This window comes from Flavivirga jejuensis (assembly GCF_030540765.1).
In the GTDB taxonomy this organism is placed as follows: domain Bacteria; phylum Bacteroidota; class Bacteroidia; order Flavobacteriales; family Flavobacteriaceae; genus Flavivirga; species Flavivirga jejuensis.
In genome coordinates this window covers 173,015-288,357 of the sequence record NZ_JAUOEL010000009.1, presented here as the reverse complement: position 1 = coordinate 288,357, position 115,343 = coordinate 173,015, and the positions used below count along the sequence as shown (strand labels likewise).

At 33.5% G+C, this 115,343-nt stretch carries 64 protein-coding genes and 1 pseudogene (1 of these 65 cut by a window edge); 34 read left to right on the top strand and 31 right to left on the bottom strand.

The genetic code is table 11. The features are described from left to right. The first annotated feature begins 66 nt into the window (after window positions 1-66). The 8 genes and pseudogenes from Q4Q40_RS22150 to Q4Q40_RS24150 all read left to right on the top strand — a co-directional run bounded on the left by Q4Q40_RS22150 (window position 67) and on the right by Q4Q40_RS24150 (window position 9,555). Window positions 67-424, top strand: a pseudogene (locus tag Q4Q40_RS22150) (D-Ala-D-Ala carboxypeptidase family metallohydrolase). A gap of 100 nt (window positions 425-524) precedes the next feature. After that, window positions 525-1,244 (top strand): hypothetical protein, encoded by a 720-nt coding sequence (locus Q4Q40_RS22145; RefSeq protein ID WP_303304242.1) that lies wholly within the window; start codon window positions 525-527, stop codon window positions 1,242-1,244. A gap of 138 nt (window positions 1,245-1,382) precedes the next feature. Beyond that, the gene (locus Q4Q40_RS22140; protein WP_303304241.1) at window positions 1,383-4,376 is read left to right on the top strand and encodes a patatin-like phospholipase family protein; all 2,994 of its coding nucleotides are present in this window, start codon (window positions 1,383-1,385) and stop codon (window positions 4,374-4,376) included. Window positions 4,377-4,794: 418 nt separating this feature from the next. Then, window positions 4,795-5,121 carry a helix-turn-helix domain-containing protein gene (locus Q4Q40_RS22135; RefSeq protein ID WP_303304240.1) on the top strand — a complete coding sequence of 109 codons (327 nt, stop codon included), beginning with the start codon at window positions 4,795-4,797 and terminating at the stop codon, window positions 5,119-5,121. Further along, entirely contained in the window at window positions 5,114-6,391 is a 1,278-nt protein-coding gene (locus Q4Q40_RS22130; RefSeq protein WP_303304239.1) for a type II toxin-antitoxin system HipA family toxin, read from the top strand. The genes Q4Q40_RS22135 and Q4Q40_RS22130 overlap by 8 nt, the downstream gene beginning before the upstream one ends. Before the next feature lie 50 nt (window positions 6,392-6,441). Continuing rightward, window positions 6,442-6,798, top strand: coding sequence for a VapC50 family PIN domain-containing toxin (locus Q4Q40_RS22125; protein WP_303304238.1), 357 nt, complete (start codon window positions 6,442-6,444; stop codon window positions 6,796-6,798). A 1,074-nt stretch (window positions 6,799-7,872) separates the two neighbouring features. Further along, a complete protein-coding gene (locus tag Q4Q40_RS22120; protein ID WP_303304237.1) occupies window positions 7,873-8,931 on the top strand; it encodes a Fic family protein in 1,059 nt (352 codons plus the stop codon). Between the two features lie 408 nt (window positions 8,932-9,339). Beyond that, the gene (locus Q4Q40_RS24150; RefSeq protein ID WP_367892794.1) at window positions 9,340-9,555 is read left to right on the top strand and encodes a site-specific integrase; all 216 of its coding nucleotides are present in this window, start codon (window positions 9,340-9,342) and stop codon (window positions 9,553-9,555) included. Here the strand turns inward: Q4Q40_RS24150 and Q4Q40_RS22115 are convergent. After that, window positions 9,508-9,702 (bottom strand): hypothetical protein, encoded by a 195-nt coding sequence (locus Q4Q40_RS22115; protein ID WP_303304236.1) that lies wholly within the window; start codon window positions 9,700-9,702, stop codon window positions 9,508-9,510. The two genes, Q4Q40_RS24150 and Q4Q40_RS22115, sit on opposite strands and share 48 nt — an antisense overlap. Before the next feature lie 55 nt (window positions 9,703-9,757). Between Q4Q40_RS22115 and Q4Q40_RS22110 the strand changes: the two genes are divergently transcribed. Continuing rightward, complete coding sequence (locus tag Q4Q40_RS22110) at window positions 9,758-9,991, top strand: type II toxin-antitoxin system ParD family antitoxin (protein WP_303304235.1); 234 nt, start codon at window positions 9,758-9,760, stop codon at window positions 9,989-9,991. Beyond that, the gene (locus tag Q4Q40_RS22105; protein ID WP_303304234.1) at window positions 9,960-10,217 is read left to right on the top strand and encodes a type II toxin-antitoxin system RelE/ParE family toxin; all 258 of its coding nucleotides are present in this window, start codon (window positions 9,960-9,962) and stop codon (window positions 10,215-10,217) included. Before Q4Q40_RS22110 ends, Q4Q40_RS22105 begins: the two co-directional genes overlap by 32 nt. A gap of 141 nt (window positions 10,218-10,358) precedes the next feature. Here Q4Q40_RS22105 and Q4Q40_RS22100 read toward each other — a convergent pair whose 3' ends face one another. After that, complete coding sequence (locus Q4Q40_RS22100; protein ID WP_303304265.1) at window positions 10,359-10,910, bottom strand: Fic family protein; 552 nt, start codon at window positions 10,908-10,910, stop codon at window positions 10,359-10,361. Then, the gene (locus Q4Q40_RS22095; RefSeq protein ID WP_303304233.1) at window positions 10,850-11,383 is read right to left on the bottom strand and encodes a Fic family protein; all 534 of its coding nucleotides are present in this window, start codon (window positions 11,381-11,383) and stop codon (window positions 10,850-10,852) included. Before Q4Q40_RS22095 ends, Q4Q40_RS22100 begins: the two co-directional genes overlap by 61 nt. A 472-nt stretch (window positions 11,384-11,855) precedes the next feature. Between Q4Q40_RS22095 and Q4Q40_RS22090 the strand changes: the two genes are divergently transcribed. The 6 genes from Q4Q40_RS22090 (at window position 11,856) to Q4Q40_RS22065 (ending at window position 19,900) form a co-directional block, all read left to right on the top strand. Continuing rightward, window positions 11,856-12,143, top strand: coding sequence for a DUF6922 domain-containing protein (locus Q4Q40_RS22090; protein WP_303304232.1), 288 nt, complete (start codon window positions 11,856-11,858; stop codon window positions 12,141-12,143). Between the two features lie 3 nt (window positions 12,144-12,146). Then, on the top strand, window positions 12,147-12,893 hold the full coding sequence (locus tag Q4Q40_RS22085; protein WP_303304231.1) for a nucleotidyl transferase AbiEii/AbiGii toxin family protein: 747 nt from the start codon (window positions 12,147-12,149) through the stop codon (window positions 12,891-12,893). A gap of 339 nt (window positions 12,894-13,232) precedes the next feature. Continuing rightward, the gene (locus Q4Q40_RS22080) at window positions 13,233-13,457 is read left to right on the top strand and encodes a hypothetical protein (protein ID WP_303304230.1); all 225 of its coding nucleotides are present in this window, start codon (window positions 13,233-13,235) and stop codon (window positions 13,455-13,457) included. A gap of 88 nt (window positions 13,458-13,545) precedes the next feature. After that, window positions 13,546-13,851 (top strand): hypothetical protein, encoded by a 306-nt coding sequence (locus tag Q4Q40_RS22075; protein WP_303304229.1) that lies wholly within the window; start codon window positions 13,546-13,548, stop codon window positions 13,849-13,851. A 1,475-nt stretch (window positions 13,852-15,326) separates the two neighbouring features. After that, window positions 15,327-18,416 carry a SusC/RagA family TonB-linked outer membrane protein gene (locus Q4Q40_RS22070; RefSeq protein WP_303304228.1) on the top strand — a complete coding sequence of 1,030 codons (3,090 nt, stop codon included), beginning with the start codon at window positions 15,327-15,329 and terminating at the stop codon, window positions 18,414-18,416. Window positions 18,417-18,490: 74 nt separating this feature from the next. Continuing rightward, window positions 18,491-19,900, top strand: coding sequence for a RagB/SusD family nutrient uptake outer membrane protein (locus tag Q4Q40_RS22065; protein WP_303304227.1), 1,410 nt, complete (start codon window positions 18,491-18,493; stop codon window positions 19,898-19,900). Between the two features lie 302 nt (window positions 19,901-20,202). Here the strand turns inward: Q4Q40_RS22065 and Q4Q40_RS22060 are convergent, their stop codons facing one another. From Q4Q40_RS22060 to Q4Q40_RS22030, 7 genes are all read right to left on the bottom strand, one after another. Then, window positions 20,203-21,699 carry a MauE/DoxX family redox-associated membrane protein gene (locus Q4Q40_RS22060; protein WP_303304226.1) on the bottom strand — a complete coding sequence of 499 codons (1,497 nt, stop codon included), beginning with the start codon at window positions 21,697-21,699 and terminating at the stop codon, window positions 20,203-20,205. Window positions 21,700-22,233: 534 nt separating this feature from the next. After that, window positions 22,234-22,533 carry a DUF6520 family protein gene (locus Q4Q40_RS22055; protein ID WP_303304225.1) on the bottom strand — a complete coding sequence of 100 codons (300 nt, stop codon included), beginning with the start codon at window positions 22,531-22,533 and terminating at the stop codon, window positions 22,234-22,236. A 281-nt stretch (window positions 22,534-22,814) separates the two neighbouring features. Beyond that, complete coding sequence (locus Q4Q40_RS22050; protein WP_496559864.1) at window positions 22,815-23,078, bottom strand: helix-turn-helix domain-containing protein; 264 nt, start codon at window positions 23,076-23,078, stop codon at window positions 22,815-22,817. A gap of 514 nt (window positions 23,079-23,592) precedes the next feature. Continuing rightward, a complete protein-coding gene (locus Q4Q40_RS22045) occupies window positions 23,593-24,324 on the bottom strand; it encodes a 4'-phosphopantetheinyl transferase family protein (protein ID WP_303304223.1) in 732 nt (243 codons plus the stop codon). 203 nt (window positions 24,325-24,527) lie between these two features. Continuing rightward, complete coding sequence (locus tag Q4Q40_RS22040) at window positions 24,528-24,659, bottom strand: hypothetical protein (protein ID WP_303304222.1); 132 nt, start codon at window positions 24,657-24,659, stop codon at window positions 24,528-24,530. 458 nt (window positions 24,660-25,117) lie between these two features. After that, window positions 25,118-26,173 (bottom strand): hypothetical protein, encoded by a 1,056-nt coding sequence (locus Q4Q40_RS22035; protein ID WP_303304221.1) that lies wholly within the window; start codon window positions 26,171-26,173, stop codon window positions 25,118-25,120. A 627-nt stretch (window positions 26,174-26,800) separates the two neighbouring features. After that, window positions 26,801-27,169, bottom strand: a complete 369-nt coding sequence (locus Q4Q40_RS22030; protein ID WP_303304220.1) for a hypothetical protein — start codon at window positions 27,167-27,169, stop codon at window positions 26,801-26,803. A 337-nt stretch (window positions 27,170-27,506) separates the two neighbouring features. Between Q4Q40_RS22030 and Q4Q40_RS22025 the strand changes: the two genes are divergently transcribed. From Q4Q40_RS22025 to Q4Q40_RS22015, 3 genes are read left to right on the top strand one after another with little or no spacing between them, the layout of a single operon-like run. After that, window positions 27,507-37,034 (top strand): non-ribosomal peptide synthetase, encoded by a 9,528-nt coding sequence (locus Q4Q40_RS22025; protein ID WP_303304219.1) that lies wholly within the window; start codon window positions 27,507-27,509, stop codon window positions 37,032-37,034. Beyond that, window positions 37,034-57,493 carry a non-ribosomal peptide synthase/polyketide synthase gene (locus Q4Q40_RS22020; RefSeq protein WP_303304218.1) on the top strand — a complete coding sequence of 6,820 codons (20,460 nt, stop codon included), beginning with the start codon at window positions 37,034-37,036 and terminating at the stop codon, window positions 57,491-57,493. The genes Q4Q40_RS22025 and Q4Q40_RS22020 overlap by 1 nt, the downstream gene beginning before the upstream one ends. Before the next feature lie 53 nt (window positions 57,494-57,546). After that, window positions 57,547-58,554 carry a phosphotransferase enzyme family protein gene (locus Q4Q40_RS22015; RefSeq protein WP_303304217.1) on the top strand — a complete coding sequence of 336 codons (1,008 nt, stop codon included), beginning with the start codon at window positions 57,547-57,549 and terminating at the stop codon, window positions 58,552-58,554. A 72-nt stretch (window positions 58,555-58,626) separates the two neighbouring features. Here the strand turns inward: Q4Q40_RS22015 and pafA are convergent, their stop codons facing one another. Continuing rightward, on the bottom strand, window positions 58,627-60,264 hold the full coding sequence (gene pafA, locus Q4Q40_RS22010; RefSeq protein ID WP_303304216.1) for an alkaline phosphatase PafA: 1,638 nt from the start codon (window positions 60,262-60,264) through the stop codon (window positions 58,627-58,629). A 745-nt stretch (window positions 60,265-61,009) separates the two neighbouring features. Between pafA and Q4Q40_RS22005 the strand changes: the two genes are divergently transcribed. The 3 genes from Q4Q40_RS22005 (at window position 61,010) to Q4Q40_RS21995 (ending at window position 72,317) form a co-directional block, all read left to right on the top strand. After that, complete coding sequence (locus Q4Q40_RS22005; protein ID WP_303304215.1) at window positions 61,010-66,469, top strand: Ig-like domain-containing protein; 5,460 nt, start codon at window positions 61,010-61,012, stop codon at window positions 66,467-66,469. Window positions 66,470-66,906: 437 nt separating this feature from the next. Next, complete coding sequence (locus Q4Q40_RS22000) at window positions 66,907-70,959, top strand: Ig-like domain-containing protein (protein ID WP_303304214.1); 4,053 nt, start codon at window positions 66,907-66,909, stop codon at window positions 70,957-70,959. A gap of 506 nt (window positions 70,960-71,465) precedes the next feature. Further along, window positions 71,466-72,317, top strand: a complete 852-nt coding sequence (locus Q4Q40_RS21995; RefSeq protein WP_303304213.1) for a zinc-dependent peptidase — start codon at window positions 71,466-71,468, stop codon at window positions 72,315-72,317. A 177-nt stretch (window positions 72,318-72,494) separates the two neighbouring features. On the opposite strand, the gene Q4Q40_RS21990 is transcribed toward Q4Q40_RS21995, so the two are convergent. Both Q4Q40_RS21990 and Q4Q40_RS21985 read right to left on the bottom strand, forming a co-directional pair. Beyond that, window positions 72,495-73,094 carry a pyridoxamine 5'-phosphate oxidase family protein gene (locus tag Q4Q40_RS21990; RefSeq protein WP_303304212.1) on the bottom strand — a complete coding sequence of 200 codons (600 nt, stop codon included), beginning with the start codon at window positions 73,092-73,094 and terminating at the stop codon, window positions 72,495-72,497. Window positions 73,095-73,291: 197 nt separating this feature from the next. After that, entirely contained in the window at window positions 73,292-73,852 is a 561-nt protein-coding gene (locus Q4Q40_RS21985; RefSeq protein ID WP_303304211.1) for a TetR/AcrR family transcriptional regulator, read from the bottom strand. A 163-nt stretch (window positions 73,853-74,015) separates the two neighbouring features. Between Q4Q40_RS21985 and Q4Q40_RS21980 the strand changes: the two genes are divergently transcribed. Beyond that, on the top strand, window positions 74,016-74,432 hold the full coding sequence (locus Q4Q40_RS21980; RefSeq protein WP_303304210.1) for a CBS domain-containing protein: 417 nt from the start codon (window positions 74,016-74,018) through the stop codon (window positions 74,430-74,432). On the opposite strand, the gene rpe is transcribed toward Q4Q40_RS21980, so the two are convergent. The 7 genes from rpe to Q4Q40_RS21945 form a co-directional block, all read right to left on the bottom strand. Continuing rightward, complete coding sequence (gene rpe, locus Q4Q40_RS21975) at window positions 74,429-75,091, bottom strand: ribulose-phosphate 3-epimerase (protein ID WP_303304209.1); 663 nt, start codon at window positions 75,089-75,091, stop codon at window positions 74,429-74,431. The genes Q4Q40_RS21980 and rpe overlap by 4 nt on opposite strands. A 187-nt stretch (window positions 75,092-75,278) precedes the next feature. Further along, window positions 75,279-75,698 carry a BLUF domain-containing protein gene (locus Q4Q40_RS21970; RefSeq protein ID WP_303304208.1) on the bottom strand — a complete coding sequence of 140 codons (420 nt, stop codon included), beginning with the start codon at window positions 75,696-75,698 and terminating at the stop codon, window positions 75,279-75,281. Between the two features lie 200 nt (window positions 75,699-75,898). After that, the gene (locus tag Q4Q40_RS21965; protein ID WP_042497104.1) at window positions 75,899-76,762 is read right to left on the bottom strand and encodes a sigma-70 family RNA polymerase sigma factor; all 864 of its coding nucleotides are present in this window, start codon (window positions 76,760-76,762) and stop codon (window positions 75,899-75,901) included. Between the two features lie 191 nt (window positions 76,763-76,953). Then, window positions 76,954-77,562 (bottom strand): hypothetical protein, encoded by a 609-nt coding sequence (locus tag Q4Q40_RS21960; protein WP_303304205.1) that lies wholly within the window; start codon window positions 77,560-77,562, stop codon window positions 76,954-76,956. A 29-nt stretch (window positions 77,563-77,591) separates the two neighbouring features. Continuing rightward, window positions 77,592-78,545: a YHYH protein gene (locus tag Q4Q40_RS21955; RefSeq protein WP_303304204.1), complete on the bottom strand. Its 954-nt coding sequence runs from the start codon at window positions 78,543-78,545 to the stop codon at window positions 77,592-77,594. 510 nt (window positions 78,546-79,055) lie between these two features. Continuing rightward, the gene (locus Q4Q40_RS21950; RefSeq protein WP_303304203.1) at window positions 79,056-80,858 is read right to left on the bottom strand and encodes an alpha-L-fucosidase; all 1,803 of its coding nucleotides are present in this window, start codon (window positions 80,856-80,858) and stop codon (window positions 79,056-79,058) included. Window positions 80,859-81,480: 622 nt separating this feature from the next. Continuing rightward, window positions 81,481-85,659 (bottom strand): hybrid sensor histidine kinase/response regulator transcription factor, encoded by a 4,179-nt coding sequence (locus Q4Q40_RS21945; RefSeq protein ID WP_303304202.1) that lies wholly within the window; start codon window positions 85,657-85,659, stop codon window positions 81,481-81,483. Window positions 85,660-86,010: 351 nt separating this feature from the next. On the opposite strand from Q4Q40_RS21945, the gene Q4Q40_RS21940 reads away from it, so the two are divergent. From Q4Q40_RS21940 to Q4Q40_RS21920, 5 genes are all read left to right on the top strand, one after another. Further along, window positions 86,011-89,157 carry a SusC/RagA family TonB-linked outer membrane protein gene (locus tag Q4Q40_RS21940; RefSeq protein WP_303304201.1) on the top strand — a complete coding sequence of 1,049 codons (3,147 nt, stop codon included), beginning with the start codon at window positions 86,011-86,013 and terminating at the stop codon, window positions 89,155-89,157. 36 nt (window positions 89,158-89,193) lie between these two features. Beyond that, window positions 89,194-91,023 (top strand): RagB/SusD family nutrient uptake outer membrane protein, encoded by a 1,830-nt coding sequence (locus Q4Q40_RS21935; protein ID WP_303304200.1) that lies wholly within the window; start codon window positions 89,194-89,196, stop codon window positions 91,021-91,023. A 102-nt stretch (window positions 91,024-91,125) separates the two neighbouring features. Continuing rightward, entirely contained in the window at window positions 91,126-92,319 is a 1,194-nt protein-coding gene (locus Q4Q40_RS21930; RefSeq protein WP_303304199.1) for a hypothetical protein, read from the top strand. A gap of 47 nt (window positions 92,320-92,366) precedes the next feature. Next, window positions 92,367-93,125: a T9SS type A sorting domain-containing protein gene (locus tag Q4Q40_RS21925; protein WP_303304198.1), complete on the top strand. Its 759-nt coding sequence runs from the start codon at window positions 92,367-92,369 to the stop codon at window positions 93,123-93,125. Between the two features lie 585 nt (window positions 93,126-93,710). After that, a complete protein-coding gene (locus tag Q4Q40_RS21920; protein WP_303304197.1) occupies window positions 93,711-94,943 on the top strand; it encodes a hypothetical protein in 1,233 nt (410 codons plus the stop codon). 439 nt (window positions 94,944-95,382) lie between these two features. Here the strand turns inward: Q4Q40_RS21920 and Q4Q40_RS21915 are convergent, their stop codons facing one another. The 5 genes from Q4Q40_RS21915 to tamL all read right to left on the bottom strand — a co-directional run bounded on the left by Q4Q40_RS21915 (window position 95,383) and on the right by tamL (window position 103,299). Beyond that, a complete protein-coding gene (locus tag Q4Q40_RS21915; protein WP_303304196.1) occupies window positions 95,383-97,635 on the bottom strand; it encodes a polyribonucleotide nucleotidyltransferase in 2,253 nt (750 codons plus the stop codon). A 259-nt stretch (window positions 97,636-97,894) separates the two neighbouring features. Continuing rightward, window positions 97,895-98,164 carry a 30S ribosomal protein S15 gene (rpsO, locus tag Q4Q40_RS21910; protein ID WP_303304195.1) on the bottom strand — a complete coding sequence of 90 codons (270 nt, stop codon included), beginning with the start codon at window positions 98,162-98,164 and terminating at the stop codon, window positions 97,895-97,897. Between the two features lie 129 nt (window positions 98,165-98,293). Continuing rightward, window positions 98,294-99,151, bottom strand: a complete 858-nt coding sequence (gene accD / locus Q4Q40_RS21905; protein ID WP_303304194.1) for an acetyl-CoA carboxylase, carboxyltransferase subunit beta — start codon at window positions 99,149-99,151, stop codon at window positions 98,294-98,296. A 332-nt stretch (window positions 99,152-99,483) separates the two neighbouring features. Then, window positions 99,484-100,551, bottom strand: a complete 1,068-nt coding sequence (gene fbaA, locus Q4Q40_RS21900; protein WP_303304193.1) for a class II fructose-bisphosphate aldolase — start codon at window positions 100,549-100,551, stop codon at window positions 99,484-99,486. 246 nt (window positions 100,552-100,797) lie between these two features. Then, window positions 100,798-103,299, bottom strand: a complete 2,502-nt coding sequence (gene tamL, locus Q4Q40_RS21895) for a translocation and assembly module lipoprotein TamL (RefSeq protein WP_345027179.1) — start codon at window positions 103,297-103,299, stop codon at window positions 100,798-100,800. Between the two features lie 220 nt (window positions 103,300-103,519). Between tamL and Q4Q40_RS21890 the strand changes: the two genes are divergently transcribed. After that, a complete protein-coding gene (locus tag Q4Q40_RS21890) occupies window positions 103,520-104,239 on the top strand; it encodes a TrmH family RNA methyltransferase (RefSeq protein WP_303304191.1) in 720 nt (239 codons plus the stop codon). 119 nt (window positions 104,240-104,358) lie between these two features. On the opposite strand, the gene porT is transcribed toward Q4Q40_RS21890, so the two are convergent. Further along, window positions 104,359-105,087, bottom strand: coding sequence for a type IX secretion/gliding motility protein PorT/SprT (porT, locus tag Q4Q40_RS21885; RefSeq protein ID WP_303304190.1), 729 nt, complete (start codon window positions 105,085-105,087; stop codon window positions 104,359-104,361). A gap of 4 nt (window positions 105,088-105,091) precedes the next feature. Continuing rightward, entirely contained in the window at window positions 105,092-105,817 is a 726-nt protein-coding gene (ubiE, locus tag Q4Q40_RS21880) for a bifunctional demethylmenaquinone methyltransferase/2-methoxy-6-polyprenyl-1,4-benzoquinol methylase UbiE (protein WP_303304189.1), read from the bottom strand. 137 nt (window positions 105,818-105,954) lie between these two features. Here ubiE and trkA point away from each other — a divergent pair, with 137 nt between their 5' ends. Continuing rightward, window positions 105,955-107,304 carry a Trk system potassium transporter TrkA gene (trkA, locus tag Q4Q40_RS21875; protein WP_303304187.1) on the top strand — a complete coding sequence of 450 codons (1,350 nt, stop codon included), beginning with the start codon at window positions 105,955-105,957 and terminating at the stop codon, window positions 107,302-107,304. 13 nt (window positions 107,305-107,317) lie between these two features. Then, the gene (locus Q4Q40_RS21870) at window positions 107,318-108,811 is read left to right on the top strand and encodes a TrkH family potassium uptake protein (protein ID WP_303304186.1); all 1,494 of its coding nucleotides are present in this window, start codon (window positions 107,318-107,320) and stop codon (window positions 108,809-108,811) included. Between the two features lie 111 nt (window positions 108,812-108,922). On the opposite strand, the gene Q4Q40_RS21865 is transcribed toward Q4Q40_RS21870, so the two are convergent. Further along, window positions 108,923-109,579: a response regulator transcription factor gene (locus Q4Q40_RS21865; RefSeq protein ID WP_303304185.1), complete on the bottom strand. Its 657-nt coding sequence runs from the start codon at window positions 109,577-109,579 to the stop codon at window positions 108,923-108,925. A 600-nt stretch (window positions 109,580-110,179) separates the two neighbouring features. Here Q4Q40_RS21865 and Q4Q40_RS21860 point away from each other — a divergent pair. Beyond that, window positions 110,180-110,446 (top strand): hypothetical protein, encoded by a 267-nt coding sequence (locus Q4Q40_RS21860; RefSeq protein ID WP_303304184.1) that lies wholly within the window; start codon window positions 110,180-110,182, stop codon window positions 110,444-110,446. Window positions 110,447-110,591: 145 nt separating this feature from the next. Here the strand turns inward: Q4Q40_RS21860 and Q4Q40_RS21855 are convergent, their stop codons facing one another. Together Q4Q40_RS21855 and Q4Q40_RS21850 are read right to left on the bottom strand one after the other, a co-directional pair. Beyond that, entirely contained in the window at window positions 110,592-111,773 is a 1,182-nt protein-coding gene (locus Q4Q40_RS21855) for a pyridoxal phosphate-dependent aminotransferase (protein WP_303304183.1), read from the bottom strand. A gap of 38 nt (window positions 111,774-111,811) precedes the next feature. Further along, a complete protein-coding gene (locus Q4Q40_RS21850) occupies window positions 111,812-112,906 on the bottom strand; it encodes a fatty acid desaturase family protein (protein WP_303304182.1) in 1,095 nt (364 codons plus the stop codon). 143 nt (window positions 112,907-113,049) lie between these two features. On the opposite strand from Q4Q40_RS21850, the gene rsmG reads away from it, so the two are divergent. Further along, window positions 113,050-113,679, top strand: a complete 630-nt coding sequence (gene rsmG / locus Q4Q40_RS21845; RefSeq protein WP_303304181.1) for a 16S rRNA (guanine(527)-N(7))-methyltransferase RsmG — start codon at window positions 113,050-113,052, stop codon at window positions 113,677-113,679. A gap of 7 nt (window positions 113,680-113,686) precedes the next feature. Here rsmG and Q4Q40_RS21840 read toward each other — a convergent pair whose 3' ends face one another. Continuing rightward, the gene (locus Q4Q40_RS21840) at window positions 113,687-114,646 is read right to left on the bottom strand and encodes a tetratricopeptide repeat protein (protein WP_303304180.1); all 960 of its coding nucleotides are present in this window, start codon (window positions 114,644-114,646) and stop codon (window positions 113,687-113,689) included. Between the two features lie 581 nt (window positions 114,647-115,227). Between Q4Q40_RS21840 and Q4Q40_RS21835 the strand changes: the two genes are divergently transcribed. After that, window positions 115,228-115,343, top strand: partial view of a DUF8202 domain-containing protein gene (locus Q4Q40_RS21835; RefSeq protein ID WP_303304179.1) — the start only. 4,747 nt of this gene lie beyond the right edge of the window; only the first 116 of its 4,863 coding nucleotides appear in the window; its start codon is at window positions 115,228-115,230; the stop codon falls past the right edge of the window.

The following is a 115,343-nucleotide window of genomic DNA, read 5'->3' as shown; positions in this document are numbered from 1 at the left end:
TTGTAGATATTCCGCTATTAAACTTTTACACAAAATCAAGATAAATTATTTGATAAACATAATATTATGAGACTAACAACCAATTTTAGCAAAATGGAATTCGACAGTCGTGATGGCGCTGTCATGCCAGATAGCATTATAAAAAACATCAAAGAACTTGCCAAAAACCTCCAAGTTGTAAGGGATTATTTAGGAGAGCCTATACATATTAATAGTGGTTATCGCTGTATCTCATAATACAGCTATAGGAGGGGAATTAAACTCTCAACATTTATCAAGGAAGGCGGCAGATTTCTCGGTTCGTAATTATACAGCCAAAGACATTTCGCTAATTTTTGAAAAGATGATTAATAACGGAGATATAAAGCAGGGAGGGGTTGGTCTATACAATGGTTTTGTGCACTATGATATTCGTGGAACATAAGCCAGATGGAACTTCTCATCTCGGTACAAGGATTTTTGGAAATAACATTTCGCTTAATTAAGAATAGATACAATATTAAAACTTTTTAAACAGTCATATAATGGAAAGAATATTAAAAATTATTGAGTCATTAGATTTTGAGAATCGGAATAATGAAAGTTTCACTTTTGAGCAAATTGCTAATGCTTTCAAGCAAGGGCGCGTTGAATTACCATTGCTCAGGAAAATTGGTGGTGGAGGAAATTGTGCCTCAATTGCACTAATAAAAGCTGCTATAGGTAGTTTTGGCTTCTCAGGAATTTTTAGATCGATAAATGTCGACACCCAGAAAAATAGATTTCTTATCAACCTGATTGACGAAGAAGAAAAGATATATAAACTTTCTTTTATAAACTTCAAACTCGCTAAAAGTAAATCCGCTTTTGAGTTAAACAATGAAGATGATACATCAAAAAACATCCTTGAGTTTTCAAATTTTTGTTATGCAGTTATGGCTGAAATAAAAAGAAGAACATATAGAAGAAGGCGAAGATATAAAAGAGCGATAACAGATCTAAATAAAGGAGAGTCTACAAGATATATTTATGAGCTTCTAGGCTTAGAAAAAGAAAAAATTGAAGATGTATCTATTGAAAACTTAGGATCACTTAATCACTTAGTTGTATGGAACCCCCCTCATGCGGTTTATTCCAGTGAAGGCTTTTATGATGAGTTTTTTAGTGGTCATAATGATATAGAGCCTCTAGGTAAATTAAAGGACATACATGGAGGAGGTACAACAAAGGATGACCCTAAAGGCGCATATAAACTAAAGGAATAATGAAATAGACATCAATACTCGATGCTTATATTTTTTAAATAAAATATGTTAGAAAGTTTTATTATTTACATATGCACTGAGTTGTGGTTTGGTTTTAATCAAAATATTGGCAAGTATTTCTTATAATTTAAATGTGTTATGAAATCGAAAACATTACGTATCTGCCTCGCTATGGGAGGTGGAGTGTCTTTAGGATCATTTTCTGGTTCTGCACTAACAGAAGCCTTAAAACTGCTTATTCTATTTGGGAAGGATGAAAAAGGAAATCCCTATAAAAATGTTGTTATAGATGGTATGAGCGGTGCCAGTGCTGGAGCTATAGCGCTAACCATTATGCTTAGATGCCTTATAGACTATAAATCTATGTTATTTAAATGGATGCATAGAAATGAAACAGAAAAAGACGAAGAAAAAGCTATTGCATTTAGGGAAATGAGATTAGAATCTGAAATATACAATACCTATTTTTCAAGTGAGCATGAATCTCCTAAATTACCTCCTTCCCAAATAGAACCACTTAAAGCTCTGCAGTTGGCACAAAATATACAGAGGATTTTATGGGTTGATAGTGTAGATGTTGAAAAACTATATGGAGATAAGAATAAATCTGGCTACACCCATAACATTGATGACTCTTTTGGTTTATTGGAGCGAAAACATATGGAAAACCTTATAGCAGAATATCTCATGGATGGTACACCAAATATAGATAATTTAGAGGTTTTAGATAAAGAGCGCGTCCTTTTTGCATGCTCTTTGACAAATATTCTCCCAATGCCTATAAACTCTAACCGAGATGAATTAAACCAATTGCAAAAAAATGTTTTAAACTCAACGGGTGTATTTAACCACGCAGAAGTAAGAGTCATTGACTTTGTTTTTGATGAAAAGGCCTGTGATAAAAAACCAACTGATAACAGGTGGTTAAAATTCGGCTCGAAAAGTAATAAAGAAAAACCCACGCATTTTAGTATTACAGCGGATGATGCTTGGGCAACCATATCTGCATCTGCTTTAGCTTGTGGCGCATTTCCTATTGCGTTTCCTCCAGTTATATTAAAGCGTTTTCAGGAGGAATATAATCTAGGTTATGCCTCTGAAAAGACAAAAAAAAGTTGGTTGGTATCTAATGTAAAAAGAACTATCTATAAAAATAAGAAAGGGGAAGATGTTATTACTGAATGGCCAGTAACATTTCTGGATATTCAAAAACACATTGAAAGTATTGAAGAAGTAGATAGAAATAGCTTTTTTAACAATGATAAGGGTACAAAAATAGACTATGAAAGCTTTAACTTTCCTTATGTAGATGGAGGCACATTTAATAATGAACCTATTAAAGAAGCTTATAGAATTGCTAGTTTTCAAGATTATAAACGTAATGGTTTAAAAACAACAGAACGCTTAGTACTTTTTGTAGATCCCATCGTAAGAAAGGAACAATTCCCAAACTTCAATGTATCTTCTTTTAGTTCAATCACTGGAACTAAAAATACCAAAAACAGTACGGAATTTAATAAATTGATAGGAAGCGTTGGGTCACTAGTTGGTCTACTAAAAGATCAAGGTCGTATAAAGGAAGGAGATAAAATAAGAGACACAAAGGAGAACTTAGCGCTTAAGGAAGAAATCTTCACCTATTTAAGCGAAAATGAAGACATTAAATTAACAACGAATATCTGTTTAAAGGCCTTTAATAAAATTAGAACAAAGCTTAATGAAGATATCATATCAATTGGTACAAGGAAACCATTATTATATTTTATTCAAGAATTAAGGATGAATTGCTACGGGGAATGGAAAGGTGAGGATTTTGATTTATTAGAAGCCAAAGAAAAAGAAATAGAAGAAAGCATTATAAATCTATCAGATGAAATTACTCTTGAGGATATTTATACATTATTTAAAATTATCGGTAAACCAAAGTCTCAAAATATCTTCGCTTCTACAATATTTAGAGTCATAGCAGACGTTTCATTAAACACTGCTGGTAAAAATCCAAATGCAATTAATGCAGCTATTTTACCTATCGATAGTAATAATAGAATTATAGATTTGCCAGGTACTGATATTGAAGCCTTTGCAGGCTTCGCGTCTAAAGAATCAAAAGAATATGCCTTCGAGTATGGACGTTATGCAACTTTAAAAGCTTTGAGTGCAAAATATGGTTTTAGAACCAAAAAAGGAGGTGCTTATCTAAAAAACAACAAACAAGGAGATCTAGAGAAAATAGAAGAATTATTCAAAGAAAACATAAGAGCAACCAATTTCTTTAGCCCTGATGTTAAATATAGTAAGGACTTAAAAAACTATTTATTTGCTCCGAGTATTTCACGCATTAAAATGCTGCTTCCCAAATATGTTAAAATATTTTGGAATTCTCCTCTATCGATGCTTTCCCCTTTAATAGGAATAGTTGGAGTGGCTATTGGTGCATACAAAAATATTAAAGGTAAAAGATTAAGCCTTAAAAGCTTAATAACTAGCTACACAGATGAGATGGCTGAATCCGTTAAGTATGCTTCAAATGAGGCTATTGTAGTAAGTATAATAGGAGATAGATTTAAAAAGCCTTGGTATCGATATTTATCTAATAAAGAAAAAATAAAAATCACAGCTTTTCTTAAAGATGGTAAAAAAGTGAAGCTTGAGGCTACCCTTAAAAAGCTTAAAGATAAGGAGGGAAATAAAATAAGATTTCATTTGTATGTTATTGAAGATTCAAAAAATATACGCGTTAATAAAGATGGTACGATGTTATCTATTAACGGAGATGCCTTTCCACGATTAAAGCTTTTTACAGAGCGTAGAATTCCATTACCGGGAACTAATGATATTAAAAAAGCTAAATTAGACCCTAATCTAGACTCAGAATGGAATATCGCTTTTAAAAGTAAACACCCTGCAGAGATAAAAGAGATTAAAATAGAGGGATTAAAAACAAGAATTCCTTTAGATCCCGACTATATTAATAATACTAGTAGAACATTATATCATTCTTTAAAAAATTTGAATATTCATGTTAGCCCTATGTTAGAATTTGATGTATCTAAAGAAAATGGCAATTGGTATTTCAAAGAAAACACTAAACCATTTCATGAAGAGCTTTTAAATAGAAAAGAAAAGAGTTAATTAAGTTATTATTTCGTTTTTTTTTATGAATTATTAGTTTAACTATAGAAATTCCCTCACTCCGGAACCTATTTGGATTTTATTGGTGATATCAAGGATTTACTTTTTTAGGATAGGCTAGGGTAACTAAAAGGGTAATTCCCCTCGAGAATCTATTTGATTTTACCATTAAACGATGGTTACTAGTTTTTAATTCCCTACTTGTTAACTCATAGGGTAACTTCTATATTGTATCTTATTTCTATCCCAAACTAATTCAAATTATCAGAAAGTAAAATCAGAAGTAATTAACTATACACGTTTTAAGTTGGCAAACGTAATATAATCGATGTTTTCAATTCCAGATTATTAAAATAATTCGCATAATGTTAAATATGATTTACAAAAAGTGCTATATTTGTAAAACATATTTTGCATTATGACAAAAAAAAGGATAATAATATTACCAAAGACTAGAAGAATTCTTGATAATATGGGAGAAAATATTAAGCTAGCTCGCTTGAGAAGAAAATTCAGTTCTCAACAAGTGGCTGAGCGTGCGAATATTAGTAGACCAACTTTGTCTGCAATTGAAAAGGGTAAACCTACAGTAAGTATTGGTTCATATTTACTTGTATTGCAAGTGTTGGGATTAGAGAAAGATTTTCTACTTCTTGCTAAAGATGATGAATTAGGAAGAAAATTACAAGATGCTAATATTATTACAAGTGCGAGAGTACCAAAACGAATAGATAAGAATGGCTAAACAGAACAATAAAAGGTCTATTAGTGTATATGCAGATTGGTTAAGCATGGAAAAACCTTTACTTATGGGAATTTTGCATTCTGATAGATTAAAAGGTAAAGAGATATTTTCTTTTGAGTATGATGGAGATTGGTTGCAAAATGGTCCAGCACAGTTATTAGACCCTAGTTTGCAATTATATTCCGGACTACATTATCTCAATGAAGAACAAGATAATTTTGGAATATTTCTAGATTCATCGCCAGATCGTTGGGGTCGAATTTTAATGCGTAGGAGAGAAGCTGCACTTGCCAGAACTAATGAAAGAGAAGAGCATAAATTATTTGAAACAGATTATCTACTTGGGGTTTATGATGGACATAGAATGGGAGCATTAAGATTTAAATTGGATGAAGAAGGTCCATTTTTAAACGATAATAAAAATATGGCCAGTCCTCCATGGACCTCTCTTAGAGAACTAGAACAAATAAGTTTAAGATTGGAAGATGATGATGTTACAGAAGATCCTCAATATTTAAAATGGTTAAGTATGTTAATTGCTCCAGGAGCTTCATTGGGTGGAGCAAGACCTAAAGCAAGTATAATAGATAATGATGGTAGTTTGTGGATAGCAAAATTTCCCAGTCTAAATGACCAAGGAGATATTGGAGGATGGGAAATTGTAACTTATGAATTAGCTATAATGGCAGGGGTTAACATGGCAGAATCTAAAGCACAAAAGCTCTCATCCGATTATTACACTTTTCTCACTAAAAGATTTGATCGAAGCAACGATGGACAACGAGTACATTTTGCTTCCGCTATGACAATGCTCGGGTATACAGATGGCCAGGATCATACAGATGGTGCCAGTTATTTAGAACTCGTTGAATTTATTCAGAGTAATGGTGCCAATGTGGTCCAGGACCTAGAACAGCTTTGGAGAAGAATTATATTTAGTATTTGTGTAACCAATACAGATGATCATCTTAGAAATCATGGGTTTTTATTAACAAATGATGGTTGGATATTATCACCTGCTTATGATATTAATCCAATTGAAACGGGGACCGGATTAAAATTGAATATTTCAGATGAAGATAATTCCTTAGATTTAAATTTAGCATTGGAGGTATCTGAATTTTTTCGTTTAACTGAAAAAAGAGCAACTGAAATAATAGAAGAAGTTTTAAATGCTGTTGGGAATTGGAAAGAAATAGCAATTAAGTATGGAATGTCTCGAGTTGAACAAGAATTGAAATCATTGGCATTTAAGACAGAAAGATATTAAATCAGAAGATATCTATATCTAATTTTTGGTCAATATTATGTACAACGGTTGTGTTCTCCTGTGACCCTAATGTCGATTACGAACCTTTAATTGATGGATTAACTCTACCTGATGAAAAAGATAGACATGTACTTGCTGCTGCAATTAAAACAAATGCAAATGTCATTGTAACTAATAATTTGAAAGATTTTCCAAACGACTATTTGGCATCTTTCGGTTTGGCAGCAAAATCCGCTGATGATTTTATTGCAGATATAATTGATTTAAATCACGATAAAGCGATAGAAGCTTTTAAGAAATTGGTCTTAAATAGAAGAAATCCAGATTTAGATGAGTTTGAAGTTTTAGATAATTTGAGAAAAAATGGATTAACTGATTCTGCCAATTACTTACATTCGTTCATTTAGGTAATTAATGCCACCGTTTCTTGTATGTTGCGTGTGGTGATTTTTATTCACGATAGAGTTTTTTAAATTGTTCAAATGCTTTTTGCCTTTTTTTGCCGCAATTTGTTCCTCTTTTTTATTTTTCATTTTCATATTTCGAAAGGATATTATTTAAGTTTTCGAAAAAACCTAAAAAAGGAACTACTTCATATTTTCCTCTTATATAGTTGTCTTCAAATGACTCACTTTTTTTAACTTCATCAGATTTAAAATGGATCAAGACCAATTGTTGTGTTTAAGCAAAAATTCTAGTTAATCTGAATAAAAAGAATTCTACATTTTTGACGCCTCTAAACTGAGCTCTAAAGGCTTTAAAAATCTGCAAGAGAGTATAGTTTAGCTTCTCCATATTTATTTCAGATTGAGAGTCATTGGTCAACAAACCAATTTAATTCATGTGGTAGCTATTTAACTACCTCAAATTAAATACACCTTCAAGCACCTATAAAGATTACTGGTTTCGTGTTAGTTTATAATCCCGAAGGTCACGGTCACGATTGAATCATAGAGAAATTTTTTAAATGCATATCTAGCATATGTATTTTTTGATTGTCTTCAGTTCTGTCAATTCTTTTGGTGATAAAAGATAGTTTTCCAGATTGTGATCTAATCAAACTAGAGGGCACAGTTTATATTCCAAATGATTCGGCAATACGTATGGTTTTATGTATTCGTTTTGCGGTATTTCTGAATAATCGGGTGATGGAGGTTATAAAGATATAATTACTTCTTAATGAATTTGTTCCGACTATTTTAAATATAGTAAATATAGAGGTTTCTCTAAATTTTTACAGACCTAATTTATATGTTTTTAATCTGCCCAAAAAAATACTGAATACTGCTCGTTTTCCATTGATTTGAGCAGTATTTCATACTTTATTTAGCAGATTAGTTTATTATGATTCTAAAATACTGCTCAAATTTCATAAAAATGATGCTCAAAATAGTGAGTAATGAGCAGTAATTTCATTAATAATGAGCAGAATTTTTATATATTCGTACTTATTAAGAGTTGTTAAGTAAATAATTCAAAATATGTTGAATAAAAAACAAGAAGCGATAATTGATTTTGTACTAGCTAATCAACCAGTAAAAAGAGATGCTATCCATAAAGGTGTAAAAGTAAAAATGGGTGATAGTACTATTAGGAGACTCTTGTTAAAAATGACTCCTGAATTAATAAAAACAAATGGGCAAGGAAAAGCTCGAACATATTCCATTTCTGATGCTTATGAATTGTTTGTTCCAGTCGATCTTGAAGAATACTACAATTTGCTTCCAGAAGAGCGTAATGCAAAGAAGTCTTTTAATCTTGACTTAATTTCCAAAGTGTTGAGTAAAGCAGAGCTATTCACAAAAGAAGAAATGGAACATTTATTCACATTGCATGATAAGTACACTAAAAATATTGCCCCTTTAACTAATAGCGAATATAAAAAGGAATTAGAAATTTTGGCAATCGATTTGTCTTGGAAATCAGGTGAAATAGAGGGTAATACCTACACTTTACTTGAAACAGAAGTACTTTTAAAATATCGGGAACTTGCTGAAGGCAAGAAGCGAGAAGATGCAACAATGCTACTTAATCATAAGGATGCTTTGGATTTCATTATAGCTGAACCAGATTATTTAAAACCGCTGACAATTAGTAGAATTGAAGATATACATTCTCTTCTAATAAAAAATTTAGGTGTCGAACGAAACATCCGAAAACGTGGTGTTGGAGTGGGGGGTACGGATTACAAACCTTTAAGTGTGCACCAACAAATCGTAGACGTTATGCAGCAAATGTGTGATCTAGTGAATACTAGAGATAACGTATTTGAAAAAGCACTGTTGTTGTTAATCTTAATATCATATATTCAGGCATTTAATGATGGTAATAAGCGTACAGCACGTATTATAAGCAATGCCATTCTCATGGAATATGGTTATTGTCCATTATCATACAGAAGTGTGAAAGCTTCTGATTATAAAAAGGCTATGCTTCTCTTTTATGAACAAAATAATCTTACTGAATTTAAAAAGATATTTATTAATCAATATGAATATGCTGTAAACAAATACTTTAATTTAGAACCAGAAATGCCCTAGTAAATCTGGTTTGGTTGCATTTTAGATATAAATAACTCTTTTGTTCTTATTTTTAAGCTAAAGGTTAAAGCCCCGCAATTTCATTGCAGTTACTTTAATCTTTGTGGATTTTTTCATCAATCACGTAATCTTTTACTCAATGCTGAATCTCATCTTTATTTATGGGTTCTTGCTTTCATAGGTATAATAATATTAAATTAAAAAGAATTTTATTCTTTCTTAAACTATGGATTTCAAATCTATCGTGGTTTATTTAATGATGACTCTTTAGTTTCAGAAGTTCTTATAAAGAATATATATTCTTTTTTTTGCACAATAAACTAAATATCTTTTTTCAATTCAAGGCCAAGAAATAAAAAGTACTCTGGGCGGATTTGAATTAACCCCAATAATTAACCTCCCTAAATAATGAAAAATCACATTTTAACTTTTATTTTCCATTACAAAATAGAAAAGAAATTAAGCGCTAAAACAATCAAAGCCTATGAAACAGATTTAAGACAGTTTGAAAACTTTATAGATATCAAGAATACTAAAGATATCAGAAAAGAGGAACTAAAGTCCTATTTTTTATATTTATCTAAATTCGCAAGGAATGCTCGAATCATTCCAACAGGCATGTAAGTCTGTAATCTTTGATAAGGCCTTGTTTTGTTCGATTTGTGAATAAGGTATACTTTTTGGATTTAGATAGCTAGTCAGTATTACGGTTCCAGATTCACCACCCCATCGTGTTTCAAATTCAGGATTCTTTTCTTTGACGTTATCCATATTTGTTAAATATAGACAAGTCTGTTATTTTTGAGTAAACAATAAAATAAGTAAAATGAATGTAAGCTTAACAAAAAAACAAGAAGATTATATCTCAGATGAAATTGAATCTGGAGATTTTCAAAATGCTAGTGAGTTGGTTTGTGACGCATTGAGATTGCATCAAATATATCGCCATAGAGTTATTAAGGATTTAAGAGCAGAAATTGAAAAAGGCTGGGAAGGAACAGAAAGTACAAAGACAATGGATGAAATAATTGAGTCTAAGAAGAAGCAAATTAAAGGATAAATATATTTTATCAAGAAAAACCCAAGAGGATATTGATGAGCTGTTTGATTATGGAATTCATCATTTTGGAAATGATAAAACACTAGACTATTTATTAGGATTAAGAACCTACTTTAAATCAATTCAAGAGAATCCAGAAATAGGAAAAAAACGAAATGAAATTAAAAAAGATTTATTAAGTTTTCCATATAATTCACATATCATTTTTTATCGTGTGTTTTTTTAAATCATATCAGAATTGTAAGAGTGTTACACGGAAGAAAATAGGTTAGTAAAAAGAGAATCATTGATGAATTTGGGGTTTAAAGAGTTTGAGTAAGTCTAAAGGTTCTATATCAATAATTACAAAAAAAGGTGAAAGAGGTTCTTATATATTTTGATGATTTTGATTTGTCAGTAGTATTGTTGAGATTTTATTATCTGTTAAAATCTGTAACAACCTATCATTGACAAAATAACTATTCTTGTCAACTTTAATTTTAGTTAAAAAAGCATGCTCTCCTTCAGCTAGAGCATTTAAGTATGTGCTTGCCGTGTTTCTATGTACTTTTAACTCTCTTTCTATAAAGTCAATTTTGGTATATGGATGCTTGAACAGAATATTTATAAGCTCATGGCTATAGAATTTATAGTTGTCTCGTATTCTGTGTTTATATTCATCCATCAAATCTTTAATCTTATTAACGGCGCCAATGGTTTCTTTGGCTGTAATTTCAACACCTTTTAACATCCACATTATCCATTCTTCCCATTTATGTTCTGTGCGGACTTCTTGTAATAACCTGTAATAGTCAACTTTGTTTTTTGTGATAAAGCTACTTAAATATAGTATAGGGATGTCCAATAACTCCTGATGAATCAAGTAGAACATATTAAGTATTCTACCTGTTCTTCCATTGCCATCATAAAACGGATGTATGCTCTCAAACTAATAATGGATAATTGGCATTTTATAAGTGGGTCTATATCATGAAAATTAGGCTCATTGATATATTCCTCCAAATTACTTAACAGTTCCATAATTTGATTGTGGTTCTGTGGTGGTGTATAAACTACTTTCTGTGTAGTTGGATTTTTAAGTACAGTGCCAGGAACTTTTCGTATGGGATGATTTGTAGATACTAGTTGTTGTACTTTCTTTATATCATTAAGTGTTAAAATACCTTTCACATTTATAATCGAATATCCTAATTTTAATGCGCTTGCATAATTTTGTGCTTTTTTAGCTGCTTGTGGTATATTTTTAGTGTCAATATCAGCTTGATATAATTCATCATCCGTAGTTACTATGTTTTTTACTTCATTGCTATCCTTTGCCTCTTGTAATGATATGGTATCTATTAGAATTTGAGAGTCTGGAATTTTTTTGATCTCACCTTTAAGCTCACCCAAAGCCCTACTGGTATTGTTTTAGGTTTTTAATATTTTTAGGTTCTCTACCTCATATTTAGGAGGTAACATATCCATTTCAAATTCATCCATTGAACTATATCTTTTGTATACACAAAATATTATTTTATTGTGCGTATTAGTTTTTCATGCACAATAAAACGGGTTTTCTTGTATGTATTCAATTTTATTCAATTCTTCTTGTGTTAAAAATGTCGCGTCTTTTTTCTGTAATTAGTATTTTCTTGTGACTAAAAACTAAATAATTATTTTACTATTATAGTAGCTGTAATGTATTATTCTATTAAACGTCTAATACATATAAATGTTATTAATAATAGTAATGGAACAATTGGAACAACTATTGCTTATATACATAATGTTAATAGACATTTAATTAAATACTATTTCATATATTTGTATTGTATATACTCAATACATTGAAGTATTAAAAGGAATTATATATAAAGAAGTTTTGAAAGCAAGAGTAGACATATCAAAAGTATTCCCTAACCATATATTTTGGGATATGGATAGTAGTAAATTATCTATTAAAAGAGATAAGAATATTATTATTCCAAGAGCTTTATATGCTACGAATGAAGATTCTTTTCCTAAAGATATTAAAGTGTTAGAAGAGTATTATTCTAAAAGAGATATTGTACAAATTCTAAAACATACCAAAGAGAATATTAGTAATCAAGTATGTATATTAGTAAGTAAACGATATAATATAAAACCTTTCTACCGTTACGTAGTATAAATAATGCAAGCGGTTTCCAAATTACTTTTACAAACAATTAAAGAATTGCAAGAATTGCCAAGTCTGTCTGATTTTGCATTAGCAGGTGGTACAAATTTAGCATTACGCTTTAATCACAGAATATCTGAAGATATTGATTTATTTTCTACCAACATTATTGGTGTTAAAGGATTTGAACAAATTGAAACAGAAACCAAAGCATTTTATGGTGATAAATTAATGAATATTGTATATCCTATAAAAGAGAATGACCAATTTGTAGATATACGCTTTTATATAGCTAAAAAGAATGTTACAATAAAGGTAGATATTATTCAGAATATGAAAGCACTCTATGATTTTGAAATAATTAAAGGAGTCCGTTGTTATGATGTAAAAGATATAGGGCTTTTTAAATTAGTGAGTTGCGCAAGTCGTCCTGCTAAAAAGGACATTTATGATTTAGAATATATCACAGAATCAGAAAACTTATTTGATTTATATAATATGTTGAAATCTAAAAATGAAAAGTTTAACAAGGCTACAGATAGAAATATATTTGATTTAGATGAGGATCCAGACCCAATTGATAACCCTCATCTACTTCTACTTTTTGACAAAAGAATGGTTGCAAAACAAAAAATGCGTCATTCTCACGATAATATTTTAAATATTGAAGGGAGTAAATCTTGGCATATGGCAAGTATTAAATGGCGTATGAAAGTAAGACGTTTGTATCAGTATTTAGGAATAGAATATCCAAAATTATAATTCCCACAAGCAAAACCCAATTTTAATAGTAATTATTTTTCTTTCTATAAAATATTTTCAAAATGTAATACTCTTTTTTCTGCTTAACTTCTCCAAAAAAGACATATGTTCAAGTAAAACTTCTATGTACATTGATAAGTAATTAATAACAATAAAAACTATTTGATTTTAGTTTATAAAGCAAAGTTTAAATTACTCTTTTTCTTATTTTTTTTCTTCTAAAAACTTTCTCTACGATGTTAATGAAACACTGGAAAGCTTTTTGATGAAATAGAAAATAAGGGTAAACTTGAAAAGCTAAAAACAACTACTTTTTATGACTTTGATATTGACTAAACTATGGAGCGAATAGGTCTGATGAATCTTATGATGTATGGAATTACACATCTGAATATTGAAGATTGTGATACGCTTTCTTTAGGCTATGAAAAATTAGTTATGGATAAACTTAACTTGAAACTTAATGTTGAAAGGGAAAAATCAATTCAAAATAAAAAACTTCAAGGACAATTTAAATACATTTTATTGGTAAAATTAATAGTGAAACTGTCTCTATTAATTTAAATAGAGTTTATCCTCCTAAAACAAATAAATTAAAGGAAAGAACTAAACGGACAATACAATCAGAACTATTGTTTTTAGCAAAAATGATGTGGCTGTTGATTTTAATACTAAAAGCGAAAAAATCACATCTTGGAATGAAATATTTGATATTAAAAATAGATATTTTGGACAAATTGCAAACAATAGAGAAAATTGGTTAAATGATGTTAAGCAGGTTTTTCGCAATGAAAAGATTAAGACAACCAATTACGTCGAAGCATTTGATATGGTAATAGAATTAGACCCAAATAAAGAGTTAGGGTTTTTAAAAACTCCATTTCTAAGTAAAATGAAATCTTTTATTTCTTTAATAGAAGCATATGAAGAAGTTTCTGGTGGCTATATAATAAAATAGCTTAAATCAGTTTTATAAACGATCTCATAGAATTTTGGTAAAACAATAGGTGAGTGGAGTGTACATATATAGAGATTTATACTAATTAGATTTTTGTGACGCACACATATTAGATATTTGTGTTGTATAAATATTAGAATTTTGTGTATTAAAACCAAATAAAAACTTCTTAAATTATTATAACTAAAAAGAAATGGAAACAAATGTTGTAGCGTAGAGTGTTTGAAATAAAATTTTATATTATGAGGGTTCTCTTAATTATAGTTTATATGGATATCTGATAAAATTTGTATCTTTATCATAGATTGAAAGTCATTGGTGAACAAACTAAATCAATTGGTATGGTAGTTATATAGCCACCTCAAATTAATGACATCTTCAAACACCTATAAAGGTTACTGGTTACGGACGGGGTTCGAATCCCTTCGCGGTGGTCACGAATAAATAAAAAGTCATGCGTCAAATCAAGTCAGTTTGAATTTGTTAATATGCATTTTTTGTTTTCAAATCGGAGTTTTAAGGGGAAAAGGAGCGTAGCGAGTTAATCCTTTCTCGGTCACAAAAAACTATTTAAAAGCTTTTTAATTTTCTTGTGGGCACGGAAAACATTTCCGCACTAGCGGGATAGACATTGATCAGTAGGTAGTTAACAGTTATACAAATTCAAACAAATTTTAACAATTAAGCCCACCCACTTTTATTTTTTTATTGTGTTAACTACAACAGTATTAATTTCTTAAATCTCTCATTTTTTATTGAAGTAAAAAATAATACCCATCCAAATTTAGTCTTTTGTTCCTTCGTACTGCTGTAAAAAAAAGATAAAACTTAGGGCTTCCGACAGATAGGGTTTTTTGAATCATAAAAAAAGAAGATGAATTCATAACCTAAAAATAGTCTAAATGGGCAATTCTAATTAAAATAAGTCTGCTTTTAAAAAAGAATAGCCTTGCTGTAAGAATGAAACCTATTGATGACTTAGAAAGATCTGAGAGCTTCGATGAAACAACGAAAAGATACACTCATATATAATACCAATTATCACTCAAAATGAGTTATAAATAGTTTGAATTATAATTGGTGTAAGAACCACACATAAAGCAGGTTAAAAAGCATTAAAAATAAAGGTATAAGAGATATAAATAAAGAACGACGCGACACGGCGCTAAGAGTCGAGCGTAAAGAAAAAGTACAAGAGCCCTTTTTAATGAGAATGCCAGATTACAGGCTGACAAATCATACAAACTCCATTAAACCAAGACTAAAACTAAAAGGATTAGATTGAAAACTAATCAGTAATCTCTCAACTAAGATAAAAACTTCTTAAAACGAAAAGCAAGCAGTTCACCTCTCTTGATAAATAATAAACTGCATCTCCCTATAGTATTAATTAATTTAAAAAAGCAACTAAAAAAATGACTTGTAAATTTAAAGGCATTAAATTAAGAAAAGCCTCCTCCTCCTTAAAACACCTGATGAACACTTTTATAGTCTTGTTTTGTACAACACTGTTTAGTTTGACGCCAAAGTATGTAGGTTCTCAACATGCAAAAACCATAATCAATGAAGATAAAGCGAATCATTCCAAAGCCCAACAACAAATAGTTACTGGAACCATTACAGACCAATCTGGCTTCCCGATACCAGGAGCAACAGTCTTAATAAAAGGCACCACCACAGGCACAGGCACCAATTTAGATGGGCAGTACAGCCTCACAGTGCCAGATCCAGCCAATATACTGGTCTTTTCAAGTTTGGGTTTTGAAACACAAGAAATAACGGTAGGCAACCACCTGTCTGCTGGTCAGGCAGGAACCACCATTAATGTGTCCCTTAAAGAAGGTGTTAGTAGCCTGAATGAAGTAACCATCAATGCAGGTTATTATAATACCTTCCAAAGAGAAACAACAGGAAGTATTTACAAAATGAATGCAAAGACCATAGAAAAACAACCCGTATCCAACCCTCTGGCTGCCATGCAAGGTTATATTCCAGGTGTAAATATTACTCAGTATTCGGGCGTTTCTGGGAGCGGTTTTAATATTGAGATTCGAGGTAAGAATTTTATACGTAAAGATTTTAACCCAGGGAGTACGCATCCTTTGTTTATAGTAGATGGAGTACCCTATGCTTCCCAGTCATTAGGGGATATAAAGATCTCAGGCCAAATCGTCCCAGGCGGGGAGATAAGCCCTTTAAATTTAATAAACCCTGCCAGTATTGAAAGCATAGAGGTGCTCAAGGATGCCGATGCCACGGCGATCTATGGATCCCGAGGGGCTAATGGTGTGGTACTCATCACGACCAAAAAAGGGAAGACAGGAAAAGTAAGGATGGAGGTGCATGTAAGTACGAGTCTGGCGGCTGTACCGCATTCCAGTTTTGCAGATTTATTGAATACCGAGCAATATTTAGAAATGCGATTAGAAGCGATTGCCAATGGAGGGTATACGCTTGAAACCTTGCCTGCTATTCTTAAAAGAGGGGCTAATGATTTATATACTTGGAACCAGGAACGTTATACCGATTGGCAAGACGTGCTTATTGGTGATACCGCCTATCGGAAGAGGGCGCAATTGTCTTTTTCAGGAGGTAACGAACAGACTCAGTTTTTAATTAGTGGTGGCTATCAAAACGAAACTACAGTGTATATTGGGGATTCCAACTACAGGAAGGTTTCGGTACATAATAATATCAACCACCAATCGGTCAATAAACGCTTCCAAATAAATGGCACAATGCAGTATGCGTCAGACGACAATCAACTTCCTGGTTTTAGTAGCCGATTTACTGATTTAGCCCATAGGTTGCCACCCAACGCCCCTGCATTGTACGATGAAAAGGGTGATTTAAATTGGGAAAACAATACCTTTGGTAACCCATTGGGGCAGTTGGAAGCCAAGTATCGATCACAGACCAGTAACCTTATCATGAATTGGGATGTTTCATATGCCCTCATGCCAGCCTTGGTGTTTAAAGCCAATCTGGGCTATACAGGTTACAGTATGGATCTGTACAAAACAAACCCAGCGTCACAGTATGCCCCTAGTCCTTCACGCTCGAGTAAAACGTCGAGCGTTCTCACCAATACTGTATCAAGTCAATCTTGGATTGTTGAGCCACAGATTAACTGGCAAAAGGACTGGGAGAAGGTCAGTATTAACATCTTGTTGGGAACAACATTTCAGAAACAAAAATCAAATCAGATCAGTCATCACGGTTTAGGTTTCCCTAGTTACAGCCAAATCTTAGATCTGTCGGCCGCAGATCAAACCTCTGTGTTGTTAGATGAAGACTCGGTATATAATTATCAAGCGGTCTTTGGCAGGATTAATATTAATTGGGACGATACTTATATTCTAAACCTAACGGGACGTCGGGATGGTTCCTCTCGCTTCGGACCAGGCAAGCAATTTGGTAATTTTGGAGCGGTAGGTGTTGCATGGTTGTTTTTAAAGGAAAGCCTATTTAAGGTTTTAAGTTTTGGAAAGCTTCGGGGCAGTTATGGGATTACAGGTAGCGATACTATAGAAGATTACGGATTTTATAATTCCTATGAGACGTCGGGTGGGAGCTATAATGGTTCCACCCTGGAACTTGCAAGTCTATTCAACCCTGATTTTTTTTGGGAAGCAAACCAGAAGTTTGAAGCCGCTTTAGAGTTAGGTTTTTTTAAGGATCGTGTGTTGCTCACAACAGCATGGTACAGAAACCAGTCTTCTAACCAACTGGTAGAGGTTCCTTTACCTGGAACCACAGGTTTTAGTTTTATCAATGATAATTTTGATGCTACTGTAGAAAACACGGGTCTTGAAATAGACTTCCAGTCTGTAAATATTCAAAACAATCATTTTAAATGGACGACCACCTTTAATATATCGGTACCCAAAAATAAGCTGGTAAAATTTGATGGCTTAGAAAACTCTACGTATAAGGATAAACTTGCTTTAGGTAAGCCTATAAACATTGTAAAGCTATTCCATACTATTGGAGTAAATCCAGATACAGGGCTGTATCAATTTGAAGACTATAATAAGGATGATGAGATTTCATCCCCAGATCGTCAATGGATCGAGGATACCGCACCAAAATTTTATGGGGCTCTAAATAATACGATAAGTTATAAGAACTGGAGCTTGGAGGTGTTTTTCCAGTTTAAGAAGCAAAGGTCTGTCAATACACTTTCAGACCGATTAGGGGCTCCTGGGGCAGGACCCGATAATCAACCAGTATCTGTGTTAAATCGCTGGCAGCATGTTGGAGATGATACTCTAATAAGGCGTTATACTATAGGAAATCTAGATTCAGAGATTAATAATAACTATAATCTATACAATAAAAGTAATGCGATTTATACGGATGCCTCCTTTATACGGCTTAGAAATGTCTCTTTAATCTATACCATTCCTAAGGCTAACATCCCTGGTATGGATATTAGGATCTGCCTACAAGGTCAAAACCTTTTAACGTTTACTAAATATGGAAGCGGAGACCCAGAACAGACAAATAATTCGTATCTCCCCTTATTGCGACAATTTACTTTGGGCATGCAGCTAGGTTTTTAAATTAGAGATGTTTTTGTCATTCCCTCGAAGGAGGGAATCTTAACCTATAAAAAAACAAAATAAAACAAAATAAAATGAAGCACACAAATTTAAAACAATATCGATGGGTTTCCAAAAAAGGATTAAGAGTATGCAATCAGTTATACCTACCCATTTTAATACTTTTGTTAACCGCCTGTACCGATTTTGTGGACGTAGAGCTTCCCAAAAACAAATTATCGGTAGAAGATGTCTTTACTAATCCAGAAACAGCTGAAGCCGCTTTAAAAAATAGCTATGTCAAAATGCGGGATGATCAAGGGCTGGCATCTCATCATCTGGGTATTGTGATGGGATTATATACCGATGAATTGGAATCATATGATTCTAATGCGTCAAATTATCAGTATCAAAACCATACGCTATTAGCAAGCGACTTAACCGTATTGAACTTGTGGAACAGCACTTATAATCAAATTTATGCAGCCAATGCTATTATAGAAGGTGTTGGGAATTCGGTGTCCCTGACTTCAGAGGAAGCGGGTCAGTTTACGGGGGAGGCACTGTTTATTAGAGCTTATCTGCATCTATTGCTCGTGGAACTTTTTGGGAACATTCCCTATATCACGATTACAGATTATAGAAAAAACACAACGGTGTCCCGTATGTCCAGAGTTTTGGTGTACGATCAAATTATAAAAGATTTAAGCTTGGCACTAGACTTATTGCCCGATACAGATATTAGCGGAGAGAAGGTGCGTCCTTATGCTGCGGTGGTCGAGGCCGTTCTAGCTCGGGCATATTTATATACCGAGCAATGGACCTTGGCTGAAGCTTTTTCTGATAGAATTATCACTAAATTTGGAGCCCTGGAATCCGATTTGAATAAGGTCTTTCTAAAGGATGCGTCTGGGACTATATGGCAATTTAAGCCAGATTCCGATGGCGAAAATACTAGTGAGGGCGCATTTTTTATATTCACCGCAGAGCCTCTTAATAATCCAGTGTTGAGTCCTGTTTTAGTCAATGCCTTTGAACCTGATGATCTGCGCCAATTGCATTGGATAAAAGCAGCCCATGGCACAGCTACCTGGTATCATGCCTTTAAATATAAAGAAGCATCCCTAACAGAAACAACTTCAGTTGAATATTCTATACAGTTTCGTTTGGCAGAACAATATTTAATACGAGCGGAAGCCAGGGCACAATTAGGAGATCTCCTTGGTGCTCAAAAAGATATAAATGCCATTAGAAATCGGGCAGGTTTGAATGATACCACAGCTAGCACTTTGAAAGACCTGTTGGATGCCATCTTGCACGAGCGATGGGTAGAACTGTTCACAGAACAAGGACACCGTTGGTTCGATTTAAAACGGATGGGAAAAACTGCTGATGTATTGGCACCCATTAAATCTGGTTGGAAAGCCACCGACATTTTATTGCCCATTCCCGAAACGGAGCTATTGCTTAATCCAAATTTGGAGCCACAAAATGAGGGTTATTAATAATATGCCGTTATTACTATTATTGATGTGTTTTCGTAATTGCTTGTCTTTTAGGTTGTAATTATATGTAGTGCGCTTCGATAAGCAAATTCGTTTTCTGTAGCTCATTTTAATTCATAATTTATGACTCTAACCCGTCATTTATTCGCTTGAGAATTTTTTTTTGGTCTCGAATTGACAAAATAGTTATTAATTGTCGGTCAAACTAAAAAGGCAATTTAAAGTTACTTAGTCTTGCTGAGCTAGACTACCCAGAGCTTGCGGAAGGTTTAAAGCATAAAATAGGAACAGCGCATGTTTTATTAAAAATTGTCTTTAGAAACTGGCAATAGGTTCTTAAAACGATTCCTGTTAAGCTGATAAGTAACAATATGATTACCAATCAACCCAATAAATTTATCATTAAGTACCCGAAACGTTTTAAGCGTATCCTTCCCTATATTATAAACATAAAAACTAAACTCATATGTATTGTCCATAAGGTTGTATACATCAATAATAGAAGCCTGTTTCCAGATATCAATAGACTCGTAGCGCCCTATCAATTTAGAGTTAACAAAAAGATAGCTGCCATAAGTTGCACTGTACTTGTTTACCAAAAGAGCGGGCGCAGCCAGTTTTTGTTGATTTTTGGAAGTTATGGTACCCACTTTTATTTGAGCACGGCTTATGGTATCAATGGTTTTTCCGAAAAAGTTCAATTGTAAGTCTTTATCAGCAACAATATATTGATTGCGATAGAAGTATGTATACACCAATTTCTGTAATTGATGATTGTATTGAAGAACTCCATCGGTATCAAATAGACCATCTATTTGTCTTTGTAACAGGTTGTAGGAGAAGGTAACCTTACTGGTGTCTGAAAGGCTTATTTTACCAAGGACATTTTCCTTGGTTCGACTGCTGACTGATTGAATGGCTAAACTAGCGGAATCGATGGGGGTTACCTTCGAAAAATAAGCGGGTTTGTCCATGATGGAGTGGGCTTTCCAATCTGTTGTATTGCCTCTGGAGATATAGGGCGTTATACCGTCCACGAGGAAGAAATAGGGTGGGATCACCCGGAGCTGTACAAATTGGAACAGTAGGCTGTCTTGATCCAAAGCTAAACGGATCTCCTGTTTTTTCTGAAGGGATGTGTCTAGGATCATTAGATTTAGAGGTGCTGTGAAATTACCCAGATAAATCTGTCCAGCATCAGCTCCAGCAATATAATAGGAATTGTATGTAAGATCCAGTGCTTTGGCTTTTATTGCAGGATGCCCAGGAAATCGCCGAATAAAACTATTGTCACGATGTAATCCCTTTTCTGAAAGGGTAAATAATAAAGCAATAAAACCGATACCACATACCATGCAGAAGAAAAGTGAGGGATATGGTTTTTTACGGATTATTATAATCCCAATAAAAGCAAGAACAACATAGATTATATTGAAGATTAGATGCTCGGTCCAATCCAATTTTTCCAAAACACCCCCACAGGAACAAGGAATATGATCACTAAAATTCAAAATGATAACGATATAGGTCGTGAACATGGCCATAAGTGTAAAAGCAGCATATAAGGCTAGCAACCTAAATCGTGGTATGATTAGCATCAATGCGATTAGGATCTCAATAGAAGGTACTATCCAGGCCAACCAACCTGCATAAGTGGTAAGTACGGGAGATTGCCCTATCTGAATCATAAATTCATCAAAAACCAAAAATTTGCTTATTGCCGCATATACAAACAATACGATATACAGGATATAAATACATTCCAGCAAAATGGTTTTATGTTTACTATATATGTTCATATCATTTATTCTAAAATCGATAGGAAAAGATCCATTTAACTTTGAAATAGCGCCCACAAATCTCACTATTACTATGATTATTGGATCATGACAGATGAATTCAAAGTATAAAAAAATGGTTTTGTATGAAAAACAATCCAAATATTGTATTGGATACTTCAACTGCACTCAGCGCTAGTTGTTCAGCACAGGCTCTGCCGAAATATTTTAACGCTCTGATATCCATATCGATTTCAACAAAGCCTGTCTTGAGCTAAGGCTAAAGGTTTCAACCCTGATTATGCAATAAAACTTCATCGTGAAGCTTGAAATTGCAATAAATACTATTGTTCTCTTAATTTTAGCATAGCATAGCCTATGGTGACATTCAAAAATGCAGCAAAGCAACAGTATTTGCATTGGTTTTTGGATGGAATAAATTTTCTATGGCATAATCTGGGTTCAATCTAACAAAGTAAGTTACAATACTTTTTCAGTCCACTTAAAGGCTGCCACATGGGGACGCCTTTATCTTAAACTTCACAAAACAATCACTTATGGCTCATACAAATGCAGACTACAAGTAGAGCCATCACCCTGAAGTTTATACAGTCCGACAGATCCATAACCAAGCACAGTAATGGTACAATTTACAAAGCCACCTGTAGCACACTCAATATTTGATATTTTCTTACACTGTTCAGGGGCTTGGCTGGAGTCCAAAACTTGGTAATACCCTTTAGTGATAATAAAGTCATCTGCGTCATTTAGAGCAGGAGAAAAAGCCAAAGATGCCACAAGGGTCATCATAAAGACAATGGGATGTAAAATGGATTTAAAAAAATTACGTTTCATAATATAGATATTTAAAAATTAATGACCTACTCTCTTTAACAGGTTTTCGGTCTTAGCCCTGACTGCAGTATTTTTGGTTCTAGACTTTTTGCTCTAGACTTTGTTTTTTGTCTTTTATCTTAGGTTTTATTCATGATTTTATAGTATAAAAGAGGAGTATATAGTGTCAAAAATCAATCATTTTCTCAGCGTTGCACAAATAAATACTCGTATAAAAAGAAAGTAAAGAAACACTAATAACGTGTTATTGTGATAGTAATAGATTTATAATTTATTGGTAATCATTTGTTTATAAATAATTTATGATTTATTACGGATATAGGCTTACTCCAAAGGGATAATAATTTATCTGAGAGGGATTTGTTTAAGCCTATTGGTATGAGCAGGGGGATAATCTGATAACAGTATTTGGAATATTTTTCTTCAACTTTTTTAAAAAATTCTGAAAGCTTGATGTTATGAGCTTCGCAGATTTTATTTAATGTTTCAATCTGCATAGCATATCTCTTATCATTTAGAATTCGTCTAACCGTCTTTTCGTCAATGTTACGATATAAAGCGAATGAGTTTTTAGATTTACTAATTCATTCTTCTGATACATATTTGCAATATTGCTGATAAAAAAACTGGAAACTATTGCTTTGAGTCTTGCATTATAAAACTAGTAATTTTAAAAACCACGAAATAATAAGTGGATTCGCTCCTAGGCGTGGTGTGGGCTCTCTTATCGTGGTTAGGGTATACTAGTACTTATAATGTAATTAAGTTGAGGTTTACGCCTTTTTGTATCTATACATTGGGCTTTTAATGAGGTGTTTATCTCTTTTTTTTAAGCAACTTCAACTTTGTGAAATATTATAAAACAAGCATTTTTAACTTTAAATAGTTATGTGCTATTTTTTATTTAAAGTGACCTTGTATTGAGCAATTGAAAGGATAAAAGAAAACCTAAAAAACAAAGTTAATGATTCATGAGAAATTTTGCTTCAGAATGAGGGCTTAAGACGACAAAATAAACTAAAGGATAAGATTTAAACGGTTTCTTAGGTTTACAGAGACTTAATCTAAGAATTTAAAGACTTTTAATAATTCTGAAATATTGAAAGAGCTATACTTAGGTAAAACTAATGAGCATACATAAGTTCCAGAGAAATAAGAGATTGCTTTATATTGTCCACAATATTTAAAGGTGCTTTCCCAAACGGTTCCTTTTTTTACAATTTCGTCTAATTCCAGTAATTTAAAGTCGATCATTAAGCCAGTTCTGAATATTTTCGAAAGCGCCTCTTTTGCCGTCCAAAGAAGTGTATAACCTTTCGCTTCTTCGGAAAATAAGTATTCAACTAATTGAATCTCCTCTAAAGTCATTTGATCTTTTAAAACGCCCCTGTTATTTGTGTTAATTTCTTCAAAATCAATGCCCATTGGATGACTTTCTGGGAATGCTATACTGAGTCCTATATTATTACAATGACTAATACTTAACTGAATGTTCTGTATAGCGAGGCATTTAACTACTGGAAATTCAAATACAGCTACATCTATAAAAATAGCATTGAATGGATTAAAGTGAGTCAATTCAGAAATAGCTCTTTTGGCAGATAATCTACCAAGAAGATAACTCATCTTTCTCCGCTCATGCTTATAAGAGGAGTAAATTTCCAATTCTTTAGGATGAAGTTCTGCTAAGTTTAATTCTAGGGCCTTAATGGAACCACTTATGATGGATATACCGAAATGATGCTCTGAATTTTTTCTGGTTAAAGGTATTAAAGCGGCTATTGTTTTCATGATTCTAAGATATTTATTTCAGTCTTAAAGTCTTTAATTTAATGTCTTAATGCGTATAGCTAACTATAAATAATGGCTTAAGAAAATAACAGGAGGATTAAATCGAAGGTCTCGAAAAATAATTGACTTTAAAATACTAATATATACATATTTGTGCGAAAATTTGACTTTTTGTACATGCAAATTGAATGCAGGAAACTAAATCAAGCAAATTTCCAATGCGTTTTGTGATTTAAATGTAATTGATAAAAAGCATCCTGATTTGAGAGTCGTTTGCTCTTAAAAGAAAATGATCCGTCAGCTCCCAAAGGAGACCATGTAATTTCCTTAGTCATTTAGGAATTCTTTAATCCCTTCAAGGCTTAATTTGTATAGATATACTTTGTGCTCTTTTGTAATCTGATCCTTTAAGTCAAGCCGACCTGTTATAGCTGTTTGCGCATGTGTTCCAAAGCTGAATAGAAGAACATATATAAGGTACTTTTTATAAAAAATGATTACTTATAAAAAATAAAAAAGAGAGTTATTTATGATCTTTAATTTTAGAGAAAATTAAGTAGGCTCTTTTCTATAAAAGTCTTTATAGCACTTATTAAATAAGTTCCCAAGCTTAAAAACAAACAATTAGCCTCTAAAAAAACTAAAGCTCCTTAAAAAGGAGCTTTAGAGTTAGTCTCTGTATTTTTTTTAGTGACCTGTTAAACGATTACCAACGTATGGCTATGTTTATGTGTAATTTTTATCTAAACAATCATGTTAAAAGTTTGTTTAGAAGTTTAAGTAAATTACTGATTTATAAAAGTTTTTCACAATGTTTACTAATTTTACGAGAAGGGGACACTGTTCTTCCAGTTGAACTATTTATGTATCCACCTAGAGTGATATTTCCATATTCAACCCCATCAAAATCTTTTCTGAAACCGTATAAATCATAAAATAACTCACCTTTATCATTTTTAGTAACTATAACAGCAGCCCTAGATTTATTTGTAATCGGATTAGGGTATTCTTCTGCTCTTTGAACATGCCATCTATTATCAGGGAGCCAAAGCTTAACAAATTTATGTCCTTTAGGTTCGTGCTTTAAGAAGATTTGTTTAAATTCTTCTTCTAATTTAGGGTCAGAAGCCTTAGCTCTAATATTTTTAGGGATGCAATTATCCATAGTAATATAAGAGTGATCATCTCCATCTATTATTAAATCAATTTCTCCTGTAGCAATAGGGGCAAAATCAAAATGAATAATATTTGATTTGGGTATTAGTTCTAACTTTAGTTTATGAGTTCCAGGAGTAAGAAGTTCTTCTTTAGCCAAAAGATCTTCATATAAAGTCTCTCCAAAATAAAAACCATTATCGTCTTTAAGATCAGCTATTGAGGTGGGGAAAGTTGCGAAATCCTCAGAGTTAAATTTTTTTGATTCTCTATTGGTTTCGCCTACTGGCTTTCCGTCCAAATATATTTTCCATATCGTGTATGAAAAATGTTTACAATCGTATTTTTTTTCATTTATATCTTTTATTTTTTCTTTTCCACTCTCAGCTAATTGAATCATCATGCTATTGGCTGATGAATTTTTCATATAAGCCCTCATCGAAAGTTTATCCCCCATTTTGTAAGACGTAATATATTTTGATTCTGGTAATTCTCGTTCAAAATCATGATTCGAAAAAAGAATTTTACCGACATTATTTTTGTATTGTTCAAAATCTAAAACCTCTTCTTCGTAAAGGTCTAACCTCTTAAGTTTTTTACTTAATTTGCTAGTTTTTGTTTTGGTTTGTGCTTCAGAAATATTGTAAGTAGCTAGGGATAAAGCAATTACAATTAAAATTTTAAGGTGTTTCATTTTTGTAGTTTTTTGGGTTTTTTATTATTTAATGTTTGTCAATATTCTAAATAAAGGGTTGTTTCATGTTATTTCTTATTTTATATAACTGACGGGAGGGACCACAGTTGACTTATTTCATGTATTTTCATTTGTAAATTTAATATCTAATAGATTACTAATTCGCTTAAAATCATTTGACGATTTGTTGCTTGAAACTCCACCAGAGTTTTCAGATTTTTGGGCGAATATAGCAAAAGAGCTAGGGTTTTCCGAAAGAAAAATTAGAAGCAATGCTCACAAAATTTTGTTGAGTATTTTTACTTGTTGTTAATCAGTATAATAGTCGATTTATTTTTTTTGATTTTCGTCTAATTTTTTTTCTAGTTTCATTTTTTTTGATATAAGAAGGGGTGTTGTAAGACTAATATCCCTGTCTGCTATTTAGAAAAAGTTACAAAATGAGATAAGCTACGCATAGGTCTAAAGTAGGTCAACAAAGTCATTCACTTCATATTACAAAAAGTATTATAAACTCATATTTTGTGTAAAAACCTTAAAAACAGGGTGTTATTAGGTTTTCTGTGCCGGGTTTATATTAAGCTATAAAAAATGTTAGCATTTTGGTAACATTAAAAAGGTTAGGGTTTAATTTTTAGACATCAGACTAATACTGGTTTTGACGATCTTTTTAAAATGACTAATACTTAGCTGAATGTTCTGTATAGCAAGGCATTTAACTACTGGAAATTCAAATACAGCTACATCTATAAAAATAGCATTGAATGGATTAAAGTGAGTCAATTCAGAAATAGCTCTTTTGGCAGATAATCTACCAAGAAGATAACTCATCTTTCTCCGTTCATGCTTATAAGAGGAGTAAATTTCCAATTCTTTAGGATGAAGCTCTGCTAAGTTTAATTCTAAGGCTTTAAAGGAACCACTTATCTTGGATATCCCTAAATGATGCTCTGAATTTTTTCTGATTAAAGGTATTAAAGCGGCTATTGTTTTCATGATTCTAAGATATTTGTTTCTGTCTTAAAGTCCTTGAATTTAATGTCTTAGTGTGTGTAACTGCCTCTAAATGAGAATACAAATAAATAAGTAGGATAATACTTTCATAAGAAAACAGATTTTTCATATATTTATTGATGAATATATTTCTGAAATAACAGGGGAACTAAATCGAATATCTCGAAAAATAATTGACTTTAAAATACCAATATATACATATTTGTACGAAAATATAACTTTTTGTATATGCAAATTGAATGCAGGGAACTAAATCAAGCAAATTTCCAATGCGTTTTGTGATTTACTTGAACTTGTTACAAATATAAAAAACACTAACATGGAATCATCAGAGATAAGCTTGCTAACTACAGCTGAACATAAGAAAATTGTAATAGATTGGAACCATACGGATGTAGCCTATCCTTCAGAAAAAACAATCTACCAGTTATTTGAAGACCAGGTTTTAAAAACACCAGATAAGCTTGCAGCAGTATTCGAACAAGAAACACTCACGTATGCAGAACTCAATGCAAAAGTCAATCAATTAGCACGCTATTTACGTACCCAAACAACAGTTACTCCAGATACATTAATAGCGCTTTGTTTAGATAGAAGTCTGGATATGATTATCGGAATTTTAGGTGTTCAAAAAGCAGGAGGTGCCTATGTTCCTATAGATCCTGAATATCCTTCAGATAGAATCAATTATATTTTAGAAGATACCAGGAGTTCCATTGTTTTAACTCAATCCCATTTGGTTGAGGTTCTAAAGAAAGTGAGTGATGTAAAACTAATAACATTAAATACAATACCTTATAAGGATGAACAATCACATAATCTTGTTTTACAAAATACAGCCACAGACCTTGCTTATGTGATTTACACTTCAGGCACAACAGGAAAACCAAAAGGAGCAGTTGTAAGCCATCAATTATTAGTAAACAGATTGGTATGGCAAAAGGAAACATACGATTTTAATGAAAGCGATACCGTTTTACAAAAAACACCTTATGTTTTTGATGTCTCTGTTTGGGAATTATTACTACCCTTAATTTCGGGTAGTAAACTGCTTTTTGCAAAAGTAAACGGACATAAGGAACCAGCATATTTACATACGATCATCAAACGCCAAAAAGTGACTAAACTACACTTTGTACCAAGTATGTTAAATGGTTTTATTGCGTATTTGAAAAATAATAATGACAATAAGTTACCCTTTGTAAAGTCCATTTTTTGTAGTGGCGAAGCTTTGCCCATTCAACTGGCTAATGACTTTAAGAATTTATTTCCAAGCATAAAATTAAATAATCTCTACGGACCAACAGAAGTAGCAATAGATGTAAGTTCTTATGATGACATAAAATCCAATGCTACCGTGATTCCAATAGGGAAGCCCATTCAAAACATTAAGTTTTATGTATTGAACGCTAACATCCAGGCAGTACCTATTGGTGTGGTGGGAGAATTATTTATCGGAGCACAAGACCTTTCCCGTGGTTATTTAAATCGCCCCGAACTTACGGCAGAAAAATTCATCACCAACCCTTTTGCAACAGACGACGACCTAGCTAAGGGCTATAATAAATTATACAAAACAGGTGATTTGGTAAGATGGCTCCCCGATGGCAACATAGAATACATAGGAAGAAATGATTTTCAGGTTAAAATTAGAGGTTTTAGAATCGAGTTGGGAGAAATTGAAAATACCTTAGTTGCTATTGATGGAATAACACAAGCTTGCGTACTGGCCAAAGAAAGAAATGGCAATAAATACCTAGCAGCTTATTTCACTTCCGAGTTAGCCATCACAGAGGAAGTTCTTATAAAAATACTGTCCGCACAATTACCCGAATATATGGTACCAAGTGCTTTTGTAGCATTAGAAAGCTTTCCTTTAACAATCAATGGAAAATTAGATCGTAAGGCATTGCCAGACCCTGATTTTACCGATGAGTCGAGTTATGTGGCACCAACATCAGATTTAGAGATTAAATTATGTGGTATTTGGCAAGCCGTATTAAACCTTGAAAAAATAGGTATATCTGATGATTTCTTTAGAATAGGAGGGGACTCTATTTTGAGTATTCAGTTAAGTTCAAGACTAAGAAAACATGGTTTAAACTGTAGCGTTAGTGCTATTTTTGATCATAGAACAGTTCAGCAATTAGCCCAGTTTATAGCCTCCGAAGTGGATACGGTTCAGATTCTTGCAGAACAAGGAAACCTAGAAGGAGCGTTTGATTTACTACCCATCCAACAATGGTTCTTTGATAAAGTAGACGCAAAACAACTTCCTGAATATAACCATTGGAATCAAAGCTTTTTAGTCAAAGTTCCCGAACTAGAGGTAGAAAAACTTCAAAAGATCATTGAAGCTTTGGCAGCACAGCATGATATTTTACGGACTAATTTTAGCGCTACCGTTACTAAACAACGGTATTCCACAACGACCAATGTTCCACAGCTACACAGACTAAATGTTTCGGATTTATCAAAAGAAGCCATAAACGAGAGATTAACAAACTGGCAAAGTCATTTTGATATTCATAAAGGCCCTTTATGGAGTGTTGCCTATCTTGAAGGTTATGCAGATAAAACAGCTCGCTTATATTTTGCATTACATCACTTAATTGTAGATGCTGTTTCGTGGAGAATACTAATCGAAGATTTTCAATCTTTGTATAACAACGAAACTTTAGGAGATAAATCGAGTAGTTACCGTCAGTGGGTAGATGAAATCTCAAAATACGAAGAAAAGCACCCCAAAGAAAAAGCATATTGGGATTCTGTTTTAAAAACAATGCCTACATACGATGTTCTTGAAAAGCAAGCGGCATTCAGTAACATTGAAATCAGCCAAAAACTTACGGGTGATTTATTGCAACAAGCCAATAAAGCATACCATACCGAGGTGAATGATTTACTCTTAACAGCATTAGGTTTAACACTTCAAAGTTGGAACAAAAAAACAAGGAACGTAATTACCTTAGAAGGACACGGTCGAGAGCAGCTAAATGAAACGATCGATCATAGTAAAACCGTAGGTTGGTTTACTACTATGTATCCTGTTGAACTTTCAGTGGAAGATAATCTAGAATCAAGTATCAAAGGAATCAAGGAAAGTTTACGTGCTATTCCAAACAAAGGCATTGGCTTTGGAGCCATCTATCCTAACGGTTATATCAATTTACCAAGTATAACCTTTAACTATTTGGGGCAATTTGATACTCAAGACGGCTATTGGCAAGTCTTATCCGAAAACTCAGGTATTCCTATACATATAAATAATATTGAATCAGATATTATTAACATTACTGGAATGGTGACGGATGGCCAGCTCAATTTTAGTATCATTAGTCAATTGGGTGAAAATGAAACAATGGAATTTTCAAGGAATTTCCAAAGACACTTGGAAGACATTGTAGCACATTGTTTGAATAAAATCAATAACAAAGAAACAAAGCACACCCCAAGTGATTTTGAAACGGTTACTATTTCAGAGTCCTTATTGGATAAAATTCAGAAAGATAGACAAGTGGAATCAATCTATTTAGCCAATAGTCTACAGCAAGGATTTATCTACCATGCACTGAGTCAAGCAGAGGATGATGCCTATAGAGGACAGTTTTTATTTGACTATAATCAAACGTTAAACATTGATAATTACATACAATCTTGGGAGTTGGCGATTGAAAAGTATCCCATCCTTCGAACTGGTTTTAACTGGGAAGAATCATTGATCCAAGTTGTTTATTCGACCGCAAAGTTAAACTGCAGAACAATTGATATAAGTGCTCTATCACAAACAGAGCGAGAAGAACATATTATTAATTTACAACAAGAAGATAGAACTATTGCATTTGATTTAACACAACCTTGCCTGTTGCGGCTCTATATTATTAGACAATCTGTTGATCATTACACGATCTTAAAGTCTGAACACCACAGTATTATGGATGGTTGGAGTGGTCCGTTATTACTGAATAATGTTCATAAGAATTACATAGAATTGCAACAAAACAGACCTGTAAAAATCGCTGTAGATACCGCTTATTTAGAGGCGCAAAACTTTTTCGCCAAACACATTGATATAGTAAAAGCGTATTGGCAAACAAAAAAGAGAACGATAGTACAAACCAACGATTTAAATCCGCTATTGTCTTGTAAACAAGTATTGGATACCGTTAAAACTTTGGCTGAACCTTCTAGCACAAGTATTGAAATTACAGGCGAGCAATATGTAGCATTAAAGAACTTGACCAAAAGAGAAGGCTTACCTTTAAATACGCTGATACAATTTGCCTGGCATAAACTCATTCAGGTATACACTCAAGATACACAAACGATAGTAGGAACAACCATTTCTGGTCGCGCCATTCCAGTGTCAGGAATCGAAGCTAGTGTTGGATTATTCATCAACACCTTGCCTTTGATTATCGATTGGGATAACGACCATACCGTATTAGAACAAATCCAGTATATCCACCAGCAAATCACAGACCTTAATAGCCACAGTTTCGCAAATTTGGCGAGCTTACAAGAAGAAGGGAAGCGCCTGTTCCATAGTCTTCTTGTATTTGAAAACTATCCAATACCTGCCAAATCAGAAAATCCAAGTGCGGATGATTTAAGTCCTGAGTACCAGTATTCAGTAGAGAAATTAGATTACCCATTGGGGCTTACAGCTCATGAAAATGGCACAGGATTGGTGATCAATTTACAATCAGATAAAACACTTTTAAGTGAAGAGAAGTCAAGGTACCATCTAGAAAAAATCAAATTGATTTTAGATGAATTAATTGTGAATTTAAATAAGAAACACCACAGTTTATCTACTCTTACGCCATTAGAATATGAGCAAATTGTATTGAACTGGAATAAAATAAATTTAGATTATCCAAAGGATAAAACGATATGTCAGCTATTTGAAGACCAATCATTAAAGACGCCAAATAATATAGCAATCGTATTTGAAGCACAACAATTTACTTATGCAGAGTTAAATGCAAAGGCCAATCAATTAGCGCGGTATTTGCAATCACAAACAACCATTAATCCAGATACATTAATCGCATTATGTTTGGATCGAAGTCCAGAAATGATCATAGGAATTTTGGGTATTTTGAAAACTGGTGGCGCTTATGTGCCTATTGATCCAGAATATCCTTCAGATCGGATCCTCTATATGCTTAGAGACACCAATACACCTCTTGTTTTAACGCAATCAGGTTTGGTGGAAAAATTAGAACAAGTAAGTGATGTACGATTGATCGCCTTGGATTTGAGATGCTATGAAACTGAATTAACAAATAACTTACCCCAACAGAATAAGGCAACAGATTTGGCGTATGTTATTTATACCTCAGGGACAGCAGGTCTCCCGAAAGGAGTCATGAATACGCATCGGAATATCACAAGTTTAGTCCTTAATAACTTTATAGAAGTTGAAGACCACGATTCGTTTGTTTTATTGTCTTCACCAGTATTTGATGCCTCGACTTTCGAAATATGGATGCCACTATGTTATGGTGCAAAATTAGTTATTCCATTAAATACAATGGCATTAGCTTCAAGTTCCAGTTGTTTTAAAACGTTCTTAGATAAAAATAACATAAGTATCTTATGGCTAACGAAAACCTTATTCAACACAATATTTATTAACGATCCATCCGCACTAAGTAATCTAAAATATTTGTTAGTTGGAGGTGAAGCATTGGATGTAAATATTATAAATTCACTGATCTCCACCAAAGAAAAGGCGTCATATACCCTCAATGGATATGGTCCTACAGAGAGTACCACATTTGCTACAACATATCTTATCGAAGATCAAATAGAAAGTCATTCAGTTCCGATAGGTAAGGGAATAGATAACCGATCATTATACGTAGTCGATAAAAACATGAGCCCAGTTCCTATAGGTGTTATAGGAGAGTTATTAATAGGAGGAGCTGGATTAGCGAGAGGTTACTTGAATCAAGAAGCGCTTACGGCTCAAAAGTTTATTTCAAATCCCTTTGCCAGTAAAACAGATATAGAAAATGGCTATACACAATTATACAAAACAGGAGATCTGGTTCGCTGGCTACCAGATGGAAATTTGGAATACATTGGTAGAAATGATTTTCAGGTTAAAATAAGAGGGTATCGAATAGAGCTTGGAGAGATTGAAAATGCATTAGTTGCTATTGATGGAATAACGCAAGCTTGTGTGCTAGCTAAAGAAAAGAATGGCAATAAATATTTGGTGGCTTATTTCACTTCAGAGGTGGTAATCACAGAAGAAGCTATTTTAAAAACAGTATCAGTACAATTACCAGAATACATGGTGCCGAATGCTTTTGTTCAACTCGAAAGCTTCCCTTTAACGATTAATGGAAAATTAGACCGCAAGGTATTACCTGACCCCGAGTTTACCAATGAGGTGAGTTATATTGCACCAACATCAGATTTAGAGATCAAGTTATGTGATATTTGGCAAGCCGTATTAAACCTTGAAAAAGTAGGTGTATCAGATAATTTCTTTAGAATTGGAGGGAATTCTATTCAGGCAATAAAATTGTTACATAAAATAAGTAAAGTACTAAATATCCATATTGCCGTATCTGAAATATTTAACTACAAAACAATAGCAAACCTAGCAAAATTCATAGAAGAAAATAGCGCTGAAAATATAACCATTACGCCTCAAAATAAAGCGCGTTATCCATTATCATTTGCTCAAGAGCGGCTATGGTTTATCGAACAATATGAACAAGGAACGAATGCCTATCATATTCCTCTTTTTGTTGAGCTTCAAGAAAATATTAAAAAGGAGAAATTAAAAGAGGCCATTCAAAAAGTTTTCTTAAGACATGATATCCTGAGAACGATCTTGACTCAAAAAAATGGGACGTTTTCCCAAGAAGTTATTGATGAGGCACTTATTATTAATAGTTATCATTATTTAGAAACAGATCTTGAAGCTCAGAAAGAAAGAGATGTTAATACACCTTTTAATTTACAAGATGAAATCCCCATAAGAGTTAGCTTTTATCATCACGATAATCGGGTAATGCTCTTGGTTAATATTCATCATATAGCATCAGACGGATGGTCCTTGGATATACTATTGAATGAGATTCGTGCCATTTATAATGATGATATTTTACCAAACTTACCAATTCAATACAAAGACTTTGCTGCCTGGCAAAGAAACTATTTGGACGGTGAAATATTAGAAAAGCAATCTAAGTACTGGCAAGAAAAACTAAAAGGGTATGAGCCATTATCCCTCCCCACAGATAAGGCCAGGCCAAAAGAAATAGACTATACAGGAGCAGATGTTGCATTTACCATTGAAAAGGAATTATCCAATAACTTAAGGGAATTGTCAAAAGAACTAGGGGTGACTTTATATACCACTTTGCTATCAGGGTTTTATATTTTATTAAGCAAATATTCTTCTCAAGATGATATTATTGTAGGAACTCCTATTGCCAATAGAAACTATTCAGAAATTAAAGATTTGATAGGATTCTTTGTCAATAGTTTGGCACTACGGGAAAACATTAACGCTGAGAATAATGCGAAAGAATTTATATCTCAAGTTCAAAATAACTTAATAAAGGTTCAAAGATATCAAGACATGCCATTCGAGAAAATAGTCGAATCTTTAAATGTAGAACGAGACACTTCAAGGCATCCTATATTTCAGGTTATGTTTAGTTTACAATCTTTTGGGAATAACGCATCAAATGAGCTCTTTAAACATTTGGAATTCGCAGATACACATTCGATAGAAAATCATGACCTGAGTTGTTTTATTGACGACTCACAGAATGAGATTAAAGGTGCCTTCAATTTTGCAACTTCAATTTATAAGGAATCAACTATCAATAGAATGGTTCGCCATTACCTACTTATTCTTAAGCAAATGGTTAATAACCAAAATAAACAGCTTAAAAATTATAGTTTACTAAATCAAGAAGAATATAATCAAATAGTAATAGATTGGAATAAGACAGATTCGCATTATCCAAAAGACAAGACAATGAGTCAGTTGTTTGAAGAACAATCATTAAAGACTCCGAGTCATATGGCATTGATACATGAAGGAAAGCAACTAACTTATCAAGAGCTAAATGAGAAAAGTAATCAATTAGCTGCGCACTTGCGGAAGCAATATATGCAAAGAACTAATCAACCGCTTGCTCCAGACACACGCGTTGCTTTATTCTTGGATCGAAGTTTAGAAATGATCATCGGTATCATGGCTGTTTTGAAATCGGGCGGCGCCTATGTACCCTTAGATCCGTTATCCCCACAGAGTAAAATCAACTATATTCTGGAAGACACGCAAGTTGAACTTGTCCTTACGCAAAAACATTTAAACACTGATGGATATTCTCAACTTCCACAAGAGACCATTGTTTACATTGATTTATCACAAGAATTGTACGTAGACGAGGATAAATCAAATTTGCCTAATCACAGTAAGGCCGTTAATTTAGCCTATACACTCTTCACTTCAGGAACGACGGGTAAACCCAAAGGCGTATCAATAAAACATAGCGCTGTAAGTAACTTGATAAACTTCCATAATAAGAGGTACGCTGCATTGTCAGCCAATCTTCAAGTAGCATTAGTCTCGAGTTATAATTTTGACTTTTCAATTCAACAGCTTTTTAACACGATTTTATTTGGCCATACCTTACATGTTTTATCAAGAGACTGCATATTAAACCCTTCTCAGTTTAATGATTATTTAATAACCAATGAAATCGAGGTTTTTGAAATGACCCCCACATCATTTTCATACCTAATATTGCCCTTTAATAATTATGAATATTCAAAATTAAAGCTGATAAATATTGGAGGAGAAAGTCTTTCGTCAAGTATTATATCTGATTTCTTAGCTAAGAATATTCCAGCAGATATTTCAATAATAAATACGTATGGACCGACCGAGTTTACAGTAGATGCCACTTCGTATGAAATTGATTGTAACCTCGATTCGTTTGTAAATCATGAATCTGTTTTTATAGGAAAGCCTATAGATAATTCAAGAGCTTATATTTTGGACGGCAGTTTAAACCCAGTTCCAGTAGGGGTTGTGGGAGAATTATATTTGGGAGGAGCTGGTTTAGCTGAAGGGTATTTAAATCTTCCTGAGTTAACAAATTCGTCGTTTGTTAAGAACCCATTCGCGACACATAAGGATTTGATGCTAGGATATAAACAACTATATAAAACAGGAGATCTTGTTCGGTGGATGTCTGATGGAAATATAGAATACATTGGAAGAAACGATTTCCAAGTGAAGATTCGGGGATATAGAATTGAATTAGGGGAAATTGAAAACACGCTAATTTCCATTGAAGAGATCAGTCAAGCTTGTGTATTGGCTAAAGAAAAGAATGGAAACGAATATCTAGTAGCGTACTACATTGTTGAGAGTGCCATTACAGAGGAAAAAATATTAAACAGACTCATAGAATTATTACCAGATTATATGGTGCCTTCTTTACTGGTGCAACTCGAACAGTTTCCGTTGACAATAAATGGGAAGCTCGACCGAAAACAATTACCTGACCCTGAATTTACAAGTACAGACCCCTATTTAGCACCAACAAGTGATATGGAGATAGCGCTTTGCCGTGTTTGGCAAAATGTTTTGGACATTGATACTATAGGTATATGTGATAATTTCTTTAGAATAGGAGGTAATTCTATTTTGGCAATCAAGCTATCACATCAAATAAATAAAGCGCTGGATACAGCGACAGTAGTAGCCGATATTTTTAATTATAAAACTGTTCAACAATTATCAAATTACATTTTGAGTTTGGTTGTTGAAGAGGAATACATAGAAATAGAATTATAATGTTAGAATTTTTAAAACTCATTTACAGAGCGAATAATTTAGGAGTCTTTTTGTGGGTAGAGGAAGGTAAATTAAAGTCTAAATTTCCTAAATCATTCAAGGATAAAGATTTGTTAGATCAACTAAGTCAGAATAAGGCTTCGATTATAACTTTATTGGAGAGCAATCAGATTGACTCCAGCGAAATAAAATTACCTCGTATATATCATACACCTATTCTTGATAAGACCCCCCTTTCATTTGCTCAAGAACGACTTTGGTTTATCGAACAGTATGAGCAAGGGACGAATGCGTATCACATACCACTTTTATTTGAATTAGGAGCGGAAACCGATAAAGAGAAATTAAAGTTGGCAATGCGTCAAGTCATCCAACGACATGAGGTATTAAGATCTGTCTTTAAGCAGACAGAAGATGGGCACACACAATATATTATTGCTGATCATCTTATTATTCATGAGTATCACCATCAAGATTTTGCTATTGATGCTCAAATTGAAAAGGATATTAATTTACCTTTTCAATTGCTGGTGGAGCCTCCTATTAGAGTCTGTTTTTATCAAGAGGAAAACCGCCATATCTTATTAATCAATGTGCATCATATCGTATTCGATGGATGGTCTGAGGATGTATTATTGAAAGAAATAAATGCTTTTTATAATGATGAAAAATTAGCCGATGTAACGGTTCAGTATAAAGACTTTGCTATTTGGCAAAAAGAGTATTTACAAGATGACATTTTAGAAAAACAAGTTAATTATTGGCGAGACAAATTACAAGGGTATGAGGCATTATCCTTACCAACAGACAAAGTTAGACCAAAACAGATAGATTATTCTGGAGCAGATGTTTTGTTTACCATTGAAGAAACGCTATCGAATAAATTAAGAGATTTATCAAAAGAACAAGGAGGCACAATGTATGCCACATTGCTATCTGGCTTTTACATTCTATTGAGTAAATATACTGCCCAAACTGATGTCGTAATAGGTACACCCATAGCAAATAGACAGTATACAGAAATACAGGATTTAATTGGATTCTTTGTAAATAGTCTAGCCCTAAGAGAAAATATCGCTCCTGAAAAGAATGTAAAAGAGCTAATCTCGCAAGTCCAAGATAATTTAATCGAGGTGCAAAGACACCAAGATATTCCCTTTGAAAGAATAGTAGATATCTTAAAGGTTGAACAAGATACATCCAGACACCCCATTTTTCAGGTTATGTTTGGTGTTCAATCTTTCGGAGCCGAGAAAGAAAATCGATTGTTTAAACCTTTAGCTTTAAATGACGCTTATGCTATAGCTAAGCTAGACATGAGTTGTTTTATGGATGACTCTAAAAAAGAGATTCAAGGGACATTTAATTATGCAACGGCACTTTATGAACAATCAACCATCGAAAGAATGGTGAATCATTATCTACTCATTTTAGAACAAATGGTAGATGATAAAAGTCAGCAACTAAAAAACATTAATCTACTTACTAGAGCCGAACACAAGAAAATCGTAATAGATTGGAATCGTACGGATGTATGGTATCCTTCAGAAAAAACAATCTACCAGTTATTTGAAGCCCAGGTTTTAAAAACACCAGATAAGCTTGCAGCAGTATTCGAACAAGAAACACTCACGTATGCAGAACTCAATGCAAAAGCCAATCAATTAGCACGCTATTTACGTACTCAAACAACAGTTACTCCAGATACATTAATAGCGCTTTGTTTAGATAGAAGTCTGGATATGATTATCGGAATTTTAGGTGTTCAAAAAGCAGGAGGCGCCTATGTTCCTATAGATCCTGAATATCCTTCAGATCGAATCAATTATATTTTAGAAGATACCAGGAGTGCTATTGTTTTAACCCAATCACATTTGGTTGAGGTTCTAAAGAAAGTGAGTGATGTAAAACTAATAATATTAAATACAATACCTTATAAGGATGAACAATCACATAATCTTGTTTTACAAAATACAGCCACAGACCTTGCTTATGTGATTTACACTTCAGGCACAACAGGAAAACCAAAAGGAGCAGTTGTAAGCCATCAATTATTAGTAAATAGATTGGTATGGCAAAAGGAAGCATACGATTTTAATGAAAGCGATACCGTTTTACAAAAAACACCTTATGTTTTTGATGTCTCTGTTTGGGAATTATTATTACCCTTAATTTCGGGAAGTAAACTGCTTTTTGCAAAAGTAAACGGACACAAGGAACCAGCATATTTACATACGATCATCAAACGCCAAAAAGTGACTAAACTACACTTTGTACCAAGTATGTTAAATGGTTTTATTGCGTATTTGAAAAATAATAATGACAATAAGTTACCCTTTGTAAAGTCCATTTTTTGTAGTGGCGAAGCTTTGCCCATTCAACTGGCTAATGACTTTAAGAATTTATTTCCAAGCATAAAATTAAATAATCTCTACGGACCAACAGAAGTAGCAATAGATGTAAGTTCTTATGATGACATACAACCCAATGCTGCCGTGATTCCAATTGGGAAGCCCATTCAAAACATTAAGTTTTATGTATTGAACGCTAACATTCAAGCGGTACCTATCGGTGTGGTGGGAGAATTATTTATCGGAGCAGAAGACCTTTCCCGAGGTTATTTAAACCGCCCAAAACTCAGTGCAGAAAAATTTATCACCAACCCTTTTGCTACAGAAGATGACCTAGCTAAGGGCTATAATAAATTATACAAAACAGGTGATTTGGTAAGATGGCTTCCAGATGGCAACATAGAATACATAGGAAGAAATGATTTTCAGGTTAAAATTAGAGGTTTTAGAATTGAGCTGGGAGAAATTGAAAATACATTAGTTGCTATTGATGGAATAACACAAGCTTGCGTACTAGCTAAAGAAAGAAATAAAAGTAAATACCTGGTCGCTTATTTCACTTCCGAGTTACCCATCACAGCAGAAGCTATTATAAAAACACTGTCCGCACAATTACCCGAATACATGGTACCTAGTGCTTTTGTATCACTTGAAAGTTTCCCTTTAACAATCAATGGAAAATTAGATCGTAAGGCATTGCCAGACCCAGAGTTTACCAATGAGGCGAGTTATGTTGCACCAACATCAGATTTAGAGATCAAATTATGTGGTATTTGGCAAGCCGTCTTAAACCTTGAAAAAATAGGTATATCGGATGATTTCTTTAGAATAGGAGGGGACTCTATTTTGAGTATTCAGTTAAGTTCAAGACTAAGAAAACATGGTTTAAACTGTAGTGTTAGTGCTATTTTTGATCATAGAACGATTCAGCAATTAGCACAGTTTATAGCCTCCGATGTGGATGCTGTTCAGGTTCTTGCGGAACAAGGTCACTTAGAAGGAGCATTCGATTTACTTCCTATTCAAAAATGTTTCTTTTCTAAAGTAGAAAATAAAGAGATCATTGAATATAACCATTGGAATCATAGTTTTTTAGTCAAAGTACCCGAACTAGAGGTAGAAAAACTTCAAAAGATCATTGAAGCTTTGGCAGCACAGCATGATATTTTACGTGCTAACTTTAGCGCTACTAGACAAGAGTATTCCTCAACGACCAGTGTTCCCCAGCTACAGACACTAAATGTTACGAATCTATCAAAAGAAGTCATAAACGAGAGATTAACAAACTGGCAAAGTCATTTTGATATTCATAAAGGCCCTTTATGGAGTGTTGCCTACCTTGAAGGCTATGCAGATAAAACAGCTCGCTTATATTTTGCATTACATCACTTAATTGTAGATGCTGTTTCGTGGAGAATATTAATCGAAGACTTCCAGTCTTTGTATAACAACGAAACTTTAGGAGATAAATCGAGTAGTTACCGTCAATGGGTAGATGAAATCTCAAAATACGAAGAGATCCATCCTAAAGAAAAAGCATATTGGGATCCTGTTTTAAAAACAATGCCTACATACGATGTTCTTGAAAAACAAGCGGCATTTAGTAACATTGAAATTAGCCAAAAGCTTACGGGTGATTTATTGCAACAAGCCAATAAAGCGTACCATACCGAGGTGAATGATTTACTCTTAACAGCATTAGGTTTAACACTTCAAAGTTGGAACAAAAAAACAAGGAACGTAATTACCTTAGAAGGACACGGTCGGGAACAACTAAATGAAACGATCGATCATAGTAAAACCGTAGGTTGGTTTACTACTATGTATCCAGTTGAACTTTCAGTGGAGGACAATCTAGACTTAAGTATCAAAGGAATCAAGGAAAATTTACGTGCAATTCCAAACAAAGGCATAGGCTTTGGAGCGATCTACCCTAATGAACTAATTAATTTACCAGCGATTAGTTTCAATTACCTGGGACAATTTGATAGCCAAGATGACTACTGGCAAGTTGTGGACGAAAACTCAGGAGTAACAACGCATGATACAAATATTGATACGACAATTATCAATATCAATGGGATGGTGACCCATGGTCAACTCAATTTTAACATTGCTACAAAATTAGGTAAAGAGGAAACAGACACCTTTGCTAAAAACTTTCAGAGGCATTTAGAAGCAGTGATTCTTCACTGTAATACGCAACTAGAAGGTAGGCAAACAAAGCACACCCCAAGTGATTTTGAAACGGTTACTATGTCACAATCCTTATTGGATAAAATCCAGCAAGAAAGACAAGTGGAATCAATCTATTTAGCCAATAGTCTACAACAAGGTTTTATCTATCACGCACTAAGTCAAGCGGAGGATGATGCTTATCGAGTACAATTATTATTTGATTACAATCAAGCGTTAAACATTGATAATTACATGCAATCTTGGGAGTTGGCGATTGAGAAGTATCCCATTCTTCGAACAGGTTTTAACTGGGAAGAGGAGTTGATTCAAATTGTTTATTCGACGGCGAAGTTAAACTGCAAAACAATTGATATTAGTGATTTATCAGAAACAGAGCGCAAAGAACATCTCATTAATTTACAACAAGAAGATAGATCTATTGCATTTGATTTAACACAACCTTGTCTCTTGCGATTATACATCATTAAACAAGCATCAAACCATTATACAATCCTGAAATCTGCACACCATAGTATTTCGGACGGTTGGAGTGGTCCGTTATTACTGAATAATATCCATAATAATTATATAGAACTACAACAAAACAGAGCTGTAAAAGTTGTTGTTGATACCGCTTATTTAGAGGCGCAGTACTTTTTCGCTAAACACAGCGATACAGTAGAGGCGTATTGGCAAACGAAAAAGGCAACGATAGAACAAACCAATGATTTAAATCCACTATTGTCTTATAAACAAGCATTGGATACTGTCAAAACTTTGGAGCAGCCTTGTGATACAAGTATTGAAATAACAGGCGAGCAGTATTTAGAATTAAAGAACCTGACCAAAAGAGAAGGCTTGCCCTTGAATACGCTGATACAATTTGCCTGGCATAAACTCATTCAGATATACACCCAAGATACCCAAACGATTGTAGGAACAACCGTTTCAGGTCGTGCTATTCCAGTGTCAGGGATCGAAGCTAGTGTTGGATTATTTATCAACACCTTGCCTTTGATTATCGATTGGGATAACAACCATACCGTATTAGAACAAATCCAATATATCCACCAGCAAATCACAGATCTTAATAGCCATAGTTTCGCAAATTTGGCGAGCTTGCAAGAAGAAGGGAAGCGTCTGTTTCATAGCCTTCTCGTTTTTGAGAATTATCCAATACCAGCCAAATCAGAAAATCCAGGAGAGGATGATTTAAGCCCTGAGTACTGGTATTCAGTAGAGAAATTAGATTATCCATTGGGGCTCACAGCCCACGAAGATGGCAGAGGATTAGTGATCAATTTACAATCAGATAAAACACTCTTAAGTGAAGACAAGGCAAGATACCATCTAGAAAAAATCAAATTGATTTTAAATGAATTAATTGTGAATTTAGATAAGAAACATCATAGTTTATCTACCCTCACACCATTAGAATACAATCAAATTGTACTCAACTGGAATCATACAGATGCCGCTTATCCAAAGGATAAATCCATTCATGAGTTGTTTGAAGAGCAGGTAGCACAAAATCCAGAAAAGATCGCTGTCGTTTTTGACGATCAGCAACTTAGTTATGCTGAATTGAATGCCAAAGCAAACCAATTAGCACGATATATACAAACGCAAACAGCTGTAAAAACAGACTCCTTAATAGGTTTGTGCCTGGACAGAAACTTAGAGGTAATCATCGGTATTTTGGCTGTTCTAAAAGCAGGAGGCGCTTATGTTCCTATCGATCCTGAATATCCAGCAGAAAGAATTCAATATATTTTGGAAGATGCTAAAATAAACCTTGTATTAACACAATCCCATAGTGTTGAGAGCCTTGAGAAGATAACAACCGCGAACTTAGTAGCGATAGATTCAGAGTGTTATAAAAACAAGGAAACAAATAATCTCTCTGTTCAAAATCAAGTAACCGATTTAGCATATGTCATTTATACATCGGGTACAACAGGAAAACCAAAAGGCGTGATGATCGACCATCTATCGGTCGTTAATTTTGCAGTAGAGAATAGTTACCTGGATTATCAAAAAGTAACAGCAGTTGCTGGATTATCCAGTTTTGTTTTCGACGGAAGTATTTTTGATTTATTTGTTCCTATCCTCTCTGGAAATAAATATGTCATGTTTTCAAAAACCGATGTCACGAATTTGGATTCACTAGCCGATAAGTTTATAGATCATGGGATAGACACGGTCTTTTTTACCACTGCCTTGCTAAATTCTGTTGTAGAGCATAAGATGGAAATCTTATCAACCTTAACACAAGTGCTATTTGGAGGAGAAAACTCAAATGACAAGCATATAAATCGTATTAAAAAGGATTATCCCGACTTGTCTTTAATCCATGTCTATGGTCCCACTGAGACGGTTGTATATGCTACTTACTGCATGCTAAATGAATTAGCATATAGTGATGTGTCTCCAATAGGTAAAGGACTTAATAACAAAAAACATTATGTGCTAGATCCGTATTTAAATGTCTGTCCTGTTGGAGTCGTAGGAGAACTTCACATCGGAGGCGCAGGTATATCCAGAGGCTATCTAAACCGTCCAGAACTTACAGCAGAAAAGTTTATTACAAATCCTTTTAGTACGCCACAAGATCTGGCAAACGGGTATACCAGATTATACAAAACTGGAGATCTTGTTCGTTGGCTTCCAGATGGTCACTTAGAATTTATAGGAAGAAATGATTTTCAGGTAAAGATAAGAGGACATCGCATCGAACTTGGAGAAGTTGAAAATGCCTTGATGGAAATATCAGGCGTAAAACAAGGCTGTATTCTTGCAAAACAGGGAAGTGGCAGCAAATATCTGGTCGCTTATTTTACTTCCGAGTTAACCATCACAGAAGAAGTTATTATAAAAACATTGTCCGCACAGCTACCCGAATATATGGTGCCTAGTGCTTTTGTAGCACTAGAAAGCTTCCCATTGAACATTAATGGGAAAATAGACCGCAAAGCATTGCCAGACCCTGAGTTTACCGATGAGGCGAGTTATATTGCACCAACATCAGATTTAGAGATCAAATTATGTGATATTTGGCAAGCCGTCTTAAACCTTGAAAAAATAGGTGTATCGGATGATTTCTTTAGAATAGGAGGAGACTCTATTTTGAGTATTCAGTTAAGTTCAAGATTAAGAAAACATGGTTTAAACTGTAGCGTTAGTGCTATTTTTGATCATAGAACGATTCAGCAATTAGCACAGTTTATAGCCTCCGATGTGGATACGGTTCAGATTCTTGCAGAACAAGGAAACCTAGAAGGAACATTCGACTTACTACCCATTCAACAATGGTTCTTTGATAAAGTAGAGGCTAAACAACTTCCAGAATATAACCATTGGAATCAAAGCTTTCTAGTCAAAGTTCCCGAACTAGAGGTAGAAAAACTTCAAGAGATTATTGAAGCTTTGGCAGCGCAGCATGATATTTTACGGACTAACTTTAGTGTTACTAAACAACGGTATTCCTCTACGACCAGTGTGCCACAGCTACACAGACTAAATGTTACGAATCTATCAAAAGAAGTAATAAACGAGACATTAACAAACTGGCAAAGTCATTTTGATATTCAGAAAGGTCCTTTATGGTGTGTTGCGTATCTTGAAGGTTATGCAGATAAAACAGCTCGTTTGTATTTTGCATTACATCACCTAATTGTAGATGCTGTTTCGTGGAGAATACTAATCGAAGACTTCCAATCTTTGTATAACAATGAAACTTTAGGAAATAAATCGAGTAGTTACCGTCAATGGGTAGACGAAATCTCAAAATACGAAGAGACCCATCCCAAAGAAAAAGCATATTGGGATTCTGTTTTAAAAACAATGCCTACATACGATGTTCTTGAAAAGCAAGCGGCATTTAGTAACATTGAAATTAGCCAAAAACTTACAGGTGATTTATTGCAACAAGCCAATAAAGCATACCATACCGAGGTAAATGATTTACTCTTAACAGCATTAGGTTTAACACTCCAAAGTTGGAACAAAAAAACAAGGAACGTGATTACCTTAGAAGGACACGGTCGCGAACAGCTAAATGAAACAATCGATCATAGTAAAACAGTAGGTTGGTTTACTACTATGTATCCAGTTCAACTTTCAGTGCAGGATAATTTGGGATCAAGTATTAAGGAAATCAAGGAAAGTTTACGAGCTATTCCAAACAAAGGCATAGGTTTTGGAGCCATCTATCCTAATGAACTAATTAATTTACCAGCAATTAGCTTTAATTACCTAGGACAATTTGATAGCCAAGATGACTACTGGCAAGTTGTGGACGAAAACTCAGGTATACAGATGCATTCAAGTAATGCTAATACCTCTCTGATCAATATCAATGGGATGGTAACAGAGGGGAGACTCAGCTTTAATATTGTAACAAAATTAGGTAAAGACGAAACCGGTGCATTTGCTAAAAACTTTCAGAAGCATTTAGAAGCAGTGATTCTTCACTGTAATACGCAACTAGAAGGTAAGCAAACAAAGCATACCCCAAGTGATTTTGAAACGGTTACTATTTCAGAATCCTTATTGGATAAGATCCAGCAAGAAAGACAAGTGGAATCAATCTATTTAGCCAATAGTTTACAACAAGGCTTTATCTATCACGCACTAAGTCAAACGGATGATGATGCTTATCGAGTACAATTATTATTTGATTACAATCAAGCGTTAAACATTGATCATTACATACAATCTTGGGAGCTGGCGATTGAAAAATATCCCATCCTTCGAACAGGTTTTAACTGGGAAGAGGAGTTGATTCAAATTGTTTATTCGACCGCAAAGTTAAACTGCAAAACAATTGATGTAAGTGATTTATCACAAGCAGAGCGCGAAGAACGTATTATTAATTTACAACAAGAAGATAGAGCTATTGCATTTGATTTAACACAACCTTGTCTCCTGCGATTATACATCATTAAACAAGCATCAAACCATTATACGGTACTAAAATCAGTACATCACAGTATCTCAGATGGTTGGAGTGAGCCTGTATTATTAAGTACTGTTCATGAAAACTATTTTGAATTACAACAAAACAGACCTGTAAAAGTCACTGTAGATACTGCTTATTTAGAGGTGCAGAAATATATAGCAAAGCAACAACACACTATAGAAGCATACTGGCAAGCCAAAAAGGCGACCATGATACAAATCAACGATTTAAATCCATTGTTATCCAATAATAAAGCGTTAGATGCTGTTAAATTTTTGGTAAAACCATATGAGACAATAATAGAAATCACAGGGGATCAGTATTTGGCGTTAAAAGCCTTGACCAAATCAAAAGGCTTGCCTTTAAATACGTTGATACAATTTGCCTGGCATAAGTTAATTCAGGTATACACTCAAGATACGCAAACCATTGTTGGAACAACCGTTTCAGGTCGCGCCATACCAGTATCAGGAATCGAAGAAAGTGTTGGTTTATTCATCAATACCTTGCCTTTGATTATCGATTGGGATAACGACCATACCGTATTGGAACAAATCCAATATATTCATCAACAAATTACAGACCTTAATAGCCATAGTTTTGCGAATTTGGCGAGCTTACAAGAAGAAGGGAAGCGTCTGTTTCATAGTCTCCTTGTCTTTGAAAATTATCCTGAACCCTCCTCTGTTTTAAGTGAAGACAGACTTACTGAAGTGTTTAAGTATGCAGTACAGAAAATGGATTACCCTATGGGCATAGTTGCATATGAACGGGAAGGTGCGTTAATTATAAAATTAAAATCAGATGAAACGCTTTTAAACAAGGAAAAAGCGAAAAATAATTTAGGAAAGCTCAAATTGATTTTAGATAAATTAATTGTTAATCTAAATGAAAAACACCATGTGCTAACTACGCTTACTCCTGTAGAATATGAGAAAATTATACGCGACTGGAATAAAACAGACACCTCTTATTCTAATGATAAAACAATCAGTCAATTGTTTGAAGAGCAAGTTTTAAAAACGCCCGATAATATTGCGTTAGATTATGAAGGAAAACAATTAAGCTACAACGAACTCAATGAAAAAAGTAATCAGTTAGCCCAATTTTTAAGAAAACAATATAAAGAAAAGACAAACCAAGAATTAGTGGCAGATACACTTGTTGCTTTATACTTGGATAGCAGTATTGAGATGGTGATTGGAATGATTGCTGTATTGAAAGCAGGCGGTGCTTATGTGCCGATGAGTCTTAGTTTTCCGCAGGAAAGAATAAACTATATTTTAAATGATACCGAAGCTAAACTGGTACTAACGCAGCGTCATTTAATTTCTATTGTTGAACACGGGAATAATACAGGATTAACGGATAAATCTCAAATTTACCTACCGAAAGAAAAGGTGTTATGTATTGATTTAACAGAAGATGTATACGTATCTGAAACAAAAAATAATCTTCCGAAATTCAGTGGTTCAACAGATCTCGCCTATGTCATTTATACTTCAGGAACAACAGGGAAACCTAAAGGCGTAATGATTACACACCGATCTGTAAGTAACTATAACCAATGGATAGGTGGTCATGAATGTTATGCAAATTCCCGAATTATTGATTGTTCATCAAGCTTTTCCTTTGATGCTACGCTGAATGTTTTGATAACTCCTTTATGTTTTGGACAACAGGTTGTTTTGTGCAATGAATCCATAAAAAAAGATATTAATTTATATTTGGATCACCTTCATTTCCAAAAAGTGGAATTGATCAAAATAACACCAAGTTATCTTTCTATGTTGCTTAATCATTCTCAAGGGAATGACAAATTGGAATACTTAAAATGTCTCATTTTAGGTGGTGAAAAAGCGAATAAATCCGAGCTAGAAACTTTCATTAAGCTAAACCCTAAGATTGATATATTGCATCATTATGGTCCAACAGAGACAACGGTAGGTATTACTAGTTTTGTGGATTTTTCGAATAAAAATTTGCTGGATAATGTGAATTCTTTGCCCATTGGTAAAGTTGCAATTAACAATCGTGCCTATGTTTTAAATACAGATCTTGATGTTGTTCCAGTTGGTGTGATTGGTGAATTGCATATCGCTGGTGCGGCACTTTCCCGAGGTTATCTAAACCGCCCCGAACTCAGTGCAGAAAAATTCATCACCAACCCTTTTGCAACAGAAGACGACTTAGTTAAGGGCTATAATAAATTATACAAAACAGGTGATTTGGTAAGATGGCTCCCAGATGGCAACATAGAATACATAGGAAGAAATGATTTTCAGGTTAAAATTAGAGGTTTTAGAATCGAGCTGGGAGAAATTGAAAATACCTTAGTTGCTATTGATGGAATAACACAAGCTTGTGTACTAGCCAAAGAAATAAATAAAAGTAAATACCTGGTCGCTTATTTCACTTCTGAGTTAACCATCACAGAAGAAGCTATTATAAAAACACTGTCCGCACAATTACCCGAATACATGGTGCCTGGTGCTTTTGTATCACTTGAAAGTTTCCCTTTAACAATTAATGGAAAATTAGATCGTAAGGCATTGCCAGACCCAGAGTTTACCGATGAGGCGAGTTATGTGGCACCAACATCAGATTTAGAGATCAAATTATGTGGTATTTGGCAAGCCGTCTTAAATCTTGAAAAAATAGGTATATCGGATGATTTCTTTAGAATAGGAGGGGACTCTATTTTGAGCATTCAGTTAAGTTCAAGACTGAGAAAACATGGTTTAAACTGTAGTGTTAGTGCTATTTTTGATCATAGAACGATTCAGCAATTAGCTCAGTTTATAGCCTCCGAAGTGGATACGGTTCAGGTTCTTGCGGAACAAGGTCACTTAGAAGGAGCATTCGATTTACTTCCTATTCAAAAATGTTTCTTTTCTAAAGTAGAAAATAAAGAGATCATTGAATATAACCATTGGAACCACAGTTTTTTAGTCAAAGTACCCGAATTAGAGGTAGAAAAACTTCAAGGGATCATTGAAGCTTTGGCAGCACAGCATGATATGTTACGTGCTAATTTTAGCACTAATAGACAAGAGTATTCCTCTACGATCAGTGTGCCACAGCTACACAGACTAAATGTTACGAATCTATCAAAAGAAGCCATAAACGAGACATTAACAAACTGGCAAAGTCATTTTGATATTCAGAAAGGGCCTTTATGGTGTGTTGCGTATCTTGAAGGTTATGCAGACCAAACAGCTCGCTTATATTTTGCATTACATCACTTAATTGTAGATGCTGTTTCGTGGAGAATATTAATCGAAGACTTCCAATCTTTGTATAACAACGAAACTTTAGGAGATAAATCGAGTAGTTACCGTCAATGGGTAGATGAAATTTCAAAATACGAAGAGACCCATCCCAAAGAAAAAGCATATTGGGATTCTGTTTTAAAAACAATGCCTACATACGATGTTCTTGAAAATCAGGAGGCATTCAGTAACATTGAAATCAGCAAAAAGCTTACGGGTGATTTATTGCAGCAAGCCAATAAAGCATACCATACCGAGGTAAATGATTTACTCTTAACAGCATTAGGTTTAACACTCCAAAGTTGGAACAAAAAATCAACGAACGTAATTACCTTAGAAGGACACGGTCGCGAACAGCTAAATGAAACAATCGATCATAGTAAAACCGTAGGTTGGTTTACTACTATGTATCCTGTTGAACTTTCAGTGGAGGACAATCTAGAATCAAGTATTAAGGGAATCAAGGAAAGTTTACGTGCTATTCCAAACAAAGGCATAGGTTTTGGAGCGATCTACCCTAATGAACTAATTAATTTACCAGCAATTAGCTTCAATTACCTGGGACAATTTGATAGCCAAGATGACTACTGGCAAGTTGTGGACGAAAACTCAGGAGTAACAACGCATGATGCAAATATTGATACGACAATTATCAATATCAATGGGATGGTGACCCATGGTCAACTCAATTTTAACATTGCTACGAAATTAGGAGACCAAGAAACCGATGTCTTTGCTAAAAACTTTCAAAGGCATTTAGAAGCAGTGATTCTTCACTGCAATGGGCAACTAGAAGGTAAGCAAACAAAGCACACTCCAAGTGATTTTGAAACGGTTACTATGTCACAATCTTTATTGGATAAAATTCAGAAAAATAGACAAGTGGAATCAATCTATTTGGCCAATAGTTTACAACAAGGGTTTATCTATCATGCACTAAGTCAAGCGGAAGATGATGCTTATCGAGTCCAATTATTATTTGATTATAAGCAAACGTTAAATGTTGATAATTATATCCAATCTTGGGAGTTGGCGATTGAAAAATATCCCATTCTTCGAACAGGTTTTAACTGGGAAGAGGAGTTGATTCAAATTGTTTATTCGACGGCGAAGTTAAACTGCAAAACAATTGATATTAGTGATTTATCACAAACAGAGCGCAAAGAACGTATTATTAATCTACAACAAGAAGATAGAGCTATTGCATTTGATTTAACAGAACCTTGCCTCTTGCGATTATACATCATTAAACAAGCATCAAACCATTATACAATCCTGAAATCTGCACATCATAGTATTTCGGACGGTTGGAGTGGTCCGTTATTACTGAATAATATCCATAATAATTATATAGAACTACAACAAAACAGAGCTGTAAAAGTTGTTGTTGATACCGCCTATTTAGAGGCGCAGCACTTTTTCGCTAAACACAGCGATACAGTAGAGGCGTATTGGCAAACGAAAAAGGCAACGATAGAACAAACCAATGATTTAAATTCACTATTGTCTTATAAACAAGCATTGGATACTGTCAAAACTTTGGAGCAGCCTTGTGATACAAGTATTGAAATAACAGGGGATCAATATGTAGCCTTAAAGAACCTGACCAAAAGAGAAGGCTTGCCCTTGAATACGCTAATACAATTTGCCTGGCATAAACTCATTCAGATATACACCCAAGATACCCAAACCATTGTAGGAACAACCATTTCAGGTCGCGCCATTCCAGTGTCAGGAATCGAAAATAGTGTTGGATTATTTATCAACACCTTGCCTTTGATTATCGACTGGGATAACGACCATACGGTATTAGAACAAATCCAGTATATCCACCAGCAAATCACAGACCTTAATAGCCATAGTTTTGCAAATTTGGCGAGCTTGCAAGAAGAAGGGAAGCGTCTGTTTCATAGTCTTCTCGTTTTTGAGAACTATCCAATACCTGCCAAATCAGAAAATCCAGGTGCGGATGATTTAAGTCCAGAGTACTGGTATTCAGTAGAGAAATTAGATTATCCATTGGGGCTCACAGCCCACGAAGATGGCACAGGATTAGTGATCAACTTACAATCAGATAAAACACTCTTAAGTGAAGACAAGGCAAGATACCATCTAGAAAAAATCAAATTGATTTTAGATGAATTAATTGTGAATTTAGATAAAAAACATCATAGTTTATCTACCCTCACACCATTAGAATACAATCAAATTGTACTCAACTGGAATCATACAGATGCCGCTTATCCAAAGGATAAATCTATTCATGAGTTGTTTGAAGAGCAGGTAGCCCAAACCCCAGAAAAGATAGCCGTCGTTTTTGAGGAAATGGAACTTAGTTATACTGAATTGAATGCCAAAGCAAACCAATTAGCACGATATATACAAACGCAAACAGCAGTAAAAACAGACACCCTAATTGGTTTATGTTTGGACAGAAACTTAGAGGTAATCATCGGTATTTTGGCTGTTCTAAAAGCAGGAGGCGCTTATGTTCCTATCGATCCTGAATATCCAGCAGAAAGAATTCAATATATTTTGGAAGATGCCAAAATAAACCTTGTATTAACACAATCACATAGTGTTGCGAGTCTTGAGGAGATAACAAAGGTGAACTTAGTAGCGATAGATTCAGAATGTTATAAAAACAAGGAAACAAATAACCTCCCTGTTCAAAACCAAGTAACCGATTTAGCCTATGTCATTTATACATCGGGTACAACAGGAAAACCAAAAGGTGTGATGATCGACCATCTATCGGTCGTTAATTTTGCAGTAGAGAATAGTTACCTGGATCATCAAAAAGTAACAGCAGTTGCTGGATTATCCAGCTTTGTTTTTGACGGAAGTATTTTTGATTTATTTGTACCTATCCTCTCTGGAAATAAATATGTCATGTTTTCAAAAACCGATGTCACGAATTTGGATTCACTAGCCGATAAGTTTATAGCTCATGGGATAGACACGGTCTTTTTTACCACTGCCTTGCTAAATTCTGTCGTAGAGCATAAGATGGAAATCTTATCTACTTTAACACAAGTGCTATTTGGAGGAGAAAACTCAAATGACAAGCATATAAATCGTATTAAAAAGGATTATCCCGACTTGTCTTTAATTCATGTCTATGGTCCCACCGAGACGGTTGTATATGCTACTTACTGCATGCTAAATGAATTAGCATATAGTAATGTGTCTCCTATTGGTAAAGGACTTAATAACAAAAAACATTATGTGCTGGATAGGTATTTAAATGTCTGTCCTGTTGGAGTCGTAGGAGAACTTCACATTGGAGGAGCAGGTGTATCCAGAGGCTATCTAAACCGTCCAGAACTTACAGCAGAAAAATTCATCACCAACCCTTTTGCAACAGACGACGACTTAGTTAAAGGCTATAATAAATTATACAAAACAGGTGATTTGGTAAGATGGCTTCCAGATGGTCACTTAGAATTTATAGGAAGAAATGATTTTCAGGTAAAGATAAGAGGACATCGCATCGAACTTGGAGAAGTTGAAAATGCCTTAATGGAAATATCAGGCGTAAAACAAGGCTGTATCCTTGCAAAACAGCGAAGTGGCAGCAAATACCTGGTCGCTTATTTCACTTCAGATCAAACTATCACAGCAGAAGTTATTATAAAAACACTGTCCGCACAATTACCCGAATACATGGTGCCTGGTGCTTTTGTAGTACTTGAAAGCTTTCCGCTGAACATTAATGGAAAAATAGACCGCAAGGTATTGCCTGATCCTGATTTTACCTATGAGACCAATTATGTTGCACCAACATCAGATTTAGAGATCAAGTTATGTGGTATTTGGCAAGCCGTCTTAAACCTTGAAAAAATAGGTGTATCGGATGATTTCTTTAGAATAGGAGGAGACTCTATTTTGAGTATTCAGTTAAGTTCAAGATTAAGAAAGCATGGCTTGAACTGTAGTGTTAGTGCTATTTTTGATCATAGAACAGTTCAGCAATTAGCCCAGTTTATAGCCTCCGAAGTGGATACGGTTCAGATTCTTGCAGAACAAGGACATTTAGAAGGAGCGTTTGATTTACTACCCATCCAACAATGGTTCTTTGATAAAGTAGAAAATAAACAACTTCCTGAATATAACCATTGGAATCAAAGCTTTTTAGTCAAAGTACCCGAACTAGAGGTAGAAAAACTTCAAAAGATTATTGAAGCTTTGGCAGCGCAGCATGATATTTTACGGACTAATTTTAGTGTTACTAAACAACAGTATTCCTCTACGACCAGTGTGCCACAGCTACACAGACTAAATGTTACGGATCTATCAAAAGAAGTAATAAAGGAGACATTAACAAACTGGCAAAGTCATTTTGATATTCAGAAAGGGTCTTTATGGAGTGTTGCCTATCTTGAAGGCTATGCAAATAAAACAGCTCGTTTGTATTTTGCATTACATCACTTAATTGTAGATGCAGTTTCGTGGAGAATATTAATCGAAGACTTCCAATCTTTGTATAACAACGAACCTTTAGGAGATAAATCGAGTAGTTACCGTCAGTGGGTAGATGAAATCTCAAAATACGAAGAAAAGTACCCCAAAGAAAAAGCATATTGGGATTCTGTTTTAAAAACAATGCCAACATACGATGTTCTTGAAAAGCAAGCGGCATTTAGTAACATTGAAATTAGCCAAAAACTTACAGGTGATTTATTGCAACAAGCCAATAAAGCATACCATACCGAGGTAAATGATTTACTCTTAACAGCATTAGGTTTAACGCTCCAAAGTTGGAACAAAAAAACAAGGAACGTGATTACCTTAGAAGGACACGGTCGAGAACAGCTAAATGAAACAATCGATCATAGTAAAACCGTAGGTTGGTTTACTACTATGTATCCAGTTGAACTTTTAGTGGAAGATAATCTAGAATCAAGTATTAAGAGAATCAAGGAAAGTTTACGTGCTATTCCAAACAAAGGCATAGGTTTTGGAGCCATCTATCCTAATGAACTAATTAATTTACCAGCAATTAGCTTTAATTACCTGGGACAATTTGATAGCCAAGATGACTACTGGCAAGTTGTGGATGAAAACTCAGGTATACAGATGCATTCAAGTAATGCTAATACCTCTCTGATCAATATCAATGGAATGGTAACAGAGGGAAGACTCAGCTTTAATATTGTAACAAAGTTAGGTAAAGACGAAACCGATGCCTTTGCTAAAAACTTTCATAGGCATTTAGAGGCAGTGATTCTTCATTGCAATACGCAACTAGAAGGTAAGCAAACAAAGCACACCCCAAGTGATTTTGAAACGGTTACTCTGTCACAATCCTTATTGGATAAAATTCAGCAAGAAAGACAAGTGGAATCAATCTATTTAGCCAATAGTCTACAACAAGGTTTTATCTATCATGCACTAAGTCAAACGGATGATGATGCTTATCGAGTACAATTATTATTTGATTATAACCAAGTATTAAACATTGATAATTATATACAATCTTGGGAGTTGGCAATTGAAAAATATCCCATTCTTCGAACAGGTTTTAACTGGGAAGAGGAGTTGATTCAAATTGTTTATTCGACCGCAAAGTTAAACTGCAAAACAATTGATATTAGTGATTTATCACAAGCAGAGCGCGAAGAACGTATTATTAATTTACAACAAGAGGATAGAGCTATTGCATTTGATTTAACACAACCTTGTCTCTTGCGATTATACATCATTAAACAAGCATCAAACCATTATACGGTACTAAAATCAGTACATCACAGTATCTCAGATGGTTGGAGTGAGCCTGTATTATTAAGTACTGTTCACGAAAACTATTTTGAATTACAACAAAACAGAGCTGTAAAAATCACTGTAGATACTGCTTATTTAGAGGTACAGAAATATATTGCAAAGCAACAACAAGTGGTAGAAGCATACTGGCAAGCCAAAAAGGCGACTATAATACAAACCAACGATTTAAATCCATTGTTATCCAAGAAACAGGACTTGAACCAGATTAAGCTACTTACAAGGAGGAATGATACAACAATTGAAATTGAGGGAATCTTATACAGTAAACTCAAAATGTTGATAAAAACAGAAGGTTTACCTTTAAATGCACTTGTTCAATTTGCCTGGCATAAGTTAATTCAGATATACACTCAAGATACGCAAACCATTGTTGGAACAACTGTTTCAGGTCGCGCCATACCAGTATCAGGAATCGAAGATAGCGTTGGTTTATTCATCAATACTTTACCATTAATTATTGATTGGGACAATGACCATACGGTATTAGAACAAATCCAATATATTCACGAACAAACAACGAATCTTAATAGCTATAGTTTTGTGAATTTGGCGAGCTTGCAAAAAGAAGGTAAGCGATTATTTCATAGTTTATACAAATTTCAAAATTATCCAGAACTGCAGACATCATCTGAATCGGATGAAGATAAACTGACGACAGAGTTTAGAGATGCAGTAGATGAAACAGACTACCCAATAGGAGTCATTGCTTATGAACAGGGCGGGAAACTAGTTCTTCGAATAAAGTCTGATGAAACAATTTTAAATGTTTTAGATGTAGGCAACCACTTAGAAAAACTTAAGCTAATCCTAAATGAACTAGTTGTTTCTTTAAATAAGAAGCACAAAGAAATTCCTTTTTTAGAACAAGACGAGTTTCGACAAATCAGTTTAAATCAAAAAAGACATATTGAAACGATTAAAACGGCATCTTATTTAGCGCCAACAAGTCATTTAGAAATTAAAATATGTAGTATTTGGGAGGATGTATTGCATATTGAAAAGGTAGGAATGATTGATGATTTCTTTAAGATAGGAGGTAATTCTATATTGGGGATTAAGTTAGTGAATCGATTAAATAAAGTGCTAATTGATGAAGGCATTAAAATAGATATTTTTGATTTATTCAAGCAAAAGTGTATTCAATCGCTTTTAGCGTCATTTCCCAATAAAAATAGCTCTAGTAGTCTAGTTAAAAGCTTAAGTTTTCAAGAGAGTAATGAGAACGAGTTATTTTTTATTCCTCCAGGCGGTGCAGGTTGTGAAGTTTATCTGGATATGGCGAATCATTTAAAAAACAATTATAACTCATTTGGAATCGATAATTTCAATTTTTTTAATAATCAAAATATTTCAACCCTAAGTATTCTTGCAAAAAAATATGCGGATGAACTACCATCGATTAAACCTACCGATACATTGAATTTATGTGGTTGGTCTTTAGGTGGACAGTTAGCATTAGAGATTGGATATATCCTTGAACAACAAGGTTATTTAAATATTAATATTTATTTATTGGATACAAATGTTATTGATGAAAAATTAGCAGGACAAATTGCTGCCCAGGATGAAATAAAGGCTAGAAAAAAACTAGAGAACCTTGATGAAGATTCTGTAAACAAAATTATTAGCATATCAAAAACTGAAAAAAGCATCGCTATGCAACCTATATCGGGAGTATTGAAACACAGTAAAGTGATATTGTTCAAAGCAATACTAGCAGATAGGCTTGAAACAGATTCATTTGTTAAAGACAACAATATAGGGCAGTTTGTTGAGAATTTAGAGGTAATTAACCTCAATTGTTACCATGAAAATATATTGGAATATATGATTGCCCATGATAAATATTTAAATTTATTAATAAGGTCTCAACAATCATTAATTGATCCAGCAATCATGCCTGCCTTTGATTGATTAAACCTTAATGACACATATTTGATTAACAACGATTAAAAAAAATATAAATTATGACGGAAACATTTCCAACTGAAAAATCTATACTTTCCATCGAAGGTATTAAGAAATATATTTTATCAGAATACGATTTGGAGGAAAACTGTAAATGCTTATTCTATAGACCGGGATTAAATGATACTTACAAAATTGAGGAATCAGAGAAGCTATTTTATTTGAGAATTTACAATAGTAAATGGCGGACAAAACATGATGTTGAGTCCGAAATAATATTAATCAAACATCTTTCTGCGAATGGACTTGATGTGGCTTCTCCTGTGGAAAATAAGAATAACCAATTCATTATGGAAATAAATGCTCCAGAAGGCATTCGATATGCTGTACTATTTAAGTCGGCATTAGGAAGGTGTGTCGATAAATTGGATGAAAAACAAAGTTTAAATTATGGGAAGATGGTGTCATCAATACATGAATCTTCGGATAAGTTGGATAAGCTAAATAGGTTTAATTTAGATATGAATCACTTGCTTGAACAACCATTAAGTAATATTAAACCATTCTTTAAAAATCGAGAGGCCGATTTCAATTATCTACGGACAACAGCTAATTCTCTAAGTTCTAAGATTTTTGAATTAATAGCACAGTCTGAATTAGACTATGGAATTTGTCATGGTGATTTTCACCATGGTAATGTATTCTTTGACGAGGAGGATAATATTTCTGTATTCGATTTTGACTGTTTCGGCTATAGCTGGAGAGCCTATGATCTTTCTGTTTTTTTATGGAGTTGTGTGCCACCCTATAACTGGAAAGAAGAAGACAATCGTAAACGAATGCAATTGTGGGAATCTTTTCTTGACGGGTATTCGAGTTTAAAACCAATAAGTAAAGATGAAATAAAAGCAGCATTTGTTTTTGTTGCTATCAGACATATTTGGTTCTTAGGCTTGCAAACGATTAAAACAGATACCAAAGGTCAAGAATGGTTAAATGATAACTATTTTGACTATGCCATAAAATTTATAAAAAAATGGATTGAAACATATAAGGTGTTGGACTAGAACCCACACCTCTAAAATTACTTTTTATACTTCCTGTGAATGATTGGAGACACAGGAAGTATAATAATTTAATTATTTATCCAAGATCTCTAAAATAGGTTTTCCTGTTAACGCATTTGGGCTTTGTACGTATAATAATTGTGTTAGGGTAGCTGAAATATCAGTGATGTTTAAATTTCTGTGAATCTCTTGCGCTGGGATATTTTTACCATACCAAAGTAGAGGTACATGCGTATCGTAGTTGAAAACAGATCCATGCTCTGTCCCTTTACGAGCGTCCGAATTATCTTCCGTCTTAATAAGATATCCAGGTTGCGTGATAATCAAAACATCTCCACTTTGAGAGACGTAATACCCTTTACGAACCATATCCATCCATTCATCATCACTAGAGGCAGTATACAATTGATTCGCAGTATAAGCACGTTTTACATGATCCCATTTTTGAACCTCTGAGGCAACAAAAGCACTAACATCTTTTATCTCAATCTCTAACTCTTCTATTTTGTTATGATCTATATAAATGCTGTTATTGTTATACTTGAGCAACAACTCGGCACCAAATTTATCTGATACATCTGTCTTTAATTGATTATAATCATCGAGAATAAACATGTATCCACCAGGAAGTTTATTATCTAGCATGTACTGAGGAACTGGAACAACGGCATGATCTGCCGTTAAGAATATAGTGAATTCATTGTCTCCAACGGTGTCCTTTAAATATTTTATTAATCGCGCGATTTCCAAATCCAATCGGAGGTACATGTCTTCTATTTCAACTGAATAAGGACCGAATGCATGTCCCAGAATATCTGTAGAAGAAAAACTTATACAAAGTACATCCGTTTGATTATCCTTGCCCATTTCTTCCGATTTAATCGCTTTCATAGCGAAATTGGTTAAATGAGTATTTGCAAATGGAGAAGACGTGAACACAGAATATGGATCAGCCTCAGGAGATATTTCGCCTAAATTATAAGGGAAAATAGGTTTTGTAGACTCACCTAATAGTTGTTCGTATGGTGAGTCGTCGGGACCGCTTTCAGTGTATTCCTCAATTGGATAAAGTGTTTTCCATGTTTTTTTTAGACTTTCATCAGGGAATCGAGTAGCATTGAATTTTGTAACCCAATCTGGTAGTTTCTCTTTGAAGAAAGAGCTTGTTATAAAGTCACCAGTTGTATAATCAAACCAATAGGAGCCATCACTCAAGTGACCACCAGGTAGTATAGCACCTCGCTCCTTAATAGATACCGAAACCACTTTCGAAGCTGGGTAGGTTAATTTTAACTGATCTGTAATTGTGTTAGCTTTCAAATTTAATGGAGAAAAAATGCCATTATCAGAAGTAGAACCTATAGTGTGAACCGAGGAATCTGCGACACAATTTTGAACTTCCCCTGTGCTTCGATGGTACCAATCATTTGCAATAATACCATGATTACTTGGTGTTGATCCAGTATATATAGAGGCATGCCCTGGACCAGTAAATGTTGGTACGTAATTGTAATGCATATTACGACAGTTTGTGCCCTCGTTCATCATCAATTTAAAACCGTCATCCCCAAATTTATCGTAAAATCGGTACAAGTACTCGTAGCTCATTTGATCTACTACAATCCCAACAACTAATTTGGGAGATTTTTTCTGTTGAGCATTTAATAAGGATGCTACTCCAAAAATGATGATAAATAAAATATGTTTCATGTTTTTCTGAATTGAAAAGGCAAGCACGTCTAAACTGCGTTTTAATGCCGTTTAGAGATCGTAGCTGTTGCCCAAGATACAAAAAGTGTTTTAAAAATGATTGAAATTTCGTACAATTTACTTTGCAAGATAAAAAAGAATATCAACAGAAATTATTTGTTCACCTTCAAATGAGCAAGCGTATTCCCAAGTACAATTTTTACAGATTTCTAAAATCCATTTTAGATTTAGAATTTTTATATACACTTTACCATTCTTATTATGATGAAAGTGAACAAAAATGCATAAATCCTGTTGTCTTTTTTTACTTTGTTTGGTTGGCTATTTAGAGAATATTATAAGTCGAATTTAGCATATTTATTGATTTTTATCTACGATTCATCGAACTCAGGTTTATACTTTTTAGGTTATGATATTGATAAAGAGTTACCTTGGCATAGTACCATAAGTAGCACCCATCAATTATATTCAGAATCTGTTTTTGAAGCCATTTTGATAGAGTGCTTGGTATGTGTATAAAGTGTTGTATTTATTAGCCATTGCTTATAATTTAAAATAAATAACTTGTAAAATGGTTGCTTTAAGGAAATTACAATTATTAAATATTTTTGTAAGTAAATATTTCTGAACTTGAAGTGTAAAACCATTTATTTTATCTACTTTTCAGAACTATTAATTGGTAAACCAATTATGGAATACCAATTACAATTAATTATTTAATAGCAAACCCCAAATCAAATTAAAAATGAAATTTTTTTTACAAAATCGCATGCGCTTTATTGCGTTATGCGTAATGGTGACATGTTTCACTATACCTACAATGGCACAAGTGCCCTCAGATCTCATGGATAACTGTAATCAATGGAAGATCACTTATCCTACAGGAGTTGAGGATAAAACATTATGTAATGAACCCAATAACGAGTTTTTTTATGTGAATCCTACAGGAGATGCAATCGTTTTCAATGTTCCCATAAAAAGTGATAATGGTTCTACGCCTAATTCTGATAATATTCGTTCTGAACTTAGAGAAAGGACATCCGATGGTAGTGCAGACATTTATTGGACTACAGAGGGTCAACACATGCTTTACGTGAAACAGGCGATTACACATTTACCTATTAACGTGTCAAAATTGGTAGCCACTCAAATACACGGTAATAAAGATGATGGTATTGATGATTCTATGGTAATGAGATTAGAAGATTCACATCTGTTCTTAGCTTTTAATGGAGGCGAATTAAGGAGTAATGTGACTATTAAGACGAACTATTCTTTAGGTACTATTCATGAAGTTATTTTTTTGATAGTTGATGGCAAACACTATTGTTATTATTCTGAGGATGGTAATCTTTTAAGTGCGTATAATAGTGGCAATGCGTCTTCATATTTGGTAAAAGATGGTAGTAATGACTATGTAATGGATCTAAATTATGATGACACTTATTTTAAAGTAGGAAACTACACCCAAAGTAATCCTGTAAAAGAAGGAGACGATACCGATGATCCTGACAATTATGGCGAAGTTTTAGTTTATGATTTCTCTGTTCAGCATGGAGATGACGTTGGAGAACCAGTAGATGTTACTGGCGTATCATTTTCGTCAAGTACAGTAGCTCTTTCATTGGGAGGTACTCAGGCATTATCAGCATCGGTAAGTCCATCAAACGCTTCAAATAAAGGCGTAAGTTATAGTAGTAACAATACATCTGTAGCAACAGTAAGTTCAAGTGGTGTCGTTACAGCAACAGCAGAAGGTAGCGCAACTATCACTGTAACTACAGATGACGGTGGATTCACAGATACTATTATAGTTACTGTAACCGCTCCATCTACAGATACTAATTTAGCATTGAACAAATCAATCTCTGGTACGGGTATAGCAGATGGAACGAATGTCGTAGCGAATCTTGTGGATGGTTTTACTTCAACACGTTGGGCCGTTTCTGGGTTTCCGCAAACAGCAACTATAGATTTAGATTCAATATATACATTAGGAAGAACAGAGCTGGTATGTTATTTTGATAGGGATTATCAATATACCGTATCTGTATCTAGTACAGAGAATGGTACTTATACTCAGGTAGTAGACAGATCGGGGAATAAAACTCCAGGTACAGTAGCTAGTCCTATCATTGATACTTTTTCTAATATTGATGCCAGATATGTAAAGATTACCGTAACAGGTGCAGCTACTTATACTGAATCATGGGTGAGTTTATTAGAAATGAGAGTATTTGCAGGAGAAGGAAGTTCTCAGACTGTACCCGTTACAGGTTTGTCAATGACGCCATCAAATGCTTCATTAACAACTGGAGGAACACAACAATTGTCTTCTTCAGTAACTCCATCTAATGCTTCAAATCAAGGCGTAAGTTATAGTAGTAACAACACATCTGTAGCAGTAGTAAATTCAGGTGGTGTCGTTACAGCAATAGGAGAAGGTAACGCAATTATCACGGGAACTACAGATGACGGTGGATTCACAGATACTATGGTAGTTACTGTAACGGATCCGTCTCCATCTCCAGATATTAATTTAGCATTAAACAAATCAATATCTGGTACAGGTATAGCAGATGGAACGAATGTCGTAGCGAATCTTGTAGATGGTTTTACTTCAACACGTTGGGCCGTTTCTGGGTTTCCACAAACAGCAACTATAGATTTAGATTCAATATATACATTAGGAAGAACAGAGCTGGTATGTTATTTTGATAGAGATTATCAATATACTGTATCTGTATCTAGTACAGAGAATGGTACTTATACTCAGGTAGTTGACAGATCGGGGAATACAACTCCAGGTACAGTAGCTAGTCCTATCATTGATACTTTTTCTGATATTGATGCCAGATATGTAAAGATTACCGTAACAGGTGCAGCTACTTATACTGAATCATGGGTGAGTTTATTAGAAATGAGAGTATTTGAAGGAGAAGGAGGTTCTCAGACTATACCTGTTACAGGTTTGTCAATGACGCCATCAAGTGTTTCATTAACAACTGGAGGAACACAACAATTGTCTTCTTCAGTAACTCCATCTAATGCTTCAAATCAAGATGTAAGTTATAGTAGTAACAACACATCTGTAGCAGTAGTAAATTCAAGTGGTGTTGTTACAGCAATAGGAGAAGGTAGTGCAACTATCACTGGAACTACAGATGACGGCGGATTCACAGATACTATGGTAGTTACTGTAACGGATCCGTCTCCATCTCCAGATATTAATTTAGCATTGAACAAATCAATCTCTGGTACGGGGATAGCTGATGGAACGAATGTCGTAGCGAATCTTGTGGATGGTTTTACTTCAACACGTTGGGCCGTTTCTGGGTTTCCACAAACAGCAACTATAGATTTAGATTCAATATATACATTAGGAAGAACAGAGCTGGTATGTTATTTTGATAGGGATTATCAATATACCGTATCTGTATCTAGGACAGAGAATGGTACTTATACTCAGGTAGTAGACAGATCGGGGAATAAAACTCCAGGTACAATAGCTAGTCCTATTATTGATATTTTTTCTGATATTGATGCCAGATATGTAAAGATTACTGTAACAGGTGCAGCTACTTATACTGGATCATGGATAAGTTTATTAGAAATGAGAGTATTTGAAGGAGAAGGAGGTTCTCAGACTGTACCCGTTACAGGTTTGTCAATGACGCCATCAAGTGCTTCATTAGCAATTGGAGAAACACAACAATTGTCTTCTTCAGTAGTTCCATCTAATGCTTCAAATCAAGATGTAAGTTATAGTAGTAACAATACATCTGTTGCAACAGTAAATTCAAGTGGTGGTGTTACAGCAATAAGAGAAGGTAGTGCAATTATCACGGGGACTACAGATGACGGTGGATTCACAGATACTATGGTAGTTACTGTAACGGATCCATCTCCATCTCCAGATATTAATTTAGCATTGAACAAATCAATCTCTGGTACGGGTACGGCAGAAGTAGGGAATGTCGTTGCTAACCTTGTGGATGGTTTTACTTCAACACGTTGGGCTATTGATGGGTTTCCACAAACAGCGACTATAGACTTAGATTCAATATATACATTAGGAAGAACAGAGTTGGTATGTTACGCAGATAGAGCTTATCAATATACTGTATCTGTATCTAGTACAGAGAATGGGCCTTATACACAGGTAATAGACAGATCGGAGAATACGACTCCAGGTACAATAGCTAGTCCTATCATTGATACTTTTTCTGATATTGATGCCAGGTATGTAAAGATTACCGTAACAGGTGCAAATTCTTATGTTGGAACATGGATAAGTTTATTAGAAATGAGAGTATTTGCAGGAGAAGGAGGTTCTCAGACTGTACCCGTTACAGGCGTGTCAATGACGCCATCTAGTGCTTCATTGACAATTGGTGAAACACAGCAATTATCCTCTTCAGTAGCTCCATCTAATGCTTCAAATCAAGGTGTAAGTTATAACAGTAGTAATACATCTGTAGCAGTAGTAAATTCAAGTGGTGTTGTTACAGCAATAGGGGAAGGTAGTGCAACTATCACGGGGACTACAGATGACGGAGGATTCACAGATACTATTGTAGTTACTGTAACAGACACATCTATAGATACCAATTTAGCACTGAACAAATCAATCTCTGGTACAGGTACGGTAGATGGAACGAATGTTGTTGCTAACCTTGTGGATGGGGCTACTTCAACGCGTTGGTCTGTTTCTGGGTTTCCACAAACAGCGACTATAGATTTAGGCTCAGTATATACATTGGGAAGAACAGAGCTGGTATGTTACGCAGATAGAGATTATCAGTATACGGTATCTGTATCTAGTACTGCGAATGGCACTTATACTCAGGTCGTAAACAGATCGGGGAATACGACTCCAGGTACAGTAGCTAACCCTATCATTGATTATTTCTCTGATATTGATGCCAGGTATGTGAAGGTTACCGTAACAGGTGCAAATTCTTATATTGGAGAATGGGTGAGTTTATTAGAAATGAGAGTATTTGCAGGAAATGGAAGTTCTCCAACTGTACCCGTTACAGGTGTGTCAATTACGCCATCAAGTGTTTCATTGACAACTGGCGAAACACAACAATTGTCTTCTTTAGTAGCGCCATCTAATGCTTCAAATCAAGGTGTAAGTTATAGCAGTAGTAATACATCTGTAGCAGTAGTAAATTCAAGTGGTGTCGTTACAGCAATAGGAGAAGGTAGTGCAACTATCACTGGAACTACAAATGACGGTTCATTTACAGATTCTTCTGTTGTGACAGTGAACTCTTCTGGAGGTGGAGATTATGATGCCCCTTACGATATTCCTAAACTTCAGGATTATCTTGCGCAATGCAAATTGCAATCTCCTGGAAGTGGTACTGAAGCAACGGCTTCTAATATTATCTCTGGCTACTCATCAAATACTTTTTATGTGGTAGATGGTGACAAAGTGGCTTTTTATCAAACGGGAGCTAGTGCTAGGACAGAATTGAGATTTCTCGATAACTGGTATGTTAATAATATAAATAAAACATTTCATGCTAATGTGAAAATCGTTCAGCAGACCTGTGATCAGCTTACCATTATGCAAATCCATGATGATGCCAATGCTGGCAATGGACCAAACAAACCTTTGCTTAGAGTGTATAAAAGCACAACGAAGTCTCCTGTAAACCACCTATGGGCAGCAATTAAAACAGATTCGGGCGGAATTGCTACAGAGCATATCGACCTTGGTTTAGCGCCTAGTGACTATTTCGATTGTGATATTAGTATAGAATCTGGGAATATGATTATAGAAATCAATGGCTCAGAGGAGGTCAATAAAGATGTTTCATTTTGGACTTTCCCTAGCTATTGGAAAAATGGCGTGTATCTGCAAGACAGTGGAGAAGCTATAACATACTTTAATGAACTAACATTAAGCAATTCGTCTACCTCTAAAAGTAGTACAACTAAAACGATGAGTGCTTTTACTTTAGAAGAAGAAGTAGAGGTATCGCTATGGCCAAACCCAGTAATAGACACTGTTAATATTAGTGGAGTCAAAGATTTCCATACATTAATAGTATACGACCTGTTAGGTAATCTTATTATCAGTCGAGCTATTCATGGAGAATCTGTTGATGTCTCGAATTTGAATTCTGGTCTGTATATTTTCAGGCTTTTGGGCAAGGAAAAAACAATTAATAAACGTGTTATCAAAAAATAATAATTAATTATTAAGTGGAAGTGGTTTAAACCATTTCTATATATTATTGAAGCAGGTGAAGGTAACTTCACCTGCTTTTTTTGTAGCATTATTTATAATCTTATTATACTGGTTGCACTATACATTTTCAGAATTTTATCCTTCAAACAAATGCTTTTTTGGAGGACATGCCCTATAATAACCTGAGTTCGACGTAAGTTAATCAATGTGCGATGCACCTTTATTTACCATATATAATAGTTGTTTACTTTTGTTTGAAGTGATGAGCCTAGAAGAAGTAAAATGTTATTGTTAGAATAATCCTTTTAAGATAAGTTTAAATCCATTGGAGATAAGTATGGTTATCGTATTTTGATTAACTTCAGCTACTTTAAATTGGTTAACCAATCTGGAATACCAATTTATGTGTTATTTATTTAAACTTAAACTAAACTAAAATGAAAAATTATTTACAAAATCGCTTGCGCTTTATTGCGCTATGCCTCATGATGGCATGTTTCTCTATCCCTGCACTGTCACAAGTGCCCTCAGACCTTATGGATAATTGTAATCAATGGAAGATTACTTATCCCACAGGAGTTGAGGATAAAACACTATGTAATGAACCCAATAACGAGTTTTTTTATGTGAATTCTGCTGGAAATGCAATCGTTTTTTATGCTCCCATAAGAAATGATAATGGTTCTACACCTAATTCTGATAATATTCGTTCTGAGCTTAGAGAAAGAGAACCCGATGGTAGTGTTGATATTTATTGGACTACAGAGGGTAGACACATGCTTTATGTGAAACAGGCAATTACACATTTGCCCATTAACAAGTCGGAGTTGGTTGCTACTCAAATACACGGTAATAAAGATGATGGTATTGATGATGCCATGGTAATGAGATTAGAAGATTCCCATCTGTTCTTAGCCTTTAATGGAGGCGAATTAAGGAGTGACGTGACTATTAAGACGAACTATTCTTTAGGTACTATTCATGAAGTTATTTTTTTGATAGTTGATGGCAAACACTATTGTTATTATTCTGAGGATGGTAATCTTTTAAGTGCATATAATAATGGCAATGGATCTTCATATTTGGTGAAAGATGGCAGTAATGACTATGTAATGGATCGAGATTATGATGACACTTATTTTAAAGTAGGAAACTATACCCAAAGTAACCCTGATGAAGAAGGAAACGATACTGGTGATCCTGATAATTATGGCGAAGTTTTAGTTTATGATTTCTCTGTTCAGCATGGAGATGACTCTGGAGAACAAGTAGATGTTACTGGCGTATCATTTTCGTCAAGTACAGCAAATCTTTCATTGGGAGGTACTCAGGCATTATCAGCATCAGTAAGTCCATCAAACGCTTCAAATAAAGGCGTAAGCTACAGCAGTAACAATACATCTGTAGCAACAGTAAGTTCAAATGGTGTCGTTACAGCAATAGCAGAAGGTAGCGCAACTATCACTGTAACTACAGATGACGGTGGATTCACAGATACTATTACAGTTAATGTAATCGCTCCATCTACAGGTACTAATTTAGCATTAAACAAATCAATATCTGGTACGGGTACGCCAGATGGATCGAATGTTGTAGCGAATCTTGTGGATGGGTCTACTTCAACACGTTGGTCTGTTGAGGGGTTTCCGCAAACAGCGACTATAGACTTGGGCTCAGTATTTACATTAGGGAGTACTGAGATGGTATGTTATTCGGATAGAGATTATCAGTATACCGTATCCGTATCTAATGCTGCGAATGGTAGTTATACTCAGGTCGTAAACAGATCGGGGAACACGACTCCAGGTACAGTAGCTAGCCCTATCATTGATACTTTTTCTGATATTGATGCCAGATATGTAAAGGTCACCGTAACAGGTGCGGGGTCTTATACTGGATCGTGGGTGAGTTTATTAGAAATGAGAGTATTTGAAGGCGATGGAGGTTCTCAGACTATACCTGTTACAGGTGTGTCAATTACGCCATCAAGTACTTCATTAACAACTGGAGGAACACAACAATTGTCTGCTTCAGTAACCCCATCTAATGCTTCAAATCAAGATGTAAGTTATAGCAGTAATAACACATCTGTAGCAGTAGTAAATTCAAGTGGTGTCGTTACAGCAATATCAGAAGGTAACGCAACTATCACGGGAACTACAGATGATGGCGGATTCACAGATACTGTTGCTGTTACTGTAACGGGCGTATCTACAGGTACTAATTTGGCATTGAACAAATCAATCTCTGGTACAGGTACACCAGACGGATCGTATGTTGTTGCTAACCTTGTGGATGGGTTTACTTCTACGCGTTGGTCTGTTTCTGGTTTTCCGCAATCAGCGACTATAGACTTAGGTTCAGTATATACATTAGGAAGAACAGAGTTGGTGTGTTACGCAGATAGAGCTTACCAGTATACCGTATCTGTATCTAATACTGCGAATGGTAGTTATACTCAGGTCGTAAACAGATCGGGGAATACAACTCCAGGTACAGTAGCTACCCCTATCGTTGATACTTTTTCTAATATTGGTGCCAGATATGTGAGGATTACCGTAACAGATGCAAATTCTTATACTGGAGAATGGGTGAGTTTATTAGAAATGAGAGTATTTGCAGGAGATGGAGGTTCTAATGTAGCCGTTACAGGTTTGTCAATGACGCCATCTAGTGCTTCATTGACAATTGGCGATACACAACAATTGTCTTCTTCAGTAGCTCCATCTAATGCTTCAAATCAAGGCGTGAGCTATAGTAGTAACAACACATCTGTAGCAACAGTAAATTCAAGTGGTGTTGTTACAGCAATAGGAGAAGGTAACGCAACTATCACTGGAACTACAGATGACGGTGGATTCACAGATACTACGGCAGTTACTGTAACAGATACATCTATAGATACCAATTTAGCATTGTACAAATCAATCTCTGGTACAGGTACACCAGATGGAACGAATGTCGTTGCTAACCTTGTAGATGGGTCTACTTCAACGCGTTGGTCTGTTTCTGGTTTTCCGCAAACAGCAACTATAGACTTAGGCTCAGTATATACATTAGGAAGAACAGAGCTGGTATGTTACGCAGATAGAGATTATCAGTATACGGTATCTGTATCTAGTACTGCGAATGGTAATTATACTCAGGTCGTAAACAGATCGGGGAATACGACTCCAGGTACAGTAGCTAGCCCTATCATTGATTATTTCTCTGATATTGATGCTAGGTATGTGAAGATCACCATAACAGATGCAAATTCTTATACAGGAACGTGGGTGAGTTTATTAGAAATGAGAGTATTCGGAGAAGGAGGTTCTTATGTGCCCGTTACAGGTGTGTCAATGACGCCATCAAGTGTTTCATTGACAACTAGCGAAACACAACAATTGTCTTCTTCAGTAGCGCCATCTAATGCTTCAAATCATGGCGTAAGTTATAGCAGTAACAATACATCTGTAGCAACAGTAAGTTCAAGTGGTGTTGTTACAGGAATATCAACAGGTAGTGCAACTATAACGGGAACTACAAATGATGGTTCATTTACAGATTCTTCTGTTGTGACAGTGAGCTCTTCTGGCTCATTTGATGCCCCTTACGATATTCCTAAATTTCGGGATTATCTTTCGGAATGTAAATTACAATCTCCAGGAAGTGGTACTGAGGCGACTGATTCTGATATCATCTCTGGCTACTCATCAAATACTTTTTATGTGGTAGATGGTGACAAAGTGGCTTTTTATCAAACAGGTGCTAGTGCTAGGACAGAATTGAGATTTCTCGATAACTGGTACATTAATAGTACCAATAAAACATTGCATGCTAATGTGAAAATTGTTCAGCAGACCTGTGATCAGCTTACCATTATGCAAATTCATGATGATGCCAATGTTGGTAATGGACCAAATAAACCTTTGCTTAGAATATATAAAAGCACAACAAAGTCTCCTGTAAACCACCTATGGGCAGCAATTAAAACAAATTCGGGCGGAGTTGACACAGAGCATATCGACCTTGGTTTGGCTCCTAGTGGCTATTTCGATTGTGATATTAGTATAGAATCTGGTGATATGATTATAGAAATCAATGGCTCAGAGGAAGTCAATAAAGATGTTTCATTTTGGACTTTCCCTAGCTATTGGAAAAATGGCGTATATCTGCAAGACAGTGGAGCTGCTACAACATACTTTAATGAACTAACATTAAGCAATTCGTCTACCTCTAAAAGTAGTACAACTAAAACGACGAGTGCTTTTACTTTAGAAGAAGAAGTAGCGCTATCGCTATGGCCAAACCCAGTAATAAATACTGTTAATATTAATGGAACCAAAGATTTTCATACATTAATAGTATACGACCTGTTAGGTAATCTTATTATCAGACAAGCTATTCAAGGTGAATCTGTTGATGTCTCAAATTTGAGTTCTGGTTTATATCTTTTCAAGCTTTTAGGCAAGGAAAAAACAATTAATAAACGCGTTATCAAAAAATAATAATTAATTATGAAGTGGTTTAAACTACTTCTATATACCATTGAAGCAGGTGGAGGTTTACTTCATCTGCTTTTTTTTGTTTACTAGTCTTAACTGTAGTTAAAACTAAGTAGTTTAGTACATTTTGTTTTCGGCTTCTAAAAATTTTTGACACGAATTATTCTATTCTGAATACAATGAAGAATCAATCTCTTAAATAAGATTCTTCGCTTTACTCTAACAAAGTTCACTACTCTTTATGTCTAATTTTTTTAATCAAAACCTTCACCAGAAAAATCTTAAGATATTAACCAGACTTGTATATTGTAAATTAGTTGCAATTTCATATCTGTTAAAGCGAAGCTACAGGCTTCTATTACAAAAGTTTAGTTTGTCAGCTAATTTAAAATAGGATTTTAAGTTTTAATAAGCGTATTTTGTTTCTCAATTATGCTTTTAATTAATTATTCTAAAAGAATTTTAATGCTAAAGTATATTATAATTTAATTAAAAGCGTTAAGCAAGATATGATTCTAATTCTTGTAGTAGAAAAATATACTTTAAGTAGTAAAATAATTTTGGGAATTCTTTTTGCTGTACTGGCATACTTGCTCTTGAATTATGCTATGAAAATGATAGAAATGGGATATGTGCTTAAATATAAAAAGCCATTATATAACCATTTTTATTTGAGGTTAAGGCGTTTAAACAAAAACCAAAAATCTGTTTTAACACATCAATTTTCTTTTTATAAAAAACTCACAAGTAAAGAACAAAAATATTTTGAACATCGCGTAGCATCTTTTATAAAAGACAAAGATTTTATTGGTAGAAATGGGGTTGTAATTAATGATGAAATAAAAGTTAGAATAGCAGCAACAGCAGTTATGTTAACTTTTGGTTTTCGAGATTTTTATATAGGAATCATTTCTAAAATTGTGATATACCCAAGTAATTTTTATTCTAATATAAATAAGGCATACCATAAAGGGGAATTCAATCCTAAATTAAAAGCATTGATATTATCTTGGGAAGATTTTGTACAAGGGTTTGATAATGAAAGCGATAATTTAAATTTAGGCATACATGAATTTACACATGCGATTCATATTAATAGTATGAAGGAACGAGATGTGAGTTCGATCATTTTTAGTGACTCTTTTAAAGAGTTATCTGCTTTATTCTCTGAAAACGAATCATTGCGTGATGAATTAAAAATGTCTGATTATTTTAGAAAATATGCCTTTACAAATCAATTTGAGTTTTTAGCAGTAACCATCGAAAACTTTATAGAAACGCCAAAAGAATTCAGGGTGCAATTTCCAGAAGTTTATGGTAAAATTAAGCAAATGCTTAATTTTAATGTGTTAGGGTATTGATTTTTAATTTCGATGTGCTTTTAGTACTTGTTGCTTTCAATTTCTAAAAATTTTGACACGAATTTTAGGAATTCAGAGGAATTCAGTTTTACGCTATTTGTTACTTTACATTTTGGTATGTTACGAAGCGGACTTTTAGTTTGCTAAAACGCGTCTAAAGACTTCCTTTCCATAATACTATATCTTATTCGTCTCTATAATCTGCTTTAATTCTTTTATCTTTTCATATAATGGCTTCGTCACTTCTTCAATTTGTTCTATTGTAAAACGACGTTGGATGTGTTGCCTGCAATTAACATCCCAAGCCTCAACTGTAAAAACGATGGCTCTTTCAGATTTGGCATTATAATTTTCATCTGATAGAGAATTTATTAATTCATTATCATTTTCAACGACTTCAACTGTACCCCAAATTTTAATTCTAGTTTGGTTCGCATAATCCATTAGGAAAATATAAGCTTTATTATTTTCGCTGAGGTTTCCTATTGATATGTATTGTTTGTTTCCAGAGAAATCTGCAAAAGCCAGTCTTTTATTGTCTAACACCTTTAAAAAGCCTTTAGGACCACCTCTATGCTGAATATAGGGTTGGTTGTTACTATTAGATGTGGCGAAATAGAAAGAATCCATGTTTTTTAATATGTGGAATAAATTGGAATTGACTTCATGTTGCCAGCCTCCCGAAAGCTCCATGCGCTCGTAAGTTTTTCGTGATCCAAATTTTTCTTGAATTTCTTTTACAGCAGGGGTAAATGCAATATCGCTAGTGTTTTTCATGGTATTGTATATTATTATTTTCTGCTCTTGTAAGATGTTGCAAACCGATATTCCAGTTATCTGGACTAATTTTTGATACGTCTTGTACAACTATGTGTATACTGCCATTTTAATCCATCAATAGTATGAAAGCCTTCTAGAGGTTTACCGTTTTCGACAGTATAATCTGTTTCAGAATTTATTTAGATGTTCTTTTATTATTTCAATAAGCTAATGGATGCATTTTTAGCGGCTACAATAGGCCATTCATTTTTTTGAATTTGAGATAAAATAATAGCTCCTTCAATAAGTATTAAAATCTGATCACCTAATTGCTCTGCTTGATCTATCGAATATTTTGCTTCTTCTTTTAATAAGGCATGAATATAATTTCTTAATTCGTTTTTATGGTTTATGGCTTGATTTCTAATTTTATCATGATCCTTAGGTAAATCTGTAATAATATTTTGCCATCCGCAACCTCTAAAATTTGCTTCTGATAGCCATTTTATTAAATAATCAAAACAGCGTATTATTTTTTCTTTGGAAGTATTTTCTGTTGAAACAAAATCTAATAGTTTTCCCATCCACATGATGTGCCTATTTGTTAAATATGTTACAGCAATATCTTCTTTAGACCTGAAATGTTGATACATACTTGCTTTAGCTACTCCAGCTTCTGCAATAATTTGATTGATACCAGTTTGGTTGTAACCGTTATGATAAAACAAATTTGAAGCTGTTTCGATAATACGTTCTTTTACTCCTAACCTTTTCATGATACAAACTTATACTAAAGCTGAATAAAACAGACAGGTCTGTATTAAATTAACATAATTTTAACATAGTGCTTTTTTATCTTTATCTTTATGTTATGATTTTTATCATACTTTATTTTCATTTTCATACTTAATTTTAGTTAAGAATTTAAAATCTAGTAAGATGAGAAAAAGATCCCCTGTTTCCGAAATAATGAGTAAGAATATTATAGCCTTGAATAAGTCTGAAAGCTTAGAAAGAGCTGAGTTACTTTTTAAAAGGCATAATATTAGACATATTCCTGTTGTTAGTAAAGAGTCTATAATCGGTATGTTAAGTTATACAGATTTACTCAGAATTAGTTTTGCAGATGCAACAGATGATGATGACAGTGTTGATACAATTGTTTATAATATGTTTACTATTGAACAGGTTATGACAAAAAACTTGATAAGTGTTTCAAGTGACACCTCAATTAAAGAAGTGGCAGAAATTTTATCTAAAAAAGGGTTTCATGCATTACCAGTTGTTGACGGCTCCATTTTAGTTGGTATTGTAACAACTACAGATTTGATAAATTATTTGCTGAAACAATATTAAGAATTGGCCTGTTTTTTTAAGTCTTTAACAGTTTCAATTTGATCACTACTTTTAAATACATAACTTCCAGCTACTAATACATCTGCACCAGCATCAACAAGCATTTTTGCATTTTTATTAGTAACCCCTCCATCAATTTCTATAATTGTTGAAGCGCCTTTACGAGTAATTAATTCCTTTAGCTGAGATACTTTATTATAAGTATTTTCAATAAAACTCTGCCCCCCAAAACCTGGATTTACACTCATAATACAAACCAAGTCAATATCATTTATTGTATCTTCTAACAGGTTTACATTAGTGTGTGGATTTAGAGCAACACCAGCTTTCATACCTTCGGTCTTTATAGCTTGCAGCGTTCTATGTAAATGTGTGCAAGCTTCATAATGTACAGTGAGTACATCACTTCCTAACTCGGCAAAAGTTTTAATGTATCTATCTGGATCAACAATCATTAAGTGCACATCAATGGTTTTTTTAGCGTGTTTGGCAATAGCTTGTAAAACAGGCATACCAAAAGAGATATTAGGTACAAATACACCGTCCATGATATCGATATGAAACCAATCGGCATCACTTTTATTAACCATTTCTATATCACGTTGAAGATTTGCAAAATCTGCGGCCAGAATTGATGGCGCAATTAGTTTAGAACTCATTGAATGTTTTATTTATTCAGCAAAAATAACTGTTTTACTCAGAGTCTGTTTAAAATTTCGTTAATTATTTTTTTATGCCTCTTTTTACGTATTATTTCGTTAAAATTTTGAACCGTAACTGGGCTATGACTAGCATCCCTGCCTGCTGGCAGGAAAAATAGCCTATAAAAATTCTAATCACAAAATCTTAAACAGACTCTTTTTTTTGTGCAATAAAATTTTCAACCATGTTAACAACTTTATTAGCTAGTGTATTATCTGCCTTTCTCAACCATTCAAGGTATTCGTAAAGTTCATTTAGCTCTTTACTATTATTAACTATGGTAAACCCAAAATTATAATCTTCGAAAATACGTTGCGGAATGTTGATATTTATAACTTTAAAAACATTCCTGTGTCTGGTATCCAAGCTAATTCTTTTAAAAGTGGCATCTACGCTAATTTTATCACCTTCAAGAACTTGTAAGAAATTTTTATTATAGTATATTAATACACCTGTTATGTTATGCTTTGAGTTATTTTTTTTTGCTTTTGAATATAAATTTTTTAAAGCATGTAACGATTCTTCCTGGCAAGAATCACTGATGTAACATATTGTCTTTAGCATTTAAAAAAAATCTTTTCACTAAAAATACAAAAAATAAAATGGAGGAGTAATTGGAAATTAATATTTAATATTCAAAAGTAGAATAGGGCTAGGGATAAAAAAATGAACCCTCGGTAATCAGCCGAGGGTTCTTTCATCAATCAAAAAACGAACAGTTATGTGTAACTGTTTGTTACGGTAATTTAGTCGTAAAAAGATTACTAACCTAAATATGTTTTTAATATTTTACTTCTAGAAGTATGCTTAAGTCTTCTAATTGCTTTTTCTTTAATTTGTCTTACACGCTCACGTGTTAAGTCAAATGTTTCACCAATTTCTTCTAAAGTCATTGGATGTTGGTTTCCTAAACCAAAGTATAAACGAATAACATCGGCTTCACGTGGTGTTAAAGTTTCTAAAGCACGTTCAATTTCAGTACGTAAAGATTCATGTAATAACTCTCTATCTGGGTTTGGAGATTCACCACTATTTAGTACATCGTATAAGTTAGAATCTTCACCTTCTACTAGAGGCGCATCCATACTTACGTGACGACCAGAGTTTTTCATAGACTCTTTAACATCGTTAATTGTCATGTCTAATTCCTTAGCAATTTCTTCTGCACTTGGCGGACGTTCATGACTTTGCTCAAGAAAAGCAAACGTTTTATTAATTTTATTAATAGAACCAATTTTGTTTAATGGTAAACGTACAATACGAGATTGTTCAGCTAAAGCTTGTAAAATCGACTGACGAATCCACCAAACGGCATATGATATAAATTTAAAACCACGTGTTTCATCGAAACGTTGTGCCGCTTTAATTAAACCTAAATTACCTTCATTAATTAAATCTGGTAATGTTAAACCTTGGTTCTGGTATTGCTTAGCTACCGATACTACGAAACGTAAATTAGCTTTTGTTAACTTCTCTAAAGCTACCTGATCGCCAGCTTTAATACGTTGTGCTAATTCTACTTCTTCGTCTGCAGTAATTAAGTCAACCTTTCCTATTTCCTGTAGATATTTATCCAACGAAGCGGTTTCCCTATTGGTAACCTGCTTCGTAATTTTAAGTTGTCTCATCTATATTTTCTGTGATTTTTTTTATCCGAATATTAGGGCGTTCAGTAGTTATACGTATATATGTCGTATAATGTTACAAAAAATTTCAAATTATTTTCACTTTCCTTGTATTTAGACTCGAAAATGTTAAAAAGTTACAATAAAATAAAATTTCACCTAAAATTCTCCGATCCTTAGTTCTTGTTTTTCAGTTATATCGATCCTTTGGAACCATTAGAACTGCTTTTTTTTATTCTTAAAAAAAGATAGAAACCTATTATTGCTGTTAATATAGAAACACTTATTATTAAATAAATATTCTGAGTACTTTTCTGTTTTGATTTTATATTGAAAGAAGGCGATAATATATCTGTAATAGCTTCTCCTTTTAATTTGTTATTAAGTGAGTAGAAATGATGATTTTCTTGAGAGTTATTATATTCTAAAAGCATGGAATTAGATATTTTTGCTATTTCTGTACCTTTAAATATAATAGTGTAATTTGTAGAGTGGCTATGGTTTTTATCCTTAATTAACTTTACTTTTTGTAAAGCTAATGGATTGTCATTAGAATCAAAAATTTTGAATTTTTCTTTTACATAGTTAAAAAAGATAACATTTATGTCTTCAATAGTTTTGGCATTACTAAAGTTAGAGTCATATGCAATTAAAGCATTACGAATCGTCCAAGGAAATTCAGCCTCAATAATAGTATGATACTTTTGAGTTGTAATTTCAAAATAAGCTTCATCAGCATCATGTGCATATCCAAAAAGGATGCACATGAACACAGAGAGGTTAGTTATTATTAACTTAATCATAAGGTTTTATAAGTTATACTGTAAGTAAATTATCTACCTTGTTTAAAATCATCAGAAGGTGTGCCTCTAAAATACCTTGGAATACTTGGAAATTCATCACCATCAGTTAATACATAATAATATGTTCCATCAGGAAATTCTGGTGTAACTCCAGTTCTACCATTAGTTTCGTCTAATGTTCCTAAACCTGCTATGTATTCATAATCTGCAGAGTAAGCACCATTGTATTCAGAGCAAGGCGCCGTAATGCCATCTCCTGGTCTGTAGCCATCTATAATTTGATAACTAGATGTCATAGCTATTATTTCAGAAGAATTATCGGTTGCGTTTGTATAAGCATATTTATAATAAATAGGGAAACCATCGGCAGCCCAACCTACTAGAACCATTTCGGTGCCATCTGCATTAGCGAACAAATCTTGAATCGTGGGTGCACCATGGTAGTGGTATTTACCAGTAGGTTGCACATGAGCATAGTTACAATCTAGACCAATAGGAGCTGTTAATGCCTCTAAATTCCAATCCCAATTTACATCTGGATCCATGATACCTAAATCACTATGTGGCCATGGTTCTGCAGCAATGGGGTCTAGTTCTACACCGTTTAACAAGATTCCAAACATATATTCTGGACCGCTGTCACCTTGAAGCCAAACTAATTCACCCGTGTCTTCTGGGCTTGTAGTAATTGAATATGTTTCACTTTGAGCACTTACGTCGGCATTTTGAAACACACCAACTAAATGATTAGGTATATTGTTAGTTACAACAATTCTATAGTCTCCATCAATAGTAATTGATACTTCCTGTTCAATATCTAATTCAACTGAACAATCGCCAGATCCATTAATAACTTCTTGTTGTACACATTCAGTGTCTTCTTCCTCTTCTACTTCACTATCATCACTACCGCAGGATTGTAAAACAGTAAGTGATAAAAAAAGTGATAAAAATAAAAGGGGACTCACTAATTTTTTTTTCATTTTCATAATTGAAATCTTTATTTTAAGAGTTTAGATGCAACATTACCAAATTCCTTGTGCTATAATTTGATTTAATCAAGATAATTCCTTGAAAATCTACAGGTGTAGTTCATCTATTAAATGTTTGCATAGAGTAACTTCATACTGTTTTTTTAGATAAATAACGCTATTAGGTGTTTTTTGAGAATCCTTTTTTTTGTTAAAACACTATTTTACTTCAAATATAAAAAAAAGAGTTTAGGTTGGATAAAAGAGTATTCAGCTATTAGAAGTTATGGTATTAATACTTCAATAATGTATAAAACCCTTTGAAAGTCAATTCAGCAGTAGCGATCGGTAAAGGAATTGTTGAAAAAAAGTGGGAATTATAAATGGAACTAAAAAAAACTTAAAGAAAAAGGTAAATAATAGAGGAGAGGTTTCTCCATCTATTATCTACCCTTATCTAAATTACTGTTTTTAATATTATAAAAACGCCTGGTTAGAGGAGCTGACTAATAGTGTTAAAGCTTAGTTTATAGGCTTTAATGATAAAGATTTTAAGCTCGATGTTTTTTTATTGCCTTCAACTAACGATGTGGTTATGGTGTGTGTACCTGCCGTTTTAAACTCTAAAATACCCATGTTGTAAAACACATATTTTTCAGTAGCTGCCTGTTGGTTTTGTATCATAATACCCTCATCTGTTTCTGTTTTCCAAACCAACCTATCTGAGCCGCTATAACATAGTTCTAGATAAAAGTAACCTGGTTTTTGAACGTTGACTTCCCAGGTAACAGATCCATTATCTTCCCAATTACTAATTTGGTTTACATGTTTCCATTCACCAAATTTTTCCATCCATTTTACGGTTTTCTCTTCAGCATTTTTAACTTCAGCAAATTCACTTAATAATATATTTTCTGTATTGGGATAAATTCCAATGTGCGACTCTATTTTAACCTTAGCAGCTTCTGTTTTTAATTTTACTTCAATAACTGATATTAAATTATCGGGAGCGGCAATAGGTAAATCCAAAACAATCCAATCCTTTTCTTTGGAATAGGTAATCTCATTAGATTTATTGCCATTTAATATCACTACCGATTGTATTTTATTTTCTAATCCTGGTAAATATAATTTTTTGTCTTTAGGCCAATCGAAAACAGAAAGAAACAATGAATTATCTTTTGTAGTAACATCTCCCCAAGGCAGCTTATATCCCCATGGAGACGGTCCAGCGGCATAAACTACTTGTGGGTATTTCTTAATCCATGCTCCAGCTTCTTCTAAAAAATTAACCCCTACTTTAGGAATTTCGCCCTTAGGATTTGGTCCCACATTAAACAAATAGGTACCTCCTCTTCCTATTGTTTCTATTAATCTGCTAAGAATTTCTTTGGGACTCTTAAAATTATTGTCGTACCATGCATACGACCATGAATCGTTATTTGTATCGCAAGTTTCCCAGAGCCCAGGAATGTTTTGTGTAGGCACTTCCATATCACCTTTACTAGCGTAGTCTCCCATACCATGCCCCACACGACTACACATCATAGCTTTTGGTTGCAAATCGCGAACCATATCTGCCAATTCTAAGACATACTCTTTTGGCATATCACCAGGTGTATCAAACCAAACGAAATCTATTTGTCCATAATTTGTGCAAATTTCTTTTACTTGAGGTTTACATTTTTTATAGAAATAGTCTTTAAAATTTACTTTTTTACCTTTTTTGTTAGTTTCTGGACCACCATTTCCTCCTGGAGCAGTCCAGTCTTGATTATGAGAGTAGTAAAAACCAAATCCCAGACCTAACTCATGGCAAGCTGCAGATAATTCTTTCATAGGATCTCGTGCAAATGGGGTGGCATCTACAATATTAAACGCATTAACTTTACTTTTAAACATCGCAAAACCATCGTGATGCTTGCTGGTAATGATAATGTATTTCATGCCAGCATCTTTGGCTAATTTTGCTATTTTTTTAGCATCAAAATTTACAGGGTTAAACTCCTTAGCAACTTCCATATATTCATTAGGAGGTATATTTGCTACTCGAGGATGCATAATCCACTCTCCAATACCATAATACGTTTTGTTATCCCATTTACCAGCTAGGTGTGAATAAAGCCCCCAGTGAATAAACATTCCAAAGTTTCCTTCGTCAAATAATTTACCCTTACCGTTTTTTAAAGCATCCACTTTAACTTGATCGTCTCCCCACATTTTATCCATTTCTTGGGATTTCTTTTTTTGGGAATATGACGTATTCATTATAAATATTGCCGTAATAAATAATAAGATATGTCTTTTTTTATTTTTTCTATTCATTGTATTGATTTTATGTTTTTTACTAATCTGCTATGATTGTCCGTTTTTAGTCATCCTTCTGTTTTTTGTGGTAATTATTAAAAACATAGTTTTATACCGAATCAAAAATGACACATGGGAACTTTACACCATTGTTCTTTCTCGTTATCCCTTTCTTCCTTAAAATAAAGCTTGTGAGCTTCTTTACTTTTTTTTAATGTCGTAAAAACTGAATAAATTTATCTCTTACCTTTTATCAAAAAAAATTAAAATAAATCTAATTATTGATGGTTACAGACAATCAAAATCTATTATTACGATGTAAATATATTAGACTGCTAAGTACATGAAAACAAAGGTCTTTTTTCCTCTCTTATCTTACATGTTTTTGCTTATATCAACCAAATTGATGTGTAAAACAGATTGGATCATTCTTCTTAATAGATAATTGATTTTAATCGAAAAGAATTTTCCTAAGATTTATTTCTGGGGTTTCTTTGAAGTTATTATTCCCGTAGAATTGCAAGATTCGTGATTTGTGAACTATGATCCATAAACAGGTCTATCCATACGTTAATTAAAATTTTTTGTGCGGATCAATGGTTTAGTAATAAACAGGTATAGTTTAAAAAACAAAATTATTTTATGAAGATGATTTTTCGTCCTTTATATATTCTGATGGAGATAATCCATATAGTTTCTTAAACGATGTTGAAAAATGAGAGTTCGATTCGATTCCTATTTGATACATGACCTCAGAAACATTATGCCCTTCATTATTTTTTAATAATTCGGCAGCGCGTTGTAATCTGAAATTTTTTATATAAATACTAGGAACTTGACCTGTTAACTGTTTTAAACGTCTATAAAAATGGGTGGTACTAAAGCCCATTTCTTTTGATAGTTCTCCAACACCAAAATTAGAATCTGAAAGGTTTTTATCTATAATATCAATGGTTTTTTTTAGAAAATCTTCATCTCTTTTCGATATTTTTATTTCCTTTTTCCCTTTGGGAAGCTGACTGTTTTTAGAAAAGTATTCTTTTATTTGAATTTTATATTGAATTAATTTTTCTATACGTAATTGTAAATGTTTTAATGAAAACGGCTTACTTATATATTCATCTGCTCCAAACTCCAAACCTTTAATTAAGTTTTCGTTGTCTCCAAGTGCGGTTAATAATAAAATAGGTAAATGGCATGTGTCTGGAGCCGATTTTAGTTTTTTACAAAGTTCATAACCGTCCATTTCTGGCATCATAACATCGCTTACTATTAAATCGGGTTCACCCATTTTAATTTTTTCAAGAGCTTCTTTGCCATTGTTAGCAGTAGTTATATTATATTTTTCTGAAAGTGTACTCTTTAGAAAATTTTGAACATCTACTTCATTTTCAACCACTAAAATAGAATGTTGTTTTTCGTTTTCGGAATTATATAATTTATTTTCAGAATCAATTATATTTGGAGATAATGGTATCCAGTTTTTAATGAATGACTGATTAGAACCTTTAGGTTTTTCGTACTCATAGTCATCAAGATCTTTTAATGGTATGATTACTGAAAAGCGCGTTTCAACTCCAGGATTGCTAGTGGCGGTGATACTTCCTTCTAGTAGATTAACCAAAGATTTGCAGAATGCTAGACCAATACCTCCTCCGCTAATATTTCCCTGGTTATTTCCTAATTGGTAAAAGCGTTCAAAGATGTTCTCTATATTTTCTTTTGGAATGCCTCTTCCTGTATCAATAACATCTATTTGGATTGTTTTTTGACCAGAATTAAAATTAATTTTTGCTTCAATACTAATATCGCCCTGTGATGGGGTATTCTTAAAAGAATTAGATAATAGATTAAAAATGATACGTTCAAATTTTTGTACATCTATTACAATGTCTTCGTTTGCGTTATTTACCTTATAAAAGAAATTGATGTTTTTTTCAATAGCATAATTTTCAAAAGCTTCAGTTATAGGGTAAATAAAATCTCCTAAAGTATATTTAACAAGATTTAGATAAACGCGACCTTCTTCAGCTTGCCTAAATGTAATTAATTGATTAACGAGACTTAATAGTCTTTCTGTATTCTTTTGTACAATTGCTAAGTATTTGTTGTTGTTTGGGTCAGAATTATGATTCAGCATATACTCTATAGGACCAGATATAAGTGTTAACGGTGTCCTGAATTCATGAGATAGATTTGTAAAATAACGAAACTTACCTTGATTAACCTGTTCTGTTCGTTCTTTGTCTAATGTTTCGTATTTAAGACGTTGTTTCAGGCGCTCATGGTTAACAAAATAAATTATTATTCCAATGGTAATTGTTAGGGTTGTAATAATAAATATTAAATAACTCCACCAAGTATTATACCATGGAGGTAAAATTTTAAGGTTTAAACTTTTTGAGGTTTCACTCCAAATATGATCTCCATTTGCAGCCTTTACTTTAAATACATAGTTTCCTGCTGATAGATTGGTATAAGTAATGGTTGCTTTGCCCGATTCGTTTTCTACCCATTCATCATTAAAGCCTTCTAATTTGTATGCTAATTTATTTTTTGAAGGTGTTGTGGTATGTTGTACAATAACATTAAATGATATGATTTGTTGATTTTGACTAACAGAGATGTTTTCTGTTTCTGAGATAGATTTCTTAAGAACAACTTTATTATTAAGCTTTTCGCCAATTTTTATAGACTTGTTATTAATTAGCAGGTCTGAAATTAAAATGTTAGGAGGTTGTATGTTTGGTATAATGTTTTCGGGGTTAAAGATGGTCAAACCATTTAAGCCCCCAAAATAAAAATAGCCTGAGTTTCCTTTAAAATAGGCAGCTTCCCTAAAGTTGTTTTGAGCCAAACCGTCTCTAACATCGTATAAGTCTGTTATGTTTTTTTCTATATCGAATTTTACCAAACCCATATCTGTACTTAACCATAAATGAGACTCATCTTGTTGTAAAATACCATATATGGCATCATCTGGTAAAATATCGTTTTTTCTAAAATATTCTATTCTGGCAGGAGATCCTTGCTCATCCAAATACATTTTATTAATGCCCCCACCAAAAGTGCCTACCCATAAATGATTTTTATTGTCTTTATGAAGTGAAAATATATCATTAGTACTTAAAGTGATTTTGTCATTCTTATTATCGGTATATTTTTGATTTATAAGAATGTCTTCCCCGTTAAACGTCGTATGTAAAAGTCCATTACTAGTTCCAATCCACAAAGTATTATTGGTGTCTTTTAAAATACATTGAGCTCTTTTAGGGGTTAAATTAATATCAGATTTTATATTTAGTAGCGGTATTTCACTATTTTTAATTTCATTCCATGGGTTTTCTGAAATAGAAACTTTATTTCCTGCGAGTAATATATGATTATCATCAATTTGATAGATACATCTTGTAGAATTTTCTGTACCCTTTTCTGAATTTTTAAGAAAAACTTTTTTAAACACATTGGTTTTTGGGTTATAAACAATAATGTTGTATTCCGTGCCTAACCAAATATATCCTTTTCTATCTTCATAAATGCATCGTACAATATCATTATCGGCTAGTTTTATATGCTTTTCTAAATTTTCAAATTTTAATTTATCCACAGTTTTATCGGTAACGATATGTGTCGCCCTAACAAGGGGTTTGTTATATCCTGAAATCCAGAGATTTCCTTTGGAGTCTTCTAAAATGGATGTAATTAGATTATCTGAAATAGATTCATCATCATACGGATTATGTGAATAATTGATAAATGTTTTTTGTGTTAAATCTAATTTATTAATACCTCCTTGGGCAGTTCCAATCCACAACACATTAAAATCATCTTGGTATAAGGCTCTAATGTATAAGCTGCTCAAACCGGATTCATTTTTAGAATCATAGGTAAAATGCTCAAAGTTGTTTTCTTTTTCATCGTATTTGTAGAGTCCATTAGCAGTTGTGCCCACCCAAACAGCACCAGAATGATCTTCAAAAACTGTATTGATAAATAAAGGTAATTTTGGTGATTCTACATTTTCTAAATTGCCAAAAGCCATTAGTTCATGAACCCTATTGGCGTCTAATGTTACTTTAAAAACACCTTGGGTAGTACCCAGCCAAAAAATATTATTTTTATTTAAAATTGATTTGATATTTTTATTTTGAAAAGCATCAAAATTCGAGAGTGTGCTCTCTTTTAAAGTATTATATGGTGCGTCTTTATTAAAAGTCAATTTTTTTAAGCCCATAGTAGTTGCTAGAATCAATGAGTTTTGGTCTTTAAAACTAAAATCATTGAGTTGTACGTTTTTAAGTTGAGAACTTAGAAAATTGTCGGAGCGCTTAATCTTTCCTTTTTCAGCATCTAAGAGTTCGCAAACATATAATTGGTTATTTCCACAAAACCAAATACGTCCATTTTGGTCAGAAGTAATTCTATTGACATAAACTTTTCTATCTAGGGGAATTGTATAAAACTTTTCAATCCATGGAATATAAATAGTAAGACCAAGATTGGTTCCTATCCATAATACACCATTTTGATCATTGTACAAATGAGTAATAACGTTACTAATAATATTTCCATTTGTTTTGGATTGAGTATTGTACGTTTTAAATTCGTATCCATCATACTTTATTAAACCATTAGGTGTTCCAAACCATATGTTCCCATAGAGATCCTGTTCTATAGTACTAATTGAGTTTTGGTTAAAACCTTCTTTATTAGAAAATCTTTCAAAATTTTGAGCTCCAATTGTAAATGAATTGGTAAGTCCAAACAGGATTATTTCCAATAAGAATACAATAAAAAATATCTTTCTATTTGTTGTCATAACGTAACCTAAAACTTGGAATTTGTAACTGTTTATTTCTCAAATATATCAATTTCATGTTAAAAAAGTATGGGGTTAGCTTGTGTCTAAAAACACAAAATCTTCTTCGAGAGACTTGTTTTTGTATTCAAATAGGCACGATTTTTTGAAAATTCGAGAAGCGTAAACTGGTGTGTAGTCTATTGTTTTTTAGTGATTTGTGAGTTTTTTGCCATAATATGCGCGATCTGTTCATTTTATTTAGCCATATTATTGTAATGTTAGATTTAAGCAAAAAGATGTTAGATAGGAGCAATCAGTTACTGTATAATTATTTAAAATTTACACCAAATTAAAACTAAACCAAAATTTATGAAAAAATCTATATTAGAAAAAAGAATTTATGTTGGAATAAAACCGTCCAGCATAAAACTGCAATTAAGCATGTTTTTGTTTTTTGCATTTCTTCTAAAGGTCAATGCAAAAACAGAAGCAGTTGTTAATGATTGGAGCTTAAAAACTATTATTACAAATAAAAATATATTACAACAAACTGTTACTGGTATTATTACGGATAAAAATGGGGAGCCTTTGCCTGGTGTGAATATTCTTGTAGTAGGGACAAAAAAAGGTGCATTAAGTGATTTTGACGGGACTTATACGGTTAGTGCTAATACAGGAGAGGTTATTTCATTTTCTTATGTAGGAATGAAAAACCAAACCGTTTTAGTAGGTGGCCAAAATAAAATAAATATTATCATGGAAGAGGAAGCTTCACAGCTAGATGAGGTCGTGATAGTTGGGTATGGAACTCAGAAAAAAGGGAATTTAACAGGTTCAGTTGCGAGTATAAAATCAGAAAAACTAACAGTGGCACCAATTACTAGTGCTGCCAATGCCCTTGTAGGACAGTTGCCAGGTCTGTCAGCTTTGCAGTCAAGTGGACTCCCAGGTAGTGATGCGGCAACATTAAGGATTCGTGGTTTTGGAGCTGCATTGGTTATTGTAGATGGTATTGAAGGAGATTTAAACAGTCTTGATCCAAATCAAATAGAATCAATTTCAATTCTAAAGGATGGTGCTGCTTCCATTTATGGTGCACGTGCTGGAAATGGTGTCATATTAGTGAAAACGAAACGCGGGAAAAATCAAAAACCAATAATTACGCTTAATAGTTCATATACTTTGCAAGGGGTAACGAGTATTCTTCACCCTGCCAGTTCTGGTCAAATAGCAGAAATGGAAAGAGAGCAGCATATACAAAGTGGAGGAGACCCAGCAACTGCACCATGGACTCAAGAAGCTATCGATAAGTTTTATGAAGGTGGCGATCCTGCTTATTTAAATACTGATTGGTATGATCATACTTTTCGTGACTGGGCGCCACAACAAAACCACAATTTATCAGTGCGTGGTGGTAGCGAGAACATAAAATACTTTGGCTATTTTGGATATGCCAAGCAGGAGACAATGGTTAAAACTAATGGAGGGGATTACCAACGTTATAATGCTCAATCTAATGTTGATGCCAATATTACAGATGATTTAAAAATATCGATAGATCTTTCTTTAGCCTTTAAAGACAAAAATTTTCCAGTTAGAGGGTTGGATAATGAAGGAGCGTTTTGGCAGGATTATTACAGAACAAGACCTTGGTATCCAGCAACTTTGCCAGATGCAACAAAAGTGCCATGGGGCGGTATAGATGTGGGAAGTATTGCAACCGTTTCAAATATTGATTTAATGGGATATAATCGTAGTAATGATAAAAACCTTCGAGGTATTACAACATTAACTTATGATTTTAAATGGATTGAAGGATTGCAAGCAAAAGCAAATGTTAATTATGTTACTTCGGATGTGTACACCAAAAGATACCAGAAACCAATTGTTTTTTGGACTTATAATCCTGCCAATGATGAATATACAGCATCTGCATCGTTTAGTGAAAGCAACCTTTCTGAAGCGGCTTATAGAAGCAGTGTATTTACTCAACAATATTCGCTTAATTATAATAATAAATTTGCCAATAAACATGAAATTACAGCTTTAGCTCTTTATGAGTCAATTGGTTATAAATCAAATTATTTGAGTGCTTCGCGTACCGATTTGTTAACACCTTCAATAGATCAATTATTTATAGGGAGTACAACAGGAATGGGTAATGATGGTTCTGCAAGCGAAATGGGACGTATGAGTTATGTTGGTAGATTGAATTATAGCTTTGATAACCGTTATCTTTTAGAAACTATTTTTCGGGCTGATGCCTCTGCTAAGTTCCCTTCTGAAAATAGATGGGGGTATTTCCCTAGCATATCTTTAGGATGGGTAATTAATAGGGAAAAGTTTATGAGAAATATAAGTAATCTTGACAATTTAAAGCTTAGAGCCAGTTATGGAGAATCTGGAAATGATGCTGTAGGTGATTTTCAATATTTATCGGGTTATTCAACATTAGGCTCAGTGATATTTGATGAAGGGCAATTATCAGGGTTATACATAACAGGTTTATCTAATCCTTTTTTGACTTGGGAGAAAATGGCCATCTACAATACAGGAATAGATTTTTCATTTAATAATCAAAAAATATATGGATCTATTGAGGCCTTTTACCGAGAAAGAACAGGTATTCCTGCCACGCGAATTACTTCGTTGCCTTCTACTTTTGGCTCTTCGTTACCTCCAGAAAACCTTAATAGTTTAAATGATCGTGGTTTTGATTTGTCTATTGGAACTAAAGGTAGTTCTGGTGATTTTTCATATGATATAAGCGGAAATATATCTTGGTCACGTTCAAAATGGGATTATTATGAAGAACCAGAATATGATGATCCAGATCAAGAAAGGCTTTATAAACAATCGGGAGAATGGACAGATCGTGTCATGGGGTATGTGTCTGATGGGTTGTTTACTTCGCTTGACGAAATAAATGCGCTTGATTTTACCTATGAAGAATTAGGAGGAAATAGTACGCTTATGCCAGGAGATGTTAAATATAAAGATTTGAACAACGATGGCGTACTTAATTGGAAAGACCAAACAGAGATAGGGAAAGGGGCATTTCCACATTGGACCTATGGTCTTAATACATTATTTCAATATAAGAATTTTACTTTAACAACATTATTTCAAGGTGCTTTTGGATATAGTACTAATGTTAACGTTACTGAGTACCAAAATGAAGTGATGTATAATTTACGTTGGACGGAAGAGAACAACGATCCCAATGCGTTGGTCTCCAGACTTGGGGGTGCGAGTTCTAATGGGTATGCTTCAGACTATAGATTAAAAGACACATCCTACATTCGTTTAAAAACAGCATCGCTATCATATCAATTCCCTCAATCAACACTAGATAAGTTGGGTATTGTTAATTTAAGAATATATGCAGCGGGGACCAATCTTTTTACTATTAGTTCTTTAAGTGATTATGGTGTAGACCCCGAAGTTCTATCTGGTTCTCTGAAAGTTTATCCGCAACAGCGTACAATAAGTTTAGGGATGAATTTGTCATTGTAAAAAATATATAAAATGATAATAATAAAATATAAGGAAATGAAAAAAAGCGCACACATAATATTGTTACTTTTCTTGGTAATTACATCATGCCAAGATGTTTTAGATAAGGAACCACTAGACCTTATAACAGATGCTACGGTTTGGAATGATCCTGTGTTAATCGAGGCATTTCTTACAAATCAATATAGCTTAACATCAGTGATGGTTAATGAATCTAGTTCCTATATAGCAGAATGGGGTGTTGGATCACCTATAACAGATAGTTGGGATTTAGAAAATTCAGAACAGTGTTACGGTCCTTTAGTGATTAATAACTTTGCAGATGAAGGCAAAGGAGGATGGGATATTGCTGGAAATGGTGTAGGGAATAAGGCAGGTAGAATGAATGTTAATTCAAATCCGTTGCCTTGGTGGGAAAATGCATATTACATTATTAGAAATTTAAATATGCTTATTGAAAGGCTTCCAGATTCACCAATTGATAGTGAATTAGCCGCTTCAAAAATAGCAGAAGCTCGTTTTCTAAGAGCTTTTAATTATTTTCAAATGGTAAAACGTTATGGAGGCGTACCACTTATTACCAATGTACAAAGTCTTGATGATTCAGAAGAGGAGCTATATCCAGCTAGGAATAAGGAACAGGAAGTTTATGATTTTATTATTTCAGAATGTACAGATATTGCTAATATATTAAGTAGTGATAAAAATTTTGGTCGCCCTTGTAAATGGACCGCTTTACATTTACAATCAAGAGCCGCTTTATACGCTGGAAGTATAGCCAAGTATGGCACTGTACAATTAGAAGGTCTTGTTGGTATTTCTGCCAGTCCCGATACCTATTTTCAAATATCTTATGATGCAGCAAATGAAATTATAAACGATGGTGGTTATGCTTTATTAGATGAAGGAACTGATAAAGTAATGAATTTTAGAAATGTGTTTGTTACTAAAAACCACAGTGAAGTGATTTTTGCAAAACACCATAATTATGTTGATGCCTTAGGTGGTGGAGGTGGTACATGGGGTTATGATTTTGTGCAACGTCCAAAACCTCATGCATGGAATATTGGAATGGGTAATACGCCATACCTTGAAATGGCTGAAGCATTTGAATATAAAGACGGATCTACAGGTACGTTAGATAGAGCTTTACTTGGAAGCAAATTATGGAGTATGGATGAATTGTGGGGAAATAAAGATCCTCGCTTTTTTGCAACTCTATGGACAATGGAAACGCCATGGAGAGATGGTATTGTAGATTTTCATAGTGGGTTAATTACACCAGATGGGACTGTTCTTAATAATCAAAATGAAGCCTATAACGGTGTTTCTGCATGGGGAGACCAATGGTTTTGGATTGGGTTTGGTACTGGATTTGGAGTTATGAAGTACCTGGATGAAGATGTAGATATTGGTTCTACTTGGTCAAATTCAGGAACAGATTATCAAGTATTCCGTTTAGGAGAAACTTTATTGAATTATGCAGAGGCTGCTATGGAATTAGGCTATACAGGAGATGCTTTAACAGCTGTAAACCAAATAAGAACCAGAGCAGGTATAGCTACTTTAGGATCTGTGACTTTGGATCAAATTCGTCATGAACGTAGAGTAGAATTAGCTTTTGAAGGCCACCGTTATTGGGATTTACGCCGTTGGAGAATAGCTACTACAGAATTAACAAGATCATTTTCTGGACTTAAGTATGTTTTAGATTATACAACCCAAAAGTATAAGGTATCGGTAATAAATAATTACGATGGAACTACAGATGCTCCTAATTTTTATGAAAAAATGTATTATTTCCCTATATCATTATCCCGTACTGGAGCGAACTCAAATTTAATCGAAAATCCAGGTTATAATTAATATAAATTGAGAACAGAGTGTATCAATCTTTCGATATACTCTGTTCCTATTTACAAATAATAGAGACGTTATAAAACGTCAAAATATTTATAAAACTAAATTATGAAAAAAGCAAAAAACCTATATGCATATTTAATTCTATGCTTAATCTTACTTGTTAGCTGTGGAGGTAATTCTGATGATTCTGAGGAAGAAGTTATAGATCTAAATGAACCAGTAACATGGACAGGAACAGTAACTTCAGACGGTACCGATTTATGGCTTGTTTTAAACGGGAATGGAGAACCGTATTATGATTTTAGAATTGGAACTGGAGGAGCTATGTCAGAAATCAGAGACCTTACCGAATCGTCTGAAAATTTACTATCTCCATCTTATAATGGAGAACAAACAGACCGTATTATACAATGGACGCTATGGAGTATAAATGGTGATATAAAAAACACTGAAGATTTAGAACTATTAAACAAACAACGTTATAATGTAACTCAAGGAGGTACAGGAATTAATCAATTATCTGAGATCATTTCGGTAACTGTAAATGCAGAAAAAAATCAAGTAGATGTATATAGCAACCCAAAATTACAATGGCAGGAAGAGAATCAAAATGCTATGACAGGAACACATGCTGCATTAACAAGATATACCATTCAAACAAATGGATCTATAAAAATATATCGTGCGGTTTCAGTTGCTGAGCCTAAATTAAATGGTGTAGCACAGCAATGGTCCGATTTTTACTTTGAAGGATGGACACCTATGTTAGGTGGTTCTAGTGCATTTGATGGTTTGGCGTTATCATTAAATAGTTCTGGTGCTCCAGATTTATGGTACCAATGGCTTTCAGGAATACCTTCTTATCCATTTTTAGAGGCATCTACAACCGAAGGTTATGCGATTGCATACAACACTTCAAAATATAGTACTAAAGATGCCGTAGGTGTTGTTTACGGAAAAGGTAATGTAGAAACATCTGGTACAGCAAAACATGTGCTTAACTTATTGCCTTGGAATACAGGGATAGGGATTTTACCAGCCATAAAATCAGAGTCTGTTATACCAGCTCATTCTCTTGTTGAACAAACACTTTATATCGTGCCTCGTCAAGGTTTAACCGAAGCAATGAAAACTGAATTAGACGACATGGTTAACGAAATATCAGCACCTAAAATTTATACTCCTAGCGAAATTCCTTCTGGATCTGAATTAGAAACCATTTATGCAACACTTATGGCAAATAGATTGCTATCGGGAACAGCAACAGATAATCTTAGCGCATTAGCGCCTATAGATTAATATCACACTTTTAAAATATTATTAACCAAATACTAAATACTTAAATTATGAAAACAAAATTATCCTTATTAACTATTTATTTATTAACTGCTTTTTGCGGTATAATTGCACAAACAGTAACTTATGATTTTGAAGATGGTTCACTCGCAGATTGGTTTGTATATTCTGCTACAACTAACGCTGTCGCTAATCCGTCTCCATCAGGTATTAATACAAGTTCACAGTCAGTAGAACTTGTAAGTTCTGCAGACTGGCCAGGTTTTCGTTTAGACAATGATACTGGTGTTATTAGTTCTGATATTAAAACGATAAGCCTTATGGTTTATTCTCCAGTAGATAGGTTTATAACTGTGACTTTTGCTGAGTCTATCAGCAGCACTGCAAATTTCTCAGTTACAATAGGTGTTGGAGCTGCAAATGTTAATACTTGGGTGAAATTAGACTATGACATATCAGCAATACCTACTTATGATTATAGAGAAATGCATATTATTATGCAAAACGGAACGGTTTACTATGATAATATTGTATTAGTTTCTGATGGTTCACTTGGAACCAATGATTTAACTTTAGAAACCGTTAAGGTATATCCTAACCCAGCAACAGATAAGATTAATATTGATCTTAGCACCTTAGGAGCTAAAGCTTCAATAGATATTCACGATTTAACAGGTAAGTTAGTTTATAATGAAAAAGATGTATCTAATAAGTTACATTCAATTGAACATCACTTAAAATCGGGTATGTACATCGTATCAATTAAAAGTGAGAATAAAACGATTACTAATAAACTATTGATAAATTAGTTTGTAATCGGAATTGAATTTTAAGAGTCTGTTTAAGATTTTGTGATTAGAATTTTTGTAGGCTATTTTTGATGCAGTATAAGGTGAAATTTTTAAACATAACCAGTTACGGTTCAAAATTTTAACGAAATAATGCGTAAAAAGAGGCATAAAAAAATAATTGACGAAATTTTAAACAGACTCTAAGATTAACACAGTATTTCTAATACCTTAACCTTGAGAGTGAGTTTTTATATTCTATTGTGTTAGTAAAAATAGCATCTAATCGTGTTCGTTTTGTATGTGATTCAGACGTTTTATGTCTCCATACTGTAAATTAATACTATGGATGGTAGTGATTATTTAATAGCGTCATCTTTAATTAAATGAATAGCCTTGAAGCGCTGCTTTATAGGTTATTCATTTTAATTATATGCGAAATTCTAAAAATGACAAGAAAATAAGGTTGGATTATAGAAGATAAAGTATGAATTGATTTTTTCTATTTTCTGGAAAAATAGTTGGAATTCCTTTGTCTTTTATCTGGTTTTCAATCAAAAAAATATATGGATGAGTTCAATATTTGTTACACCTAAATTTTTTAAAATGAAAAAAATAATAATTATGTATTTGCTTTTATGTGGTATATATATGTTCAATATTAAATGTAGTTATGTAAATGAGACCAGTGAAAATGAAATTAGCCAAAATGAGTTAGTTTTTCAAAAGACCGTTAGTTCAAGTGCAGCAGCAGCGGCAACTACCTGGACAGGTTCTGTAAATCTATATCAGAATGATATTTGGTTTATTTTATTTGATAATGGAGTGGCTACCTATGATTTTCGTATAGGTACAACAGGAGCTATTTCAGAAATGCGAGATAGGACAGAATCTTTTAAAGCATTGCTTTCTCCAAGCTTTAGTGGCGAGAAAACTGATAGGATAATCCAGTGGACTATTTGGAGTTTTGATGCAATTAGAAATTTGAATTATTCTGGACCAGAATTTGAACAACGGTATAATGTTACTCAAGGTGGTACTTTTACAAACCAATTGCATCAAACCCAAGATGTAAAAATAAATACAGCTAATACAGAAATTGAAGTTTATGGGAAGGCGGATTTACAATGGAAACTAGGCAATCAATCGGTTATTACGGGAAATCATACTGCTTTAATACGTTATTCATACGATACACGAGGATTTTTAAAAGTATATCGTGTAGTTTCAATAGGTCAACCTAAACTTAATGGGGTAACAAAGCAATGGAATGATTTATATTTTGAAGGTTGGACACCAATGAAAGGTGATGACAATGTATTTAATGGGCTAGCTTTAGGCTTAGATAGTGCGGGAGATCCAACTTGGTGGTATGCACATGATTCAAACATACCAAGTTATCCGTTTTTTGAAGCTTCTAATACTAATGGGTATGCAGTAGTTTTTAACAAAAATAATAAAACTACTAAGGATGCTGTAGGTATCGTTTATGGTAAAAACAATGTTATATCTAGTAATTCTCAATCTTCATATGTCTTAAATACATTAGAATGGGATACGGGAATAGGTGTTTTTCCAGCCATTCTAACCAATGGTTACCTGCCCAATTATTCAATAGTTGAACAAACCATGTATATAGTACCTAGAAGTGGCTTAAGTGCAGATATGAGTAGCCTGTTATCTACATTAGCAGCAGAGATCCCTGCTCCAAGAATTTATACACCTTCTCAGATTCCTTCTGGATCTGAACTAGCAGATATTTATTCAACGCTCATGGTAAATGAATCGGGATCGGGCACAAGGACAGATAATCTACGACCATTAATATCTAGTAATTAAAGTTTTCAGTTTGAAAAAGTAGATAAAATGTTAAATTTTAATCGAAAACAAAATATATTTTGTTTGAAGATATGAAACGTAGCTTTTGAGAAGGCATTTCATCTTTATGAGATGTCTCGTCACTCATGCTTCGTTCTGTCTGACATTGACATGACAAAATACTGTTTTAATCCTTGATTTTAAGCATTAAGATATTTAAAATCAATATTCTTTGCTAAAGTGCCTTTCGTAATAATAAAGGAATGTGGTTATTAATTGTTAGTTATAAAGACGATTGTGTCATTACAAACCCAATAAGATGATAAAAGAAAAAGGGGCGCATTAATTATTTGAAACTCATGGAGTGTATGAGAGTACTGGTTATGGGTACATGCCATATAAAAAAACCTCTCAATTTAAATTGAGAGGTTTTTTAGCTTATAGATTATAAAGAGATTAATTAACCTTCTTTTTTATCTTCTCTAGGTTTTCTATCGTCACGACGGTTATCACGTCCACGATTGTCTCTACCTCTGTTATCTCTTCCACGGTTATCACGACCATTACTTTCTCTTGGTGGTCTTGCTACATAACCTTCTGGTTTTGGTAAAATAGCTTTACGAGATACTTTTTCTTTACGTGTTCTTGGATCTTGACCAAAATACTTCACATCAAAAACATCACCCATATTTACTACGTCTGATACATTTTCTGTGCGTTCCCAAGCTAATTCACTTACGTGTAATAAAACCTCATTTCCAGGAGCATCCATATATTCAACAACAGCTCCAAAATCAAGCATTTTAATAACTTTTACTTCGTAAACGCTACCAACGGCTGGTTTAAATAATAAAGAATCAATTTTTGCTAAAACAATATTAATACCTTCAGAACCTACACCTAAAACTTCAACAATACCTTCTTCAGTTACAGGATCTTCGTTAATAACGATAGTGGTTTCTGTTTCTTTTTGCATTTCTTGAATTACTTTTCCACCAGGACCAATTAACGCTCCTATAAATTCGTTAGGAATACGTCTTGTTACCATTGTTGGTGCATGCTCTTTAACTTCAGCATTAGGAGCAGCAATCGTATCTGTAATTTTACCTAAGATATGTAAACGACCTTCACGAGCTTGTTTTAGTGCATTTACTAAAATCTCGTAACTTAATCCTTTAATTTTAATATCCATCTGGCAAGCTGTAATTCCTTCAGAAGTACCAGTTACTTTAAAATCCATATCTCCTAAGTGATCTTCATCACCTAAAATATCAGACAATACAGCATAACGATCACCATCAGAAATTAATCCCATAGCAATACCAGAAACAGGTCTTGTCATTTGAACCCCAGCATCCATTAATGCCATTGTACCAGCACAAACTGTTGCCATTGAAGAAGAACCGTTAGATTCTAATACTTCAGATACCACACGTACTGTATAAGGACAATCTTCAGGAATCATTCCTTTTAATCCACGTTGCGCTAAGTTACCATGACCAACTTCTCTTCTAGAAGTTCCTCTTAGTGGTCTAGCTTCACCTGTACAAAAAGGAGGGAAGTTATAATGTAAATAGAAATTTTCTTCACCTTCGTAAGAAGGCATATCTATTTTATTTGAATCTCTGGATGTTCCTAAAGTTACTGTTGCTAAAGCTTGTGTTTCACCACGTGAAAAAATAGACGAACCATGTGTAGATGGTAAGTAATCTATCTCACACCAGATAGGTCTAATTTCGTCAGTTTTTCTACCATCTAAACGTAAACCTTCGCTTAAAGTTAATTCACGAACAGCTTCTTTTTCGGCTTTACTGTAATAACCCTCAACAAGATGACCAAATTCTTCCATCTCTTCTTCAGTAAAAGTAGCTTTAACTTCTTCTTTTACTTCAGCAAATGCCTCACCACGTTCTGCTTTAGAAGTTCCCTTCTTAGCAATAGCATAACATTTATCGTAAGCTAAATCGTGTATTCTTTTTTGTAAATCTTCATTTACTTCAGCAGTTTCATACTCGCGAACCTCTTTTTTACCAAAAGCTTCTGCTAAACGCAATTGCGCAGCAATTTGTACTTTAATAGCCTCGTGAGCAAATTTGATAGCATCGGCCATTTCTTCTTCAGAAATTTCATCCATCTCACCCTCAACCATCATTACAGAATCAGCTGAAGCACCAATCATCATTTCTATATCAGATGCTTCTAATTGTTCTCTTGTTGGGTTGATTACAAATTCACCGTTAACACGACCAACTCTAACTTCAGAGATAGCGCATTCAAATGGGAGATCTGATAATTGAATGGCTGCAGAAGCTGCTAAACCAGCCATAGCTTCAGGCATAACATCGTCATCATGAGACATTAATTGAATCATCACTTGCGTTTCTGCATGATAATCTTTTGGGAATAACGGACGTAAAACACGGTCTACTAAACGCATTGTTAGAACTTCTCCGTCACTTGGTCTTGCTTCTCTTTTAAAGAAACCTCCTGGATAACGTCCAGCGGCAGCAAATTTTTCTCTGTAATCTACCGTTAAAGGTAAAAAGTCTACATCTGCTTGTTTGTAATTGGAAACAACTGTACATAATAACATACATTTTCCAGATTGCACAACAACGCTACCATGCGCTTGTTTTGCTAATTTTCCAGTTTCAATAGAAATTTCTCTACCGTCACCTAGGTCTATGACCTCTTTAAAAACTTGTGGAATCATAAATTTTTTAATTCTAATTAAACAATGGTCGTTGTGTTGTTGTGTGTAGTTGTTAAGACCAATGAAAAACTGTAATTAGCTTCTTCATAAATAGTGTCATTGCGCATCATACTTTTGTGTATGATGGGTAATCTGCCTTTTTTGTGAGATTACCATGTTTCAACTGTGCTAAGCACAGGTTAGTTACAACTTGCTCGTAATGACATGTAACTTTTTTTAATATTAAAACAAAAAAGAGGCTTTGTTAAGCCTCTTTTAATTATTTTCTTAATCCTAATTCTTTTATTATAGCACGATATCTTAAGATATCTTTCTTAATTAAGTAATTTAGTAAAGCACTACGCTTTCCTACTAATTTTACTAACGAACGTTCTGTGTTAAAATCTTTACGATTTTGTTTTAAATGTTCTGTTAGGTGATTAATTCTGTAAGTGAACAATGCGATTTGCCCTTCTGCAGAACCTGTGTCTTTTGCATCTTTACCGTGTTTTTTAAAGATGGCTTCTTTTTCTTTTTGATCTAAATACATGCTAATATTATTGTAAATAATTGTTATGTAAACGAAAGTCTGTCTTTCGAGCGGCAAATATAGTCATTTTTAATTATTTGCAAGAATATCTATTAAAAAGAAAAAGTTACTATTTAACCGCTTTTTATTTTATGCTCTTAATGGTTGATTTGTTATTAAATCAAGGTATTTGTTTACCTTGTTTTTCAACTCATTTCTTACTGTTATAAAATCTAAGAACCCATGTTCTAATAAAAACTCAGCAGTTTGAAAGCCTTCTGGTAATTCTTTTCCTGTTGTATCTCTTACAATTCGAGGTCCTGCAAAGCCAATTAAAGCTCCTGGTTCGCTAATGTTAATATCGCCTAACATAGCAAATGATGCCGTTGTACCACCTGTAGTTGGGTCTGTACACAAAGAAATATATGGGATTTGTGCATCTGCTAATTGTGCTAATTTTACAGATGTTTTAGCTAATTGCATTAAAGATAATGCAGCTTCCATCATTCTTGCTCCCCCAGATTTAGATATAACCATTAAAGGAATGTTGTTCTTTAATGAGTAATCTGCAGCACGTGCAATTTTTTCACCTACAACACTCCCCATAGAACCACCAATAAAAGCAAAATCCATACAAGCGACTACTAGATCTTTTCCTTTAGATTTTCCAATAGCTGTACGAACAGCATCTTTTAAATTGGTTTTATCTTGTGCTGTTTTTAAACGCTCTGGATATTTTTTTGTATCGCTAAATTTAAGAGGGTCTTTAGATTCTAAACTAGCATCTAATTCTTTAAATTCATTATCGTCAAATAATATTTCGAAGTATTCCTTACTTCCTATGCGTACATGATAGCCATCTTCTGGGCTTACATAGAAGTTTTTTTCTAATTCTTCTGCATCAACAACTTTCCCTGTGGGAGATTTATACCAAAGACCTTTTGGTGTATCTTTTTTCTCCTGAGTTGTTGTAGTTATTCCTTTTGTTTTTCTTTTAAACCAAGACATAGTGATTTACGATTTTAGATTAACGATTGTTGGATTTTTAATCTTAGTAAACGTTATTCGTGTTAAGGATTATTTATTCTTTAATTTTATAAAATATAAAATCATCAATATTTCATATTTGAGGTATTTATTAAAGCCATCCTAAGTTTTATTTAGAAGTGACTGCCAAAAGCCTAAGCGCAAAATTAAACCTTTTTTTAATTTTGAGGTAACGCCCTAATGATTTTTTAACTCAATAGTTTTTATTTTCTGATTTTCAGTGATTTAAATAAAAAAGACTCTGTGTGGTACAGAGTCTTTTTATTATATTATTGTAGTAAATTAACTTATAATTATAAAGTGTTTACATTGTTTAAGTCTTCGAACGCCTTTTTTAAACGTTCTACAAAAGTAACTTCACCTGCACGTAACCATACGCGTGGGTCGTAGTATTTTTTATTTGGAACATCGTTTCCATCAGGATTTCCTATCTGTGCTTTTAAATACTCAGATTTAGAATCCATATAGTCGCGAATACCAGTCATAAAAGCATATTGTAAATCGGTATCGATATTCATTTTTATAACACCGTAACTAATTCCTTCACGAATTTCTTCAACTGTAGAACCAGAACCACCATGGAAAACAAAATCGATATGATTCTCTTCAACGCCATATTTCTTAGTGATATACTCTTGAGAATTTTTTAAGATTTTTGGTGTTAATTTTACATTTCCTGGTTTGTAAACACCATGTACATTACCAAAAGCAGCAGCAATAGTGAATTGGTTACTTACTTTGCTTAATTCTTCGTAAGCATAAGCTACTTCCTCAGGTTGTGTGTATAATTTAGAATCATCTACATCTGTATTATCTACACCATCTTCTTCACCACCTGTAATACCAAGTTCAATTTCTAACGTCATACCTATTTTGCTCATACGCTCTAAATAGGTTTTGCATATTTCAATATTTTCTTCGATTGGTTCTTCAGAAAGATCTATCATATGAGAACTGAAAAGTGATTTTCCAGTTTCTGCGTAATGTTTTTCACTAGCGTCTAACAAGCCATCAATCCAAGGCAATAGTTTTTTTGCACAGTGGTCTGTATGTAAAATTACTGGAACACCATAAGCTTCAGACATAATATGTACATGTTTTGCACCAGCAACGGCACCTGCAATAGCCGATTTTTGACCATCGTTACTCAAGCCTTTTCCAGCATTAAATTGTGCGCCACCATTAGAAAATTGTATAATAACAGGAGCATTTAAAGCGGCTGCAGTTTCTAAAACACCATTTATAGTGTCTGAACCTATTACGTTTACAGCTGGTAAAGCAAATCCTTTTTCTTTTGCAAGTTTAAAAATTGCTTGTACTTCTTGACCTGTAGCAACTCCTGGTTTTATATTGTGTCCCATTTTAAATAATTTGATTAGTAATTTAATTGACTTCAAAAGTAATCATTTTTTGAATAAATAAATATGATTTAATGATTTGAAAATACTAAAACAATACTAAAACGTTATAGTTTTCTAATTTAAGATTAGATTCTTTTAGAGTTTACCTTGAGTTTTTCGAATTTGCTCAAGACTAGCTATATTGAAAGGGTACAACAATAATTTTGATAGAAATTAGGAAGTAAGTATTGATCTGTTTTTTTGCAATTAAAAAGGGTAGTTTATACCTATATTATAAACAGCATTTGCAAAATTATAATCATTAAACCATCTGTTTTTTTCTTGGTAAAAAGGGTCGTAAGTTTTGAAACCTATATCGAAACGAAATACAAAAAAACTAAAATCGTAACGCAGACCGAAACCAGAACCAACTGCAATGTCTTTTAGTGAATCGAAATCTGAAAATGTAGCGTTGTCGTCTTCTACGTTATCTAATACATTCCAAATATTTCCAGTATCTAGAAAAATAGCACCATTTAATTTTTCAAATATATTAAAGCGCTGCTCAATATTTAGGGCTATTTTTAAATTGGCCTCATTAAACTCATTGATACTTTTAGAACTGCCTGGGCCTAAGCTATAAGCAGTCCAGGCACGGTTGTCGTTAGGACCACCTCCAAAGAAACTTTTAGAAAAAGGGATGCTTGTTGAGTTGCCATATGGAATCGCAATGCCTAAAAAACTCCTCATAGCAAGTACATTCTTTTTTCCTAAATCCCAGTGTTTTATATAATCGAATTCGGTTTTGATATATTGAGAATATGCAACATTAAAAATTTCATAACGATTATCACTATTTTTTTTTAAGCCTAAAAGTTTTGATGTGTTTGCTAATAAATTTCCTGCCAGTTCTAACTTAAAACGAAAGATTGAAAAATCATCATCAAATAGATTGGTACGTTCGTCATTAATAAAACTAAAGCTAGAAGAAAGAATTAAGTTGTCTTCTGTTAATCTGTCTTTACGCTCATCAATACTATTTATTATTGCTAACTGACTATCTGAAATCTCACTAGGAGTTACTGGGTTTAAAGCATAATCTAAAAAAGCATCTGTTTCGTCTGAAATGTCTAGATCGTCATCTGAATCTATATAATTAATGTCTTTTGCGATTTGATTCAAAGAGCTAAAAGAGTTTTGGTATACGTCAAAATAGTTATTTACATTAAGGTTTCTTACGTATTGTGCATTAAATAAATCCAGTTTATTACTTACTTTTTTATTTGGATACCAGTTATAATTAAAAGTACCGCTAAAAGTTTGTTTGTCTAGCCCTATATTAGTCTGACTCGTAGTAGCTATACTCATTCGTGTAGAAGGAGACATATATTTAGGAATTATTTTCTCTGTATTAAAGGGTGAAAATAATCTGGGAATCGTTAGTTTTAGATCAACACCAATTTCATTAATATCAAAAAAGGGTTCACTTTCAAGCTTGTTTTTATCTTTTGATGCGCCAATAGATCCGATTGCAGATACTTCAAGTATTTCGGCTCCTCTAAAAACATTTCTAATTTGTAAGCTTGGGTTTAGTGAAAACCCAAAGGTTTGAATATCGCTTTGAGATACGTCTCCACTAAACCCTAAACTAAACTTTTTTAAAGGTGTTAATTTTATAGTGGTGATGAGTTCATCATCAGAGTTTGCAACTGTGTCGTATTTAATATCTGGATACTCAAACGTGCGTAATTCACTTAAATGTCTATAAGTTCGTGTTCTATCCAGGTCTTTAAAAACGGAACCTGGATTTACAAATATGGCATCTGTAAGAGCTTCTGGTCTGTAGTGTATTTTATTATAACTATAAAGTTTATAACCGTTATAGAATATGGAGTCTTGAAACGGTTTTTTTCTATTTTCAAATGTGTAATCTGTGATGATTTTAACATCTTTAATTTTAAATATTTTAAAAGGCTCACGTCTAATAGAATCTTGTGTTTTAATGGCTCTATTTTGAATTTGAATACCAACATTCACTTTCTTATTAGTACCCACCGTATCAATTTCGAAGGTGATGTAGTCTTGATTAAAATGGTATACACCAGAGTTACGTAATTCACTGGAAATTCTACTACGTTCTTTTTCAAAATTTGTGGTTCTATATTGTTCGTTCGCTTTTATTAAAGCTGCTCTCTTAATATTTTGATATAAAGAATCTACTACGGGTGATTTTACTTTTTCTGAAATAGAATCAATTATAAAAACCTCTCCTGTTTTAACTTGATATTTAATGCTTGCACGTTTGTCTTCATCTTTTTTTACATCGAAAGTCGTTTTAACATCAAACCAACCATTATTTATATAGTAATCTTGAAGGCGTTTTACAGATTTTTGTGTTTTTTCCTCATCTATAATTACTGGAGCTTCACCAGTTTTGCGCAACCAATTATTAAATCCGATAGATGAGTTTTTTAATCGGTCTAATTGTTTTTGGGATAATCTTTTAGTTAATCTAGCTCTACGTTTTGGAGACTTATCTAGCCATACCTCAAACAATGAATCTTTATTATTACGTGCTAAATTATAAATGTATAAGCGTAACGGGATATTCGCGATTTTTCTATTAGGTTTTTGATATAGTAAATTGTTTATAGTTTCTGTGTTAACTTTTTTGTTATTTACTAACACTGTATTATTGATAAGTAAGTGTTCGTTTTCAGCAACCCTTTTCACACTATCACAGGATGAAACGTAACTTATTAGTAACAAAAAAAATAATATTTTCGAAAGTTGTTTTTTCAAATGAAATTTAATTAATTCACATTATAAGTTTTACGAATTGATTTTTATTAAAAGAAATATGATAGTGCCTAGTTATGAGCTCAAAAGTACATTTTTTCTTCTAAAAAAAATATTTAAATAATTTTAGTCAGAGGCAACTGTATTTTTCATTTCTTTATAAAATAAAATATCACGTTAATATAAATACATGCTCTCTAAAAGTCATATAAAATTAATAACGAGTTTAAAGCAAAAAAAATTTAGATTGCAACATAGCTTTTTTGTTGTTGAAGGCCTTAAAACAATAAAAGAGTTATTACAATCTAAATTAACACTTCATGCATTATATACGACAGAATCATTCAATATTGATGCCAAAGAAGAAATTTTAATTACAGAGGCAGAATTAAAACGCATAAGCTTTTTAACGACACCAAATAAAGCACTTGCAATTTTTAAAATTCCTAAGGAAAAACAAATTGAACAAAAAGGACTTGTTTTAGCATTAGATGCTATTAGAGACCCTGGAAATCTAGGAACCATTATTAGGCTTTGCGATTGGTTTGGTGTTAAAGATTTGGTTTGTAGTAGGGAGACAGTAGATTGTTTTAATCCGAAAGTAGTACAAGCAACCATGGGGTCTATTACTAGAGTAAACATTAATTATATAGATTTAGAAGTGTTTTTAAATGAAACAAGCTTACCTATTTATGGGGCTTTTATGGAGGGAGAAACGGTTTATAAGACGCCATTACCAGAAAAGGGCGTTTTAGTAATGGGGAATGAAGCGAATGGTATTTCGAAAGAAATTGAAGCACTTATAAATCAAAAAATTTCCATTCCCAGATTTGGTGATTTACAAGCAACCGAAAGCTTAAATGTAGCAACAGCAACAGCTATTTTGTTAAGTGAATTTAGAAGGGGGTAATTAGTTGGCAGTGTTTAGTTATAATATTCGAAAATTAGTTTTAGTAACACACTTTGCAATAAAAGATGTTATTTTCAAAGATAGACTTTGTGTCTTTTTCGGCTTCTTGAAATGAACAGTTACTGAAACGTAAAATTAATAAATACTCCTCTAGTTTGCAGACTGGCAATGTTACTAGTCCAGGGACTATTAGGGTCTTTGTCTCTAACAAGCTCGTCGTCTATACCAAAAAGCCCACGAATAGAAGGCGTGAATTTAAAGTTGTATAGATAAAAATCTATACCAAATCCAAGCTCATAATACAGGGCGCTTTTTTTCATTCTAAATTGCCTATTTTGATTATCTTCAGGATTATCCTGATTACTAGATAGGTTTAAAGCAGTAGAAAACCCACCTACAACAAATGGTTTGAAATTGTTAACACGTTTTGTAGAAATTTTTACCAATAAAGGGAAGTGTACATAGGTTGATTTAACTTCTCTAATTAGATCTGAAGTACTAACGCTTCCTGTTGTAAAATATGTTTGACTGTAATGCAACTCTCTTGTTGTAATTAATAATCCAGGTTCAAAACGCAAATCGATAAAACTATTGATACGTAAATTTCCAATTAAACCAACACTAAAACCAGGACTCTTCTTTACATAAATATCACGCAAATTTTCATTATAATCAAAATTAAAGTCATAACTGTTAATTCCTAAAAAGTAACCCCAACGTAATATTTTATTATCAGTAGAGCCTCTTCCTTGATTCGCATCATAGCTTACTTTTTCTTTACTAAAAAGCTGCGCATTGGATACTTGTATTATAAATAAAAATGATATTAATGCAAAAAACTGCTTCATATTATTACTTTGATGATTTGTAAATTGTTGCCACACCAAAAGTTTGTGGAAAATCTTCAACATTAATAAACCCAATTTTTCGTAAAATATTGTTTAAAGTTTCTCCATAAGGAAAAACAGATGCCGATTCACATAAATATTTATAAGCACTTCTGTCTTTTGAAAATAGCTTTCCTATAAGAGGCAAAACGTTTTTTGTGTAAAATTTATAGCCTTGTTTGTATGGTGTTTTCGAAGGAATAGATGTTTCTAGAATAACAAAAGTGCCATGAGGTTTTAATACTCTAAATATTTCTTTTAAACCATTTTCTAAAGTTTCAAAATTTCTTACACCAAAGGCTACAGTAATAGCATCAAAAGAATTATCACCAAAAGGCATATTTTCACTATCACCTAAAACCATGTCTATTTTAGACTCTAAAGATTTTTTTTTAATTTTTTCTTTACCAATTTCTAGCATGCCACTGCTTATATCTAAACCAACAATTTTAGTAGCGTTGGTTTCTGCTAGGTTAATGGCTAAATCTCCAGTGCCTGTAGCAATATCTAAAATAGTTTCGGGTGTGCTTTCTTTAACAAGTTTTACTACTTTTTTTCGCCATTTAATATCTATTCCAAAAGAAATAACACGATTTAAACCATCGTAATCTCCAGAAATAGTATCAAACATTTTAGTGACTTGCTCTTTTTTGCCTAAATCACTGTTTTTGTAGGGTTTAATTTTTGACAATACTGTAATTTTTTTGGCAAATATAAACTTTTAAAAAAGCATTAACCAATAGGATTGCAAATATTATATTTATAATATCTCATGTGGCAATATGTATTTTATAGTATATTTGTCTTTCTTTTTATGATAATTGAATAATGAAAATAATCATTGCTGGAGCTGGTGAAGTTGGATTTCATTTAGCAAAGTTGCTGTCTTACGAGTCTCAGGAAATAACATTAATAGATATAAACAAAGAGAGCTTAGCTTATGCTGATGCTCATTTAGATATTAAAGTTATTAAAGGAGATAGTACTTCAATCTCTATTTTAAAAGATGCTCGGGTAAATAATTGTGATTTGTTTATTGCAGTTACAGCAAGCGAAACAACTAATATCACGGTATGTGTTTTAGCAAAGCAATTAGGGGCTAAACGAACCATTGCCAGAATTTCTAATACCGAATTTATAAACTATAAAGATGAGGTCGGTTTTACCAAATTTGGTATTGATGAATTGATTTCTCCAGAAGCTTTGGCTGCGGCAGAGATTAAGTTATCTTTAAAGCAATCGTCTTTTAATGATACTTATGAGTTTGAAGGTGGTGCACTTACTATGGTTGGTTTAACACTATCAAGGTCTGCTTCTTTTGTAGGCAAGACCGTTAAAGAAGCCGCAAAAATATTCCCAGAAATACATTTTGTTCCTATAGCCATTCAGCGTTTTGGTACGCAATACACGATCATCCCAAGAGGTGATACCGAGTTTAAAAGAGGCGATAATGTGGTATTTGTTACTTCTGAAGGCGGTGGTGAGGAACTTTGTAAACTTACCGGGAAATCAAATAGCGAGATAAAGAACGTGATGATTTTGGGAGGTAGCCAGATTGGTTATAAGTCGGCGAGAGATTTAAGTGATAAAGGCTTTAATGTAAAGCTTTTCGAAGAAGATAAAGAGCGCGCATTTGAAATTGCAGATGATTTACCAAGCGTTTTAGTCATTCATAGTGATGGACGTAATGTTGATTTGCTTGATGAAGAAAACATTAGTGGCATGGATGCTTTTATAGCTGTGGGAGGTAATTCTGAAACAAATATTATGTCTTGTTTAGTCGCAAAATCAAAAGGGGTTAAAAAAACCATTGCTTTGGTTGAGAATATGGATTATTTCGAATTATCTCATTCCGTTGGTATTGAAACACTAATAAATAAAAAGTTATTAGCCGCAAATAATATTTTTAGGTATATAAGAAAAGGAGAAGTTGTTGCTATGACTAAACTTAGCAATATGAATGCTGAGTTGTTAGAGTTTGAAGTAAAACCCACTTCAGCTATTTGTAATAAATACATTAAGGATGTCGATTTTCCAAGATCAGCTATCATTGGTGGTGTTATTAGGAATGGGTTAGGGGTTATTGCACTTGGAGATTTTAGAATTCGAGAAAACGATCGCGTTGTGGTTTGTAGCTTACTTAAATCAATAAAGGGCGTTGAAAAATTATTTCGCTAATATGAATTTTAAGATGAAGTTAAATTATAAAATAATTTTTCATTTCTTAGGGTTACTACTGCTCTTTAATGGTGGTTTTATGTTGCTATCTGCTCTTGTAAGTTTACTTTATAAAGATGGGGTTACGTTTCAATTATTCTTGGCAGGTATTTTTACTTTAATAGCTGGACTTTTAGCGATGGTGTTTACCAGACATCATAAAAAAGAAATGAATAAGAGAGAAGGCTATATTGTCGTTTCTTTTGGTTGGGTAATTATGGCACTTTCTGGTACTTTACCGTATGTGTTAACTGAAAGCATACCAAATTTCACAAACGCTTTTTTTGAAACCATGTCTGGTTTTACTACAACAGGAGCCTCTATTTTAAATGATATTGAAGCTGTGCCTAAAGGGGTTTTATTTTGGCGGAGTTTAACACACTGGATTGGAGGTATGGGAATTATTGTTTTGGCCATTGCCATACTCCCATTATTAGGAATTGGAGGGATGCAGCTTTTTGCGGCAGAAGCCCCAGGGCCGAGTGCTGATAAATTACATCCTAGAATTACAGATACAGCAAAACGTTTATGGCTTATTTATTTTGGATATACTGCTGCAGAGACCTTGTTGCTAAGTGTTGCAGGGATGTCTTTTTTTGATGCCATAAATCATTCGTTATGTACATTGTCTACAGGTGGGTTTTCGACTAAAAATGCTAGTGTAGCCTATTGGAATGGAGAACCTATTATTCAATACATCATTATATTATTTATGTTTTTGGCGGGAACCAACTTTGTTTTAAGTTATTTCGCTTTTAAAGGAAAGGTTCAAAAAATAATTAATGACGAAGAGTTCAAATTGTACTTTAAATTCATAGGAGTTTTTACAATAATAGCAGCGGTTATTATTTACTTTAGAGCAGATATATCGGCATCTTCTATTGTACATCCTATGGTTTGGGGAGAGGCAGAAAGTGCCTTTAGACATTCTTTGTTTCAAGTATTAGCAATTATCACAACTACAGGTTTTGTAACTGCAGATTATACAGTATGGACTCCGTTTTTAATGGTTTTCTTTTTTGGTCTTATGTTTTTAGGAGGCTCTGCAGGAAGTACCTCGGGTGGGGTAAAAGTTGTGCGCCATATAATTTTGATAAAAAATAGTTTTTTAGAGTTTAAACGTACTTTGCATCCAAATGCTATTTTACCAGTGCGTTATAATAAAAGAGCTATTTCTGGTAATATTGTATTTAATATTTTAGGATTTTTTATTCTTTATATGTTATCCTTTATTATTGGGGCTTTAGGCTTTTCAATGTTTGAAATAGATTTTAAATCGGCCATAGGTTTAGCGGCTTCGACTTTAGGAAACGTAGGACCTGCACTTGGCGATTATGGACCAGTCAATAATTATTCGGCTTTACCTGCTTTAGCGCAATGGTGGGCTTCTTTTTTAATGCTTATAGGTCGTTTAGAGCTCTTTACGGTGCTTATTTTATTTACACCTTTCTTTTGGCGTGATAGATAGGTAACCAAGGCAGGTTTCATAAATTCACAGGAATTCATTTTTAAAATGATTATTCTTTTGTTTTGGTATTTCACGAAACAGACTTTCAGTCTGCCAAAACGAGTAGTTTAGTTAAATAAAACCTAGCTTTTTTGCTTCTTTTACCAAATTAAAGTTTTCATTGTTTTTAGTATCTAATAAGTGTTTTAACTTCGTTTTTCTTACTTCGATAGCTCTGGTTGATAATGGAATATAATTTGATAAGTCTTTCGTTTTTTCACCCATTGATAGATGATACAATATTTGCCTATCAAAATCATCAATTGTTATTCTATTGGCATATGTTTTACGAGTGTATCCTTCAATAGTTTTGCTGTAGTATGTTTTTCCTTTTAAAGTGTCTGTGATAGCGTTTTTTAGATCGATACCATCAATGTCGGATTTAATCATAAATCCTTCAGGGTGAATTTCATTAATAGTATTCTGAATTCGAACTTGATCTGTAATAGATGTTAAAACTAATATTTTTGTATTGGGAGATTCTTTTCTTATTAAAAGACCTAAATCTTCTCCACAAATAAAACGTTCGTTTTTCGAAATAGGTAGTTGAAGATCCAGAATGACTATTTGTGTTTTAGTGCGTCGAATCTTTTGTACGGCTTCGTCGCAATTTTTTGCAAAGGTTACATTAAAGGTAACATTTGTTACCTCTGTTAATATGTTTTTGTAAGCATTTGCTATAATAGAAGAGTCTTCAATAATAAGAAGGTTAATTACAATTTGGTTCATGCTTAGCTATTTGTTAGAGTCATATTGAACATTCAAAAATATAGATTGTTTTCTGTAGTCTTATTAATGTAATAAAAATTTGTGGTAAAACCGCAATAATTTAATAAATAAATAGTATTCATTTGTACTTTGTTTTTTGATGGCTATAGGGCAATTTATATTGAATTCCATCATTTAGACAAAAGTTGCCACCGGATAACCGGTGGCTTTTTTGTTATACATACTGTTCTTAAACGGTTGTGTAAGGTGGTGCTTTGTAGGTGTTTATGGGTTTTTCGGGTTTGTTTCTGGAGCAGAAACTATTCTAAAAGTATTTATTTTTACTACTGTTATCGTTTCGATCTTTTGCTAAAGTATATTGTGTAATATTATACTTTATAAAAAGTGTAACGTTTTTATAAAATATACTACATATATAAAGAAGCTTTTTTTTTACGATTGTTAACTGATGATCTTTTGAGCTAACCTCAAAATAATCTTTTATTTTTTTTAATTGAATTTCGATAAAGATGTTTATTGAACAGTCAATTTATTGCAAAAAATTAAATGTGTTGAATGTATTTCAATACAGTAATATATAAATTCTAATACTTAGAAACTATGGGAGGAGAAGGATCTGCGATGGCTGCTATTATTTCTTTAAAGAATAATAGAAGTCTTTTATCAAAAAGGAAAGAAAAAAGTGCTTTAGGGGGGAGTTATTCTAATGTTAAGTTAGCTGAATTCCCAAAAGCAACGCCAGAACTATTAAAAGAAATTAAAGAGCGGCTTCATAAAGAAAAAAGAAAGGATATAATGAAACAAACCATATTATTTGTGGTAATGTTTTTAATTTTAATTTCAATGTTTCTTTATTTAACGTATTAAAAAAGCCACTAAATAATAGTGGCTTTTCAATCAAAATTTATAAAATTGTTTGCTTTTAGCTTAGAAACTGTTTAAATTTTATCCTTTAGTTTATTTTGCCTTGACTGAGAACATAATTCACCCAGACTAATTCCAAAAACAAAATTTATACAACTTTTTTTATTCTTTTAATGGCTTCAATAATTTGTTCTTGCGATGCTGCATAAGAAATACGAATGCAATTAGGGTTACCAAAGGCGTCACCTGTTACGGTTGCAACCAGAGCTTCTTCTAATAAATACAAAGAAAAATCTGTAGCGTTGTTTATTGTTTTGCCTCGTAATGTTTTACCAAAGTAAAAAGAAACATCAGGGAATACATAAAAAGCACCTTCTGGAGTGTTCGAATTGAACCCTTCAATGTCATTTAATAAACCAAGGACTAAATCGCGACGTACTTTAAATTCATCAACCATATACTGTACTTTTGAAGGCGCAGCATTTAGAGCCGTAATTACAGCTTGTTGTGCAATACAATTAGCACCACTGGTAATTTGACCTTGCATTTTGTTACAGGCACGTGCTATTTTTTCTGAAGCTCCAATAAAACCAATACGCCATCCCGTCATAGCAAATGCTTTAGAGACACCATTAACAGTAATTGTGCGATCGTACATATCATCAAACTCAGCCATACTTGCGTGACCACCTATATAGTTTATATGTTCATATATTTCATCGGAAACGACATATATGTTTGGGTACTTAACTAATACATCAGCCAGAGCTCTTAATTCAGCTTTGCTATATACTGAGCCACTTGGATTACAAGGAGAGCTAAACCACATCATTTTAGTGTTCGGTGTGATGGCCGCTTCGAGTTGTTCTGGTGTCATTTTAAAATCGGTATCAATAGACGTTTTAACTTCTACAGGAACACCGTCGTTCAATTTAACAATATCAGAATAACTAACCCAGTAAGGGCAAGGTAAAAGAACTTCGTCACCTTTGTTAAGCATCACAGCAGCTATGTTTGCTAAAGATTGTTTAGCACCAGTTGAAACAACTATTTGAGGTAGGGTATAGCTTAAGTTGTTATCACGCTTAAATTTAGTAATAATGGCTTGTTTTAATTCTACGTATCCATCAACAGGAGAGTACGAATTGAAATTATCGTTTATAGCTTGAATAGCAGCATCTTTAATAAAATCTGGCGTATTAAAGTCTGGCTCACCAAGGCTTAATCCAATAATATCTTTTCCTTCACCTCTAAGCTCTCTTGCCTTTGCAGCCATAGCTAAAGTAGCAGACGTAGCCATGTTTAAAATTCTATCTGATAATAAGTTCATTTTTTATATGTGTTGTTATTGTAGTAAAAATGTGAATGCTAGGCTAAACTAGGTTTTTTACCTAATACTTTTAGTTGGTTGTAATGTTCTCCAATAGCTTTCCAAATGGTATCATACTCATTATACGGTAAGCTAAACTCTTTAGCAGTTTCCTTAACTATTTGAGCTATTCTGTTATAATGAATATGACTAATTTGTGCAAATAAATGGTGCTCAACTTGTCGATTTAATCCACCAGTATAGAATTCTACTATCCAACTTTTAGGCGAAAAATTTGATGTTGTAAATAATTGATGTATTGCCCAAGTGTTTTTCATGTTACCATTTTCATCTGGTAAAGGCATGTCTGTATTTGGCATAACATGTGCTAATTGAAAAATAACACTTAGAATGATTCCTGCGGTATAATGCATAATAAAGAAACCTATTAAGACTTGCCACCAGGTAAAACCTAGAACTAATGGTAAAGCAACCCAAATGGCATAATATAGAATTTTACCAATAATTAGTTTGGTCCATTGCGTTGCAGGGTTGGGGAATTTACCATAAGATAACTTCCTTTTTAAGTATAGGAATGTTTGCTTGAAATCTGTTGTGATCGCCCAGTTTACAGTTAATAAACCATATAAAAAGAACGCGTAGAATTTTTGATATTTATGAATCTTAAGCCATTTTGTATGCTTTGAAAAACGTATAATTCTACCAGCATCAATGTCTTCATCATGGCCTTGTATGTTTGTATAGGTGTGATGCAAAACGTTGTGTTGTACTTTCCAGTTATAATCATTTCCAGCTAAAATATATATGCTGCTGCCCATTAATTTATTAACCCACTTTTTACTTGAAAAAGAACCGTGATTTGCGTCATGCATCACATTCATGCCAACGCCAGCCATGCCAACGCCAACAATCATCATAAAAATAACTTGTACCCAAGTAGGAAGGTTAACTGTGAAAATCAATACTACTGGTACAATAAGTAATGAAAACATTACGATGGCTTTAATGTATAATTTCCAGTTTCCTGTGCGTTTTATATTGTTGTCCTTAAAGTAATCGTTAACACGTTTATTAAGTGTTTTAAAAAACTTAGCAGAATCAGTTCTTGAAAAGGTTAGTGCTTGTTTGCTCATGCTATTAATTTAAAATATAAGAAGGAACACATCTTATATTGTTATATACCGCACAAAGATAAGTATAAACCAACTGAAGTAATAACGTTTTTTTGTAAAAATATGCATATAAAAAGTATATTTTTGTTGAAAATTTAACACCTATGGAGCTAGTTTTAAAATATTTCCCAGAGCTAACAGAAGATCAGATTTTAAAATTTGAAAAGTTAGAAATGCTTTATCAAGATTGGAATTTGAAAATAAATGTGGTGTCTCGTAAAGATATTGATGAACTTTATTTACGACATGTATTACATTCTTTAGCTATAGCAAAGGTTTTAAAGTTTAAAGAAGGGAGTAAAATTCTTGATGTTGGAACAGGAGGCGGATTTCCTGGAGTGCCTTTGGCTATTTTGTTTCCAGAATGCTCTTTTCATTTGGTTGACAGTATAGCCAAAAAATTAAAAGTAGTAGAAGAGGTTGTTACAGGTTTAGGGTTAACTAATATAAGAACCACACACAGTCGTGTAGAGGAAATTAAAGAGACTTACGATTTTATTGTAAGTCGTGCTGTAGCTGCCATGCCAACTTTTGTGCATTGGGTAAAAGGGAAAATAGCTAAAGAGCAAAAGCATGACCTGAAAAATGGTATTTTATACTTAAAAGGAGGAGATTTAAGCGAAGAACTCCAAGATTATAAAACAACAGCTATATATAACCTAAGTGATTTTTATTCTGAAGATTTTTTTGAAACTAAGAAAGTTGTACACTTACCATTAAAATATAGGGGGTAATTCTGGATTACAATTTTAATAAAGCATTCATATTGTTATTAAAATAGAAATATCGATTTTGAAACCAATAAGTGTTAGCAAACAAATCGAAGGTTTCTATGTTTTTTTCTGTAGATAATATAGCCTTTGCTTTTTGTAAATTTAATTTGGCATTGGGGAGGTCTCCCATTTTGTAATAAGATAATGTGAGACCAAGAAGTGCATCAAAATCTGCGGAGTCAAACTTTAAAGCCGTAGAAAAATCAGAAACAGCATTGTTATATTTTCCTAATAATAAATGCGATACACCTCTGTAAAAATATGCAAAGGCATTATTTCTATTAATTCTTAATGCCGTAGATAAATCTGTATTAGCTTTCTGGTAGTAATTAATATCCATATAAAATACGCCTCTATTATAGAAATTATGAGAGCTTGGTTCTGCTATAATGGCCAAAGAATAATCCTTTAAGGCCTTTTTGTGCTCATTAATGGCTATATATGCCGCAGCTCTTAGTGTGTAGGTTTTTGGCTGGTTAGGAACTGCTTCTATGACTTTGCTAAAATCTTCTATAGCATCTTTATAATCTTCTAAATCATATTTTACACAAGCAAGACTATACAATGCATCCACAAAGGTAGAATCTATTTCGAAGGATTTGCTATAATCATTTTTAGCTCCAACAAAATCTTTTAAACTATATCTGGAATTTCCTCTATTATAATAAGTGTCAGCATCGGGTTTTAACACAATTATCTTAGAATAGTCAACAATAGCACCATGATAATCCCCCAAATCATTTTTGGCAATCCCGCGATAAAAATAAGCATCCAGGTTCTTAGCATCTAATTCTATAACTTTAGTAAAAAGGCTTACTTTTTCATTTAAATCGGTTGCTCTTATCGCTTTTCTAAAAAATTTATTAGCCTGTCCATAGATTACAAAATGGGATAACGTTAATAATACAATTGTAGTAGTTCTTTTCATCTCGGTTATAAAAACCTGCTATAGGTTTGATTTTTTAAACAATAAAGTTAACAATATTTTTTATACATCTTAAATTAGAGTATTTTAAAATAAAAGCATTGTTTTTTTAATATCTAAATTAAGAGCATTCACCTAATTCACAAATAATATTTAGTTATCAAAACATTTTAGTGTTAATCAGAAAACAACTTGACCTTTCTAATTAGTGATGAAAAGTAGTGGAAAATATATTCTAAAAAAAGAAGTGTTATAATACAAAAAACTAAATAAACGTATCATTTATTTAGTTTTTTGTAGGTAAACACTTCTAAAAAAGGTTTTTGTCTCAATAATTGACCAGTTTGTGAGGTTGATTGACCAATTTATGAGGTTTTGATTTCGTTATTTTGTATTAAGCTTATAAAATTATTAAGTCGATGAGATTATAATTTATATGGCTTAAATGAGTAGTAGCCCTATTTCTAATTATTCGTTCATTTATAACTATGTATTTGTATCAGTTTTTTTTTATTATACCTGTCTAGTGTTTTTTAATTAAGAAACATTAGACAAAAATTTAAAGCCCTAAATTAAGTTTTTATATGAGAAAATATGCCCTTACCAACCTACTTAAAGTTCCTTATTTTATTTTATTTTTATTTATTAGTTCGATTGCTACTGCACAAGTCACAGAAGTGAAAGTTATTGGAGGGACTAC

Coding starts and splice junctions, on each gene's coding strand:
- Q4Q40_RS21890 (WP_303304191.1), top strand. CDS start 103,520: ATGCTCTCTAAAAGTCATATAAAATTAATAACGAGTTTAAAGCAAAAA.
- Q4Q40_RS22145 (WP_303304242.1), top strand. CDS start 525: ATGGAAAGAATATTAAAAATTATTGAGTCATTAGATTTTGAGAATCGG.
- Q4Q40_RS21945 (WP_303304202.1), bottom strand. CDS start 85,659: ATGACAACAAATAGAAAGATATTTTTTATTGTATTCTTATTGGAAATA.
- Q4Q40_RS21930 (WP_303304199.1), top strand. CDS start 91,126: ATGAAAAAAGCAAAAAACCTATATGCATATTTAATTCTATGCTTAATC.
- Q4Q40_RS22135 (WP_303304240.1), top strand. CDS start 4,795: ATGACAAAAAAAAGGATAATAATATTACCAAAGACTAGAAGAATTCTT.
- Q4Q40_RS22060 (WP_303304226.1), bottom strand. CDS start 21,699: ATGAACATATATAGTAAACATAAAACCATTTTGCTGGAATGTATTTAT.
- Q4Q40_RS21960 (WP_303304205.1), bottom strand. CDS start 77,562: ATGATTAAGTTAATAATAACTAACCTCTCTGTGTTCATGTGCATCCTT.
- Q4Q40_RS22005 (WP_303304215.1), top strand. CDS start 61,010: ATGAAATTTTTTTTACAAAATCGCATGCGCTTTATTGCGTTATGCGTA.
- Q4Q40_RS21925 (WP_303304198.1), top strand. CDS start 92,367: ATGAAAACAAAATTATCCTTATTAACTATTTATTTATTAACTGCTTTT.
- accD (WP_303304194.1), bottom strand. CDS start 99,151: ATGTCTTGGTTTAAAAGAAAAACAAAAGGAATAACTACAACAACTCAG.
- Q4Q40_RS22040 (WP_303304222.1), bottom strand. CDS start 24,659: ATGACTAAGGAAATTACATGGTCTCCTTTGGGAGCTGACGGATCATTT.
- Q4Q40_RS22110 (WP_303304235.1), top strand. CDS start 9,758: ATGAATGTAAGCTTAACAAAAAAACAAGAAGATTATATCTCAGATGAA.
- Q4Q40_RS22025 (WP_303304219.1), top strand. CDS start 27,507: ATGGAATCATCAGAGATAAGCTTGCTAACTACAGCTGAACATAAGAAA.
- Q4Q40_RS21980 (WP_303304210.1), top strand. CDS start 74,016: ATGAGAAAAAGATCCCCTGTTTCCGAAATAATGAGTAAGAATATTATA.
- Q4Q40_RS22030 (WP_303304220.1), bottom strand. CDS start 27,169: ATGAAAACAATAGCCGCTTTAATACCTTTAATCAGAAAAAATTCAGAG.
- rpe (WP_303304209.1), bottom strand. CDS start 75,091: ATGAGTTCTAAACTAATTGCGCCATCAATTCTGGCCGCAGATTTTGCA.
- Q4Q40_RS22085 (WP_303304231.1), top strand. CDS start 12,147: ATGCAAGCGGTTTCCAAATTACTTTTACAAACAATTAAAGAATTGCAA.
- Q4Q40_RS21915 (WP_303304196.1), bottom strand. CDS start 97,635: ATGATTCCACAAGTTTTTAAAGAGGTCATAGACCTAGGTGACGGTAGA.
- Q4Q40_RS22140 (WP_303304241.1), top strand. CDS start 1,383: ATGAAATCGAAAACATTACGTATCTGCCTCGCTATGGGAGGTGGAGTG.
- Q4Q40_RS21840 (WP_303304180.1), bottom strand. CDS start 114,646: ATGAAAAGAACTACTACAATTGTATTATTAACGTTATCCCATTTTGTA.
- Q4Q40_RS21950 (WP_303304203.1), bottom strand. CDS start 80,858: ATGAATAGAAAAAATAAAAAAAGACATATCTTATTATTTATTACGGCA.
- Q4Q40_RS24150 (WP_367892794.1), top strand. CDS start 9,340: ATGAAAAATCACATTTTAACTTTTATTTTCCATTACAAAATAGAAAAG.
- porT (WP_303304190.1), bottom strand. CDS start 105,087: ATGAAGCAGTTTTTTGCATTAATATCATTTTTATTTATAATACAAGTA.
- Q4Q40_RS22130 (WP_303304239.1), top strand. CDS start 5,114: ATGGCTAAACAGAACAATAAAAGGTCTATTAGTGTATATGCAGATTGG.
- Q4Q40_RS22035 (WP_303304221.1), bottom strand. CDS start 26,173: ATGAAACACCTTAAAATTTTAATTGTAATTGCTTTATCCCTAGCTACT.
- Q4Q40_RS22020 (WP_303304218.1), top strand. CDS start 37,034: ATGTTAGAATTTTTAAAACTCATTTACAGAGCGAATAATTTAGGAGTC.
- Q4Q40_RS22055 (WP_303304225.1), bottom strand. CDS start 22,533: ATGAAACGTAATTTTTTTAAATCCATTTTACATCCCATTGTCTTTATG.
- Q4Q40_RS21935 (WP_303304200.1), top strand. CDS start 89,194: ATGAAAAAAAGCGCACACATAATATTGTTACTTTTCTTGGTAATTACA.
- Q4Q40_RS21955 (WP_303304204.1), bottom strand. CDS start 78,545: ATGAAAAAAAAATTAGTGAGTCCCCTTTTATTTTTATCACTTTTTTTA.
- Q4Q40_RS21850 (WP_303304182.1), bottom strand. CDS start 112,906: ATGAGCAAACAAGCACTAACCTTTTCAAGAACTGATTCTGCTAAGTTT.
- fbaA (WP_303304193.1), bottom strand. CDS start 100,551: ATGGGACACAATATAAAACCAGGAGTTGCTACAGGTCAAGAAGTACAA.
- Q4Q40_RS21990 (WP_303304212.1), bottom strand. CDS start 73,094: ATGAAAAACACTAGCGATATTGCATTTACCCCTGCTGTAAAAGAAATT.
- trkA (WP_303304187.1), top strand. CDS start 105,955: ATGAAAATAATCATTGCTGGAGCTGGTGAAGTTGGATTTCATTTAGCA.
- Q4Q40_RS22120 (WP_303304237.1), top strand. CDS start 7,873: ATGTTGAATAAAAAACAAGAAGCGATAATTGATTTTGTACTAGCTAAT.
- Q4Q40_RS22070 (WP_303304228.1), top strand. CDS start 15,327: ATGAACACTTTTATAGTCTTGTTTTGTACAACACTGTTTAGTTTGACG.
- pafA (WP_303304216.1), bottom strand. CDS start 60,264: ATGAAACATATTTTATTTATCATCATTTTTGGAGTAGCATCCTTATTA.
- Q4Q40_RS22045 (WP_303304223.1), bottom strand. CDS start 24,324: ATGAAAACAATAGCCGCTTTAATACCTTTAACCAGAAAAAATTCAGAG.
- Q4Q40_RS21965 (WP_042497104.1), bottom strand. CDS start 76,762: ATGAGACAACTTAAAATTACGAAGCAGGTTACCAATAGGGAAACCGCT.
- Q4Q40_RS22000 (WP_303304214.1), top strand. CDS start 66,907: ATGAAAAATTATTTACAAAATCGCTTGCGCTTTATTGCGCTATGCCTC.
- Q4Q40_RS22115 (WP_303304236.1), bottom strand. CDS start 9,702: ATGGATAACGTCAAAGAAAAGAATCCTGAATTTGAAACACGATGGGGT.
- Q4Q40_RS21870 (WP_303304186.1), top strand. CDS start 107,318: ATGAAGTTAAATTATAAAATAATTTTTCATTTCTTAGGGTTACTACTG.
- Q4Q40_RS21920 (WP_303304197.1), top strand. CDS start 93,711: ATGAAAAAAATAATAATTATGTATTTGCTTTTATGTGGTATATATATG.
- Q4Q40_RS21865 (WP_303304185.1), bottom strand. CDS start 109,579: ATGAACCAAATTGTAATTAACCTTCTTATTATTGAAGACTCTTCTATT.
- Q4Q40_RS22065 (WP_303304227.1), top strand. CDS start 18,491: ATGAAGCACACAAATTTAAAACAATATCGATGGGTTTCCAAAAAAGGA.
- rsmG (WP_303304181.1), top strand. CDS start 113,050: ATGGAGCTAGTTTTAAAATATTTCCCAGAGCTAACAGAAGATCAGATT.
- Q4Q40_RS21855 (WP_303304183.1), bottom strand. CDS start 111,773: ATGAACTTATTATCAGATAGAATTTTAAACATGGCTACGTCTGCTACT.
- Q4Q40_RS22015 (WP_303304217.1), top strand. CDS start 57,547: ATGACGGAAACATTTCCAACTGAAAAATCTATACTTTCCATCGAAGGT.
- Q4Q40_RS21860 (WP_303304184.1), top strand. CDS start 110,180: ATGGGAGGAGAAGGATCTGCGATGGCTGCTATTATTTCTTTAAAGAAT.
- Q4Q40_RS21995 (WP_303304213.1), top strand. CDS start 71,466: ATGATTCTAATTCTTGTAGTAGAAAAATATACTTTAAGTAGTAAAATA.
- Q4Q40_RS21970 (WP_303304208.1), bottom strand. CDS start 75,698: ATGCTAAAGACAATATGTTACATCAGTGATTCTTGCCAGGAAGAATCG.
- rpsO (WP_303304195.1), bottom strand. CDS start 98,164: ATGTATTTAGATCAAAAAGAAAAAGAAGCCATCTTTAAAAAACACGGT.
- Q4Q40_RS21940 (WP_303304201.1), top strand. CDS start 86,011: ATGAAAAAATCTATATTAGAAAAAAGAATTTATGTTGGAATAAAACCG.
- Q4Q40_RS22080 (WP_303304230.1), top strand. CDS start 13,233: ATGGAGCGAATAGGTCTGATGAATCTTATGATGTATGGAATTACACAT.
- Q4Q40_RS21985 (WP_303304211.1), bottom strand. CDS start 73,852: ATGAAAAGGTTAGGAGTAAAAGAACGTATTATCGAAACAGCTTCAAAT.